Origin of the sequence: Streptomyces sp. NPDC002574 (assembly GCF_042889545.1) — a bacterium.
Taxonomy (GTDB): Bacteria; Actinomycetota; Actinomycetes; order Streptomycetales; family Streptomycetaceae; genus Actinacidiphila.
Genome location: NZ_JBIARB010000018.1, coordinates 55,571 through 151,108, shown reverse-complemented (window position 1 = coordinate 151,108; position 95,538 = coordinate 55,571). Strand labels below are relative to the sequence as shown.

The 95,538-nt window shown below is 71.6% G+C and carries 95 protein-coding genes and 1 tRNA gene (1 of these 96 running past the window's edge); 55 read left to right on the top strand and 41 right to left on the bottom strand.

What is annotated here, in order from left to right; all coding sequences use genetic code 11:
- Positions 1–106: 106 nt before the first annotated feature.
- Positions 107–616 carry a GNAT family N-acetyltransferase gene (locus ACFYXS_RS34905; RefSeq protein ID WP_389255630.1) on the top strand — a complete coding sequence of 170 codons (510 nt, stop codon included), beginning with the start codon at positions 107–109 and terminating at the stop codon, positions 614–616.
- Here the strand turns inward: ACFYXS_RS34905 and ACFYXS_RS34900 are convergent.
- From ACFYXS_RS34900 to ACFYXS_RS34875, 6 genes are all read right to left on the bottom strand, one after another.
- Positions 613–2,190, bottom strand: a complete 1,578-nt coding sequence (locus ACFYXS_RS34900) for a type IV secretory system conjugative DNA transfer family protein (RefSeq protein WP_389255628.1) — start codon at positions 2,188–2,190, stop codon at positions 613–615. The two genes, ACFYXS_RS34905 and ACFYXS_RS34900, sit on opposite strands and share 4 nt — an antisense overlap.
- Before the next feature lie 14 nt (positions 2,191–2,204).
- Positions 2,205–3,590, bottom strand: coding sequence for an ATP-binding protein (locus tag ACFYXS_RS34895; RefSeq protein ID WP_389255648.1), 1,386 nt, complete (start codon positions 3,588–3,590; stop codon positions 2,205–2,207).
- A 152-nt stretch (positions 3,591–3,742) separates the two neighbouring features.
- Complete coding sequence (locus ACFYXS_RS34890; protein ID WP_389255626.1) at positions 3,743–5,293, bottom strand: SCO6880 family protein; 1,551 nt, start codon at positions 5,291–5,293, stop codon at positions 3,743–3,745.
- On the bottom strand, positions 5,290–6,582 hold the full coding sequence (locus ACFYXS_RS34885; protein WP_389255624.1) for a hypothetical protein: 1,293 nt from the start codon (positions 6,580–6,582) through the stop codon (positions 5,290–5,292). Before ACFYXS_RS34885 ends, ACFYXS_RS34890 begins: the two co-directional genes overlap by 4 nt.
- Positions 6,572–7,393: a hypothetical protein gene (locus ACFYXS_RS34880; RefSeq protein WP_389255622.1), complete on the bottom strand. Its 822-nt coding sequence runs from the start codon at positions 7,391–7,393 to the stop codon at positions 6,572–6,574. The genes ACFYXS_RS34885 and ACFYXS_RS34880 overlap by 11 nt, the downstream gene beginning before the upstream one ends.
- Positions 7,394–7,525: 132 nt before the next feature.
- The gene (locus ACFYXS_RS34875) at positions 7,526–7,834 is read right to left on the bottom strand and encodes a hypothetical protein (protein WP_319140882.1); all 309 of its coding nucleotides are present in this window, start codon (positions 7,832–7,834) and stop codon (positions 7,526–7,528) included.
- 400 nt (positions 7,835–8,234) lie between these two features.
- On the opposite strand from ACFYXS_RS34875, the gene ACFYXS_RS34870 reads away from it, so the two are divergent.
- Together ACFYXS_RS34870 and ACFYXS_RS34865 are read left to right on the top strand one after the other, a co-directional pair.
- The gene (locus ACFYXS_RS34870) at positions 8,235–9,176 is read left to right on the top strand and encodes an NlpC/P60 family protein (RefSeq protein ID WP_389255646.1); all 942 of its coding nucleotides are present in this window, start codon (positions 8,235–8,237) and stop codon (positions 9,174–9,176) included.
- Positions 9,177–9,346: 170 nt separating this feature from the next.
- Positions 9,347–10,045, top strand: coding sequence for a phosphatase PAP2 family protein (locus ACFYXS_RS34865; protein ID WP_389255620.1), 699 nt, complete (start codon positions 9,347–9,349; stop codon positions 10,043–10,045).
- Between the two features lie 36 nt (positions 10,046–10,081).
- On the opposite strand, the gene ACFYXS_RS34860 is transcribed toward ACFYXS_RS34865, so the two are convergent.
- Together ACFYXS_RS34860 and ACFYXS_RS34855 are read right to left on the bottom strand one after the other, a co-directional pair.
- Positions 10,082–11,662, bottom strand: a complete 1,581-nt coding sequence (locus ACFYXS_RS34860) for an FAD-binding oxidoreductase (protein ID WP_389255618.1) — start codon at positions 11,660–11,662, stop codon at positions 10,082–10,084.
- A gap of 108 nt (positions 11,663–11,770) precedes the next feature.
- Positions 11,771–11,923: a hypothetical protein gene (locus ACFYXS_RS34855; RefSeq protein WP_389255616.1), complete on the bottom strand. Its 153-nt coding sequence runs from the start codon at positions 11,921–11,923 to the stop codon at positions 11,771–11,773.
- 92 nt (positions 11,924–12,015) lie between these two features.
- Between ACFYXS_RS34855 and ACFYXS_RS34850 the strand changes: the two genes are divergently transcribed.
- A complete protein-coding gene (locus ACFYXS_RS34850) occupies positions 12,016–12,870 on the top strand; it encodes a hypothetical protein (protein ID WP_389255614.1) in 855 nt (284 codons plus the stop codon).
- An 80-nt stretch (positions 12,871–12,950) separates the two neighbouring features.
- The gene (locus ACFYXS_RS34845) at positions 12,951–13,133 is read left to right on the top strand and encodes a hypothetical protein (RefSeq protein WP_319663623.1); all 183 of its coding nucleotides are present in this window, start codon (positions 12,951–12,953) and stop codon (positions 13,131–13,133) included.
- On the opposite strand, the gene ACFYXS_RS34840 is transcribed toward ACFYXS_RS34845, so the two are convergent.
- Positions 13,130–13,492: a metal-sensitive transcriptional regulator gene (locus tag ACFYXS_RS34840; protein ID WP_389255612.1), complete on the bottom strand. Its 363-nt coding sequence runs from the start codon at positions 13,490–13,492 to the stop codon at positions 13,130–13,132. The two genes, ACFYXS_RS34845 and ACFYXS_RS34840, sit on opposite strands and share 4 nt — an antisense overlap.
- 198 nt (positions 13,493–13,690) lie before the next feature.
- Between ACFYXS_RS34840 and ACFYXS_RS34835 the strand changes: the two genes are divergently transcribed.
- Together ACFYXS_RS34835 and ACFYXS_RS34830 are read left to right on the top strand one after the other, a co-directional pair.
- Entirely contained in the window at positions 13,691–14,311 is a 621-nt protein-coding gene (locus ACFYXS_RS34835) for a DUF47 family protein (RefSeq protein WP_360909989.1), read from the top strand.
- A gap of 5 nt (positions 14,312–14,316) precedes the next feature.
- Positions 14,317–15,321, top strand: a complete 1,005-nt coding sequence (locus tag ACFYXS_RS34830; protein ID WP_389255609.1) for an anion permease — start codon at positions 14,317–14,319, stop codon at positions 15,319–15,321.
- A 109-nt stretch (positions 15,322–15,430) separates the two neighbouring features.
- On the opposite strand, the gene pstB is transcribed toward ACFYXS_RS34830, so the two are convergent.
- The 9 genes from pstB to ACFYXS_RS34785 form a co-directional block, all read right to left on the bottom strand.
- Entirely contained in the window at positions 15,431–16,207 is a 777-nt protein-coding gene (gene pstB / locus ACFYXS_RS34825) for a phosphate ABC transporter ATP-binding protein PstB (protein ID WP_319663461.1), read from the bottom strand.
- A 43-nt stretch (positions 16,208–16,250) separates the two neighbouring features.
- Positions 16,251–17,324, bottom strand: coding sequence for a phosphate ABC transporter permease PstA (gene pstA / locus ACFYXS_RS34820; protein WP_389255607.1), 1,074 nt, complete (start codon positions 17,322–17,324; stop codon positions 16,251–16,253).
- Complete coding sequence (gene pstC / locus ACFYXS_RS34815) at positions 17,321–18,310, bottom strand: phosphate ABC transporter permease subunit PstC (protein ID WP_389255605.1); 990 nt, start codon at positions 18,308–18,310, stop codon at positions 17,321–17,323. The genes pstA and pstC overlap by 4 nt, the downstream gene beginning before the upstream one ends.
- A gap of 106 nt (positions 18,311–18,416) precedes the next feature.
- Complete coding sequence (pstS, locus tag ACFYXS_RS34810) at positions 18,417–19,562, bottom strand: phosphate ABC transporter substrate-binding protein PstS (RefSeq protein ID WP_389255603.1); 1,146 nt, start codon at positions 19,560–19,562, stop codon at positions 18,417–18,419.
- Positions 19,563–19,772: 210 nt separating this feature from the next.
- Positions 19,773–20,192 (bottom strand): NUDIX hydrolase, encoded by a 420-nt coding sequence (locus ACFYXS_RS34805; RefSeq protein ID WP_389255644.1) that lies wholly within the window; start codon positions 20,190–20,192, stop codon positions 19,773–19,775.
- Positions 20,193–20,239: 47 nt separating this feature from the next.
- The gene (locus ACFYXS_RS34800) at positions 20,240–21,511 is read right to left on the bottom strand and encodes a CHAD domain-containing protein (RefSeq protein WP_389255601.1); all 1,272 of its coding nucleotides are present in this window, start codon (positions 21,509–21,511) and stop codon (positions 20,240–20,242) included.
- Positions 21,492–23,792 carry an RNA degradosome polyphosphate kinase gene (locus tag ACFYXS_RS34795; protein ID WP_389255599.1) on the bottom strand — a complete coding sequence of 767 codons (2,301 nt, stop codon included), beginning with the start codon at positions 23,790–23,792 and terminating at the stop codon, positions 21,492–21,494. The genes ACFYXS_RS34800 and ACFYXS_RS34795 overlap by 20 nt, the downstream gene beginning before the upstream one ends.
- 348 nt (positions 23,793–24,140) lie before the next feature.
- Positions 24,141–25,094, bottom strand: coding sequence for a mycothiol synthase (gene mshD / locus ACFYXS_RS34790; protein ID WP_389255597.1), 954 nt, complete (start codon positions 25,092–25,094; stop codon positions 24,141–24,143).
- Positions 25,091–26,332 (bottom strand): MFS transporter, encoded by a 1,242-nt coding sequence (locus ACFYXS_RS34785; RefSeq protein ID WP_389255595.1) that lies wholly within the window; start codon positions 26,330–26,332, stop codon positions 25,091–25,093. Before ACFYXS_RS34785 ends, mshD begins: the two co-directional genes overlap by 4 nt.
- A gap of 198 nt (positions 26,333–26,530) precedes the next feature.
- Between ACFYXS_RS34785 and ACFYXS_RS34780 the strand changes: the two genes are divergently transcribed.
- The 5 genes from ACFYXS_RS34780 (at position 26,531) to ACFYXS_RS34760 (ending at position 32,947) form a co-directional block, all read left to right on the top strand.
- Positions 26,531–28,324 carry a bifunctional metallophosphatase/5'-nucleotidase gene (locus ACFYXS_RS34780; protein WP_389255593.1) on the top strand — a complete coding sequence of 598 codons (1,794 nt, stop codon included), beginning with the start codon at positions 26,531–26,533 and terminating at the stop codon, positions 28,322–28,324.
- Between the two features lie 228 nt (positions 28,325–28,552).
- Entirely contained in the window at positions 28,553–28,846 is a 294-nt protein-coding gene (locus ACFYXS_RS34775; protein WP_389255591.1) for a hypothetical protein, read from the top strand.
- Positions 28,846–30,033 carry a glutathionylspermidine synthase family protein gene (locus tag ACFYXS_RS34770; protein ID WP_389255589.1) on the top strand — a complete coding sequence of 396 codons (1,188 nt, stop codon included), beginning with the start codon at positions 28,846–28,848 and terminating at the stop codon, positions 30,031–30,033. Before ACFYXS_RS34775 ends, ACFYXS_RS34770 begins: the two co-directional genes overlap by 1 nt.
- Positions 30,034–30,093: 60 nt before the next feature.
- Entirely contained in the window at positions 30,094–31,020 is a 927-nt protein-coding gene (locus ACFYXS_RS34765; protein ID WP_389255587.1) for a RimK family alpha-L-glutamate ligase, read from the top strand.
- Positions 31,021–31,168: 148 nt separating this feature from the next.
- On the top strand, positions 31,169–32,947 hold the full coding sequence (locus ACFYXS_RS34760; RefSeq protein ID WP_389255585.1) for an RICIN domain-containing protein: 1,779 nt from the start codon (positions 31,169–31,171) through the stop codon (positions 32,945–32,947).
- A gap of 37 nt (positions 32,948–32,984) precedes the next feature.
- On the opposite strand, the gene ACFYXS_RS34755 is transcribed toward ACFYXS_RS34760, so the two are convergent.
- The 6 genes from ACFYXS_RS34755 to ACFYXS_RS34730 all read right to left on the bottom strand — a co-directional run bounded on the left by ACFYXS_RS34755 (position 32,985) and on the right by ACFYXS_RS34730 (position 38,492).
- On the bottom strand, positions 32,985–34,403 hold the full coding sequence (locus ACFYXS_RS34755; protein ID WP_389255583.1) for a sensor histidine kinase: 1,419 nt from the start codon (positions 34,401–34,403) through the stop codon (positions 32,985–32,987).
- Positions 34,403–35,140 carry a response regulator transcription factor gene (locus ACFYXS_RS34750; RefSeq protein ID WP_389255581.1) on the bottom strand — a complete coding sequence of 246 codons (738 nt, stop codon included), beginning with the start codon at positions 35,138–35,140 and terminating at the stop codon, positions 34,403–34,405. The genes ACFYXS_RS34755 and ACFYXS_RS34750 overlap by 1 nt, the downstream gene beginning before the upstream one ends.
- Positions 35,141–35,222: 82 nt before the next feature.
- The gene (locus ACFYXS_RS34745) at positions 35,223–35,408 is read right to left on the bottom strand and encodes a hypothetical protein (protein WP_389255579.1); all 186 of its coding nucleotides are present in this window, start codon (positions 35,406–35,408) and stop codon (positions 35,223–35,225) included.
- Positions 35,409–35,436: 28 nt separating this feature from the next.
- On the bottom strand, positions 35,437–36,480 hold the full coding sequence (locus tag ACFYXS_RS34740; RefSeq protein WP_389255577.1) for a S1C family serine protease: 1,044 nt from the start codon (positions 36,478–36,480) through the stop codon (positions 35,437–35,439).
- 155 nt (positions 36,481–36,635) lie between these two features.
- Positions 36,636–37,658: a LacI family DNA-binding transcriptional regulator gene (locus tag ACFYXS_RS34735; RefSeq protein ID WP_319663482.1), complete on the bottom strand. Its 1,023-nt coding sequence runs from the start codon at positions 37,656–37,658 to the stop codon at positions 36,636–36,638.
- 66 nt (positions 37,659–37,724) lie between these two features.
- The gene (locus ACFYXS_RS34730; RefSeq protein WP_389255575.1) at positions 37,725–38,492 is read right to left on the bottom strand and encodes a response regulator transcription factor; all 768 of its coding nucleotides are present in this window, start codon (positions 38,490–38,492) and stop codon (positions 37,725–37,727) included.
- A gap of 192 nt (positions 38,493–38,684) precedes the next feature.
- On the opposite strand from ACFYXS_RS34730, the gene ACFYXS_RS34725 reads away from it, so the two are divergent.
- The 8 genes from ACFYXS_RS34725 (at position 38,685) to ACFYXS_RS34690 (ending at position 43,499) form a co-directional block, all read left to right on the top strand.
- The gene (locus ACFYXS_RS34725) at positions 38,685–39,509 is read left to right on the top strand and encodes an alpha/beta hydrolase (protein ID WP_389255573.1); all 825 of its coding nucleotides are present in this window, start codon (positions 38,685–38,687) and stop codon (positions 39,507–39,509) included.
- An 86-nt stretch (positions 39,510–39,595) separates the two neighbouring features.
- On the top strand, positions 39,596–39,859 hold the full coding sequence (locus tag ACFYXS_RS34720) for a MoaD/ThiS family protein (RefSeq protein ID WP_389255571.1): 264 nt from the start codon (positions 39,596–39,598) through the stop codon (positions 39,857–39,859).
- A gap of 4 nt (positions 39,860–39,863) precedes the next feature.
- The gene (locus tag ACFYXS_RS34715; protein ID WP_389255569.1) at positions 39,864–40,769 is read left to right on the top strand and encodes a hypothetical protein; all 906 of its coding nucleotides are present in this window, start codon (positions 39,864–39,866) and stop codon (positions 40,767–40,769) included.
- A 96-nt stretch (positions 40,770–40,865) separates the two neighbouring features.
- Positions 40,866–41,579 (top strand): DUF2993 domain-containing protein, encoded by a 714-nt coding sequence (locus tag ACFYXS_RS34710; RefSeq protein WP_389255567.1) that lies wholly within the window; start codon positions 40,866–40,868, stop codon positions 41,577–41,579.
- A gap of 160 nt (positions 41,580–41,739) precedes the next feature.
- The gene (locus ACFYXS_RS34705; RefSeq protein ID WP_389255642.1) at positions 41,740–41,820 is read left to right on the top strand and encodes a putative leader peptide; all 81 of its coding nucleotides are present in this window, start codon (positions 41,740–41,742) and stop codon (positions 41,818–41,820) included.
- A gap of 150 nt (positions 41,821–41,970) precedes the next feature.
- Entirely contained in the window at positions 41,971–42,816 is an 846-nt protein-coding gene (locus ACFYXS_RS34700; protein WP_389255565.1) for a sulfurtransferase, read from the top strand.
- A gap of 46 nt (positions 42,817–42,862) precedes the next feature.
- Positions 42,863–43,153: a DUF1416 domain-containing protein gene (locus tag ACFYXS_RS34695; RefSeq protein WP_319663489.1), complete on the top strand. Its 291-nt coding sequence runs from the start codon at positions 42,863–42,865 to the stop codon at positions 43,151–43,153.
- A 76-nt stretch (positions 43,154–43,229) separates the two neighbouring features.
- Positions 43,230–43,499, top strand: a complete 270-nt coding sequence (locus ACFYXS_RS34690) for a DUF3099 domain-containing protein (RefSeq protein ID WP_389255563.1) — start codon at positions 43,230–43,232, stop codon at positions 43,497–43,499.
- A 16-nt stretch (positions 43,500–43,515) separates the two neighbouring features.
- On the opposite strand, the gene ACFYXS_RS34685 is transcribed toward ACFYXS_RS34690, so the two are convergent.
- Positions 43,516–43,878 carry a DsrE family protein gene (locus tag ACFYXS_RS34685; RefSeq protein WP_389255561.1) on the bottom strand — a complete coding sequence of 121 codons (363 nt, stop codon included), beginning with the start codon at positions 43,876–43,878 and terminating at the stop codon, positions 43,516–43,518.
- Between the two features lie 162 nt (positions 43,879–44,040).
- Here ACFYXS_RS34685 and ACFYXS_RS34680 point away from each other — a divergent pair, with 162 nt between their 5' ends.
- The 7 genes from ACFYXS_RS34680 to ACFYXS_RS34650 all read left to right on the top strand — a co-directional run bounded on the left by ACFYXS_RS34680 (position 44,041) and on the right by ACFYXS_RS34650 (position 49,712).
- Positions 44,041–44,745: a hypothetical protein gene (locus tag ACFYXS_RS34680; RefSeq protein ID WP_389255559.1), complete on the top strand. Its 705-nt coding sequence runs from the start codon at positions 44,041–44,043 to the stop codon at positions 44,743–44,745.
- A 28-nt stretch (positions 44,746–44,773) separates the two neighbouring features.
- The gene (locus tag ACFYXS_RS34675; RefSeq protein ID WP_389255557.1) at positions 44,774–45,574 is read left to right on the top strand and encodes a hypothetical protein; all 801 of its coding nucleotides are present in this window, start codon (positions 44,774–44,776) and stop codon (positions 45,572–45,574) included.
- Positions 45,571–46,440, top strand: coding sequence for a hypothetical protein (locus ACFYXS_RS34670; RefSeq protein ID WP_389255555.1), 870 nt, complete (start codon positions 45,571–45,573; stop codon positions 46,438–46,440). Before ACFYXS_RS34675 ends, ACFYXS_RS34670 begins: the two co-directional genes overlap by 4 nt.
- A complete protein-coding gene (locus ACFYXS_RS34665) occupies positions 46,437–47,375 on the top strand; it encodes a hypothetical protein (RefSeq protein ID WP_389255553.1) in 939 nt (312 codons plus the stop codon). Before ACFYXS_RS34670 ends, ACFYXS_RS34665 begins: the two co-directional genes overlap by 4 nt.
- A gap of 241 nt (positions 47,376–47,616) precedes the next feature.
- Entirely contained in the window at positions 47,617–48,180 is a 564-nt protein-coding gene (locus tag ACFYXS_RS34660; RefSeq protein WP_389255551.1) for an FABP family protein, read from the top strand.
- Positions 48,181–48,269: 89 nt separating this feature from the next.
- The gene (locus tag ACFYXS_RS34655) at positions 48,270–48,722 is read left to right on the top strand and encodes a Fur family transcriptional regulator (protein ID WP_389255549.1); all 453 of its coding nucleotides are present in this window, start codon (positions 48,270–48,272) and stop codon (positions 48,720–48,722) included.
- Positions 48,723–48,731: 9 nt separating this feature from the next.
- A complete protein-coding gene (locus ACFYXS_RS34650) occupies positions 48,732–49,712 on the top strand; it encodes a YgfZ/GcvT domain-containing protein (protein WP_389255547.1) in 981 nt (326 codons plus the stop codon).
- 14 nt (positions 49,713–49,726) lie between these two features.
- On the opposite strand, the gene dtd is transcribed toward ACFYXS_RS34650, so the two are convergent.
- Positions 49,727–50,152, bottom strand: coding sequence for a D-aminoacyl-tRNA deacylase (dtd, locus tag ACFYXS_RS34645; RefSeq protein WP_389255545.1), 426 nt, complete (start codon positions 50,150–50,152; stop codon positions 49,727–49,729).
- Between the two features lie 223 nt (positions 50,153–50,375).
- On the opposite strand from dtd, the gene ACFYXS_RS34640 reads away from it, so the two are divergent.
- Positions 50,376–50,903: an ABC transporter substrate-binding protein gene (locus ACFYXS_RS34640; protein WP_389255543.1), complete on the top strand. Its 528-nt coding sequence runs from the start codon at positions 50,376–50,378 to the stop codon at positions 50,901–50,903.
- A gap of 69 nt (positions 50,904–50,972) precedes the next feature.
- Complete coding sequence (locus ACFYXS_RS34635; RefSeq protein ID WP_389255541.1) at positions 50,973–52,214, top strand: GNAT family N-acetyltransferase; 1,242 nt, start codon at positions 50,973–50,975, stop codon at positions 52,212–52,214.
- Positions 52,215–52,218: 4 nt separating this feature from the next.
- On the opposite strand, the gene ACFYXS_RS34630 is transcribed toward ACFYXS_RS34635, so the two are convergent.
- Both ACFYXS_RS34630 and ACFYXS_RS34625 read right to left on the bottom strand, forming a co-directional pair.
- On the bottom strand, positions 52,219–52,398 hold the full coding sequence (locus ACFYXS_RS34630) for a hypothetical protein (protein ID WP_389255539.1): 180 nt from the start codon (positions 52,396–52,398) through the stop codon (positions 52,219–52,221).
- 55 nt (positions 52,399–52,453) lie between these two features.
- Positions 52,454–52,621: a hypothetical protein gene (locus tag ACFYXS_RS34625; RefSeq protein ID WP_319663506.1), complete on the bottom strand. Its 168-nt coding sequence runs from the start codon at positions 52,619–52,621 to the stop codon at positions 52,454–52,456.
- Between the two features lie 386 nt (positions 52,622–53,007).
- Here ACFYXS_RS34625 and ACFYXS_RS34620 point away from each other — a divergent pair, with 386 nt between their 5' ends.
- From ACFYXS_RS34620 to ACFYXS_RS34590, 7 genes are all read left to right on the top strand, one after another.
- Entirely contained in the window at positions 53,008–53,820 is an 813-nt protein-coding gene (locus tag ACFYXS_RS34620) for a winged helix-turn-helix domain-containing protein (protein WP_389255537.1), read from the top strand.
- A gap of 10 nt (positions 53,821–53,830) precedes the next feature.
- Entirely contained in the window at positions 53,831–54,580 is a 750-nt protein-coding gene (locus tag ACFYXS_RS34615) for an HAD family hydrolase (protein WP_389255535.1), read from the top strand.
- A gap of 182 nt (positions 54,581–54,762) precedes the next feature.
- Complete coding sequence (locus tag ACFYXS_RS34610; RefSeq protein ID WP_389255533.1) at positions 54,763–56,067, top strand: phosphotransferase; 1,305 nt, start codon at positions 54,763–54,765, stop codon at positions 56,065–56,067.
- A 46-nt stretch (positions 56,068–56,113) separates the two neighbouring features.
- Positions 56,114–56,806, top strand: a complete 693-nt coding sequence (locus ACFYXS_RS34605) for an HAD family hydrolase (RefSeq protein ID WP_389255531.1) — start codon at positions 56,114–56,116, stop codon at positions 56,804–56,806.
- 92 nt (positions 56,807–56,898) lie between these two features.
- Complete coding sequence (locus ACFYXS_RS34600) at positions 56,899–57,771, top strand: dihydrodipicolinate synthase family protein (RefSeq protein WP_389255529.1); 873 nt, start codon at positions 56,899–56,901, stop codon at positions 57,769–57,771.
- Complete coding sequence (locus ACFYXS_RS34595; protein ID WP_389255527.1) at positions 57,768–58,796, top strand: aspartate-semialdehyde dehydrogenase; 1,029 nt, start codon at positions 57,768–57,770, stop codon at positions 58,794–58,796. Before ACFYXS_RS34600 ends, ACFYXS_RS34595 begins: the two co-directional genes overlap by 4 nt.
- A 125-nt stretch (positions 58,797–58,921) precedes the next feature.
- Positions 58,922–59,746, top strand: coding sequence for a MerR family transcriptional regulator (locus tag ACFYXS_RS34590; RefSeq protein WP_389255525.1), 825 nt, complete (start codon positions 58,922–58,924; stop codon positions 59,744–59,746).
- Positions 59,747–59,768: 22 nt separating this feature from the next.
- Here the strand turns inward: ACFYXS_RS34590 and ACFYXS_RS34585 are convergent, their stop codons facing one another.
- Together ACFYXS_RS34585 and ACFYXS_RS34580 are read right to left on the bottom strand one after the other, a co-directional pair.
- A complete protein-coding gene (locus tag ACFYXS_RS34585) occupies positions 59,769–60,317 on the bottom strand; it encodes a DinB family protein (protein ID WP_389255523.1) in 549 nt (182 codons plus the stop codon).
- A 117-nt stretch (positions 60,318–60,434) separates the two neighbouring features.
- Positions 60,435–60,884: a nuclear transport factor 2 family protein gene (locus tag ACFYXS_RS34580; protein WP_389255521.1), complete on the bottom strand. Its 450-nt coding sequence runs from the start codon at positions 60,882–60,884 to the stop codon at positions 60,435–60,437.
- 204 nt (positions 60,885–61,088) lie between these two features.
- On the opposite strand from ACFYXS_RS34580, the gene ACFYXS_RS34575 reads away from it, so the two are divergent.
- From ACFYXS_RS34575 to ACFYXS_RS34565, 3 genes are all read left to right on the top strand, one after another.
- The gene (locus tag ACFYXS_RS34575) at positions 61,089–61,586 is read left to right on the top strand and encodes a helix-turn-helix domain-containing protein (protein ID WP_389255519.1); all 498 of its coding nucleotides are present in this window, start codon (positions 61,089–61,091) and stop codon (positions 61,584–61,586) included.
- Positions 61,587–61,639: 53 nt separating this feature from the next.
- Positions 61,640–62,272 carry a hypothetical protein gene (locus tag ACFYXS_RS34570; protein ID WP_389255517.1) on the top strand — a complete coding sequence of 211 codons (633 nt, stop codon included), beginning with the start codon at positions 61,640–61,642 and terminating at the stop codon, positions 62,270–62,272.
- Between the two features lie 150 nt (positions 62,273–62,422).
- Complete coding sequence (locus ACFYXS_RS34565) at positions 62,423–62,752, top strand: DUF2516 family protein (RefSeq protein WP_389255515.1); 330 nt, start codon at positions 62,423–62,425, stop codon at positions 62,750–62,752.
- A gap of 70 nt (positions 62,753–62,822) precedes the next feature.
- On the opposite strand, the gene ACFYXS_RS34560 is transcribed toward ACFYXS_RS34565, so the two are convergent.
- Together ACFYXS_RS34560 and ACFYXS_RS34555 are read right to left on the bottom strand one after the other, a co-directional pair.
- Positions 62,823–64,082, bottom strand: coding sequence for a PP2C family protein-serine/threonine phosphatase (locus ACFYXS_RS34560; RefSeq protein WP_389255513.1), 1,260 nt, complete (start codon positions 64,080–64,082; stop codon positions 62,823–62,825).
- Positions 64,083–64,692: 610 nt separating this feature from the next.
- Positions 64,693–65,493 carry a class I SAM-dependent methyltransferase gene (locus tag ACFYXS_RS34555; RefSeq protein ID WP_389255511.1) on the bottom strand — a complete coding sequence of 267 codons (801 nt, stop codon included), beginning with the start codon at positions 65,491–65,493 and terminating at the stop codon, positions 64,693–64,695.
- 256 nt (positions 65,494–65,749) lie between these two features.
- Here ACFYXS_RS34555 and mshA point away from each other — a divergent pair, with 256 nt between their 5' ends.
- The 3 genes from mshA to ACFYXS_RS34540 all read left to right on the top strand — a co-directional run bounded on the left by mshA (position 65,750) and on the right by ACFYXS_RS34540 (position 69,378).
- A complete protein-coding gene (gene mshA / locus ACFYXS_RS34550; protein WP_389255509.1) occupies positions 65,750–67,111 on the top strand; it encodes a D-inositol-3-phosphate glycosyltransferase in 1,362 nt (453 codons plus the stop codon).
- On the top strand, positions 67,104–67,610 hold the full coding sequence (locus ACFYXS_RS34545; RefSeq protein WP_389255507.1) for a YbjN domain-containing protein: 507 nt from the start codon (positions 67,104–67,106) through the stop codon (positions 67,608–67,610). Before mshA ends, ACFYXS_RS34545 begins: the two co-directional genes overlap by 8 nt.
- A gap of 124 nt (positions 67,611–67,734) precedes the next feature.
- Positions 67,735–69,378 carry a glycosyl hydrolase family 28-related protein gene (locus ACFYXS_RS34540; RefSeq protein ID WP_389255505.1) on the top strand — a complete coding sequence of 548 codons (1,644 nt, stop codon included), beginning with the start codon at positions 67,735–67,737 and terminating at the stop codon, positions 69,376–69,378.
- A gap of 11 nt (positions 69,379–69,389) precedes the next feature.
- On the opposite strand, the gene ACFYXS_RS34535 is transcribed toward ACFYXS_RS34540, so the two are convergent.
- Positions 69,390–70,670, bottom strand: coding sequence for an MDR family MFS transporter (locus ACFYXS_RS34535; RefSeq protein WP_389255503.1), 1,281 nt, complete (start codon positions 70,668–70,670; stop codon positions 69,390–69,392).
- A gap of 105 nt (positions 70,671–70,775) precedes the next feature.
- On the opposite strand from ACFYXS_RS34535, the gene ACFYXS_RS34530 reads away from it, so the two are divergent.
- The 3 genes from ACFYXS_RS34530 (at position 70,776) to ACFYXS_RS34520 (ending at position 72,683) form a co-directional block, all read left to right on the top strand.
- The gene (locus ACFYXS_RS34530; protein WP_319663529.1) at positions 70,776–71,537 is read left to right on the top strand and encodes a phosphoglyceromutase; all 762 of its coding nucleotides are present in this window, start codon (positions 70,776–70,778) and stop codon (positions 71,535–71,537) included.
- 140 nt (positions 71,538–71,677) lie between these two features.
- Positions 71,678–72,118 (top strand): GNAT family N-acetyltransferase, encoded by a 441-nt coding sequence (locus ACFYXS_RS34525; RefSeq protein ID WP_389255501.1) that lies wholly within the window; start codon positions 71,678–71,680, stop codon positions 72,116–72,118.
- A gap of 85 nt (positions 72,119–72,203) precedes the next feature.
- Positions 72,204–72,683: a VOC family protein gene (locus tag ACFYXS_RS34520; RefSeq protein WP_389255499.1), complete on the top strand. Its 480-nt coding sequence runs from the start codon at positions 72,204–72,206 to the stop codon at positions 72,681–72,683.
- Between the two features lie 392 nt (positions 72,684–73,075).
- Here ACFYXS_RS34520 and phoU read toward each other — a convergent pair whose 3' ends face one another.
- The gene (phoU, locus tag ACFYXS_RS34515) at positions 73,076–73,756 is read right to left on the bottom strand and encodes a phosphate signaling complex protein PhoU (protein ID WP_360910124.1); all 681 of its coding nucleotides are present in this window, start codon (positions 73,754–73,756) and stop codon (positions 73,076–73,078) included.
- Between the two features lie 198 nt (positions 73,757–73,954).
- Between phoU and ACFYXS_RS34510 the strand changes: the two genes are divergently transcribed.
- Positions 73,955–75,226, top strand: coding sequence for a sensor histidine kinase (locus tag ACFYXS_RS34510; RefSeq protein WP_389255496.1), 1,272 nt, complete (start codon positions 73,955–73,957; stop codon positions 75,224–75,226).
- Entirely contained in the window at positions 75,223–75,903 is a 681-nt protein-coding gene (locus tag ACFYXS_RS34505; protein WP_319663536.1) for a response regulator transcription factor, read from the top strand. The genes ACFYXS_RS34510 and ACFYXS_RS34505 overlap by 4 nt, the downstream gene beginning before the upstream one ends.
- A gap of 110 nt (positions 75,904–76,013) precedes the next feature.
- On the opposite strand, the gene ACFYXS_RS34500 is transcribed toward ACFYXS_RS34505, so the two are convergent.
- Positions 76,014–76,634 (bottom strand): DUF461 domain-containing protein, encoded by a 621-nt coding sequence (locus tag ACFYXS_RS34500; RefSeq protein WP_389255494.1) that lies wholly within the window; start codon positions 76,632–76,634, stop codon positions 76,014–76,016.
- A gap of 612 nt (positions 76,635–77,246) precedes the next feature.
- Between ACFYXS_RS34500 and ACFYXS_RS34495 the strand changes: the two genes are divergently transcribed.
- The 6 genes from ACFYXS_RS34495 to ACFYXS_RS34470 all read left to right on the top strand — a co-directional run bounded on the left by ACFYXS_RS34495 (position 77,247) and on the right by ACFYXS_RS34470 (position 83,593).
- Complete coding sequence (locus ACFYXS_RS34495) at positions 77,247–77,729, top strand: CarD family transcriptional regulator (RefSeq protein WP_018559600.1); 483 nt, start codon at positions 77,247–77,249, stop codon at positions 77,727–77,729.
- 336 nt (positions 77,730–78,065) lie between these two features.
- Positions 78,066–78,797: a 2-C-methyl-D-erythritol 4-phosphate cytidylyltransferase gene (gene ispD, locus ACFYXS_RS34490; protein ID WP_389255640.1), complete on the top strand. Its 732-nt coding sequence runs from the start codon at positions 78,066–78,068 to the stop codon at positions 78,795–78,797.
- The gene (gene ispF, locus ACFYXS_RS34485) at positions 78,787–79,284 is read left to right on the top strand and encodes a 2-C-methyl-D-erythritol 2,4-cyclodiphosphate synthase (protein WP_389255492.1); all 498 of its coding nucleotides are present in this window, start codon (positions 78,787–78,789) and stop codon (positions 79,282–79,284) included. The genes ispD and ispF overlap by 11 nt, the downstream gene beginning before the upstream one ends.
- Positions 79,285–79,384: 100 nt before the next feature.
- Complete coding sequence (gene cysS / locus ACFYXS_RS34480) at positions 79,385–80,779, top strand: cysteine--tRNA ligase (RefSeq protein WP_389255490.1); 1,395 nt, start codon at positions 79,385–79,387, stop codon at positions 80,777–80,779.
- An 89-nt stretch (positions 80,780–80,868) separates the two neighbouring features.
- Positions 80,869–81,825, top strand: a complete 957-nt coding sequence (gene rlmB, locus ACFYXS_RS34475; protein ID WP_389255488.1) for a 23S rRNA (guanosine(2251)-2'-O)-methyltransferase RlmB — start codon at positions 80,869–80,871, stop codon at positions 81,823–81,825.
- A gap of 166 nt (positions 81,826–81,991) precedes the next feature.
- On the top strand, positions 81,992–83,593 hold the full coding sequence (locus tag ACFYXS_RS34470; RefSeq protein WP_389255486.1) for a DoxX family protein: 1,602 nt from the start codon (positions 81,992–81,994) through the stop codon (positions 83,591–83,593).
- Positions 83,594–83,668: 75 nt separating this feature from the next.
- Here the strand turns inward: ACFYXS_RS34470 and ACFYXS_RS34465 are convergent, their stop codons facing one another.
- The 3 genes from ACFYXS_RS34465 to ACFYXS_RS34455 form a co-directional block, all read right to left on the bottom strand.
- Positions 83,669–84,406 (bottom strand): NDP-sugar synthase, encoded by a 738-nt coding sequence (locus ACFYXS_RS34465; RefSeq protein WP_389255484.1) that lies wholly within the window; start codon positions 84,404–84,406, stop codon positions 83,669–83,671.
- Between the two features lie 30 nt (positions 84,407–84,436).
- On the bottom strand, positions 84,437–84,853 hold the full coding sequence (locus ACFYXS_RS34460; RefSeq protein WP_319663544.1) for a hypothetical protein: 417 nt from the start codon (positions 84,851–84,853) through the stop codon (positions 84,437–84,439).
- Between the two features lie 222 nt (positions 84,854–85,075).
- Positions 85,076–86,194, bottom strand: coding sequence for an ABC transporter ATP-binding protein (locus ACFYXS_RS34455; protein ID WP_389255482.1), 1,119 nt, complete (start codon positions 86,192–86,194; stop codon positions 85,076–85,078).
- A 220-nt stretch (positions 86,195–86,414) separates the two neighbouring features.
- On the opposite strand from ACFYXS_RS34455, the gene ACFYXS_RS34450 reads away from it, so the two are divergent.
- Together ACFYXS_RS34450 and ACFYXS_RS34445 are read left to right on the top strand one after the other, a co-directional pair.
- Positions 86,415–86,490 (top strand) — tRNA-Thr (locus ACFYXS_RS34450).
- Positions 86,491–87,314: 824 nt separating this feature from the next.
- The gene (locus tag ACFYXS_RS34445) at positions 87,315–88,979 is read left to right on the top strand and encodes a hypothetical protein (RefSeq protein ID WP_389255480.1); all 1,665 of its coding nucleotides are present in this window, start codon (positions 87,315–87,317) and stop codon (positions 88,977–88,979) included.
- Between the two features lie 137 nt (positions 88,980–89,116).
- On the opposite strand, the gene ACFYXS_RS34440 is transcribed toward ACFYXS_RS34445, so the two are convergent.
- The 3 genes from ACFYXS_RS34440 to ACFYXS_RS34430 form a co-directional block, all read right to left on the bottom strand.
- Complete coding sequence (locus ACFYXS_RS34440) at positions 89,117–92,539, bottom strand: phosphodiester glycosidase family protein (protein ID WP_389255478.1); 3,423 nt, start codon at positions 92,537–92,539, stop codon at positions 89,117–89,119.
- Between the two features lie 243 nt (positions 92,540–92,782).
- Positions 92,783–94,822 (bottom strand): glycosyl hydrolase family 28-related protein, encoded by a 2,040-nt coding sequence (locus ACFYXS_RS34435; protein ID WP_389255476.1) that lies wholly within the window; start codon positions 94,820–94,822, stop codon positions 92,783–92,785.
- A gap of 224 nt (positions 94,823–95,046) precedes the next feature.
- On the bottom strand, positions 95,047–95,538 hold the 3' end of the coding sequence (locus ACFYXS_RS34430; RefSeq protein WP_389255474.1) for a GDSL-type esterase/lipase family protein. Its footprint extends 690 nt past the window's final position; 492 of the gene's 1,182 nt are visible here — the last part of the coding sequence; the start codon falls outside the window, past its right edge — the gene reads right to left on this strand; its stop codon occupies positions 95,047–95,049.

Sequence of the window (95,538 nt, the reverse complement as noted above, 5' to 3'; positions counted from 1 at the left end):
CTGCAGGGGGGACCCTGTGGGAGAGTAGGACGCCGCCGAACAATTATTAGCCTCAACCCCCGAGCTCCGGCTCGGGGGTTGAGGCTTTTTTGCGTACCATCGCGCCATGACGACCTATGCGATACGTGCCTCCCGTCCGGACGAGTGGCGTGCTCAGCGGGCATTGCGACTGGAAGCCCTCAAGGACCCCGTGAGCGGTGTGGCCTTCGTCAACACGTACGACACCGAGGCGGCTTTCACGGACGAGGTGTGGCAAGAGCGGGCGCGGACCCGGTCGTTCATCGCGGAGACCGGGGCCGGCGAGCGCGTGGCCAATGTCGCCGTGCTCGTCGAGACCGGTGCGGAGTACGACGTGCCGCAGACGCATCTTGTCGGGGTGTACGTGCGGCCCGAGTTCCGCGGCGGCGGGCTGGCCGCGGAGTTGCTCGGGGCGGCCGTCGAATGGTCCTGGCAACTGCCGGAGAACGTGCGGCGGGTGCGGCTGTGGGTGCACGAGGACAACCACCGTGCCCAGGCGTTCTACAAGCGGTTGGGCTTCGTCAGGACGGGCCGGACGATGGCGTTCCCACTGGACGAGTCGCAGACCGAGTACGAGATGGCCCTGGAACGTCCTTAGGGCAGCTGGACCGCGTCCGGGATCTCGTCGAGGAGGGCCGGAGGCTGGGTGCCGAGGACGAGGCGACTGTCGGCGCGCTGCCAGACAGGGGAGCGCCAGGGGTCGCGGGCCTGTTCGGGGGAGCGGAGGACGGCCAGGGTGGGGAGCCCGGTGGCGGCGCCCGTGGCGAGGAGGTCCGGGAGTTCCGGGACCGGGGCCAGGGCCGCGACGTCGTCGAGGACCAGCGTGAGTGGTGGGTCGAGCCGACCGGCGGGTGACCTTGCGGCCATGCGCCGGCCGTGCTCGACCACGCTCGAGACGAGTGCGGTGAGCAGCGGCATCGCACCCGGGTGGGTTCGCGGGTCCTCGTTGGGTTCGCCCACCACGTAAAGCGTGCCCAGATCCGTCAGGAATGACTCCAGGTCGAGGGAGTCGGCACGGCCGGGGTTGCAGGCGTCCCTGATGTGGACGGAGTTGAGCGATTCCAGGGCCCGGTGGACGAGGGCCTGGGCGGCGTCGCGACGGTCGGCGTGGGCGTGGAGGACGGACTCCAGCTCGCCGCTCCAGCCGGGGGCGGCGCGGGTGTGGGTGCGCAGGACGCGTACGGCGTCCTGGCCGTTGCTGCCGCCCGCCCAGCGGTGCACCTGGCGGAACGGCTGGCCGTCCACCGCGGCGGCGTGCAGCCAGCAGCGCAGCAGGGTCTCGGCGGCGTCGTAGAGGGCCGCGTCGAGGCTCGCACGGGGCCGTACGGGGAACAGCAGGGCCCGGGAGCGGGTGATGGCCGTGGGGACGTCCTCGCAGCCCGTGTGGGGCGCCCAGCGCAGCCGGGCCGGGGTGTCGACGAGGTGGGCCGGGTCGAAGACGTGGACCGGTCCGAGCTTGGCGCGGTTGCCGACGGTCTGGTGGAAGGTGTCGGGGTCGGCGGTGGTGACGAGGACCGGGCCCGCGGCGTTGAGGACGGCGGGCTGGACGAGGCGTTTACCCTTGTCGCCGCGCTGCGGGGCGAAGACCGCGTAGGTGCGGGTGAGTTCGCGGTCGACGGAGACCTCGGCGGCCGCGGGGGGCTCGGCGCGCACCGGGGCGGGGGCGGCGTCCACGACGGGATCCGCCGCGGGCGACGGAGCCGGCACCGGCGCCGTGGCCGTGGGGCTCTGCGTGGCGGGGCGCGGCACCAGCGGCGCGGGCCCTTGGCCGGGCGCCGTCTCCGCCGCCGCCTTGGCCGCGGCCCGGCGGTTGGCTCGGCGCAGCCTGGTGCGGGCGATGGTCCCCATGACGAAGACGGTGAGGACGAACAGCACCATCAACTGCCCGATGAAGACGCCCCAGAAGAGGCCCGAGCCGGGCAGGCCCGCCAGGGGGGCGGGGGCCCAGGCCCCCGCGATGTCGTGGGGCTGGGCGATGAGGTGGCGCATGGCCAGGGGCGTCCGGGTGAAGTGGACGTCGGCCGGCCAGGCGCCGTGGGAGAGGAACCCGGCTATCCCGGTGCCCGTCCACACCAGGATGGTCATGCCGAGCAGGAAGCCGATCACGCCCAGGATGAGGCCGTCGGGGATGCCGCCCTCGCGCTCCTGGCTGCTGTGCTGCTGTCTCGCCATGGTCAGGCCACCGTTCAGGCCACCGCGTCGTCGGCCATGTGTTTGTCGAGGGAGACCCGGGGTTCGCCCTGGTCCTGGTCCTCGTCGTAGTCGTTGACGGAGCCCTCGGTCATGGCGCGGTCGGTGTAGACGAGGGGGCGTTCGGTCTCGGTGATGAGGTGCTTGACGACCTGGACGTTGCCGTTGACGTCCCAGACGGCGATGCCCGGCGTGAGGGTGGGGATGATCTCCACCGCCCACCGGGGCAGGCCCAGCACCCGCCCGGTGGAGCGTGCCTCGTCGGCCTTCTGGGCGTAGATGGTGCGGGTGGAGGCCATCTTGAGGATGGCCGCGGCCTCCTTGGCGGCGGCGCCGTCCACGACGTCGGAGAGGTGGTGGACGACGGCGACGAAGGAGAGGCCGAGGCGGCGGCCGAACTTCAGCAGGCGCTGGAAGAGCTGGGCCACGAAGGGGCTGTTGATGATGTGCCAGGCCTCCTCGACCAGGAAGATGCGCTTCTTCCGGTCGGGGCGGATCCAGGTGTGCTCCAGCCAGACGCCGACGATCGCCATGAGGATCGGCATGGCGATGGAGTTGCGGTCGATGTGGGACAGGTCGAAGACGATGAGCGGCGCGTCCAGGTCGATGCCGGCGGTGGTCGGCCCGTCGAACATGCCGCGCAGGTCGCCGTCGACGAGCCGGTCCAGCACGAGGGCCACGTCCAGGCCCCAGGCACGGACGTCCTCCAGGGCGACGTTCATCGAGTCGGCGGAGTCCTCCATGGGGTGCCGCAGCCGGTCCACGATGTCGGTCAGGATCGGCTGGCGCTCCGTCACGGTCTCGTGCACGTAGGCGTGGGCGACCTTGAGCGCGAAGCCGGAGCGCTCGTCCAGGCCGCGGCCCATGGCGACCTCGATGATCGTACGGAGCAGAGCCAGCTGGCCCGTCGTGGTGATCGCGGGGTCGAGAGGGTTGAGCTTGATGCCGCCGTCGAGGGCGGCCATCGGGTCGAGCCGGATGGGAGTTATTCCGAGGGCCTTGGCGATGAGGTTCCACTCGCCGACGCCGTCCTCGCCCTGGGCGTCCAGGACGACGACCTGGCGGTCGCGGAAGCGCAGCTGCCGCAGCACATAGGTCTTCTCCAGGGCGGACTTGCCGTTGCCGGACTCGCCGAGCACCAGCCAGTGCGGCGCCGGCAGCTGCTGCCCGTACAGCTGGAAGGGGTCGTAGATGTACCCCTTGCCGGAGTAGACCTCACGGCCGATGATCACGCCGGAGTCGCCGAGGCCGGGGGCCGCGGTCGGCAGGTAGACGGCCTGGGCCTGGCCCGTGGAGGTGCGGACGGGGAGGCGGGTGCTCTCCACCTTGCCGAAGAGGAAGCCGGTGAAGGCGTCGGTGAGCGCTGCGAGGGGGTCCAGCATGGCCATGGGTGGAGCGCCTCCTCGGCGTCAGCGGTCGGCGCGCCTGCGGCGCGGGCCTCGGCTCGGCATCGTTGTCCCTGTCGTCCTTCCCATTAGCGCCGCCCCTGCGGGCGGGGCGTCAAGTGCGCACGGGCGCATGCTCGTCCTCCCGGCTACCGGCGGATGCCGGTCGCGAACGGGAGCGTATTGACGAACGCCCGGTGGTGCTCTCGGTCGCACCACTCCAGCTTGAGGTACGACTTGCCCGCGGAGGCGCGGATCGTGCGCTTGTCGCGGGCGAGTGCCTCGGGGGAGCGGGAGGAGACCGTGATGTAGCCGACCAGGTTGACGCCCGCGGCGCCGGAGGCGAGGTCTTCGCCGCGCTGGTCGATACGGCTGTGGTGGGCGATGTCGCGGGGGTCGACCACGCGGTTCATCTTGGCGGCCCGGCTGGCGTCGGCGTCGTCGTTGGTCTTCTCGGTGAGCATGCGCTCGATGGCGACGTCGGTGGGTTCCAGGTCCATGCAGACGGCGACCGTGCGGATCACGTCCGGGGTGTGGACGAGCAGCGGCGCCAGGAAGTTGACCCCGACCGGGGTGAGCGGCCACTCCTTGACCCACGCCGTGGAGTGGCACCAGGGGGCGCGGGTGGACGACTCGCGGGTCTTGGCCTGGAGGTAGGTCGGCTCGGTGGCGTCCAGCTCGGCCGGCCAGGCGTTGCGGCGGGTCATCGCCTGGAGGTGGTCGATCGGGTGGTCCGGGTCGTACATCGAGTGGATGAGGGACGCCAGCCGGGCCTGCCCGAGGGGCTGGCGGACGCGGATGTCGGCCTCGGTGAGCCGGGCGCAGATGTCGGTCAGCTCACGGGCCATGACCGCGGCGATGCCCGCGTCCTTGTCGAGGGCCTTGCGGCCGACGCCGGCCGCGCGGGCGATGGCGTTGCCCTCGGCGGCGAGTTCGCGGCTGTAGTGCATGCAGGCGACGAGGTAGGCGCGGTGCTGCTCGGAGGAGGTCGACACCATGGACTGCAGTTGTTCGTACGAGTCCTTGAGCCACTGGTCGGCGCGGTCGTCGCCGCGCTGGGCGACGTCCTTGGCGTGGGCGTCGGGGTCCGCGGGGAGCGTGCGGGCCAGCATCTGCAGCCGGGTCACGAAGCCGTCGCCGTTGGCCACGTGCTTGAGCAGGGTGCCGAACCGGTCGACCAGGGCCTCCTGGTCCTCGCTGTCGCGCAGGCCGACACCGGGGCCCTCGATCTCGATGGCCGCGGTGACCGTGCGCCGGTCGACGTGCAGCAGCACCGCGATCTCGTCCGGCCCGAAGGGCGCCGACAGCCAGGTGATGCGCCCGATGCCCGGCGGCGGCCCGATCTCGACCTCCCGGCCGTCGAGCCGGGTGCCGGCCTCGAGGGCCGCGGAGCGGTACGTCGGCGTGGCGCGCAGCGTCCTGCGGTAGGTGCGGTTGATCTCGAACCAGCGGTAGAAGGTCCGGCGCCGGTACGGCATGTAGACGGCGGCGAAGGCGAGCAGCGGCCAGCCGGTCAGACCCAGGATGCGCAGCGGCAGGATCGGGATGAGCAGGCCGGACATCATGCCGAGGAAGGCGCCCGCGATGATCAGGGCGATCTCGCCCGTCTCGCGGTTCTTGCCCACGATGGCGTTGGGGCGGGCCTTGCCGATCAGATACGTACGGCGCTGCTGCGGGGCGGCGTAGGGCTGGGACGTCACCGGCTTTCGCCTCCTGCTGTGGTGCTCTTGCCGCCGTTGCCGCGGTCGGGACCGGTGCGCGGGGACGGCGCGGGGGCCGGGGCGTTGGAGCCGCCGTTCCGGCTGCTGTGGGCGGCGATGCCGCTGGGCACGGCGTTGGCGGGCTGGCCCCCGCCGCCGCCCGTGGGCTGCTCCGGGCCGCCGCCGCGGGAACTGTGGGTCTTGATGCCCTGCTTGACGAGCGCGGCCGGCGAGGAGATGACGGCGGCCGCCTGGGACTCGGAGCTCGCCTTGCGGTTGCTGCGCAGGCTGGCCACGTCGTCGCCGAAGCCGGGCACGAAGCGGTAGATCATCGCGCTGGCGAAGATGGCCAGCAGGATGATGGCCAGACCCGACACGACGGCGCCGAAGGCGGTGGGCCCGTCGGAGCCGCTGAGCGCGCCCGCCAGCCCCAGCACGATCACGATGACCGGCTTCACCAGGATCACCGCGATCATGATCCCGGCCCAGCGGCGCACGTGGTGCCACATGTTCTTGTCGACCAGGCCCGAGTACACGGCGGTGCCGAGGAGGGCGCCCACGTACAGCAGCGCGGCCCGGATCACCAGTTCCAGCCACAGGACGCCGGCGGCGAGCACGGAGACCAGGGAGACCACGATCAGCATGATCGGGCCGCCGCCGATGTCGGAGCCCTTGGTGAGCGCGTCCGTGAACGACCCGAAGAACACATCGGTGTTGGCGGCCGTGCCGGAGGCGATGACCTCGGTGATGCTGTCGGTCGCGGACACCACGGTGTAGAGGATCAGCGGGGTGAACGCGGAGGCGATGACGGTCAGCCACAGGAAGCCGACGGCCTCCGTCAGCGCCTCGGTCAGCGGCACGCCGCGCACGGCGCGCTTGGCGACCGCCAGCAGCCACAGGAGCAGCGTGAGGAACGTGGAGGCGGCGAAGACGACCGCGTACTGGGTCAGGAACGCCTTGTTGGTGAAGTCCACGGCGGCGGTCTTGGTGACCGCCTTCGACAGGCCTTCGATGACCCAGGCGGCGGCGTCGGCGCAGCCCTTCGCGAGCGAGGACAGCGGGTCGAGGGGATCGACGACGGACGGTGTGCCACCGCCGGAGCCGTCGCCGCCTTCGCAGTAGTCGCGTGCCTGGCCGACGATGTAGTCGCAGGCGCTCTTGGTCCCGCTGGGGCTGGGCGTCGGTGAGGGGGCTGCCGCGGCACGGGAGGCGGCCAGGACGAGCGTGGTCTGGGCGGCCGCCACCAGGCCCGTGACGGACAGCGCGCGGCGCAGGCGGTTACCGGGCATAGGTGAAGCCTCCGTATCCCTCGACCGCGTTGGCGATCTCGTCCGCGCTCGCCGCCCGGTTGTCGCCGTTGACGGGCGCGGGGCCCTCCTTCTGGCCGGACGACTCGATCTTCCAGTCCCCGCCGGCCCAGGTGAGTTGCTCGGTGATCGTGAACCACGTCTGGGTCACCGGCTTCGTCGATCCCTCACCGGCCAGGCCGACCAGACCAGTGCACCACACCTCCACGGTGGCGCTGCTGCCGGAGAGTTCCGTCACCTTGGAGCCCACGGGGATGGTGCGGGAGACGAACGTGTAGCCGGCCGGGACGCTGCCGTCCTGGTTCAGGCCCACGTTCTGGAGGAAGTTCGGCGAGTACGCCCGGTCCAGGTCGGTCTGGAGGCGGCCGACGACGTCCGGGGCGTGGATCGCCGCGACGATCGCGTGCCGCCGGTCCGGGGCGAACATGCCGTCGGAGCCCAGCGCCACCGCGTAGTTGGCCGCGGCGGACTGCGCGCCCTGGTCCGTGCGGGAGTACCCCGTGGGGATGCCCGCGGACTTGCCGTCGACCGGGCGGGTGCCGGTGGCGGCGGTCGGCTGGGGGGCGGTGCCGCCCGCCGCGCGGTCGCCGTTGCCGGAGCCCGCGGTTCCCCCGCCGTGGTCGCCGCCGCGGTTGACGAAGGCGATGGCGGCGACGAGGAGGACGACGACGCCGACGACGGTGACGAGGCTGCGACTGGAGCGCGCGGGCCGGCGCGCCGGACCACCGGTGCCGCCCGGGGACTCGGGCAGCCGGGTGGTGCGCGTGGGCGGGCCGTCCTGGCCGAGGCTCATCGGGGGCTCGCCCCCTTGGGGATCGTCGGTTGAGTGGGCATCAGTACGCAGCCTCGGGTGGGGGACGGGGCCGGGACGGGCCCCTTGGGGACAGTGCGCAGGGGATGGGGCGGGGAGCCCGGAGCGCGGTCGCTAGACCGCCATCCCGTAGACGATGGTGAACAGGGTGCCGAGGGAGCCGATGATGAACACGCCGGTCAGTCCGGCGATGATCAGGCCCTTGCCCTGTTCGGCACTGAAGGTGTCGCGGAGCGCCGTCGCTCCGATGCGCTGTTTCGCGGCGCCCCAGATCGCGATGGCGAGACAGAGCAGAATCGCTACTGCCATCACCACCTCGATCATCACGCGCGCTTCGTTCCCCAAGGAGCCGAACGGCCCCCAGTCCGGGGCGATACCACCAATGATGGTGTTGATGTCGCCCTTGTCGGCCGCCAGGAACATGAGAACTCACCACCACGCTAGATCAGTTGGCATCCTCGCCGGGGCGCAAGGAGCCAAGGTCTATCTTGGCGGAGGATGTCGCCGTCGTATGTCGACTCGGCGACTTTCTCAGCCGATTCCCCCGTGTGATCCGGGCCGCAGCCGTCAAAATGGTCGCAGCGGCGTGCGAGCCGGTGTTCGATGGGACTTAGTTGACTACTCTGTGTATCACGGTGGTGAGCGGAGGGCAACGATTGGCGACGCCCTGGCCGGGGATGCTTCCCGGGCCCTGGCGTACCGTCACGTTCCGTGCCGGACAGGGTGAGCGGGCGGGCACACGAGGAGGGTGGGGCGGGTGACGGCGGCGGGTCGTTCGGCGCGCAAGGCCTGGTGGCTGGCGGGGGTGGTCGGCGGACTGTTCATGTCGTTCGTCACGCTGCTCGTCGTCGGCACGTACCTGGTGGCGGCAAGCCTGGCGGGCGGCGGCGGTGGCGCGGTGGCGCTCGCCAAGGGGGCCGTGCCCGCGGCCTACCAGGGCATCGTGCAGAAGTGGGGGAACCTGTGCGACGCCATCAACCCGGCGCTGCTGGCGGCCCAGCTGTACCAGGAGAGCGGCTGGAACCCGCAGGCGCGCAGCCAGGCGCAGGCGCAGGGCATCGCGCAGTTCATCCCCGGGACGTGGGCCACGCACGGTGTGGACGGCGACGGTGACGGCGACCGCGACGTCTGGGACCCGCGGGACGCGATCCCGTCGGCGGCGTCGTACGACTGCGAGCTCGCGCAGTACGTGAAAGACGTCCCGGGGAACCCGACGGAGAACATGCTCGCCGCGTACAACGCGGGCGCGTACCGGGTGATTCAGGCCGGCGGCGTGCCGCGCATCCGCGAGACGCAGAACTACGTCCGGATCATCACCACGCTGGAGAAGAGCTTCGCGGCGCCGGTCGGCGCGGTCGCGCCCTCACGGCAGGCGGCGGGAGCCATCTACTACGCGCAGGAGAAGCTGGGCACGCCGTACCTGTGGGGCGGCAACGGCACGGCGGACCAGGACGGGCGCTTCGACTGCTCGGGCCTGACGAAGGCGGCGTACGAGTCGGTCGGCATCGAGCTGCCGCGCGTGGCCAACGACCAGTGGAACGCCGGGCCGCACCCGAAGCGCGACGAGCTGCTCCCGGGGGACCTGGTCTTCTTCGCCAACGACCTGACCGACCCGCGCACGATCCACCACGTCGGGATCTACGTCGGCGGCGGGTACATGATCAACGCCCCCTACACGGGCGCGGTCATCCGCTTCGACAGGATCGACAGCCCGGACTACATCGGCGCGACGCGGGTGACGGCGGCGGGCGCGGCGGCGGTCTGAGAGCCGGCCGCCGCGACCCTGCGTGTCTCCCTTCGATAACGTCCTGGTGATCATCCGGTGGAGACCGGAACGCCGCGTACCGTCCGGCTCGTTGGACGGGGGACAATGGGCCCTCCGGCATCGTGTCGTTCGTGCGCGGGGATGCCGCGAACACAGTTAGGGGTGCACCGGTGGCAGCGCTTTCACTGGACGGCTCCAACCCGGATGTCAGTCTGCTCCGTGACATCAACGGGCTCGCGAAGCTCGCACCGCGCTGGCTGGACCGCGCCGTGGAGGGTGTGGCCGAGTACGGCCTGATCCTGCTCATGGTGCTGCTCGCGGGATGGTGCTGGTGGCGTGTGGCGCGCCGCGGCGGTTCCGAGGCCCCGGCAGCGGTCGCGGGCGTGGTCTGGGCCGGACTCGCGGGCGGCGTCGCGCTGCTGCTGAACGTCCCGTTGCGCAACTTCGTGGACCGGCCGCGGCCGTTCGCCGAACACCAGGGTCTGGACGTGCTGGTCAAGAGCACGGCCCGCTACTCGTTCGTCAGCGACCACGCGACCGTGACGATGGCGGTGGCCGTCGGCCTCTTCCTGGTCAGCCGCAAGTGGGGGCTGGCCGCTGTCGCGATCGCGCTCGCCGAGGGCTTCTGCCGGATCTACATGGGCGTGCACTACCCCACCGACGTACTGGGCGGCTTCGCGCTCGGCACGGCCGTCGCGCTGCTCCTGGCGCCTTTCGCGCTGGCCCTGTTGACGCCGCTCATGACCGCGGTGGCCGCCTCCCGGGCGGGGCTGCTCGTACGGGCGCCCCGGGCGGCCGGGGCGCCCACGGCGCGGCGCGGGGAGGCGTACCCGGAACCCACGGCCGTCGACAAGGACCTGGCGGCCTGAGGGCTCCCCGGCGCTCCCCGCGCCTGCCCTGCGCCCCTACAGGGCCTGCTGGAAGGCGAACAGCCGGGTGGGGTCGTAGCGGGCCTTCAGGCGGGTGAGCTTGTCCGCGGCGGAGCCGTAGTAGGCGGCGCGCCAGTCGCTCAACGTCGGGTCGGTGTAGTTCTGGTAGGCGGCGCCCGAGGCGTACCGGCGCATCGCGGTGTGCAGTCCGTCGAGCCACTGGGTGGTGCCCGGGGTCTCTATGTACTGGGCGAGGAAGCGCGAGCGGCGGTGGACGAAGGCCGTGGCGGTCGGGGAGACCCGGTTGACGGCGCCGCCGAGGGCGGTGAGCGAGACGCTGCCGGCGCCCGAGCGCAGCGCGCCGACCTGGGAGAGCAGGGTCTGGATGCCGGCTTCCGACAGGGAGCGGTCGTAGAAGTCGGACCGCGCGGTGTACGTCTCGCGGCCGAGCCGGCCGGACGGGCTGCGACCCGGGGTCGTGCCGGGCAGGTGGCACTCGGCGGTGCTCTTGTCCGAGCAGCCCGCGTAGGCGAGCGTCGCGTCGAGGTAGGACCGCGGGTGCAGGGAGACGCTGCTCGCCGGGGAGCCGATGGTGTCGGCGAGCCGGTCGACGGCGTTGGCGAGTTCCGTGCGGGAGGTGATGCCGACGGTGGCGATGCTGATCTGCGGGGAGCCGGAGCCGGACTTGTCCAGGTGCAGCGCGGACCAGATCTGGTCCGGCTGGGCGGGGCCCCACTCCTGCCAGGCGCGGATGACCGCCGCGGCCTTGCTCCACGACCAGGTCAGGTAGCCGGTGACGACCTGCGGCGCGGCCTGGGTGGTGAACGTCAGGTTCGTGACGACGCCGAACTGGCCGCCGCCCGCGCCGCGCAGCGCCCAGAACAGTTCGGGGTTCTCGTCGGCGCTGCAGCGCAGCACCCGTCCGCCCGCGGTGACGATCTCGGCAGCGGTGAGGCTGTCGCAGGTCAGCCCGTAGGCCCGGCTGATCACGCCGTGGCCGCCGCCGAGGGTGAGCCCGGAGATGCCGACCGTCGGGCAGGAGCCGGCGGGCAGGGTGCGGCCCGCGGCGCCGAGCTGGGTGTAGACGTCGATCAGCTTGGCGCCGGCCCCGATGGTGGCGGAGGAGCCGGAGCGGGTGATCTTCGCGAGGGAGGAGACGTCCAGGATGAGCTTGCCCTTGCCGCCCGAGTAGCCGGCGTAGGAGTGGCCGCCGTTGCGGATCGAGACGGGGACGCCGGTGCGACGGGCGAAGTCCAGGCACTCGCGGATGTCCTCGGTGCCGGAGACGTAGGCGACCGCGGCGGGCCGCTGCCCGTCGAAGTGCGTGTTGTACAGCAGCCTGGCGGTGGCGTAGTCCGCGTCGTCGGGGCGGACGAGCCGGCCGCCGAGGGAGTGGGCGAGGGCCTTCCAGTCGGGCGGGACGGTCGCGGCGGCGCTGGTGGCGTTCGCGGGGGGTCCGCTCGCGGCGGTGGGCGTGCCGGTCCCGGTGGGCGCGTCACTGGGTATTCGGCTCCCGGTGGCTGCCGGGTTCCCGGACCCTGCCGGGCCGCAGGCCGCGCTCAGCCAGGTCGCGGCTGTGATGCCGGCGCCCCCGCGGATGAGTGCTCGTCGGTTCAACGTGGGCGCCCTCTCGCTCTGGAAACCCTGTGGTTCCTCTGGTGATGACGGCGCGAGGGGCGCGTTGGTTGTGAGGCGTACGACACATCGGCGGGAATGCGCCGGCGCTCAGGACCCGGCGTGTTCGGTGGCGTCGCGCCGGGCGCGTTCGCGGGCCCGGCGGGAGGGTCCGCGCCATCCGCACGAGCAGGTCGCGAAGGAGAAGGAGCCCTTCTCCTTGGTGGTGGCGTGGTGCGGGGGAGGGGGATCACTGGGGCGCACGCGTCAAAGCTACCGGCCGTTACGCGGTGCCCTGACCCTCGTTATGCCGCATGAGGGCCTGGACGGCGGCACGGTGCAGGGGGTAGGCGCAGATGGGGCAGGTCAGTCGGGCGACCGCCGCGGCCGTGGGACTCGGGATGTGCGCGACCGCACTCGCGGGATGCTCCGGCAGCGGTGAGGCCGTGGAAGCGGGCAGTGCTCCCCGTGACGCGGATCGCGCGCTGCGGCAGGCGGCCGACGCGCTGGTCCGGGCCGGCAGCTCGAAGGTCCGCACGTCGATGGAGACCGCCAGCGGCGGTACCAAGCTCACCATCACCGGCACCGGGAGCTTCGACTACGCCGCGCGGCGCGGCAGCCTCCGGCTCCTGCTGCCGCCGGACGCCGCGGGCGCCGCGGAGCACGCCCCGGTCACGGAGCTGCTGACCCCCGGGGCCCTCTACATGAAGAACCGGGGCGAGGGCGTCCCCGTCGACAAGTGGGTGTGGGTCGACACCACCCGGCTGCCGGACGGCAACCTCGTCACCGGCGGTGCCACCGACCCGCTGGTCGCGGCGGAGCTGCTGCGGGGCGCCCGCGACGTGCGGCTGGTGGGCATGGAGACGCTGGACGGTGCACGGGTGCGGCACTACCGGGGTGTGACGGACATCGCGCGGGCCGCGGAGACCGCCTCGGCGCAGGCCCGCGGCCCGTTGCGGGCTGCGGCGGGCGGGTTCTCCGTGACCCGGGTCCCCTTCGACGCCTACCTGGACGACGCGGGCCTGCTGCGCAAGGTCCGGCAGCGCTTCACCTTCGCCAACGCCGGGGTCGCGGGTGGTCAGAGCGCCCCGACCGCGGTCACCGTGGTCTCGACCACCGGGATGTACTCTTTCGGGGCGCCGGTACGGGTCGTCCTGCCGCACGCGACCGACATCTACACCGGGAAGATCGTTTCTGCGGCCGGCCCCTAGAACCTTGCGGAAATGGCCCGTCCGTGTCATGCACGGACCGTGCACCGGTCCCTACGCTGGGCGGGGAGGAGGTGGTGCACGTGGCGATGTGGCTCCTGGACCAGGACGATCAGGTCCACGTGGCCCTCGCGGAGATCGAGTTGTGCTGCGAGCTGATGATCGCCGCCTCGGCGACCGCCGAGGAGCGGCTGAGCTCCGAGCGCATCGATGAGGTGCTCAAGGTGGAACCACGCGTCCCCGCGCAGGGCCGCCGGCGCGGCTAGCTCCGCAGCAGCCGGGCTATGGCGGCGGTGGCCTCGGCGACCTTGTCGTCGGCTTCGGGGCCACCCTTGGCGGCCGCGTCGGCGACGCAGTGCCGCAGGTGCTCCTCGAGCAGTTGCAGGGCGAAGGACTGCAGGGCCTTTGTGCCGGCGGACACCTGGGTAAGGATGTCGATGCAGTACACGTCCTGCTCGACCATCCGCTGGAGGCCCCGGATCTGCCCCTCGATACGGCGCAGCCGCTTCAGGTGCTGGTCCCTCTGTTCGGCGTACCCGTGCTGGTGCGGCGGATGCTCCGCGGACCCGCCCGCCCCCGGCTGTTCGCCGTGCGGAGCCGTGTCGCCGGTCTCGGTGACCGTCATGGCGTCCCTCCTGCCCCCGATATACCCCTGCCGGGTATATCGTACCGAATTCGCCTCATTGTGCGAGCGTGCACCGGGAGGAGCCCCGATGGGGACCGTTTGCGACCATGAGCGACACTGTAAGACGCCGGTTAGCCCTGGCCGCGCGATGCGCCTAGCATCAATGCGACCGAAACCGATGTATTCCGAGGACTTCACGTGCGCTTTCGTCTGACCCCAAGGGAGACGAGCTTCTACGACATGTTCGCCGCGTCCGCGGACAACATCGTCACAGGATCGAAGCTCCTGATGGAACTCCTCGGAGCCGACTCCGCCACGCGCGCGGAGATCGCCGAGCGGATGCGGGCGGCGGAGCACGCGGGGGACGACGCGACCCACGCGATCTTCCACCAGCTGAACTCCTCCTTCATCACGCCGTTCGACCGGGAGGACATCTACTCGCTCGCCTCCTCCCTCGACGACATCATGGACTTCATGGAGGAGGCCGTCGACCTGGTCGTCCTCTACCAGATCGAGGAGCTGCCGCGCGGGGTCGAGCAGCAGATCGAGGTGCTGGCCCGGGCCGCCGAACTGACCGCCGAGGCGATGCCGCACCTGCGCACGATGGACAACCTCACCGAGTACTGGATCGAGGTCAACCGCCTGGAGAACCAGGCCGACCAGATCCACCGCAAGCTGCTGGCCCACCTCTTCAACGGCAAGTACGACGCCATCGAGGTGCTCAAGCTCAAGCAGATCGTGGACGTCCTGGAAGAGGCGGCGGACGCCTTCGAGCACGTGGCCAACACCGTGGAGACCATCGCGGTCAAGGAGTCCTGACCCAGGTGGAGACCTTCGCTCTGGTCGTGACCATCGGGGTCGCGCTCTTCTTCACGTACACCAACGGCTTCCACGACTCGGCGAACGCCATCGCCACCTCGGTGTCCACCCGGGCGCTGACCCCGCGGGCCGCGCTGCTCATGGCCGCGGTCATGAACCTCGCGGGCGCCTTCCTCGGCACGGGGGTCGCCAAGACCGTCAGTGAGGGCCTCATCGAGACCCCGTCCGGCCGGTCCGGAATGGGCATCCTGTTCGCCGCGCTGATCGGGGCCATCGTCTGGAACCTGATCACCTGGTACTACGGCCTGCCCTCCTCCAGCAGCCACGCCCTGTTCGGCGGTCTGGTGGGCGCGGCGCTGGCCGGCGGCACCGGGGTCATCTGGTCCGGCGTGCTCGACAAGATCGTCCTGCCGATGTTCCTGTCGCCGATCGTCGGCCTGATCGTCGGCTACCTGGTCATGCTGGCCATCCTGTGGATCTTCCGCAAGGCCAATCCGAACAAGGCCAAGCGCGGCTTCCGGATCGCGCAGACCGTCTCGGCGGCGGGCATGGCGCTCGGCCACGGCCTGCAGGACGCCCAGAAGACCATGGGCGTGGTGGTGCTCGCGCTGACCATCGCCGACGTGCAGAAGTCGGGCGACGGGATCCCGGTCTGGGTGAAGATCGTCTGCGCGCTCATGCTGTCGCTCGGCACCTACGCGGGCGGCTGGCGCATCATGCGGACCCTGGGCCGGAAGATCATCGAGCTCGACCCGCCGCAGGGCTTCGCCGCCGAGACCACGGCGGCGTCGATCCTCTACACCACGGCCTACATCTTCAAGGCGCCGATCTCCACGACCCACGTCATCACCTCGGCCATCATGGGCGTCGGTGCGACGAAGCGGGTCAACGCGGTCCGCTGGGGCGTCGCCAAGAACATCGTCGCCGGCTGGTTCATCACCATGCCGGCCGCGGCGCTGGTGGCCGCGGCCACCTACGGCGTGGTGCACTTCGCCTTCGCCTTCGCCTGAGCCGTCCCGCGAAAGCAACAGGGCCCGCCCCCCGGAGGGGACGGGCCCTTCGCCTTGCGGTGGCACCGCCATGCAGCACCGCAGGACGGTTCAGCGGCGACGGTTCGGCTCAGCCGAAGCGGCCGGAGATGTAGTCCTCGGTCGCCTGGACGGAGGGGTTGGAGAAGATGCGCTCGGTGTCGTCGATCTCGATGAGCTTGCCGGGCTGGCCGACCGCCGACAGGTTGAAGAAGGCGGTACGGTCCGAGACGCGCGCAGCCTGCTGCATGTTGTGGGTGACGATGACGATGGTGAAGCGCTCCTTGAGCTCACCGATCAGGTCCTCGATGGCGAGGGTGGAGATCGGGTCCAGCGCGGAGCACGGCTCGTCCATCAGCAGCACCTCGGGCTCGACCGCGATCGCGCGGGCGATGCACAGTCGCTGCTGCTGGCCGCCGGAGAGGCCGGAACCCGGCTTGTTCAGGCGGTCCTTGACCTCGTTCCACAGGTTGGCGCCGCGCAGCGACTTCTCGACGATGGTGTCGAGGTCGCTCTTGCGCTTCACGCCGTTGAGCTTGAGGCCCGCCGCGACGTTGTCGTAGACCGACATCGTCGGGAACGGGTTCGGGCGCTGGAAGACCATGCCGACCGTGCGGCGCACGGAGACCGGGTCCACGCCCGCGCCGTAGAGGTTCTCGTCGTCCAGCAGCACCTTGCCCTCGACGCGGCCGCCGGGGGTGACCTCGTGCATGCGGTTCAGCGTGCGCAGGAAGGTGGACTTGCCGCAGCCGGAGGGGCCGATGAAGGCCGTCACCGTGCGCGGCTCGATGTTCATCGAGATGTCGTCGATCGCCTTGAATCCGCCGTAGTAGGCGGAGAGGCCGCTGACGTCGATTCGCTTGGCCATGGTGGTGTTGCTCTCAATCCTTGGGTCGCTGATGTTGGCCGCGTCAGCGACCGGTCTTCGGGGCCTTCCAGCGGGCGATGCCTCGGGCCAGGATGTTCAGGATCATGATGAAGGCGATCAGCACGAGTGCCGCCGCCCACGCCCGGTCGTAGCTGGGCTCATTGCCGTTCTGGTACTGCTGGAAGATGTAGAACGGGAGCGAGGCCTGCGGGCCGTTGAACGGGTCGTTGTTGATCAGGTTGTTTCCGAAGACCAACAGTGCGATGGGGGCGCTCTCACCGGCGATGCGGGCGACGGCGAGCATGACGCCCGTCGTGATGCCGCCGATCGCGGTGGGGACGACCACCTTCACAATGGTGCGCCACTTCGGCACACCGAGGGCGAGGGAGGCCTCGCGCAGCTCGTTCGGGACGAGCTTGAGCATCTCCTCGGTGGACCGGACGACGACGGGCATCATCAGGATGGCGAGCGCCATGGAGCCGGCGAAGCCCGAGGGGCCGAAGCCCAGCAGCAGGTTCCAGGTCGAGAGGATGAACAGACCGGCGACGATCGACGGGATACCCGTCATGACGTCGACGAAGAAGGTGACGGCGGTGGCCAGCCGGCCCTTGCCGTACTCCACCAGGTAGATCGCGGTCAGCATGCCGATCGGGGCGGCGATCGCGGTGGCGATGCCGACCTGCTCCAGCGTGCCGATGATGGCGTGGTACACGCCGCCGCCGGCGCCGATGGTCAGGACGCCGTTCATCGAGTGCGACAGGAAGTCGCCGTCGAGGATCTTGACGCCCTTGCCGATCGTGGTGGCCAGCAGCGAGTACAGCGGCAGCGCGGCCACGATGAACGAGGCCCAGATCATGCTGGTCGCGACGCGGTCCTTGGCCTGGCGGCGGCCCTCGACCTGCGCGGCGATGGCATAGGTGCCCAGGATGAACAGCAGGACGGCGATCAGGCCCCACTGGATCTTGCTGTCCAGGCCGAAGACGACACCGATGAGGACGGCGAGGACCAGCGCGCCCACGGCGATGCCCGCCGGGGCCCAACGGGGCAGCCGACGCTGGGCCAGCGAGCGGCGCGGCACGGAGGAGGCCGGCCGCTTGTCCGTTATTGCGTGGCTCATGCGTTGGCCCCCGAGTATTCCTTGCGCCGGGCGATGATCGCGCGGGCGGCGCCGTTGACCAGCAGGGTGATGATGAAGAGCACGAGACCGGAGGCGATCAGGGCGTCGCGGCCGAACTCGTTGGCCTCACCGAACTTGGCGACGATGTTCTGCGAGAACGTGCCACCGACCGGGTCGAGGATGTGCACCGACAGGATCGGGGCGGCCGACAGCACGGTGGCCACGGCCATGGTCTCACCGAGCGCGCGACCGAGGCCGAGCATCGAGGCGCTGATGATGCCGGAGCGGGCGAAGGGCAGCACCGACATCCGGATGGTCTCCCAGCGCGTCGCGCCGAGGGCCAGGGCGGCCTCCTCGTGCATCCGCGGGACCTGGCGGAAGACCTCGCGGCTGACGTTGGTGATGATCGGGAGGATCATGATCGCCAGCAGGATGCCGACGGTGAAGATCGAGCGGGCCGCGCCCTGCGGGTCCTCCTTCTCGAAGATCACCGTCCAGCCGAGGTAGTCGTCCAGCCACATGTTCAGCCCGGTCAGGTGGGGCACCAGGAACAGGGCGCCCCACAGGCCGTAGATGATGCTGGGCACCGCGGCGAGCAGGTCGATGATGTACGAGAGCGGCGAGGCGAGGCGGCGCGGCGCGTAGTGCGAGATGAACAGCGCGATGCCGACCGCGACCGGGACCGCGATGATCATCGCGATGATCGAGCTGACGATCGTGCCGTAGGCCAGGACCGCGATGCCGAAGACCGGCGGGGTCGCGCTGGCGTTCCACTCGAAGGTGGTCAGGAAGTTGCCGTGATCCTTGGAGATCGCGTTGATCGCGCGAATCGTCAGGAAGATCGCGATCGCTGCCATGATCACCAGCAGCAGGATGCCGGAACCACGGGAGAGGCCCGAGAAGATCTTGTCACCCATGCGCGTGACAGTGCCCCCGGCCTTCTTGGCTGCCGGTGGCGGAGTAGGGGTCTGTGCTGTTATGGCCATCGGTTGTTTTCTCCGGTCTGGGTGGGGGATGGCTCCCCCGGCGGCGGTGCACCGGAAGTGCGGACAGGCCCCGCGACCGCGGTCACGGGGCCTGTCCGCGCGGGGATCAGGCGAGGGCGGCCACGGAGGCGCGCACCTTGGTGGCGATCTCGGCGGGCAGCGGCGCGTAGCCGGCGTCCGACAGGATGGCCTGGCCCTCCTCGCTGGCGGTGTAGCCCAGGAAGGACTTCACCAGCGGCAGGGTCTCGGCCTTGTTGCCCTTGTCACAGGCGATCTCGTAGGTCACCAGGACGATCGGGTAGGCGTTGTCGGCCTTGGTGATGTACGCGTTGCCCATGTCCAGGGACAGGTCGGCACCGGTGCCGACGACCTTCGCCTGGGCGATGCCGGCGGAGGCGTTGGCGGCGGAGGCCTCGACCGGAGCGGAGGCACCGGTGTCGATCTTGACCGTCTTGATGTCGTTGGCGGTCGCGTAGGAGAGCTCGAAGTAACCGATCGAGCCGTTGACCTGCTTGACCTGGGCGGCAACACCCGAGGACTTGGCGGCCGACTGGCCACCCTTGCCCGCCCACGCCTTGGCGTGGTCGTACGGCCACGCGTCCTTGGCGGCACCGTTGAAGTACTTGGTCAGGTTGTCCGTGGTGCCGGACTCGTCCTGACGGTGGAAGGTCTGGATCTTGGTGCTGGGGAGCTTGGCGTCGGGGTTGAGCGCCTTGATCGCCTTGTCGTCCCAGGTGGTGATCTTCGAGTCGAAGATCTTCGCCAGGGTCGGGGCGTCCAGGACCAGGTTGTCCACGCCGGCCACGTTGTAACCGATGGCGATGGGGCCACCGACCATCGGGATGCTGATGCCGGTGCCGGTCTTGCAGACCTTCTTCGACGCGTCGATCTCTTCCGGCTTCAGCGGCGAGTCGGAGCCCGCGAAGCTGTCCGTGCCGTTGTTGAAGTCGATGATGCCCTCACCGGAGGAGGACGCCTTGTAGTTGATCTGCGCGCCGTTGCAGGCCTGCATGTAGTTCTTGACCCAGGCGTCCATGGCGTTCTGCTGGGCCGAGGAGCCGGAAGCGAGGAGCTGGCCGCCCTTGTCGGCGCACTTGATGCTGCTCGAGGAGGACGACGACGGGGCCGCGCTGTTGTCGCCGCTCGCGTCGTTGTTGTTGTCCGAGCCGCACGCAGTGAGGACGAGGGCGCCCGAAACCGCGACCGCGCCGACGGCCAGGGCGCGGAGCCCGCTCTTACGCTGAAGCTTCACCTTCGGTGATTCCTTCCTGAAGCCCGCCGGTGGACGGCGAAGCAGAGGTATGGATTTCTGCATCCACCCGGCAGCTGTTCGCTCACCGGTACGGCCGAAATTAGGCAGATCAGATGACACGGCCGAAGGGGCTGCGTGAACGCAAGGTGAACCTCGCATATCAGTGCGGTGTGCCCCTGTGACCGGGGACACGTCCAAGCCCGGCCATTGTCACTCGGCGGGGGTCCGCAGGAAGGCATCGACCACGGGTCGATCACGCTCGTGGGTGAGGCGATGACGTGCCGCGACCGGCGGCAGCCAGACCATCCGGTCCACCTCGCGGTTCGGGACGAAGGCCCCCAGGCCCGCTCTGGCCGCCCAGTAGCGGACGACTTTGGGGCGTCCCGCGACGACGTACATCGACGACGGTAGCGGCAGACCCAGCACGCAGTCGAGGCCCGTCTCCTCCTTGACCTCGCGGCGGGCGCCGTCGACCGCGGTCTCACCGCGCTTGAGCTTGCCCTTTGGCAGCGACCAGTCGTCGTACTTGGGACGGTGCACCAGCGCGATCTCCAGGCCGCCGTCGAACGGGGAGCGGCGCCACAGGACCGCTCCCGCGGCCAGGATCGGGGTGTCGGCGGTGGCGGGGATGGCGGCGCTCCCTTCGTGCTGCGGGACTGCGGTGCTGCGGGCCGCCGCTAGCGGCTCCACAGGTGGGCGAAGGCGTAGCGGGCGGCCTCCACCTCCAGGCGCTGGTCCGCGTGGAGCACACCCAGCGCGTACGCCGTCGCCGGGGCGATCCGGGGGGTGCGGGCCGCGGCCGTGACGGCCGCCGCCGCCTCCGCGGCCTCCCGGTGCTGCTCCAGCACCCGGGCCGCCGCGGCGAGCCGGGTGGTGGGGTCGGCGTCGCCGTACGGGAAGACCTCCTGCGCGTAGCGGCGCAGGCGCAGCAGGACGCGGACCCGGTTCCACGGCACGTCCTGGCGCTCGGCCACCAGCTCGGTGGCCAGGGCGGCGTAGAGCGCGTCGGCGTTGTACGGGTGCCGGGCGCGGGCCAGCGCCAGATGCCCGGCGGCCTCGTTCAGCCGGGCCTGCGCCTTCTCGGCCAGCAGCGGCAGCACGGCCTCGGCGGGCTCGTGCGCCGCGGGGGTCAGCGGCACCTCGGAGGCGAGCAGCGCCACCGCGTCGACCACGGCGTGGAAGCGGGAGGAGCCCACCGCCTGCAGGGCGGCGGAGTGCGCCCGGGTCCGGGCCAGGGTGAGCTGGCGCTCCAGCAGGGCGCCGGCCCGGGCGGCGCCCACGGCCAGCGGGCCCGTACCGGTCCCGCGCTCGGCGGCTGCGGGGGAGGGTGCGGGAGTGCGCCGGCCGGTGGCCGTGCGGGCCGCGCCGATCAGGGCCTCGGTGCCCTCGGCGGTGCGCGCCGGGCTCTCGCGGAGGGCCTCGGCGGTGCCGGTGCCGTTCCTGCGCTCGGCGGGCACCGGCTCGGCCGCGGCCGCCGGGCGGTCCGCGGCGGGGACCTCGCCCTCGCCGGGCGCCGGGAGCCACAGCTCGTCGTCGGCCTGCGACACCGCGGCGGTACCGGCGGCCTCCTCGGCGGAGGCGAGCCGCTGCAGCGCGGTGATCAGCCGGGTCAGGCGGGCCGCGTACTGGTGCTCGCGGCCCAGGGTGCCGGACAGCCAGCCGAGTTCGGCCCGCAGGGGCTCCGCCCAGGCCGGGTCGGTCAGCGACCCGAAGGTGTGCAGGGCGCCGGCGATGCGGCGGGCCGAGCGGCGCATGAGGCGGCCCGCCTCGGCGCTCTCGTCCTGCGGACGACCGGGCTCGCCCTCGCGAGGGGCCAGTGCGCGCAGGAAGCCGGTGGCCTGGTCGCGCAAGTACTGTTCGAGCACGGCGCCGGCATCGCGGCCGGGAAGCCCGTCGGCGGTGAGGCCGGCGGGCGTCTCTGCCGCCGTGTCAGGGTGTCGCTGGGCCACGCCGGCGCCTCCGCGCGTCGATGAGCATCTCCTGGATATGGGGCAGCGGACGCCCTTCGGCGTCGGCGCTGTGCCGGGTCCAGTCCCCGTCGGAGCCGAGCCACCAGGACGAGGTCTCGTCCGATGTGCCGGTCTCCAGCAGGCGGTTCAGGGAGGCGCAGTGGGCGGCGTCGGAGACCCGTACCAGCGCCTCGATCCGGCGGTCGAGGTTGCGGTGCATCATGTCGGCGCTGCCGAGCCACACTTGCGGGTCGCCACCGTTGGCGAAGATGAAGACCCGGGAGTGTTCGAGGAAGCGGCCGAGCACGCTGCGCACGCGGATGTTCTCCGACAGGCCGGGGACGCCGGGGCGCACCGCACAGATGCCGCGCACCCAGATGTCGACGGGCACGCCCGCCATGGAGGCCTGGTAGAGAGCGTCGATGATCGCCTCGTCGACGATCGAGTTGACCTTGATGCGGATGTAGGCCGGGCGGCCCTCGCGGTGCTTGGCGATCTCCCCGAGGATGCGCTCTATCAGCCCGTCGCGCAGGCTGCGCGGAGCCACCAGCAGCCGGTTGTAGGACTCGCGGCGCGAGTAGCCGGACAGCCGGTTGAACAGGTGGGAGAGATCGGCGCCGACCTGCGGATCGGCGGTGAGCAGCCCCAGGTCCTCGTACAGCCGTGCCGTCTTGGGGTGGTAGTTGCCGGTGCCGACGTGGCTGTAGCGCCGCAGGTTCTCGCCCTCCTGGCGGACCACCAGCGACAGCTTGCAGTGCGTCTTCAGCCCGACCAGGCCGTAGACGACGTGGCAGCCGGCCTCCTCCAGCTTGCGGGCCCACTTGATGTTGGCCTGCTCGTCGAAGCGCGCCTTGATCTCGACCAGCACCAGCACCTGCTTGCCGGCCTCGGCGGCGTCGATCAGCGCGTCCACGATCGGCGAGTCGCCGGAGGTGCGGTAGAGCGTCTGCTTGATCGCCAGCACGTCGGGGTCCTGGGCGGCCTGCTCCAGGAAGCGCTGCACGGAGGTGGAGAAGGAGTTGTACGGGTGGTGCAGCAGCACGTCGCGCTCGCGCAGCGCCGCGAAGACGTCGGTGGCGTGCGCGGACTCGACCTCGGCGAGGTCCGGGTGGGTGCCGCCGACGAACTTGGGGTACTTCAGCTCCGGCCGGTCCTGGCCCGCGACGGCGAACAGCCCGGTCAGGTCGAGCGGGCCGGGCAGCGGGTAGACCTCCGCGTCCGCGATGTTCAGCTCCTGGACCAGGGTGTCCAGCGCCTTGGTGGAGATCGACTCCTCGACCTCCAGGCGGACCGGCGGGCCGAAGCGGCGGCGCAGCAGTTCCTTCTCCAGGGCCTGGAGGAGGTTCTCGGTGTCGTCCTCCTCCACTTCCAGGTCCTCGTTCCGGGTCACCCGGAACATGTGGTGGTCGAGCACCTCCATGCCCGGGAACAGCTCCTCCAGGTGCGCGGCGATGACGTCCTCGAGCGGGACGAAGCGCTGCGGGCTCGCCTCCAGGAAGCGCGACAGGATCGGCGGGACCTTCACACGGGCGAAGTGGTCGTGGCCGGAGACGGGGTTCCGCACGGTGACGGCCAGGTTCAGGGACAGGCCGGAGATGTACGGGAACGGGTGCGCCGGGTCCACGGCCAGCGGGGTCAGCACCGGGAAGATCTTGTTGCGGAACAGCGTGAACAGCCGGGCCTGCTCCTGCTCGGTGAGGTCGCCCCACCGGATGATGTGGATGTCCTCCGCGGCCAGTTGCGGGGCCACCTCGTTCTGGAAGCAGGCGGCGTGCCGGGCCATGAGCTCGCGGGAGCGGGTGAGGATGTTGTCCAGCACCCGGCTCGGCGACAGCCCGGAGGCCGAGCGCTGGGCCACGCCGGTGGTGATGCGGCGCTTCAGTCCGGCGACCCGGACCATGAAGAACTCGTCCAGGTTGCTCGCGAAGATCGCGAGGAAGTTGGCGCGCTCCAGCAGCGGGGTCGCCGGGTCCTCGGCGAGCTCCAGCACCCGCTCGTTGAAGGCCAGCCAGCTCTGCTCGCGGTCCAGGAAGCGGTCGGCGGGCAGCTCGGGGCCCTCCGCCACGGCCTTCTCCAGGACGGTCCCCACCGCGACGGCCGTGCCGTCCTCGTCGGACGTCCGCTGCCGGGCGTCCATGCGGGTGATCTCGGGGTGCAGCGGCGGCACCACGTGCGGCCGGCCGTACGCGGGAGAGGCGTCGGACTCGGAGGACGCATGGCTGTCGCGCTCGGAACCCGACCGGTCGGTCCCCGCGTTGGTGGGGTGTTTCATCGAGGCCATGGGTGCGAGCCCTCCTCCGGATCCGGCACGACGTTCACGTGGACGGCGGCGCACGGAACCCGGCCGCCTGCCATGCCCCCATTGTCCCCGGACCCGGCGGATACCGGCAGGTCGGGGAGGGTCGGGCAGGGGGTAGCGGGCGGCTGCATTCAGTGATGCTCGCAAGCGAGTTTGAATCGCCGGTAACGGTTAGGTGGCGGTCAGGAAAGCGCCGCGCGTACCGGCCGTGACCGGGTGCCCGCCCCGGAGGGGCGGCCGCGGGCCCCGCGGAGGGTCCGATTCCCGTCCGTCACGTCGCGCGCGGCGTGACGCGGGGGAGCCTCCGCGCCTGTTCTGTCTCCCGGCCGTTCAGCTCTCCGTGCGGTACATCAGGTCGACCTCGTGGGTGGTGAAGCCGAGGCGTTCGTACACGGCGACCGCGGGGGCGTTGTCGGCGTCCACGTAGAGCATCGCGGTGGGCAGCGCGCGGTCCCGCGCGAGGTGGCGCAGCCCGATCAGGGTGAGGGCGCGGCCGAGGCCCCCGCCCTGCTCCTCGGGGTGGATGCCGAGCACGTAGACCTCGCCCAGGCCCTGCTGGGCGTGGACCTTGGTCCAGTGGAAGCCGGCGAGGCGGTCGCCGCGGAAGGCCAGGAAGAAACCGGCGGGGTCGAACCAGGACTCGGCCATGCGGTCGTCGAGGTCGCGCTGGGTGAGGCTGCCCTGCTCGGGGTGGTGGGCGAAGGCGGCGGCGTTCACCGCGAGCCACGCCGCGTCGTCCTGGCCGGGGACGAAGGGGCGCACGGTGACGCCCTCCGGCAGCACCGGCTCGGCCAGCGGCGGCCCGCCCGCTCCCTCCACCGCTCCGTCCAGCGGGCGGCGCATCTGGCGCAGCTCGCGGAAGAGGGCGAGTCCGAGCAGCCCGGCCAGGTGCCGCGCCGCCGGGTGGCCGCCGTGCGCCCACACCCGCAGCCGCTTGCCGGAGGCGGCGAGCAGCGCGTGCCCGAGGGCGCGGCCGTGGCCATGGATACGGTGGTCGGGGTGGATGACCATCTCGGCGGCCGGCGCCTCGACGGGGTCGGTGTCCTCCAGCTGGGCGTATCCGACCAGGGTGCCGTCGGCCTCGACCAGCAGGTGGCGGACGCCCTCGCGGGCGCCGCCGCGCAGGTGGATGCGGCCCTGCTCGGACACCGCGGCCTGGCCGTCGGCCTCCGCTGCGTCCTCGATCAGCGCCAGTACCGCGTCGGCGGTCTGCGGGGTGAGCTCGTTCACCGTCTCGATCCGGCGGGGGCCCACCGCGGTCTGCTGCGCTGCTGCGTCGGTCATGGAACTGAGCTTACGACCGCTCGCCGCCGTGGGGAGTCCACCGGAACCACCATCGCGGCCCCGCAGGCCACGGCCGCGGCGGCGGCCAGCGCGGGCCAGTACCCGGTGGCGGAGATCGCGGCCGCGCTCAGCGGCGGGACGACGGCGGCGGTGAAGTTCTGGCCGGTGTTGTGGACGCCGAGGGCGCGGCCGGACCAGGCGGGCCCGGCGCGTTCCGCGGTCGCGGTGAAGGACAGGCCGTTGGTACTGGCGGTGATGCCGACCGACAGCACCAGGGCGGCGGCGGTCAAAGGGGAGGGGAAGGCCGCGGTGAACGCGGCGACGGCGACCACGGCGGCGGTGACCACGGCCAGTTGCCGCATCGGGAGCAACCGGCTGCCGACCCGGTCCGACCAGCGGCCCGCGGCGATGCGGGAGGCCGCGCCCAGCACCTGTGCGACGGCGATCAGCCGGCCGGCGTCCACCGCGGTCCAGCCGCGGGTGTCGACGAGCAGCACCAGCGCGAAGGCGCCCGCCGTGAACTGCGGTACGACCAGCAGCGCGCCCGCGCCGTGGATCCGCCACAGCGTCGACGAGCCGCGGTAGGGGTTGGTGGCCGGTTCCGCCGCCGCTCCGGCAGCCCCGGCCGCTTCGGGGCGCGCCGGGTCGGCGGCCAGTACGGCCACGGCCGCGGCGATGAGCGCGCACACCGTGGCCAGGAAGCCGAAGGCGCCGCCGATGCCGTACGCGGCGGCCAGCGGCGGCATGGTCAGCGCGGCCACGCCCATGCCCAGCGGGGTGGACGTCTGCCGGATGCCCATGGCCAGCCCGCGTTCCCGTGCGGTGAACCAGCCCATCACCAGGCGGCCGCTCGCGGAGTACACCGAGGCGGCCGCCGCTCCCGCGAGGAAGAGCAGCGCCCCGAGCGCCACGGTGCCGCCCCCGGCGGCCGTCACGGCGGCGGTGACGGCCAACAGCGCGCCGGCGCCGCCCAGTCCGGTGGCGATGACGATCCGCTCGCCGTGGCGGTCGGCGAGGGCTCCCCAGGCGACGAGAGCGGCGACCAGGCCTACCGTGGGACAGGCGATGAGCAGGCCGATCCGGGGGAGCGACAGATGCCCGGAGTCGCGCAACTCGGCGGCCAGATAGGGGATTCCGTAGACGAACGCGCAGGCTGCGGTCTGTGCCGCGGTGCCCAGGGCCAGCATCAGCCAGCGGCGGCGCATGGCGTGCACCTCCTCGGTCGGTGGTGGACGCAACTATGCTCCTCGACTGAATGGCGAGACGGATGATTTCGACATGCGAGACGCCAGGGCCGGGAGTCCGGCATGTCCCGGACAGTGGCAACCTCTCCTTAACCGTAAAACCACTGACAACTACGCGCGTTGACCCTAGGCTGCGGCAGGTCCTCCCCGCTCCACCCTTCGCCCTTCGCTCACGTCTAAGGGGACTCACCCATGTCTGCGATCCACCCCCGGCGCAACGCCGCCCGCAAGGTCGCCGCGGCGGCCACGGGTCTGGCGGCGCTCGGCGCGCTCGCCATCGCGATGCCGACGGCCCAGGCGCACGAATCCCGGCACAGTGCGGAGCGCGACCGCACCGTGGACCTCCAGATGCTCGCCATCAACGACTTCCACGGCAATCTGGAGCCCCCGGCCGGTTCCTCCGGCCGCGTCACCGAGCTCCAGGCGGACGGCACCACCAAGACCGTCGACGCCGGCGGCGTGGAGTACCTGGCCTCCAGCCTGCGCAGCGCCCGGCAGGGCCACAAGCGCACCGTGACCGTCGCGGCCGGTGACATCGTCGGCGCCAGCCCGCTGCTGTCGGGCCTGTTCCACGACGAGCCGACCATCGAGGCCATGAACAAGCTGGGCCTGGACGTCACGGGCGTGGGCAACCACGAGTTCGACGAGGGCAAGGACGAGCTGCTCCGCCTGCAGAAGGGCGGCTGCCACCCGACGGACGGCTGCTACGAGAAGGGCCGCAAGTTCAAGGGCGCCGACTACCCGATCCTGTCGGCGAACGTCGTCAACGAGAAGACCGGCAAGCCGCTGCTCGCGCCGTACACCATCGAGCACATCAAGGGCATCAAGGTCGGCTTCATCGGCGTCACGCTGGAGAGCACGCCGGACATCGTCACGGCCGAGGGCGTCAAGGGCCTGAAGTTCCTCGACGAGGTCGAGACGATCAACAAGTACTCCAAGGAGCTCAAGTCCAAGGGCGTCAACGCGATCGTCGCCCTGGTCCACGAGGGCGGCTTCCCGGCCTCCGGCTCCTACAACTACGACTGCGACGCGGGCGGTGACGGCAAGGGCCTGTCCGGCCCGATCGTCGACATCGCCAAGAACACCTCGCCCGACGTCGACGCGCTGATCACGGGGCACACCCACAACGCGTACGTGTGCACCATCCCCGACCCCAAGGGCAACGACCGCCTGGTCACCAGCGCCGCCTCCTTCGGCCGGCTCTACACCGAGCTGAACATGAAGTTCGACAAGCGCACGGACGACATCGTCCGCGCCTCCGTCGTCGGCTCCAACCACGTCGTGGACCGCACCCAGAACAAGGCCGCGGACCTGACCCAGCTCGTCAGCCACTGGCAGACGCTGGCCGCCCCGGTCGCCAACCGGACCGTCGGCTGGATCTCCCAGGACATCAACCGCAACGGCAACGAGTCGCCGCTCGGCGATCTCATCGCCGACGCGCAGCTGGCCTACGGCAGGACCCTGGACCCGGGCACCGACCTGGCCCTGATGAACCCCGGCGGCATCCGCACCGACCTGGTGCACAAGGCGTCCGGCGCCGAGGGCGACGGCGTGGTCACCTACGCCGAGGGCTTCGCCGTGCAGCCGTTCAGCAACACGGTCAACCTCAAGGACCTCACCGGCGCGCAGCTGATCACCGTGCTGCAGCAGCAGGTCAGCGGCGCCAACGCCGCCGCGCCGAAGATCCTGCAGATCTCCGCCGGCCTCACCTACACGCTGGACCTCACCAAGACCGGCGCCGACCGCGTCGTGGCCGGTTCGGTGAAGCTCGGCGGCGTCCCGATCGACCCCGCGGCCACCTACCGCGTCGCGATGAACAACTTCCTCGCGGGCGGCGGTGACGGCTTCGGCGAGCTCGCGAACGGCACCAACCAGGTCGTCGGCGGCGACGACCTGGCGGCCCTGAACGCCTACCTGACCGCCAACTCCTCGGCCTCCGCGCCGCTGGCGGCCCCGGCGGCCGACCGGATCACCGTCGTCCAGTAACCGGCACCGCACCACAGCCGGTTCCCGCGAAGGGGCGGCCGTCCACCGGGACGGCCGCCCCTTCCGTTCGTCACCGCCTCGACCGTGAGGGTGACACCGGGCGGGGCCCCGGACCCCGCGGGAGGACCGGGTACGCCCTCGCCGGCACCCCGCGGGCGCCGGCGGACGCGGTGCCGCGACGCCGACCCCGGTCGCCGGGCGGCCGCCGCATCTCCCTAACCTGTGCGCATGACGACGACGGAGCGACGGCGGTTCAGGTCGGGCACGGTGATCCTCGGGGGCATGGGTGTGCTCGCCGCGGCCCTGGCCGCCTGCGGCTCGGAGCCCGACAAGCGCTGCGTGGACCCCGACACGTACAAGACCCTGCCGGAGTCGAGCTGCGAGAGCGGCGGCAGCGGGCACTACTACTACGGCGGCAGCGTCCGCGGCGGGAAGGTCCGGGGCGGCAGCTTCGACGAGTCGTCCGTGAAGACCGGCGGTTTCGGCGGCCACGGCTCGGGTCACCGCTCCGGCGGCGGCTGATGCGGCGCCGCACCGCGGAACCGCGCCCCGACTGGCAGCGGATCGTCGAGGACCAGGGCGTCGTCTACCCGCTGACCCGCCACCCGGACGGGACGTTGCGCCCCTACTGGGACGAGAGCGCCTACTACGAGTTCTCGCTGCCCGAGGTCGAGGAGCTGGAGCGGACCGTCGCGGACCTGCACGCGATGTGCCTGGCCGCGGCCGCGCACATCGTCGAGCGGGACCGTTTCGCCGACCTCGGCATCCACGACCCCCGGCTGGCCGCCCGGATCGCCGAGTCCTGGCGGCGCAGGACCGAACTGCCCAGCCTCTACGGCCGTTTCGACCTGCGCCACGACGGCGCCGGAGGCCCGGCCAAGCTGCTGGAGTACAACGCCGACACCCCCACCTCCCTGGTGGAGGCGGCCAGCGCCCAGTGGTTCTGGATGGAGGACCGGTTCCCCGGCGCCGACCAGTGGAACTCCCTCCACGAACGCCTGGTCGCCGCGTGGAAGCGGCAGGCCCCGCTGCTGCCGCCCGGGCCCGTGCACTTCGCGCACTCCGAGGGCGACGAGCTCGGCGAGGACCTGATGACGGTCGCCTACCTGCGCGAGACCGCCGAGCAGGCGGGCCTCGAGACCCGCGCCCTGTCGGTGGAGTCGATCGGCTGGGACGGGCTGTCGCGACGCTTCGTCGACGACCGGCTGGGCTTCATCCGCAGCTGCTTCAAGCTCTACCCCTGGGAGTGGCTGGCCGACGACCCCTTCGGCGGCCACGTCCTGGACACCCTCGACAACGGCGGCGGCACCGGCAGCACCTGCTGGATCGAGCCCGCCTGGAAGATGCTGCTGTCCAACAAGGCGCTCCTGGCCGTGCTGTGGGAGCTCTACCCCGGTCACCCCAACCTGCTCGCCGCCCACCTCGACGGCCCGCGCGCGCTGGCCGCCACGACCGGCTGGGTCGCCAAACCGCTGCTGGGCCGCGAGGGCGCGGGCGTCACCGTCCACCGTGCAGGGGAGCCCGTCGCCGTACGGGACGACGAGCCCTGCTGCTACCAGGAACTGGCGACGCTGCCCGTCTTCGACGGCAACCACGTCGTGCTGGGCGCCTGGGTCGTGGACGGCGAGCCGGCCGGGCTCGGCATCCGCGAGTCGGCGGGCCCGGTCACCGACGAGTACGCCCGCTTCGTACCGCATGTCATCCGCTGACCCGTATCCCGGACGGCGCGCCCCCGGCGGGGAGGGCCACGGCGCGGGGATGCTGGGACCGTGACCGGAGCACCCCGTGCCGACGTGTGGCTGCTGCTCGGCCACGGCGTCGAGGAGAGCCCGGTCGTCAGGCGGCTCCGGGCCGCCTTCGCCGAGGAGTTCGGGCCGCGCTGCGCCGTCGTCCGCACCGCCGACCTGCTGCTCGGCGTCCGCACGGGCCGGCTGTCGCTGCACGCTCTCGACGGCCGGCCCGTCGCGGCCCCCCGGGTCGTGTTCGCCCGCATGATGTCGCCGGGCCTGGGCGCCGACCGCGAGATCACGCTGCTGCGCCATCTGGAGGCCCTGGACGCGGTCCTGGTCAACCCCATCGACTCCGTCATGGCCTGCGTCAACAAGGTGTGGCAGCTGCAGCAACTCGCCCTCGCCGGGCTGCCGGTGCCGGACACCCTCAGCTACGCCGACGCCCCGCTGGAGGCGGTGGTCGACGCCCCGGGCATGGTGCCGGAACCGTGCGTGGTCAAGGCGGTGCGCGGGCACCGCGGACGGCGGGTCTTCCTCGCCCCGGACACCGCGATGCTCCGGGACGTCCAGGGCAGCCTGCGCCACGAGACGCCGTACCTCTTCCAGGAGTACGTCGCCCACTCCCACGGCCGCGACCTGCGCGTGGTGGTCGTCGACGGCCGGGCGGTGGCCGCCCAGACCCGAACCGGCGGCGGCACCGGCCTCACGTCCAACCTCGCCCGGGGCGGCACCGCGACGCCCTGTCCCGGGCGCCACCCCCGGGCCGAGGCGCTGGCCGTGCGCGCCGCCGAGGTGCTCGGGCTCGCCGTGGCCGGAGTGGACCTGCTCTTCGCGCCGGACGGGGAGTTCGTGCTGTGCGAGGTCAACGCCAACGTGGGCTGGGGAGAGGCGATGGACGAGGTGGCGCCGGCCGTCGTCGCCGCGTGCGCCGCGCGGCTGCCGGGCGGCGCGTCGAGCACAGGGTGACACCGCGGCAGCGGTGCGTACGAGATTTCCCGTTCACCCGTCCCGCGGCGGGTAGTTACCACCGGAAACACTTTCCTCGGCAGTAACTTGTGGCGCACCATGGGCACCCCCGTCCTCCAGGCCCATCAATGCGTCCGGGTGGTCATCCGTGTCCCAACCGCACAAGGCGCCCGTCTACGACGAGTTGTCCGACGCCGCTCTCACCGAGCGCGTGCGGGCCGGCGCGCCGACCGCCTACCCGGCGACCGAGGAACTGCGCCGGCGTCACCTGCCCGCCGTGGTCTGCTACGCCCGGCTGTGTGCCCGTGACGAGGAGTCCGCCGGTCAACTCGCTGCCCAGGCTTTCGCGTTGGCCTGGCAGGAGGTGCACCGAGGGGTCGACCCGCGCGGCGCGTGGCGGCACCGGCTGCTCATGCTCGTCCACCAGGCGGGTGCCGTCTGGGCGTCGGGCAGCCGGCGGGTCCGGCTGAACGAGGAGTACGCGGCCTTCATCGACGTGATCCGCGCCCGCGACACCGCCGTGACGGCCCCGCCCGGACTGCCGGGCCTGCCCGTCCACCCGCGGCACCGACTGGCCGAGGGCTCCGCCCTGTTCGGCGCCTTCGCCGCGCTGCGGCAGAGCACGCAGGGGATCCTCTGGCACACCGTCGTCGAGCGGACGCCGGAGGCCGACGCGGCGCTGTGGACCGGGGAGAGGCGCTCGGAGATGGCCGACCTCGGGGCCCGGGCGCTGGACGCGTACCGCGAGTCCTACCTGCGCACCTACCTGGAACGCAGCGAGGACCCGGCGTGCCGGGGCTTCGGCCGCATCCTGGACGCCGCCGCCCGCCGCGACGACGCGCGGCAGAACGAGGACCTGGAGCGGCACCTCGCCGGGTGCGCCGACTGCGCCAAGGCCCTGGAGTTCCTGATCGTGCTGGAGCGCGACCCGCGCCCGCTGCTCGGCACGGCCCTGGTGGCCTGGGCGGGTCCCGCCTACCTCGCGGCGCTCGCCGCGCCCGCGCCGCCCCCCGCCCCGCCGGCCGCTCCCGCGCCGGTCTCCCGTCGCAAACCGAGGCGGGGGCCCCTCACCTGGATCACCCGTGTCGTGCGGCCCGCCGCACCCGCGCCGGCCTCCCGTCGCAAGCCGCGGCCGGGCCCCTTCAGCCGGTTCACCCGGTTCGCCGGGGCCGCCCGGCTCGTACGGCTGCGCAGCCGCTACCCGACACCGCTGATCACGCTGGTGCTGGCCTCCGCCGCCGTCGCGGCCGTCACCGGCCTGGTGTACGTCACCGGCGACGACGCCCCGGCGGGCAGCCAGGCGGGCCAGGCGCCGCCGGTCCTGCCGTCGGCCTCCGTCACCGTGACGACGACCGCGACGACCACGGCCACCGCCACCGCCACCGCCACGGTCACCGGCCCGCCCACGGCCGGCGCGACCGGGACCACCACGCCGTCCGCGTCGAGGACGCCGAGCGGGGCCGCGTCGTACCGCATCCCGGCCGTGCCCAGCCCGACGCCCACACCGACGCCGAAGCCGCCCGGCAGCAGCTTCGCCCAGGTCGTGAACGGCGACTCCGGCCTGTGCCTGGACGTGCGCGACGAGGACTTCTCCAACGGCTCGGACGTCATCCTCGCCGGCTGCGACCCCGACTCCGCCGCACAGCGGTGGCGGGTGGAGTCCCAGGGCGTGCTGCGCAACGGCGGTGACTCCGACTACTGCCTCGACTCCCGCGGCGACACCGACCGCGGGCTCGGCGTCTGGAGCTGCTCGTCCGCCGACGGCAGGCACGCCCAGAACCTGCTCTTCCTCGTCGACGGTCTCGGCCGCATCCGCCCGCAGATCGACCTCGACGTCGCCGCCGCCCCCGACGGCGACTCGCCGGGCTCCACGCTGTCGTTCGAGCCGGTGGGCAACTCCGCCGACCAGCGCTGGCAGGCCGGTTAGCGACGGGCCGTGGGCGGGGACCGCCGGCGAGGGCCGCTCAGGCGTCGTCCCCGGTCGGCGGGATCGGCCCGCCCGGCAGGTAGACCACCGCCGTCGTGCCGCCGCCGCTCGCGGGCTGCAGGCGCACGGTGCCGTCCGCCTGCTGCACGGTGCGGGCCACGATGGACAGACCGAGGCCCGAACCCGGCAGGCTGCGCGCGGACGTGGAGCGCCAGAAGCGCTCGAAGACGTGCGGCAGGTCCTCGGGCGGCACGCCAGGGCCGTGGTCGCGGACGGTGAGCTCACCGCCGTGCAGGGCCACTTCCACCGTCCCGGCCGGCGGGCTGAACTTCACCGCGTTGTCGAGCAGATTGATCACGGCCCGCTCCAGGGCGCCGGGTTCGGCCCGTACGTACCACGGCGCCAGTTCCGCGGTGATCTTCAGGTCCGGGCCGGTGCGCAGCCGGGCCCGTTCCAGGGCGGCTTCCACCGCCTCGTGGAACGCCACCGTCTGCAGCGGCCCGCCCCCCTGCACCGCCTGCGGACGGGACAGCTCCTGGAGGTCCCCGATGAGCGCCGCCAGCTCGCCCATCTGGGCCTTCACCGAGCTCAGCAGCTCCTGCCGGTCCTGCGGCGGCAGCGCCCTGCCGGTCATCTCACTGCGTTCCAGCAGCTCGATATTGGTGCGCAGCGAGGTGAGCGGGGTGCGCAGCTCGTGGCCGGCGTCCGCGATCAGCTGCTGCTGCAGCTCCTGCGAGGAGGACAGCGCGGCCGTCATCGCGTTGAAGGAGGACGACAGGCGGGCGATCTCGTCGTCGCCGTGCACGGGGATGCGGACGCTGAGGTCCTCGGTGCGCGCGATGTGCTCGACGGTGCGGGTGAGCCGGTCCACCGGCTTCAGGCCCGCGCGGGCCACCGCGAGGCCGGCGACGCTGGCGCCGATCACCCCCAGGCCGCCGACGGCCAGCAGGATCAGGCCGAGGGTGTTGAGCGACTGGGTGACCTCGTCCAGCGGACGGGCCACGGTGTACGCCCCGTCCGTGTTGAGCAGCGGCAGTGTCACGGCGCGGTACTGGTTGCCGTCGGAGCCGGTCACCGTGTGCAGGGCCTCGCGCAGCGTGCCCTTGGCCACGTCGGTGTCGGCCGAGGTGACGTGCAGCGTCTGGGAGCCCTGGATCACGCAGCTGGCGCCGGTCCGCGAGACGACCTGGACGGTGGAGTTGAAGGGGTTGGGGGCCTGGTCGTCGGAGGCGGGCGGCTCGGTGGTGCACAGTCCCGCGCGCAACTGGTCGACGACCCTCTGCGGGGGCATCCGGTTGTCGCGCAGCGAGTTGTCCAGCGAGTTCATGAGCGTCCCGCGCACGAAGAACCAGCACAGCAGCGCACTCGCGGTCACCGCCGCCGCGACCGCCACCGCCGTCAGGATCGCCAGCCGTGAGCGCAGCGGCAGGGAACGGAAGCGCACCAGGTGGCGCATCAGCCCTTGCCCTCCGCGTTGCGCAGCACGTAGCCGACACCCCGGACGGTGTGGACCAGCCGGGGGAGGTTGCCGGCCTCGGTCTTGCGGCGCAGGTACATGACGTACACGTCCAGGGAGTTGGAGCTCGGCTCGAAGTCGAAGCCCCACACGGCCTTGAGGATCTGCTCCCGGGTGAGCACCTGGCGCGGGTGCGTCAGGAACATCTCCAGCAGCGTGTACTCGGTACGGGTCAGCTCCACCGGCTGCCCGGCCCGGGTGACCTCGCGGGTGGCGGTGTCCATGCGCAGGTCGCCGAAGGTCAGCCCGCTCTCCTCGGCGGTGCCGCCGGACAGTCCGGAGGCGTACGAGCTGCGCCGCAGCAGTGCCCGCAGGCGGGCGAGGAGTTCGTCGAGCTCGAAGGGCTTGACGAGGTAGTCGTCGGCCCCGGCGTCGAGTCCGGTGACGCGGTCGCCGACCGTGTCGCGGGCGGTGAGCATGAGGATCGGGGTGGTGGTGCCGCTGGAGCGCAGGCGGCGGGCGGTGGTGAGGCCGTCCATGCGCGGCATCAGCACGTCCAGGACGATCGCGTCCGGCCGGTAGACGTCCACCTGGTCGAGTGCGGCCAGGCCGTCCTCGGCGAGGGCGGTCTCGTAGCCCTCGAAGGCGAGGCTCCGCTTCAGCGCCTCACGGACCGCGGGCTCGTCGTCCACGATCAGGATGCGGGCCGGGGCCTCGCCGTTCTCGCCGGGGCTCATGCGTCTTCCACCTCGTGCAGGGAGTCGTCGGGGACGGGGGGCGGTGCTCTGCGGGGTGCGGTGCTGCGGTGCTGCTGCCTTCCTAGCCTTGCACGAGGGCCAGACGGTGCGCGGCGCGCGAGCGGCGGGCGTACCGGCGGGCGTACCGGCGGTTGGCGGCGATCTCGGGCTCCCGCGGCGCCGGGGCCGGGAAGTGGATCAGCGCGAGGTCCGCGGGACCGGCGGGGACACCGGCGGGGTGGAGGGCGGTGCTGAGGATGACGTTCATGACGGTCCGTCCCTTCGGGAGGGAGCGGTCAGCTGTCGCTGCCGCCGTTGCGCAGGGTGTCGAGGTCGGCCTTGACGGTGTTGACGGGGATCGCGAACCCGAGGCCGATGCTGCCGGCGGTGCTGTCGCCGGCCGAGGACGAACTGGCCGAGTACATGGCCGAGTTGATGCCGATGATCTCGCCGTTCATGTTGATCAGGGCGCCACCGGAGTTGCCGGGGTTGAGCGAGGCGTCGGTCTGGATCGCCTTGTACGTGGTCGTGGACGAGCCGACGTCGCCGTTGTACTGGCCGCCGCCGAACTCGAACGGCCACCGGCTGTCGCCGCCGCCGTAGCCGCGGCCCTGCCGCTGCCCCTGGCCCTGGCCCTCGTCGGCGGCGACCGTGACGTCGCGGTCGAGCGCGGAGACGATGCCGCTGGTGACCGTGCCGGTCAGACCCTCGGGGGAACCGATGGCCACGACCTCGTCGCCGACCGCGACCTGGCCGGAGTCGCCGAGCGACGCCGGGGTCAGGCCGCTGACGTCCTGCGCCTTGAGCAGGGCCAGATCCTTGGCGCTGTCGGTGCCGACCACCTTCGCGGTGGCGGTCTTCCCGGAGCTGAAGCGGACCTTGACGGTGTCCGCGCCGGAGATGACGTGGTTGTTGGTGACGATCTCGCCGCCACTGGTGACGATCACGCCCGAGCCGGTCGACTGGCCGTCGGACGAGGTGGCGCTGACCTCCACGATGCTCGGGCTCACGGCCGCGGCGACGGAGGCGACGCTGCTGGTGCCCGTCGCGCTGGTGCCGACCACCCGGGTCGAGGTCGCGGCGCTCTGCGAGGCCGTCGCGTTCCCGATCAGGGCCGCCGTCCCACCGCCGACCAGCGCCGAGACCAGCGCCACGGTGGCCACCAGCGGTACCGTCCGCCGGGACCCGCGCCCGGCGGCGGGCTCCACCGGTGCGGGCGCGCCGTACGGGTGCGTCCCGTACGCGGGCGCCTGCGGCTCATAGGGCGGGGGCGGCGGGTAGGCCGCGGGACCGTTCCGGTGCTCGTCTGCGCCGCTGTCGCGTGAGGAGTTCTCGTTCATGACAACGACTGTGCGCCCCGAACATGAGAGCTCCCTGAGCGTGCCCTGAGAACCGGGGCAGAGTTCCGTATGCCCGATATAAGAAAGGAACCCGCAGGTCAGCGCTGTCCGCCGGAAGGGGCCCGGCTACCCACGCGCGGACCTGCGGGAACGCGTCAGTGGCAGCCGCAGCTGCGCCGCACGACCAGCCGGGAGGGGAACTGCCGCAGCCGCTCCCGCCGCGATCCGGAGACCCGCAGCCCGTCGTCCAGCACCAGGTCCACCGCCGCCCGCGCCATCGCCTCGCGGTCCGAGGCGACCGTGGTCAGCGGCGGATCGGTCAGCCCGGCCTCCTTGACGTCGTCGAAGCCGGCCACGGCCAGCTCGCCCGGCACGTCGATCCGCAGCTCGCGCGCGGCCCGCAGCAGCCCGATGGCCTGGTCGTCCGTCGCGCAGATGATCGCCGTCGGCCTGCCCGGCCGGGCCAGCAGCTCCAGGCCGACCTTGTAGGCGTCGTAGCGGTTGTACGGGGCCGAGAACAGCCGTCCCTCGACGCTCCGCCCGGCCTCCTGCATCGCGCGCCGCCAGCCCTCGACGTGGTCGGTGACCGGGTCGCCGGACTTCGGGGTGATCTCGGTGCCGCCGAGGCAGGCCACGTACTCGTGCCCGTGCTCCAGCAGGTGCCGCGTCGCCAGCTGCGCCCCGCCGACGTCGTCCGTCACGACCGCGACGTCGTCGATCGCCTCCGGCCGCCGGTGCAGCAGCACGACCCGCGCGTCCCAGGCGTCTATCTCGATGGCGGCGTGCTCGCTCGGCCCCTGCGAGATCAGGATCAGCCCGGACACCCGCATCCCGAGGAAGGCCCGCAGGTAGTGGACCTCGCGCTCGTCCAGGTAGTCGGAGTTGCCGACCAGCACCATCTTGCCGCGCTCGGCGGCGGCCCGTTCCACCGCGTGCGCCATCTCCGCGAAGAACGGCTGCCGCGCGTCCGGCACGATGAGGCCTATGAGGTCGGTCCGGCGGCTGGCCATCGCCTGGGCCACCCGGTCCGGGCGGTATCCGAGCTGTTTGATCGCCGCCTGCACACGCTCGCGCGTGGCCGGTGCGACCGGCCGTGGTCCGTTGTTGATGACGTAGCTGACGACCGCGGTCGACGTCCCCGCAAGCCTGGCCACATCGTCCCGCGTCACCTTTGCCACGGGGGGAGTCTACGCGGGTACACCCGCGCATCCCACTGTCTGCTCACAGCCGTGACCCGCGTGTGATCAGGCGTTGCGGGCGGCCAGGGCCGCCGCTTCCGCGGACTCGCGTTCTCCCTGCGTCCCGGGGGCCTTGGAGGGCTCGTCCACCGGCCGGTCGCCCTTCTCGGGGGTGACGAAGCGGTAGCCGACGTTGCGGACCGTGCCGATCAGCGCGTCGTGCTCGGGGCCGAGCTTGGCGCGCAGCCGCCGGACGTGGACGTCGACGGTGCGCGTGCCGCCGAAGTAGTCGTAGCCCCAGACCTCCTGCAGCAGCTGGGCGCGGGTGAAGACCCGGCCGGGGTGCTGCGCCAGGTACTTCAGCAGCTCGAACTCCTTGAAGGTCAGGTCCAGGACCCTGCCCTTGAGCTTGGCGCTGTAGGTGGCCTCGTCGACCGACAGGTCGCCGTTGCGGATCTCCATCGGGCCGTCGTCGACGGTGATCTGCTGGCGGCCCATCGCCAGCCGCAGCCGGGCCTCGACCTCGGCGGGGCCCGCGGTGTCCAGCAGGACGTCGTCGATGCCCCAGTCGGCGGTCACGGCGGCCAGGCCGCCCTCGGTGACCACCAGGACCAGCGGGCAGCCCGGCCCGGTGGAGCGCAGCAGCTGGCACAGCGAGCGGACCTGCGGCAGGTCGCGCCGGCCGTCGATCAGGATCACGTCGGCGCCGGGGGTGTCCACCAGCGCCGGCCCCTCCGCGGGGGCCACCCGGACGCTGTGCAGCAGCAGCCCCAGGGCCGGGAGCACTTCGGTGCTCGGCTGGAGTGCGTTGGTCAGCAGGAGGAGTGAGCTCACCGGTCGCTCCCGTCGTTCATCGTCCGGTCATGCGTGTTCCGCTTGCCCATTGCGAACCCTCCTCGGTCCCGGCGAGGACGTGTGCGTGCGCCGACACGCGCCGTCCGGAACGGCCTGGGGCGGTGCCGGAAAGCACGAAAGGACCCGGGGGCGACGCTGCCCGGATCCTCTTGACCTAAGAGAATAGCCCACATGGAGTCGGTAAGTGAGTCCCGCGCTGCGCGTTCGTGTGTCCCGTCGATCGCCGGCGGTGGTCGGCGTGCGGTGCTGTTGACCGATGACGGTGTGCGCATCGACGCCGCGTACGCGCCGGGAGGGACGGCGGACGGCTTCGCGATCGTCGTCGCGCACGGCTTCACCGGCGCGCTGGAACGGCCCGCGGTGCGGCGCGCGGCGGAGGTCTTCGGACAGGTGGACGGCGTCGGCGGCGTCGTCACGTTCTCCTTCCGGGGTCACGGGCGCTCCGGGGGCCACTCCACGGTGGGCGACCGCGAGGTGCTCGATCTGGACGCGGCCGTGCGCTGGGCACGCCGCGCGGGGCACCGGCGGGTCGTGTCCGTCGGCTTCTCCATGGGCGGCTCGGTGGTGCTGCGACACGCGGGGCGCACAACGGCGCACGAAGGGGCGCACGTTGACGCCGTCGTCTCCGTGAGCTCCCCCGCGCGCTGGTACTACCGCGGTACGGCGCCCATGCGGCGGGTGCACTGGGCCATCACCCGGCCCGCCGGACGGCTGCTCTCCCGCGGCCTGCTCGGCACCCGTATCCACCACCGGGACTGGAACCCCGTCCCCGTCCCCCCGGTGGACGCGGTGCCCTTCATCCCGCCCACCCCGCTCCTGGTCATCCACGGCGACCGCGACGGCTACTTCCCGCTCGACCACCCCCTCTCGCTGGCCGAGGCCGCCGGCGACGCGGCCGAACTGTGGATCGAGCCCGGCTTCGGCCACGCGGAGAACGCCGCACCGGAGGAGCTCCTGCGCCGCATCGCGGCCTGGGCGGCGGCCCGCGTGCGGTAGCGGGAGACCCGCGGCGCCGCCGCCCCGCGGCGCTGCGTCATCATGGACGGCGGCAGGACCCGTGAGGGCAAGGGGAAGGAGCCGCCATGGCGGCACACGGCACGATCCGGTACTGGGCCGCGGCCAAGGCCGCCGCCGGCGCCGCGGAGGAGCCGTACCGTGAGGGCACGCTCGCCGAGGCGCTGACCGCCGCGCGCGAACGCCACGCGGCGCGCCCCGAGTTCGCCCGGGTGTTGTCCAACTGTTCGTTCCTTGTCGACGGGAACCCCGTCGGCACCCGGGATCATTCCGGGATCGAGCTGGCCGACGGCGGCACGGTCGAGGTGCTCCCGCCGTTCGCGGGAGGATGAGCGCGTGACCGACAACCACGACTGGTACGCCCCGGGCCCCGGGCCCATGCCGGCGCACACCCACGACAGCACGGCCGTCCTCCCGCCCGTAGGCGACGAGGGCGCCGAGGCCCCCGCCCCCGGCGGGCGGGCCGCGCGGCGCCGCCAGGCCGGCCGCACCCCGGTGGAGCGCACCGGGTCCCCGATCATCGCGCCCGGCATGCAGCCCGCCGCCGTGACCGCGGCCCTCGCGCTGCTGCTGGCGGGCGGCGCCCTGCTCGGCCGCCCGGCGCTGGCCGCCGCGGCCGTGCTGCTGCAGGCGGTGACCGCGGCCGGCTGGTTCCGCCTGAACGGGATGTGGCCCGCCCGGCAGGGCATCGCGCTGGCGTTCCTGGCGGGTGTGACGGCCGAGGTCGCGGTGCTGGCCGACGGGGTCGAGAACGCCCCCGCCGTCATCGTCGGCACGCTCGGCGTGTGGCTGCTGTTCGTGCTCGTCATGCACCTGCGCCACCACGGGACGCCCGAGGAACGGCTCTCCTCGCTCACCGCGACCGCCGCCTCGACGCTGATCACCGTCCTGGCCACCGGCTACCTGGCGACCACGGCCGTCCCGGCCGGCAAGGACGCGGTCGTGACCGCCGTCGTCGCGGTGGCCGTGGCGACCCTGGCGCGCGCCCTGCCGCTGCCGGCCGTGGTGTCGGTGCTGGTCGCGCTCGCCGCCGCCACGGGCAGCGGGATCGCGCTCGGCCGCCTGGAGACGGCGGACGGGGCGCTGATCGCGCTGGTCGCCGGGGTGTGCGCGCTGATCGGCCTGCGGGTGGCCAGCTACGACTTCCCGTCCCGGTTCGTGCACTTCACCGCCGGCGTGGCACTGCCGCTCACCGCGGCGGCGCCGGCCGTCTACGTAGTGGCCAGGGCGTTGCTGGGTTGACCCGCTAGGGTCGGGCGACGGCACCAGCACCAGTGAGCGCCGGACAGTGCTGGAGACCACCGACGGAAACGTGACCATCACTGCGGGGGACACCTCATGCGTGCACTACGGATTCTGCTCATCCTCGTCGTGATATTCGGCGCCCTCTTCGTCGCCGCCGACCGCATCGCGGTGCACTTCGCGGAGTCCAAGGCCGCCGACCGGGTCCAGCAGACCCAGGGCCTGACCTCGAAGCCCGAGATCGACATCAAGGGATTCCCGTTCCTGACCCAGGTGCTCGCCAAGAAGCTGGACGACGTGGAGGTGACGGCGAACGGCATCGAGGCGACCGGCACCGGCGGCCAGACGCTGCGGGTCGACCGCTTCCAGGCCGACCTGCACGGCGTGCGGATGTCGAACGGCTTCTCCAGCGCCGTGGCCGACACCGCCACCGGCTCCGCCACCCTCAGCTACGAGGACCTGAGCAAGGCCGCGCCGACCGGGGTGAAGGTCGGCTACGGCGGCACCGCCGCAGACGGCAAGGGCCGCGTGAAGGTCAGCGCGGACATCTCGACGCCGATCGGCGACATTCAGCGCAGCGTGGTGAGCGAGATCAGCGTCACCGCCAAGAACAGCATCAAACTGACCGCCGGCGAGATCCCCGGCCTGGACGCCCTGCCCTCCGAGGTGGGCGACCTGCTCCGCGAGCGGATCGATTTCACGCGCGCGCTGGCCGGGCTGCCGCAGGGCATCGAGCTGACGTCGGTGACCGCGACGCCCGAGGGCATCACCGTCGAGGCGACCGGCACCAAGGTCGTTCTCGCCAACTGAGACCGCTTCGTCCGCTCCGCAGTCCTTCACCCGGGGTGCCGGGTCCCGGCTCCGTCCGGCGGGACCGGGCACCCCGTCATCGTTCCATCATGTGGACAATCTCATCTCGTGATGCGGACCGGCGGTGACACCGCGCACTCCCTTCCCTACGATCGAGCACATGAAGCGACAGGCGGATCTCACGAAGCGGCGGGCAGTCGACCTGTGCCGTGTCGCCGCCATGCTCTGTCGCCTGCCGTAGGGGCTTCCGCGCCGTCGTCGGCGCCGCACTCCCGGCCCCACCTTCCCCGCTCCGCGCATCGCCGCGACGCGCCCGTGCAGCGCACCCCGGCCCCCGCGCGCACCCGTCCGTGTGCCGAGACATCCGCTACTGCCCCGGAGGAGATCAGCAATGAGCCGCAGTGACGTCCTGGTGGACGCCGACTGGGTCCAGGCCCACATCGACGACCCGAAGGTGGTCCTCGTCGAGGTCGACGAGGACACCTCGGCCTACGACAAGAACCACATCAAGAACGCCGTCCGCATCGACTGGAAGAAGGACCTCCAGGACCCGGTGCGCCGCGACTTCGTCGACCAGGCGGGCTTCGAGGAGCTGCTGTCGGCCAAGGGCATCGCCAACGACGACACCGTCGTCCTCTACGGCGGCAACAACAACTGGTTCGCGGCGTACGCCTACTGGTACTTCAAGCTCTACGGCCACGAGGGCGTCAAGCTGCTCGACGGCGGCCGCAAGAAGTGGGAGCTGGACTCCCGCGACCTGGTCGACGGCTCCGAGGTCCCGGCCCGCCCGGCGACCCAGTACAAGGCCAAGGCACAGGACAGCTCGATCCGCGCCTTCCGCGACGAGGTCGTCGCCGCGATCGGCAACCTCAACCTGGTCGACGTCCGCTCGCCCGACGAGTTCTCCGGCAAGCTCCTCGCCCCGGCCCACCTCCCGCAGGAGCAGTCGCAGAAGCCGGGCCACATCCCGAGCTCCCGCAACATCCCGTGGTCGAAGAACGCCAACGACGACGGCACCTTCAAGTCCGACGACGAGCTCAAGGCCCTCTACGAGGACGAGGGCGTCGACCTCGCCAAGGACACCATCGCGCTCTGCCGCATCGGTGAGCGCTCCTCGCTCACCTGGTTCGTCCTGCACGAGCTGCTCGACCAGCCGAACGTGAAGAACTACGACGGCTCCTGGACCGAGTACGGCTCCCTCGTGGGCGTGCCGATCGAGCTCGGCCCGGCCAAGTAGCACCAGACACCCGACCCGCCCGACCCCCGACCCGAAGGAAGACACCATGTGCGGAGCGAAGGCCGGCGGCCCCGACCTGGCCGGCGTCGACGTGGCGAAGGAGACGATCATCCAGGGTTCCGTGACCCGCGACGGCGAGCCCGTCGCCGGCTACGTGCGCCTGCTGGACGGCGGCGGCGAGTTCACCGCTGAGGTTCCCACCTCCGCGACCGGGCAGTTCCGCTTCTTCGCGGCCCCGGGCTCGTGGACGCTGCGCGCCCTCGTGCCGGGCGCGACGGTGGACCGCTCGGTCGTCGCGCAGCAGGGCAACCTCACCGAGGTGGCCATCGCCGTCTGACCGACGGCCGGAACCGGCGAAGGGTCGCACCGCCACCCGAGTGGGGGTGCGGCCCTTCGCGACGTACTTTGGAAGGGTGTCCACGAGGCGTCGGCGGCGCTGGTACTTCGCCATGATGAGCGGGTGCGTCCTGCTTTTCGTCCTGGCGTGGAGCGTGGTGCGCCTGTGGTCGGTGCCGGCGGCCGTCGCCATGTGCGTCGTCGCGATGCTGATCCCCCCGGTCGCGGCCATCGTGGCCAACCGCAGGGGTCCCGACGACCGCTGGTGGGACGAGACCGGCGACCCCAAGTCCGACGAGTGGTGGCGCGAGCTGGACCGCCGCGACGACCACCGCGACCAGCGCTGACGCCCGGATCGGTGGATCAGTAGACGAGCGCCTGCACGCCGTCGGCCATCGCCTCGCTCACGAAGACCTGCGCCCCCGCGATCCGCACGCCCTCCAGCACGTCCTTCTCCGCGATGTCCCGGCGGGCCGCGCACTGCGTGCACAAGGTGATCCGCCCACCGGCCATGATCCCCTCGATCAGGTCGGGCAGCGGCGCGGAGTGCGGCAGCTCGAACTCGGCCGCCTTCCCGGGCAGCGCGAACCACGCCGACTCACCGGTCAGCCACAACGAGACCTCCACGCCGCTCGCCACGGCCACCGCCGCCACCGTGAACGCCTGCGAGCACCGTTCGGGCGCGTCGGCGCCCGCCGTCACCTTGATCACCAGCTTCTTCGCCATGGTCCACACCCTAAGGTGGCCGGTCTCACAGCGAAAAAAGTGTGAAGCGCTTGCTGATGATCGACATAATGCGGTTCGCCTCGCTTCGCAGATCGCGCGCGAGCGCTGTGTGTCTGCCCGGGGGGGCTTGTGGAAGCGCGTACGAACGCACGGACCGGTGCGATGATCGCCGTGGTCGTCGGACTCGTCGTCCTGGGGACGCTGACGGCGGGGGCCGTGGTCGCCATAGGGTCGTCGTCCTCGAAGACCTCGGCGGCCGCCGTGCCGTCGACGGCGGCTCCGACGGCATCCGCGCCGGCGACCCCGTCGCCCTCGCCGGACCCCACGGGGACCGCCGGGCCCGACGACTCCCCCTCCCCGTCCAGCACCGTCACCGGTGCCGTCCACGCCGGTGCGCACAGCGGAGACCTGCGCTTCTTCCTGCTCACCCCGCCCAAGGACGCCGAGATCTACGGCGACGAGGCGGGCACCTCCGTCAGCCGTGACGAGGTCGGCGTCAGCGGCGACATCAAGCGGGCCCTGAGCCGGTACGGCTTCAAGAAGGGCGCCCAGCGCACCTACCTGACCGCCGACGGGGACTACGAGATCTCCGTCGAACTGCTGCGCTTCGGCTCGGCCGCCGGCGCCTCCGGCTACTACGACGACTTCTACCTGGACTCGCCGGCCCTGACGATCGGCAGCACCCACCCCGCCAAGGCCTACCGCCTGTCCTCCGGCTCCGCCGAGAGCACCGACGCCGTGGCCGCGCTGTCCCACCAGGGCGACGTGCACATCAGCATCACCGTGACCGGCGCGAAGCTGCCCGGCCGCGACCTGCTCAAGCGGCTGCTCGACCAGCAGTACCAGCGCCTCGCGACCGGCCGCTGAGCCTTCAGACACCTTCGTGGAGAACCCCTTGTCCCAGGACACCCCTGTCCCGGAGCAGGTACCCCCTGTTCCGGAAGCACCCCCCGCGGCCCGGCCACCCCGTCGCCGCGGCCGCACCACCCTGCTCGTGCTCGCCGCCGCCGTTCTCGGTGTCGCCGCGGGCGCCGGCACCGGCTACACGATCCAGTACAACCGGCCCGAAACGCCGCTCCCCCCGCTCACCCAGCGGGCACTCGTGCAGCCCAAGGGCGCCGCGCCGAAGGCGAAGCCGCTCACCGCGGCCGAGGACACGCTCGTGAAGTACGACGGCGACCTGCGCAAGCTGCTGCTGAAGCGGCCCAAGGGCGCCAAGGACTGGCTGAGCGGTCCCCTCGGTGAGGACCAGTGGTACCCGCTCTACGACTACGCCGAGACCTTCGAGCGCCCGGGCGACGCCTTCACCGACTTCAACAGCAACGGCTTCCGGCGCGTCGCCATCGCCAGCTGGCGGACCGGTACGTACGACACGTCGGCCACGACCGAGATCCGGCTCGTCCAGTTCCGCGACGACGAGTACAGGTACACCCCGCAGTTCCTCGAGGAACAGCAGAACTACATGCCCGAGAAGAAGTACGCGGGCAACGAGGGCAGTTCCATCCCCGGCACCTTCGACGGCAAGGCATGGGTCTACTCCAAGCCGGAGACCAAGGCGGGCTACCTCCCGCTGTACGAAGCACGCGCCTTGGCCCGGAAGGGCAACATCATGATGGACATCTGGCTGACCTCGGCCAGGCCGATCAAGAAGTCCGCGATCCTGTCGGTGGCCGAGCGGCAGTGGGGGCGGCTGTGAACGACGAGACCATCCTTCCCGGCACACCGGACACAGCGCCCGGGAGCGCGAGCCCGCCCGAGGCCGTGCCGGTGACCGGCGACACCGCGACCGCTGAGACCCCGACCGCGGAATCCGCACCCGGGCCCCGCAAGAGCCGCCGCGGTCTCGCCATCGGCGTCGCCGGGGCGCTGGTCGCCATCGCCGCGGGCGGCGGCATCGGCTTCGCCGTGCTCCAGCAGCAGAAGAACGACGACACGCCGGCGAGCGCCCAGCCGTGGAAGGCTCCCCAGCCGAGCAAGACCGGGGAGTACGGCACCCAGTCCGGCGGCAGCCACTACGGCGCGCTGGGCAAGCTGCTGCTGCCCATGCCGGCCGGCTACGTGCCGGGTCCCGACATGGCCGAGTACGGAAACGACGCGGAGTACACCGGCAAGGACGCTGTGGCGGTGTTCCAGGGCGACTACGCGGGCCTGTCCAAGAAGGAGCGGGCCCAGGTGCGCAAGGCCGTGGACGCCATGCACATCCAGGGTGTCGGCTTCCGCTCGTACCGCAACACGACCGGCACGCTCGTCGTGAACATGCAGATCGTCCAGATGAAGAACAAGAGCATCGCCCGCGCCGGCACCGATTTCTACAGCGCCTTCACCAAGGCCCTCGGGGTGTTCCGGAACGGGCCGAAGATCGCGGGTCACGACAAGGCCCGCTGTGTCCTGCCGCCGAAGAATCCCGGGGCCAAGCTGGACGCCATGTCCTGCCAGGCCACCGAGGGCGACGTGATGGTGCGCATGACGGTCACCGGCACCGCCCCGCTCCAGAAGGACAACGCTGCGTACCTCTTCAAGGAGCAGCTCGACCGCGTGCAGGACCCGGGGGAGGCGGCATGACCGAGCAGACCCGGACCGACGAGGCGACGATCCCGCCCCAGGCCGCCCCGGAGGCGCCCGTGGAGGCCGCCCGTGCGGAGCTCACGGCCGTGGAGAGCGCGGCCGCGGAGCCGGCCTCTGCGGAGCTCACGGCCGTGGACGAGGCCGCGCTCCCCGTTCCCGCGGCGCCCCCGCGGCGGCGGTTGCGGGACCGGCGCGGGCTGCGCGCTGCCGTGCGCTGGACCGCGGTGGTGCTCGTCTTCGGCGCGCTGGGCGCGGCCACGACGTACGGGGTGACCCAGCCGGAGCGGACGAAGATCCCCGGGCTGCGCACCCCCGACGACGGCCGCTGGACCTACCCCGCGCTGAAGCTGCCCAAGCTGCCCGAAGACGCGCCTCGTCCGCTGGACGCCGACCACAACCCGGGCGGCCGGCACTACGCGGACCCGCGCACGCTTCTGCTGCCCGCCCCCGCGGGCGCCAAGGTCGACAAGAGCTTCCCGGACCGCACCGGCTGGCTGCCGACCGCGGACTTCGTGAAGGTCTTCCAGAAGACCTACCGCGCGCCGCTCACCCAGACGCTCGGCCAGGAGACCCTCCGGCACATCGCGGCGCGCGCCTGGACCGCGCAGGACGGCACGCGCGCGGAGATCTACCTTCTGCAGTTCGCCAGCGGGCCCTACGCGAACGAGGTCAGGACCGACCTCGAGATCTCCGGTATCCCGGTGCAGGCCGGCGCCACGACCCGCGACGACGAGTGGAGCAGCAGCGACGTGCCGGAGACCGAGTTCGCCTCCGTCTTCGACGAGAGCGCGCCGCGCGGGCCGCAGCACGTCCGCGTCGCGTTCGTCCAGGCAGGCGACACCGTGGCCGTGGTCCTGATGACCAAGGCCGGGACGCAGCCCGCCGTCCCGTTCCACCAGACCGTGCGGCTCCAGGCGCAGCTGCTCGGCTGACCGGGTTGCGCCCGGCACGGGCGCGATGCGCGGGGGCCGACCTCAGCGCATCGCGCCCGTACCGGCCGACTAGACTCGCTAACGGCCCCACCGGGCCGCCGACCGTCCGCGCCTGCCCGAGGAGCACGCTCGTGAGCGCCATTGAGATCTTCTTCGACGTCATGCTTGTCCTGGTCTGCCTTGGCGTCCTCGCGTTCTCCGTTCTGGCGGTGAAGAAGCTCTACCAGGGACAGCGCTGAACATGATCGAAATCCCCTCCGACCTCCACCCGGAGCTCGTACCGCTCGCCTTCCTCCTGGGCACCTGGGAGGGTGCGGGCGTCTTCGACTTCCCCGGCGCCGAGAAGTGCAACTTCGGCCAGGAAGTGGTGTTCACCCACGACGGCCGCCCGTTCCTGGAGTACACCTCCAAGACCTGGGTGCTGGACGCCGAGGGCAAGCCGGCGACGCCGCTGGAGAGCGAGTCCGGTTTCTGGCGCATCGACAAGGACCGCAAGGTCGAGATCACGATGACGCGCGACAACGGCGTCATCGAGATCTGGTACGGCGAACTCGCCGAGAGCAAGCCCCAGATCGACCTCGTCACCGACGCCGTGGCCCGGCTGGCCGACGCGCCGGCCTACAGCGGCGGCAAGCGCCTGTACGGCTACGTCAAGAGCGACCTGATGTGGGTGGGCGAGAAGGCCACCCCCGAGGTGCCGCTGCGCCCGTACATGTCGGCGCACCTGAAGAAGGTCGTCAACCCCAGCGAGTGGGCCAAGGACCTCAAGGACCTGCCCGACGACGGCATCGCCTTCTTCCGCTGAGCCGTCCGCGCACGGGGCCGTCCGCCCCGGGGCGGCCCCGTGATGTCGCGCCGGGCCGCCGACGGCGCCCTTCCGCCTAGACTGTCCCTGTGGTGACCACGGACTGGAAGAGCGATCTGAGGCAGCGCGGGTACCGGCTGACGCCGCAGCGCCAGCTTGTCCTGGAGGCGGTCGACGTCCTGGAGCACGCCACTCCGGACGCCATCCTCACCGAGGTGCGCAGGACCGCCTCCGGGGTGAACATCTCCACCGTCTACCGCACGCTGGAGCTGCTGGAGGAACTGGGCCTGGTCAGCCACGCCCACCTGGGCCACGGCGCCCCCACGTACCACCTCGCCGACCGGCACCACCACATGCACCTGGTGTGCCGGGACTGCGAGTCGGTCACCGAGGCCGACATCTCCGAGGCCGCGCCGCTGACCGACCGGCTGCGCGCGACCTACGGCTTCGAGACCGACATGAAGCACTTCGCGATCTTCGGCAGGTGCGCGGACTGCGCGCGGAAGGCCCGAACGTCTGAGGGTTCAACTACCGAGACGTAGGCTGGTTCCATGCAGCGACAAACACTGACCAGCCCCCTGCTGTCGCTCCCCGGCGCCGTTCCCGCTGAAGGCCCTGACGAGGGAGTCGCCGCGCACTACGGGGACCTCTTCCGCGAGCAACGGACCCTCGCGGACGGCAAGGGCTTCGTCGACCTGTCCCACCGAGGCGTCGTCGCCGTCACCGGACAGGACCGGCTCGCCTGGCTCCACCTCCTGCTCACCCAGCACGTCACCGACCTGCCGCCCGGGCAGGCCACCGAGGCGCTGATCCTCTCCGCGCACGGCCACGTCGAGCACGCGCTCTACCTCGTCGACGACGGCACGACCACCTGGATGCACGTCGAGCCCGGCACGCAGGGCGACCTCGTGGCGTACCTGGAGAGCATGAAGTTCTTCTACCAGGTCGACGTCGCCGACGTGACCGGTGACCGCGCCGTCGTCCACCTCCCGGCGGGCAGCATCGCCGCCGTCCCGGAGGACTGGACGGTGCGCGAGGTCGCGCACGGCCGCGACGTCCTCGTGCCGCGCGCCGAGCTGGAGGCCTTCGCCCGGGAGGCGGGCACGCCGGTGGGCGTGCTGGCCCTGGAGGCGCTGCGCATCGAGGCCCACCGCCCGCGGCTGGGCCTGGAGACCGACCACCGCACCATCCCGCACGAGCTGGGCTGGCTGGACACCGCCGTCCACCTCGACAAGGGCTGCTACCGCGGCCAGGAGACCGTCGCCCGGGTGCACAACCTCGGCCGGCCGCCGCGCCGCCTGGTCTTCCTCCACCTCGACGGCAGCGAGGTCAAACTGCCCGGCCACGGCACGCCCGTGCGCATCGCCGCAGACGGGCCCGACGGCCGCCAGATCGGCACCGTCACCTCCTCCGCGCGGCACTGGGAGCTGGGCCCGATCGCCCTCGCGGTGATCAAGCGCAACACCCCGGTGGACGCCCCGCTGCTGGCGGACGGGACGGCCGCGAACCAGGAGACCGTCGTCGAGCCCTGAGGAGCTCGGGGCCCTCAGATGTCGAGGACCACGGTGAACGGGCCGTCGTTCGTGAGCGAGACCTTCATGTCCGCTCCGAAGCGGCCCGTCGCCACCTCCGCGCCCAGCGCACGTAGCTGCGCGACCACCTCGTCCACCAACGGCTCGGCGACAGGGCCCGGCGCGGCGGCGTTCCAGGTGGGCCGGCGCCCCTTGCGGGCGTCACCGTAGAGAGTGAACTGCGAGATCACCAGCAGCGGCCCGCCGACGTCGGAACAGGACTTCTCGTCGGGCAGGATGCGCAGGCTCCACAGCTTGCGGGCGAGCTGCGCCGCCTTCTCCCCGGTGTCGTCGTGCGTGACCCCCACCAGCACGCACAACCCCGGACCGGCGATTTCGCCGACCGTCTCGCCGTCCACCACGACCTTCGCTTCGCTCACCCGCTGGGCCACCGCTCGCATGCCCCCCATTCTCCCGGGCGTGAAGGGGCGCGCGGCATCGGGGCCGTACGCCCGCTTGGGCTCACGTACAACTGTCCGGGGCGTCCGTTCGGGTGCAGGTGCCTGCGGGACACAGGTACTCGGTGGCACGATCGAGGTCTGCCCGACGCGGGGGACGAGGGGACGGACAGACATGAAGAACACCGGTACGACAAGTACCACCGGGACGGCGGAAGGCGAACGCATGCTCAAGGCACCGGGCCCGCGCTCCCCGTTCCCCGACGCGCCGCAGCCCGACTTCGCGGGGCTCACGCTCGCCGGCCTGCGCACCGCCCGCCGCGAGGCGCAACTGGAGGAGGCCGACCTGTCCTACCTCCGACGCCTGCTGCAGGGCCGCATCGACATCCTGCGCGCCGAGCTCGCCCGCCGCACCGCCCCCGACGCGCCCGTGCTGGACCGGCTCTCGGAGATCCTCACCGACACCCCGTCCCGGCACCGCACCTCCGCCCGGCACGTCACCCTGCGCACCCCGCGCAGCGAGCGGTACCGGCAGCTCGCCGAGGAGATGCTCGCCGAGGTCGAACTCTCCGACCTGGAGGCCCGCACCGACCAGGAACTGCACGACGCGATGGGGCGGCTGGTCCGCCACGAGCAGCAGGTGTCGCGCTGCCGGCACTCGCTGCAGCGCACCGTCGACGGGTGCAGCACCGAGATCGCCCGGCGCTACCGGGCGGGCGAGGCGCGGGTCGAGGATCTGCTGGCCGGGGACTGAGGGCGCGGCCGGAAATCCCGCGCGAAAAAGGGATGCGCGAAGGCCTGACCGGCGCCTACCGTGCGGGACATGAGCCTTGAGGTCCGCACGCTCGAAGCATCCGACTACGCAGGCTGGTTGCGCGCCACGCGCCTCGGTTTCCTCCGTTCCGCCACCGTCAGCGACGAGGAGATCGAGCTACGGCGGCCCTACACGGACCTCGCCCGCGCACAGGGCGCGTTCGACGACGGCCGCTGCGTGGCGACGTTCCGCAGCATGCCGCGCGACCTCACCGTGCCCGGCGGGGCGGTGCTGCCCAGCAGCGCGATCACGCAGGTCACCGTCTCCGCCACGCACCGCCGCCGCGGCGTCGCCTCCCGCATGATGGCCAACGAACTGGCCGCCACCGCCGAACGCGGTGAGCCGCTCGCGATCCTCATCGCCGCCGAATTCCCGATCTACGGCCGCTTCGGCTTCGGCCCGGCCGCCGGTGTCACCGAGTGGCACGTCGACACCGCCCGCGCCGGCCTGCGCCCGCCCGGCGACGACGAGGACGGCCGCGTCGAACTCGTCGATCCCGCCGACGTCCTCAAGTCAGGCCCGGAACTGCACGAGCGGGTAAGGGTCCAGGCCCCCGGCTCGATCAACCGCAACGACCGCTGGTGGGAGATGTTCACCGGCAAGGTCCAGATGAGCAACGACCCCTGGAAGGAACCGATCTTCGCCTACTACCGGGACTCCGCGGGCCGCATCGACGGCCTGGCCGCGTACACCGTCGAGGACAAGTGGCGCGGCATGTACCCGGAGGCTCCCCTCGAGGTCAAGCAGCTCATCGCCGCCACCCCGGCCGCCGAACGGGCCCTGTGGCGCTTCCTGCTGTCCATCGACTGGGTCACCACCGTGCGCACCGGCTTCCGCGCCCACGACGACGTCATGCCGCTGCTGCTCGGGGACCGCCGCGCCGCCCGGATCGACAACAGCTCCGACTTCCTGTGGCTGCGCTTCATCGACGTGCCCCGCGCGCTGGCCGCCCGCACCTACGCCGCCCCGGGCTCCGTCGTCCTCGACGTCGTCGACCCGTACGGCTACGCCGCCGGCCGCTTCCGCGTCGAAGCCGCCCCCGACGGCACCGCCACCGCCGAGGCGGCGCCCTCCGCCGCCCCGGACCTCACCCTCACCGCCGCCGACCTCGCCACCCTCTACCTCGGCGACGAGTCCGCGGTCCGCCTCGCCACCGTCGGCCAGGCCACCGAATCCCACCCGGGCGCGGCGGCCCGGGTGGACGCGCTCTTCCGTACGTCGCGCAGGCCGTGGGCGATCGACGGCTTCTGACGCGTCAGCGCCCGCCGTACGAGACGAGGACCAGCACCACCAGCACCCCGCCCACGCACATCGCGTAGCTCGACCTTGCCTTCGACCCGACCGCGACCAGTACGATCCCCAGCCCCATCAACGGGCCGAACTGCCGGCCGAGGCACTCCTCGAGGATCGCCGCCATCACGTGACTCCACAGCATGACCCACCCCTTCCCAAGGCGGCCGCCGAACGGCGCGGGCCCCGCTGCTGCTGCCCTAACGGGTCAGCAGCAGCGCGATCACCACGAGTCCGACACAGGTGAACGTCGTGTTCCTGGCCTTGTGGCCGACCGTGAACAATCCGACGGCGAAGGCGCCTGCCGCGCCGTACCGCCACTGGACGAGCTGCTCGAACGCGAAGGCGCACAGAGCGAGTGCGGGCATGGGGTTTCACTCCTTCGAGGCGCGTGGGACCGATCTCTCCGCGCGTAGAGCACGGCAGAGGGAGAATTGACCCGGAGGTCGACAAGTGGCGGGAGCGGAAGAAGCCTGGTGCTGATGTGTGCGTGCGATGCGACGTGGCGCTGCACTGTCACCCGCGGCCGTCCCCAGCGCGTCGTTGGGCCGGGACGCCGCAGTCCCCGTGGTGTCAACTGCCCCAACTTGTCTGTCAGCTGGAGCAGTTGACTGCACTCATGTCTAGGTTGTTCCCGATGACTGCAGGTCCATAAACTCGTCGCAGTCAACTCCACTTGCCTGACCGGAAGATGTAGGCTGCTTGCGTGAACGGCTCGCGAGGGAACGGTGGAGCCAGGCGCGAATGGGAGCGCGTGGCCGATTCGCTGCGTCACCAGATCGAGGCCGGCGAGATCGTGGTCGACGAGCAACTCCCCACCCAGGCTGAGCTGGTGGAGAAGTTCGACGTAGCGCGCGCCACGGTCCAGAGGGCACTCAAGGAGCTCCAGGACGAAGGCTACGTAGAGTCAATCCAGGGCAAGGGAGTCTTCGCCCGAAACTGGCGCAAGCCGACACCGGCACATGCCAACGGCGCGGCGCAGGGTGTGGATTCGGCCAGCGTTGAGCTGGATGACGCGATCGCCGAGGCCTTCGAGGCGGAGCACATCACGATCGACGCGTACTGCCTTACCGCCGAATCGCTCAACGCGGCCATCGTCCCGCAGGTGAGGCGTATCCACCGGGGGGAACTCACGCCCTCGTCCATCCGTGTGCGGCTGCTGCGGCCGAGCGCTGACGCCCCCTTGGCCATCCCCAGAAATGTGGATGATCCAGAGGACCCGCGGCCGCTCGAGCGGCTTGCCGAGCTGATCGATGTCCATGCCCGGTCGCTGGAGAACCTGCTTGCTGACGTGGCCGCGCGTGACCTGGTCGATGATGTGGCCTTCGAAGTCAAGCAGGTGGCGATCACCCCTGTGGTCAAGGTGTACCTGATCAACGAGATGCAAGGGCTCATCGGGTACTACGCGATCAAGGACAACGAGGTTCGGCTCGCGGACGGTGCCGTGGTGAAGATTTGGGACGTTTTCGGCCTGGGTGCGAAGCTCTACGCTCAGGGAGATGAGCAACTCGCGGAGTGTCGGGAGTGGTTCGAGTCTCTCTGGACAAAAATCGCCCGATCGGTGTGACACTCACTGAATGGCTTCGACAGATCCTGAGCGGCTCCTGAACCGACTGCGAGGAGTCAAGGTCGTCCTGTTCGACTTTGATGGGCCGCTTTGTGACTTGTTCGCTGGGTACAGCGCGGAGTCGGTGGCCGAACACATGAAGGGGTTCCTCGCGGACAAGGGCTGGTTGCTCCCGCAATTCGAGGCGTACACGGACACGCACCAGCTCCTGCAGGATGTGGCGTTGGCCGGCTTTCCCGAGGAGATAGTCAAGGGACTCGACGGTGTCCTTGTCGATGCGGAGCGTCAAGCGGCGATGGTGGCGCATCCCGTCGACGGGGCCGCCGAGCTCATACAGGGGTTGGCTGCGAAAGAGCGGCCTATGGCGATCACTACCAACAATTCTCCGGCCTCGGTCCAGGTCTACTTGAAGAAACATGGGCTGGAGCGGGAGTTCAGCGGAAGAATCTTCGGTCGGGGTGAGGCGCCGGGAAAAATGAAACCCCATCCGGCATATCTACGCGCGGCGATGGAGGAGCTGGGGCGGGTTGCCACCCCGGGCAATTGCCTCATGATTGGCGATTCGGTGCGGGACCTGCGTGCCGCACGTGCCGCACAGGTTAAGTTTCTGGCATATGCCGGGATTGGTGACCGTTATCAGCAGCGTGTCGACGCTCTCCTGACGGAGGGGGCGGATTTGCTGGTCAGGAACATGCAAGAGTTGGTGGAAGCTTTCTCCACCGCGGGGCTCAGTCGCAGAGGCGCGCCCGTGGGTGAGTGAGTCGGCGCACCGAAATACGATTGACGCGCTAAGGGTTTCGATGTGCGTCTTCGGGGAAAAGCGCGTAGGCTCTCGCCACATCATGCGCCATCACGTCGTGATGGCCAATTGGCGAGCGCTCAAACGGTCGGTGCAAGTTGACGGATACGGTTGTGGCCACGGATGCCCCGGGTGGCGCTGCTATGCGCACGCGACCCGATGACGGACCGCGGCCCGATGCCGTTGACGCGCTTGATGACGATCTCTCCGAACCATGCGATCAGCCGGGGAGCCGGGGCGCCCTGTCTTCGGCCGCGGACAGCCCGGCGCGTCCGCCCATGTACGGGCGACTGCATGAGTCCTTCGTCAAGTGGCACTACGCCCGGAGGAAGCACCACCCGGAGTCGGTCATCCTGGCGGGACATCACAATTCCAACCACGCGATGCCGCTGAGCCGCGGTCTCGCCTGGTTCATGCCCACCCCGCTGGAGCGGACGGCGCGTATCAAGCTGAGGGTGCCGCTCGACACGCCCATGGTCGTGATGCGCACATGGCAGGACGAAGCCGAAGTGCTGGCCGCGCTCGAGCGGTTGAGCCCTGAGCCCGTTTTCGTCACCCCGCGATGTCTCGTCACCTTCGAGGGTGCCTCGCTGCACAGGTTCGAACCGGGCACAGCGCTGTCGCAGGTCTCGGCGCCGGGTGAGCCGCTGGGTGAGGACATGCTGCGCAAACTGGCGGAGGTCTTCGCCCGCACGGCGGTCGTCGGCCCGGATCAACTGCCCCCGTTGCCGCCCGACTGGCCGACGGACCCCAAGAGCAGCGATGCGTTTCTTGACCATATGGTCCAATATTCTGAGCGCGAGGTGCACCAGCGTCACCGCCCCGAATTCGGGACGCTGTTCGACGCACTGGGCGTTCCGCTCAACGCGCTGGACCACTTTCGTGCGGGAGTGCGCCTCCGTACAAGGGAGTTGCAACGCAGGCCGTACGCCCTGCTGCACACCGATCTCCATCGGGACAACATCGTGGTGCTGGAGGATGGAGCTCTCTTCATCCTGGACTGGGAGCTCGCCACGTACGGCGACCCCCTGCATGACCTCGCCACTCATCTGGTGCGGATGCGGTACACCGACCACGAGCGCGAGCGTATGAAGGTCATCTGGGAGGAAACGCTCGCGGAACGCGGCTGCTCGGCGATGACCGCGGGGATGTCCACCGACCTGCAGGCCTACCTGGATTTCGAGTACGCGCAGTCGGTGTTCGCCGATGTCGTCAGGGCGGCGGTCCGCCTCGGCGCGGAGCCGGCCAACCCCGCTCTCGGGCCGTCTGTCGGCATGGTCCACCGTGCGCTGGATCGGGCGAAGGAACTGATCGGGCTGGACGCTGTACCTTCGGAAGAGGAGATCGAGACAGCGCTGGCCGACTGGCATACGCTGCGTTATCCGGGGCGCCGCCGGAGGTGGATCTTCACGGCACGGGCGGCCCGTAACCGGGCGGGTGGGCGCTGACACAACGGGTCGGGAGCCCGCTCCGGATCTGCGGGCTGCGCTGAGCGTGGCGACCTGCGTTCTGTTCGACTTCGACGGCCCCCTCGCGGACCTGTTCGCCCACCACCCGGCATTCCGGGTGGCCGGGACGCTCAGGCGCAGGGCGCAGCGGCTGGGAGTGCCCCCCGAGGCGGTCCACCGTGTGCGCGATCCCTTGCTGGTGCTGCGGAGGGCCGCATGGCACGGCAGTGCCGCGGTGATCCGGGAACTGCAGGTACTCCTTGCCGACGAGGAGACGAAAGCGGCGACATCGGCCCGCCCGACACCGCACGCGGCAGTCTTGGTGAGGTCGCTGGTAGCCAGTGGCCGGCAGGTGGCGGTGACCACGAACAATTCCGCCAGGGCAGCGGCCGCCTTCCTTGAGGAGGAGGGCCTTGCGCGGCTCTTCGGCCCGCACATCCACGGACGGGATGCGGATCCGGCGTTGTTGAAGCCGGATCCGGACTGTTTGAACCGGGCCATGGAGTCCACGGGCAAGACGCCTGCCGAGTGCCTGATGATCGGCGACTCCGTGAGTGACTTGGAGGCCGCGGACAAGGCCGGCGTGCCCTTCGTGGGCTACGCGCGCGCTCCGCACAAGATGCGGGCGCTGCGCGATGCCGGTGCGGTTCATGTCGTGGAGTCCCTGGACGTCCTGGTGGACCTGGTGCGGCATCATCGCGCCGACTTCGGCGGCTGCGCGAAACCGAGCTTGGCATAGCGGCCGCGCGGAACGATCGTGCAGCACTGCTCATCCATGGGGTGAAGGACATTTAACTGGACCTTGACGGTCCGGTGGCCCAGGCTCATTGCATGGGGATTCACGTACCGCTGATCACGCCCTTCGACGCCGACGGCAGTGTGGAGGCCGTCGCCCTGGAGCGGCTTGCCCATGACGTGCTGGACGAGGGGGCCGAAGGCCTGGTCGCGCTCGGGACGACGGCCGAGGTGGCGACGCTCGACGAGGGCGAGAAGGCGCTCGTGCGGGAGACCGTGGGGCGGGTGTGCCGGGGGCGGGGGGTGCGGTTCACGGTCGGCGCCGGGGGACCCGACACGCGGCGGGCGGCCGAGGAACTGCGGGCGCTCGACGCGGACGCCGCGCTCGTGACCGTACCCGCGTTCGTGCGGCCCTCGGAGGACGGCGTGGTCGCGCACTTCGAGGCGCTGGCCGCGGCCTCCGCCGTGCCGCTGGTCGTCTACAACATCCCGTACCGGACCGGACGCACCCTGAGCGCGGACACCGTGCGGCGGATCGCGGCGATCCCCGGGGTCAGCGGCTTCAAGCACGCCGTCGGCGGCATCGACCAGGACACCGTGCTGCTGGTGCGGGAGGTGCCGCTGTACGCGGGGGACGACGTCTTCGCCCCCGCCCTGCTGGCGCTGGGCGCGCCCGGGGCGATCCTGGCCTCCGCGCATCTGGCGACCGCGCAGTGGGCGGAGCTGGCCCGTTTCCACGATCCGGAACGCGGGCATGCGCTCGCGAGGCTCGCCGCCGCCTGCTTCGCCGAGCCGAACCCCACGGTGACCAAGGCGGTACTGCACGCCCAAGGACGCATTCCCACCCCCGCGGTCCGGCTGCCCCTGCTGCCGGCCGGGCGGCCGGCAGTCGAGACGGCCCTCCGGGCACTCGCCGCATCGGGGGATACTCGGGACAGTACGTACGCACTGATCGGAGAGACCGGATGAGGATCGGAATCGTCGGAGCCACCGGCCAGGTCGGCGGCGTCATGCTCAAGGTGCTGGCCGAGCGTGACTTCCCGGTGGAGCGGCTGCGGCTGTTCGCGTCGGCCCGCTCGGCGGGGCGGACGCTGCCGTGGAAGGACGGCGAGATCACCATCGAGGACGCGGCGACCGCCGACTACGCGGGTCTCGACATCGTCCTGTTCTCCGCGGGCGGTGCCACGTCCAAGGCGCTCGCCCCCAAGGTCGCCGCCGCGGGCGCGGTCGTGATCGACAACTCCTCGGCCTGGCGCATGGACCCCGAGGTCCCGCTCGTGGTGTCCGAGGTCAACCCGCACGCCATCGCCGACCGCCCCAAGGGCATCATCGCCAACCCGAACTGCACCACGATGGCCGCGATGCCGGTGCTGCGCCCGCTGCACGACGAGGCGGGGCTGACCGCGCTGGTCGCCACCACCTACCAGGCGGTCTCGGGTTCCGGCCTGGCCGGTGTCGCCGAGCTCGACGGGCAGATCCGCAAGGTCGCCGACCGGGCGACGGGGCTGACCTTCGACGGCGCGGCCGTGGAGTTCCCCGAGCCCGCGGTCTACCAGCAGCCCATCGCCTTCAACGTCGTCCCCCTGGCCGGGAAGATCGTCGACGACGGCCGTTTCGAGACCGACGAGGAGCAGAAGCTCCGCAACGAGTCCCGCAAGATCCTGGAGATCCCGGAACTGAAGGTGTCCGGCACCTGCGTGCGCGTCCCGGTCTTCTCCGGGCACTCGCTGCAGATCAACGCCCGCTTCGCGCGCCCGATCAGCGTGGAACGCGCCTACGAGCTGCTGGCCCAGGCGCCCGGCGTGGAGCTGTCGGAGATCCCGACCCCGCAGCAGGCCGCCGGCAAGGACCCGTCCTATGTGGGCCGGATCCGTGCGGACGAGACCGTCGAGCACGGCCTCGCGCTCTTCCTGTCCAACGACAACCTCCGCAAGGGCGCCGCGCTCAACGCCGTCCAGCTCGCCGAGCTGGTCGCGGCGGAGCTGCGCGGCTGACGAGCCCGAGCCCCGCGTCGTCCGACGCCCCACGCCCGATGCCCCGGCCATGCGCCGGGGCATCGGGCGTTCCCGGGCGTGCGCTTGACTCTCACACCGTGTGAGGCCCTGCACTGGGAGGCGTCATGTTCAGCATCGGAGACTTCGCCAGGCACGGCCGCGTGTCGGTCCGCATGTTGCGTCACTACGACGCCGTCGGACTGCTGCGTCCCGACCGTGTGGACCCCACCAGCGGCTACCGCCATTACACGGCCGGGCAGTTGTCGCGGCTCAACCGCATCATCGCTCTGAAGGATCTCGGCTTCACCCTCGAACAGGTGCGGTCGATCCTCGACGACGAGGTCGGCGCGGAGGAGCTGCGCGGCATGCTGCGGCTGCGGCGGGCCGAACTCGCGGCGGCCATGGCCGCCGACGCGGCGCGGCTGGCCGGGGTGGAGGCGCGGCTCCGGACGATCGAGAGCGAGGGACGGATGCCTTCCGACGATGTGGTGATCAAGCGGCTGCCCGCGGTGCGACTGGCCGAACTCTCCGGTGTCGCGCCGGGGTTCGACCCCGGTGACATCGGCCCGGTGATCCAGCCGCTGTACGACGAGCTGTGCCGCCGCCTGGACGCGGCGGGCGTGCGGCCGGTGGGGCCCGGGATCGCGTACTACGAGGACGCGCCGGAGGGCGACGGCGCGATCCTCGTGCACGCCGGGCTGCCGGTCGCGGATTCGGTCGGCGGGCACGACTTCGAGATCGTCGACCTGCCGGCGATCGAGAGCGCGGCCACGATCGTGCACCGCGGCTCCATGGACGACGTCCTGGGCAGCGAGCAGACGCTGGCGCGGTGGATCGACGCGCACGGCCACCGGTCCGTCGGCTACCCCCGCGAGCTGTACCTGGAGTGCGAGGGCGATCCCGCCACGTGGGTGACGGAGCTGCAGGAGCCGGTGGCCGCGGGGGCGTGACCCCGTCGGCGAGCGCGGTCGGTCAGCCCATCGGCCGGCCCTCGCGCGCCGCGAGGTCCACCAGCTCGAAGGCCGTCCGGCCGTCCAGGGACTCGCGGACGATATCCGCGTGCCCGGCGTGCCGGGCGGTCTCCTCGATGAGGTGGAGCAGGATCCAGCGGGCGCTGACCTTCATGCCCGGCGGGTTCCACGGTGTGTCCGGCAGGGCGACGGTTCCCTCCAGGCCGGGGAGGGCGAGGAGGGCCGTCTCGGTCTCGCGGGCGATCACCGCCCAGCGGTCCAGCCAGCCGGCGAGGGTCTCGCCGTCCAGCAGGCGGAAACCGTTGACGTAGTCGTCCTGGCTGCCGGCCTTCTCCTCGCGGCCGAGGAGCACGCCCTGCACCCAGCCCTCCTCGGTGCGGGCGAGGTGCTTGACCAGCCCGGCGAGGTTCAGCTCGCTCGCGCTCGGCCGCGACGTGGCCTGCGCGTCGTCCAGTCCCATGACCGCACGGCGCACGCCGGCGCGCTGCGACTCCAGGTAGGCCAGCAGCGCGTCCCGCTCGTCCGTCTCGTTGCGAACCACCGTGGGCATCCTGCACCTCTTGTCCGTCGTCGCCGGTGTCCCGGCGTTTTTACGTCGTCGGCTTGCGTCTTCGACGGTACGGAGCATTGCGGTCAGTTCCGGTCCGCAATGGCGGAGGACCCGCCGTCACGGGGCGATCGGGTCGTCGACCGGGGCGGGGGCGAGCCCGGCGGCGACGAGGCCGGCGAAGACGGCCTTGCCGAGGGTCTGCACGGCGGACTGGGGGCGGACCATGACCGTGAACTCCTTGATCCGGCCGGCGTCGTCGAAGTGCAGGAGGTCGATGCCGTGGATGTCCTTGCCGTCGACGGTGGCGCGGAAGAGCAGGATCTCCGAGGGCGCGTCGCTTCCGTCGCCGCTGGTGGCGGAGGTGCCGTCGAAGCGGCCGACGTAGCGGAAGTCCTCGAAGGTGCGGAGCAGGACGCCGAAGAGGCCGAGCACCATGGGCTTGCCCTCGAAGGGCGTGAACGTGACCGGGCTGTAGAACCGGATGCCGTCGGTGAACAGGTCGTCGAGGCCGGCGAGGTCACGGGTCTCCACTGCGGTGCGGAAACGGTCCGTGGTGGTGGTCGACATGGGCCTGCCGCCTTCCGGGGGCCGAGGCCCCAGTCAGTCATGGGGTTGATCAGTCAGTTTTATGACTATCACGCCCGTGGTGCCGTCGGACAGACCCCGTCCCGCCCCGCACGGGCCCGCGGCGGCGGGCGTCACATCCCCTTAACGAGACTTTTGCAAGCACTCTGCTTGCAAAAGTTAGCACCGCGGGGCATGCTCGAAGACATGGCTTCACTGAACGTCGGCAACCTTGGTGAGTATCTGCGGGAGCAGCGCCGCAACGCGAAGCTCTCGCTGCGCCAGCTCGCCGACGCGGCGGGGGTGTCCAACCCGTACCTCAGCCAGATCGAGCGCGGGCTGCGCAAGCCCAGTGCCGACATCCTGCAGCAACTGGCGAAGGCGCTGCGCATCTCCGCCGAGACCCTGTACGTGCAGGCGGGGATCCTCGACGAGCGGGACCAGGGCGACGGCCGGGAGGTCCGTACCGCCATCCTGGCCGACACGGCGATCAACGAGAAGCAGAAGCAGGTCCTGCTCCAGATCTACGAGTCGTTCCGCAGGGAGAGCGCCGCGGTGGAGGAAGCTCAGGACGAGCAGTCCGCCGCGCCGCGCGAGCGCGCGGCGAAGAAGGCGGCGCAAGCGGCTGCCGCCGTGCTGAAGCCGAAGGCGACCACCGGACCGGACGACGGGGGCGGCGGCGACGACGCCGCGGCCGCCGAGTGACCGGCGGGCTCAACAGACGTACACGCCACCATCCTCATACGGGAGAAACCCTCATGGCGATCACCGACGACCTCGTCAAGACCCTCAAGGACCCGACCCCGCTCTACGCACTGGCCGGCACCGCCGACCTCGCGGCCGAGAAGCTGAAGGAGGTCCCGCCGCTGTTCGAGAAGATCCGCAGCGAGGCCCCGGACCGGATCGAGAAGATCCGCGGCACCGACCCCAAGGCCGTGCAGGAGAAGGTGACCGCGCAGGCCAAGGGCGCGCAGAACAGGGCGCAGGCCAAGGTCAACGAGCTCTTCGGCAGCATTGACACCGATCTGCGCAAGCTGCGCGACTCCGCACAGGACTTCGCGCTCCAGCAGGTGGGCCGCGCCGCCGAGTACGCGGTCCGCGCCAAGGAGACCTACGACGGCCTGGCCGAGCGCGGCAAGGACGCGGTCGCGACCTGGCGCGGCGAGGCCGCCGACCAGGTCGAGGACATCGCGGTCGCGATCGAGGGCGAGCCGGAGCCGCGTCCGGCGGCGCAGGCCACCCCGGCCCAGGCGCCCGCCCCCGCGCAGAACTCCGTGCCCGCCCCGGCCCCGGCCCCGGCCGACGACCGGTCCGCCTCGGCGAAGAAGCCCGTGGCGAAGAAGCCGGCCCCCGCCGCCCGCAAGAGCGCCCCGGGCAAGCCGGCCTCCTGAGGTCGCGCACACCCGCGCATTCCCGCGCGCGCACTACGGGCCGGGCACGCATCGCGTGCCCGGCCCTCCCCCTATGGCGCTTCGCACAGGGGGGCGCCCCCGCCGTGCCCGGACGGGTACGGTGGGAGCCGACGACGGAGGTGGACGGCAATGCTGGTGCAGGGCTTCTACAACTTTCTGGGCTGGATCTCCATCGCCCTGCTGGTCTTCGCGCTCTTCGCTCTGGGCGACGCCGCCATCCGGCGCGACGACGCCTACCGGGCGGCCTCCAAGAACAGCAAGGCCTTCTGGCTGATCATCCTGGCCATCGCGGCGGCGTTGATCGCGATCCTGCCGATCATGTCGTTCCTGCCGATCATCGGACTGATCGCGGTGATCGTCTACACGGTGGACGTACGGCCCGCGCTCAAGCAGGTCTCCGGGCCGCGGCGTCGCGGCGGCAGCAGCAGTGACGGCCCGTACGGACCCTTCAACCGCTGAGCCCTTCAACCGCTGAACCCGTGGGGGCGGTTGACGGTCCCCACGACCGGACGCCGGATGCGGCGCCGGATCAGGCGCCCGACTCCAGCAGCAGCAGCGCGACGTCGTCCGTCAGCTCCCCGCCGTTGAGTTCCCGCACCTCGGTGACGGCCGCGTCCAGCAACTCCTCGCCGGCGAGCCCGGCGGACAACTGCCGCCCGATGAGTTCGACCATGCCCTCCTGACCGAGTCGCTGCGGGCCCTGGCCGATCCGGCCCTCGATGAGCCCGTCCGTGTAGAGCATCAGGCTCCACGACTCGCCGAGCTCGATGCGTGCCCGCTCCCAGCCCGACGTGCCGGGCAGCAGGCCGAGCGCCGGACCGCCGTGCTCGTAGGGCAGCAACTGCGGCGCCATCCCGGACAGCGAGACCAGCGGGGCGGGGTGGCCGGCCAGATAGAGGTCGGCGGAGCGCCCGTCCGCGGCGATGTCGACCTGGCAGAGGGTCGCGAAGATCTCGTCGTCGGGCCGCTCGTGCTCCAGCACCTGCTGCAGCGTGCAGAGCAGGAGGTCGCCGCAGAGCCCGGCGAAGGTCAGCGCGCGCCAGGCGATCCGCAGTTCCACGCCGAGAGCGGCCTCGTCCGGTCCGTGACCGCAGACGTCGCCGATCATGGCGTGCACGGTGCCGTCGGGGGTGCGCACGGTGTCGTAGAAGTCGCCGCCGAGCAGCGCGCGGCTGCGGCCGGGCCGGTAGCGGGCCGCGAAGCGCAGGTCGGCGCCCTGCAGCAGCGGGGTCGGCAGCAGGCCGCGCTCCAGCCGTGAGTTCTCCTGCGCGAGCAGCCGGGTCTCGGTGAGCTGGCGCTGTGCGACGTCGGCCCGCTTGCGTTCCACCGCGTAGCGGATGGCCCGGGTGAGGTGGGACGGCTGCAGGTCGGCCGGGGTGAGCTGGTCCTGGGCGCCGACGCGGACCGCCTCGGCGGCGCGCTCGGCATCGGTGTCGGTGCCCGCGGTCAGAACGAGCACGGCGGTCCGCGGTGCCATCCGCAGCAGCTGCCGCAGGCCGTCGAGACCCGCGGCGGTGTCCTGGCCGAGCTCCAGCAGGATGCAGTTGACGTCGTCGCGCAGCAGCAGCCGCTCGGCCTCGGTCAGGTTGCGGGCGCGGCGGATGCGGACGCGGGTCCCCGAGACGTCCAGGAGGTCGGGGACGGTGAAGGTGCCGGAGGGGTCCTCACCGATGACGAGCAGCGTCAGGGCAGGGGAGGTCCGTGCCTCGGCGGGCAGCACTTCCTGGCGCGGCCCCGGCACGGTGGCGAACCGGTCGGTTCGCCGTTCGGTCGCGGGCATCGGCGACATCGGACCATTCCTTCCCTCCCCCCGAGGGCAACGTCCCGGAGCGGTGTTGCCACCGTCGGCTCCGAGCACACTGAAGGGCGACCATAGCGGTACCGCGTGTCCGCGGGGGAGGGCCTGCCGGTAAACCGCCCGTGTCATATGCGCCTGCGAGCTGGGGATTTCGGCGTTCGGGGGGCATTCCGGACATGAGCAACGTCACGTCCGGACGGGCGCGCAGTGGCGCCCGTCACGTGGTGGGGCCGTGCGTCGCAGGTCACCTGCCTTGCGCGCGGGGGAGCGGCGACGGACTGTCCACAGGGCTGTGGACAAGGTGCGGCCCTGGCTCCCGCGAGGTGGGGGGATGACAGCGCCCTGTTCTGTGGCCGCGGCCCGGCCGACCGGCGGCCCCGGGCGTCGTGCCCGGGCGGTCGGCGTCAGGCACGGGCCGAGGCCCGTCCTGGTGGGCGGTCACCCTCGCCGAGCGACGCCGTCCGGCCGCGGCCCGAGGCCCGCTCGTCGGTGGGCCGCAGGTGTGGGCGGTACCCCCGCGCGCCCCTGTCGACGCGGACATCGGCCGACGGCAGCGGCGCGGCGTCGCAGGCCGGGGGGCGTGGTGCCGCGGGCACCCGGGTCAGCCGCCGGCGGGCGCCAATGCCTCCCAGCGCACGGTGACCTCGCCCTGCCGCCAGCGCGCCGCGGTGTCCGTGACCGGCCAGCCGCCCGGGCCGGCGAGGCTCCCGACCGTCCGGATCCAGCGCTGCCGCGCGCCCAGCGAGGCGAAGGGCGCGGCCGCCGCCCACGCCCGGTCGAAGTCGGTGAGGAAGGCGTGCACCGGCTCGCCCGGCACATTGCGGTGGATCAGCACCTTCGGCAACCGTTCGGCCAGGTCGGAGGGGCGTTCCAGGGAGCCCAGCCGGGTCGCGAACGTCACCGTGCGCGGGCCCTCGGGGCCGATCGCCACCCACACATGGCGGCGGCCGATCTCGTCGCAGGTGCCCTCCACCAGCAGCCCGTCCGGGGCGAGCCGGGAACGCAGCCGGTCCCACACCTCCGCGACCCGCTGCTCGTCGTACTGCCGCAGCACATTCGCCGCCCTGATCAGCGCGGGCCTGCGGTCGCCGGGCAGCGGCACCTCGAAGCCGCCGTGCGCGAAGGACAGCCCCTCGCGGGCGTACGGGGCGGCGGCCTCGACCCGCCCGGGGTCGATCTCGATGCCGACGACCTCGGCGTCCGGGCGCGCCGTCCGCAACCGCTGGAGCAGTTCCAGCGCGGTCCACGGCGCCGCGCCGTACCCCAGGTCCACGGCGAGCGGGTCCGCCGCGCGGCGCAGCGCGGGCCCGTGCGCGGCGACGATCCACCGGTCCATGCGGCGCAGCCGGTTCGGGTTGGTCGTCCCCCGCGTCACTTCCCCGACCGGCCGCCTCGCTCGCATACGCCGAGCCTATGCGAGCGCTGAGGGGCCACCGACGGCGTGGACGCGTGCGACGGCGACGGCCGGGCAGCATCCCCGGTGGCCCGGGAGGGGCGCCCGGGGCGTGCGGGGTGCCCCTGGCGTGCCGCGCCCACCGGCCGGGTCACGCTTTGGCAAAGCGGAAATGGATCTCGGCTACTGACCGGTTGTACAGGTTCGGGGCCGGTCCGCGCGCATGCGGCGGCCCGCCCTGAGAACAACAAGGAGGCACGGCGACGTGAGCCAGTACGTGGCGAGGGTCCTGACCGGTGGTGCGCACCGCCGGCTGCGCCGGCACGGCGTCGGCGGGCGCCGGCCGCGGCGCGTGGCGATGCTCAGCGTGCACACGTCGCCGCTCCACCAGCCGGGCACCGGTGACGCGGGCGGCATGAACGTCTACATCGTGGAGCTGGCGAAGCGGCTCGCCGAGGGCTCCGGCATCGAGGTGGAGATCTTCACCCGGGCCACCACGGCCGCGCTGCCGCCGACGGTCGAGCTCGCGCCGGGAGTCCTGGTGCGGCATGTGGACGCCGGCCCCTACGAGGGCCTGGCCAAGGAGGAGTTGCCGGCCCAGCTGTGCGCGTTCACGCACGGCGTGATGCTCGCCGAGGCCCGCCACCGCCAGGGCCACTACGACCTCGTGCACTCCCACTACTGGCTGTCCGGCCACGTCGGCTGGCTCGCCGCCGAGCGCTGGGGCGTTCCGCTGGTGCACGCGATGCACACGATGGCGAAGGTCAAGAACGCCTGCCTGGCGGAGGGCGACATGCCCGAGCCCGCCGCCCGTGTGATCGGCGAGACGCAGATCGTCACGGCGGCCGACCGGCTGATCGCCAACACGGCCGAGGAGTCCGACGAACTGATCCGGCACTACGAAGCCGACCCCCACAAGGTCGCCGTCGTCCACCCCGGCGTCAACCTGGACCGTTTCCGACCCGACCCGATGGGCGGCTCCGGCGGACGCGCTGCCGCGCGGGCCCGGCTCGGACTGCCGCAGGACGCGGTGATCCCGCTGTTCGCCGGGCGGATACAGCCGCTCAAGGCACCGGACGTACTGCTGCGGGCGGTGGCGATCCTGCTCACCGAGGACCCGTCGCTGCGCGACCGGCTGGTGGTCCCGGTCGTGGGCGGCCCGAGCGGCAGCGGTCTGGCCAAGCCGGAACGGCTGCACAAGCTGGCGGCCCGGCTCGGCATCTCCGATCTCGTGCGGTTCCAGCCGCCGGTGGGCCAGGACCGGCTCGCCGACTGGTACCGGGCCGCGTCGGTGCTGGTCATGCCCTCGTACAGCGAGTCCTTCGGCCTGGTGGCCATCGAGGCGCAGGCCTGCGGCACGCCGGTGGTGGCGGCGCGGGTCGGCGGTCTGCCGGTGGCCGTGAAGGACGGGGAGACCGGCTTCCTCGTCCCCGGCCACGACCCGGGCGACTACGCCCGCGCGCTGCGCCGCTTCGTCGACCACCCCCACCTGGTCGACACGATGGGCGAGGCCGCGGCCCGCCACGCCGAGTGCTTCGGCTGGGGCACGGCGGCGGCCAGGACCGCCGAGGTCTACGCGGGTGCGATGGCCGAGCGGCGGCGTCGCCTACGATCGCCGCATGGGTGAGCAGGAGCAGGCGGCGGCACGGTCGGCGGTCGAGCAGGCGCTGAGGGAGGCCGAACTCGACTGGGAGACCGGCGCGTCCGGTGAGTACGTCGTCAAGCTGCCCGGCACGCGCAAGCTGTCCACCACCGTGGCGCTGGCCGTGGGCCGGCACACCCTCTCCGTCAACGCCTTCGTCGTGCGTCGTCCCGACGAGAACCACGAGGCGGTCTACCGCTGGCTGCTGGAGCGCAACACCCGTATGTACGGGGTGAGTTACGCCATCGACGGGCTCGGCGACGTCTACCTCGCGGGCCGTCTGCCGCTGGTGGCGGTCGTCCCCGAGGAGGTCGACCGGCTGCTCGGGGCGGTCGTGGAGCACGCGGACGGCAGCTTCAACACGCTTCTGGAGCTGGGCTTCGCGACGGCGATCCGCAAGGAGCACGCCTGGCGGACGGCGCGCGGGGAGTCGACGCGCAACCTGGACGCGTTCACCCATCTGACCGGCAAGGCCGATCAGTAGCATCCCGCGCCGCACACTTTCCGGGAGTCTTCCCGCGGTCTTCCCAGAGCCTTGGGGCCGTGGCACCCTCATGCCCGTCGCACATCTGAATGTGGTTCAGATACGTGAAAGGCGGGTCCCGTTCATGGCCATCAGCCGCAGACGCATCCTGCAAGCCGGCGGCGCCGTCGCCCTCGTCCCCCGGCACGGCGCGCACCTTCCCGGACCGCCCGAGGACCTGTGGGCGGAGTACGTCCGCACGCCGTTCACCCACCCCCAGATCCCCTGGGTCGGGCAGGCCGGATACGCGGGCGGCGCACGGCACTTCCCCCGGCGCCCGGTCCGAGCCGACGTCCGCCACTACGGAGCCCGCCCCGACGGGAGCGCCGACGCCGCGCCCGCCATCAACCGGGCGATCGAACGGGTCGGTGCGAGCGGCGGCGGCACCGTACTGATCCCCGCCGGCACCTACCGCATCGACGACGTCGTACGGCTCGGCCACAGCGGCGTCACCCTGCGCGGGGAGGGCAGCGGCGCCACCGTGCTGCGCGCCGGGCGCTCGCTCACCGACATCGTCGGCCCGTACGGCAGCCGGTACGGCGGCACGAAATCCGCCTGGTCCTGGGCGGGCGGCCTGGTCTGGATCTGTCCCCGCGACCGCTACCGCACCCTCACCGACGCCATCCGCGCCCAGGACTGGCCCTTCGAGGGCTGGACCGGCAACCGCCGCGACGCATGGCGCCCGCTGGCCCGGATCACCGCCCCCGCCCGCCAGGGCGACCGCACCGTCACCGTCGACACGCCCGACGCGCTGCGCCCCGGCGACCGCGTGCTGCTGCGGCTGGCCGACCCGGCCGACCACAGCCTGCTGAACCACATGGCGGGCGACGTCGAGGGCAGTGCCGCGTACGACTGGTCGGACAAGACCAAGGTGCTCAGTTACGTCCCCCACGAGTGGCCGGTGCGGATCGCCGCCGTCCACGGCCGTCGCGTCACGCTGGCGCAGCCCCTGCCGCTGGACGCGCGCCCGGCGTGGGAGCCGATGCTGACCACCCTCGTCACCCCCGTCGTCGGCACCGGGGTCGAGGGCGTCACCATCGAACTGCCCGACATCCCGCAGGCACCGCATCTGCTCGACACCGGGTACAACGGCCTCGCCGTGCAGTGCGCCTGGGACTGCTGGGCCGACGACGTCACCGTGGTCAACGCCGACAACGGCTTCCTGCTGGTCGCCGCCAAGGCCGTCACCCTGCGCCGCACCCGCGTCTCCGGGCGCGGCGGGCACCATCCGTACGCCTGCCGCGAGGGCGCCCACGACAACCTCGTGGAGGACTTCGCCGTCGACGCCCGCACCGTGCCCGCGCCCGCCGGGACGCAGTTGCACGGCATCAACGTCGAAGGCCTGTCCAGTCACAACGTCTGGTCGCGCGGCCGCATGGGGATGGGCACCTTCGACACCCACCGCGGCCTGCCCTTCGCCAATGTGCGCACCGAGATCACCGTGAACAACGACGGCTCCCACGGCGGCGACGCGTCGGCCGGACCGCTGTACGGGGCGCGCTTCGCGCACTGGAACGTCACCGTCACCAACGGCCGCGCCGGCTGCGTGAAGATCGACGACATCGCCCCGTACAGCTCCACCGTCGGCATCTCCGAGGTCACCGCCTTCGGCCAGATCGACGTCCCCGACTTCACCGGGCCACTGCACTCGCGGCTCGCGTCGTACGGGAACCCGGCCGTCACCCCGCGCAATCTGTACGAGGCCCAGCGAGCGCTGCGCAGGCCCTGACCAGGCCCTGACTAGTGGTCGGCCGTCGGCCCCGGTACACGGTCCAGGGCCGGCGGCACCGCGACGACGGGCTCGGCCCGCAGGGTGCGTTCCCGCAGCAGCAGCCAGTACCCGGCGCCCGCCACGGTCCCGACCACCGCGCACGCCCCCCAGGCCACGCCGCCGCCCCAGCGGTCCAGCGCCACGCCGCCCAGCAGCGGGCCGGCGAAGGACGCGGCCGGCCAGGCGATGGAGTACATGCCCTGGTAGCGGCCGCGGGCGTGCGCCGGGGACAGGTCGGCGACCAGCGACATCGAGGCGGGCGCGTGCAGGATCTCGCCGATCGTCCACACCGCCACGGTGAGGGCGTAGAAGGCCACCGACCCGGCGAAGGCGGTCAGCCCGAAGCCCCAGCCCATCAGCACGGTGCCCGCGGTGAGCAGCGCCGCCCGGCTGCGGCCCTCGACCATGCGGGTCAACGGGATCTGCAGCAGCACGATCAGCAGCCCGTTGAGGCCGATGACCAGGCCGTACTGGCTCGCGGTGAAGCCCTGCCGTCCCATGTCGACCGACAGGGTGGTCGAGCCCTGCTGGGTGACGGTGCCGAGCAGGAAGGTCAGCGCGACGAACGCCATGAAGCGACGGTCGCGCAGCACGATGCCGAGGCCGGCCCGCGAGGTCGCGCCCGCCGCGGGCCCGGGGGCACCAGTGGTGTCCCCGCTCCCGGGCATCGTCTCCGGCACCTTCGCCCAGATCACCAGGGCGCACAGCAGCGTCATCACGGCGCCGCCGAGGAACAGCCAGAAGTAGCCCTGCGAGGCGATGAGCCCGGCCGCCGCCGAGGAGACGCCGAACCCGATGTTGATCGCCCAGTAGTTGAGCGAGAACGCCCGCACCCGGTCCTTCGCGGGCACCATGTCCGCCATCATCGCCTGCACCGCCGGCCGCGAGGCGCTGCTCGCCACACCGAGCGCCGTCGCCACCGCCGCGATCGCCGTCTGCCCGTTCACGTACGCCAGCGCCGCCGTCCCGGCCGCGGCGCCGAGCTGCGCCAGCAGCATCGTCGACCGCCGCCCGACCCGGTCGGTCAGCACGCCGCCGACGACCGCGCCGACCGCGCCGCCCAGGCCGTACAGCGAGGCCACCAGGCCGGCGTAGGTCGCGGAGTAGCCGCGGTCCAGGGTCAGGTACAGGGCGAGGAAGGTCACCACGAAGGCGCCGAGCCGGTTGATCAGCGTGCTGGTCCACAGCCACCAGAAAGTCCGGGGAAGCCCCGACACGGTCTCCCGTACGGCTCGTACGACAGCGGGCACGGCGGCGACTCCTCGCGGCTGGTGAGCGTAATAGGCCAAGGCGGCCTGCGCAGCTTACATGTGCCCTCCGCGGGGGGCCAAGGGGTTTTCTCTTAGACTCCAGGCATGGCTGATGCTCCGTACAAGCTGATCCTCCTCCGCCACGGCGAGAGCGAATGGAACGCGAAGAACCTCTTCACCGGATGGGTTGACGTCAACCTCAACGAGAAGGGCGAGAAGGAGGCGGTCCGGGGCGGCGAGCTGCTGGCGGACGCCGGTCTGCTCCCCGACGTCGTCCACACCTCCCTCCAGAAGCGCGCGATCCGCACCGCGCAGCTGGCCCTCGAGGCCGCCGACCGGCACTGGATCCCCGTCCACCGCAGCTGGCGCCTCAACGAGCGCCACTACGGCGCCCTCCAGGGCAAGGACAAGGCGCAGACCCTCGCCGAGTTCGGCGAGGAGCAGTTCATGCTCTGGCGCCGCTCGTACGACACCCCGCCGCCGCCGATCGCCGACGACAGCGAGTTCTCGCAGGCCGACGACGCGCGCTACGCCTCCATCCCGCCGGAGCTGCGCCCCCGCACGGAGTGCCTCAAGGACGTCGTCCACCGCATGCTGCCGTACTGGTACGACGGCATCGTCCCGGACCTCCTCGCCGGCCGCACCGTCCTCGTCGCCGCCCACGGCAACAGCCTCCGCGCCCTCGTCAAGCACCTCGACGGCATCTCCGACGCCGACATCGCGGGCCTGAACATCCCCACCGGCATCCCGCTCGCCTACGAGCTGGACGCCGACTTCCGCCCCGTCACCCCGGGCGGCCGATACCTCGACCCCGAGGCGGCCGCGGCGGCGATCGAGGCCGTGAAGAACCAGGGCAAGAAGAAGTAACTCCAGCTGATCAAGCCCCCTACCCGCCGGTTCTCCGCGAGTAGGGGGCTCGTTGCTGTTCCGGGGCCGTCACGGCATACGGCTTGCCCCCGCGGGGAAAGCGGTTGACGCGCGCCGTCGGGCGTCGGTTTGCTGCGGGGATGTCTCAGCTTCGGATCGAGCAGCCGCAGGACGACGCCGCCCTCGAGCACTGGCAGCACGTGCACAACGAGATCGTCCCGACGGCCGTGCTGTCCCTGGAGGACGTGCGGGAGCGGGCCGGCCGCAATCACTTGGAGGTGGCGTACCTCGGGGAAGTCGTCGTGGGGTGCACGACGGTGCGGCCGCCCGAGGGGGAGCAGGACGTGGTCACGGTGATCGCGCGGGTCCTGCCCGGGTACCGGGGGCGCGGGTTCGGGGCGGAGTTGTACGCCCGGGGCCTCGGGAGGGCGCGGGAAATGGGCGGCGGGGCGGTCGAGACGGTGGTGCTGGCCTCGAACGAGGGCGGGCTGCGCTTCGCGGAGCGGCACGGTTTCGTGGAGGTCGAGCGGTACGTGCTGCCGGGGGACACCATCCCGTTCGTGACACTGCGACTTCCCTGACGCCCGGCGGCCGATGAGTTCACCGCGCCCGGGCGGTCGGTAGGTGTGACAGTGCTCACGCGCGCCGCGCGCAAGGGAGGTACCGATGACCACCGAGGGTTTCACCACGTGTCTGTGGTTCGACGGGCAGGCCGAGGAGGCGGCGAACTACTACGTCTCCGTCTTCAAGAACTCGGCGATCGGCACGATCGGCCGTTACAACGAGGCGGGCCCCGGCCCCGCGGGGTCCGTGCTGGCGGTGGAGTTCACGGCCAACGGCCAGAAGTTCGTCGCGCTGAACGGCGGGCCGCAGTTCACCTTCGACGAGGCGATCTCGTTCCAGATCCGCTGCGCGGACCAGGCGGAGGTGGACTACTACTGGGACAAGCTCACCGAGGGCGGTGAGGAGGGCCCCTGCGGGTGGCTGAAGGACCGGTACGGGGTCTCGTGGCAGGTCTTCCCGCAGGCGCTGCTGGACATGATCGCCGACCCGGACCCGGAGAAGGCCCGCAGGGCCACCGAGGCGATGCTCTCCATGAAGAAGATGGACCTCGCCGCGCTGCGGCGGGCGTACGCCGGGGAGTGAGCGAGGAGATGCCGAGGGCCCGTCCGGAACGTCCGGACGGGCCCTCGGCCACGGGGAGTACCCACGGAAGGGGTCAGCAGTTGCACCCGCCGCAGCGGCAGGGCGCTCCGGACTGGCAGCCGCAGCCGCAGCCCGCTCCGCAGCCGCACGCTCCGAGGAGCGGCAGCTCGCGGACACCGGGGGAGTGCGGGGTTCCCTCCGCGGACGACTGGTCGCGGGCGGTGGACGACGTGGGGGATTCGGGCATCAGTACCCTCCTGGGCCGGTGAACGGCTGCGTGCATGCCTCCCACCAGTGAAGGGCGTCCCCCACGGGCGCATCAACGGCGCGCGGAAGCGTTCCGGCGCGTCCGGTATGTCACCGTCCCGCGGCGCGGACCCCCGCTGCCGCGACTAGTCCGCCGGCATCGGGATGGGCGGCGGGGTCAGCTCGTCGGGGTGCTCGCCCGTGACGAGGTAGACCACGCGCTTGGCCACCGAGACGGCGTGGTCGGCGAAGCGCTCGTAGTAGCGGCCGACCAGGGTCACGTCGACCGCGGTCTCTATGCCGTGCGACCAGCGGTCGTCCAGCAGGTGCTGGAAGAGGGTCCGGTGCAGCTCGTCCATGCGGTCGTCGTCCTGCTCCAGCTGGAGCGCCTCGTCGACGTCCTTGGTGACGATGACCTCGGCGGCCTTCGCCATCAGGCGCTGCGCCAGCTGCCCCATCTCCAGGATGGTGCTGTGCAGGTCGCTCGGCACGGCGCTCTCCGGGAAGCGCAGTCGTGCGAGTTTCGCCACATGGCGCGCCAGGTCGCCGGAGCGCTCGAGGTCGGCGCTCATGCGCAGCGACGTGACGACGATCCGCAGGTCGGTGGCGACCGGCTGCTGGCGGGCGAGCAGGGTGATCGCCCGGTTCTCCAGCTCGCGCTGGAGGTCGTCGATCTTCTCGTCGGCGGCGATCACGCTCTCCGCCAGTTTGAGGTCGGCGTCGAGCAACGCCGTGGTCGCCCGGCCGATCGCGGAGCCGGCCAGCCGGGCCATCTCGACCAGGCCGTCACCGATCGAGTCGAGTTCCTCGTGGTATGCGTCGCGCATCGCGTTCCTTCCGTTCCCGATCAAACAAAGAGGATTGTCCTCCACGCCGGCACGCCCACACGCTCGCCCCCGCACGCGTATCGCCCGAGCCCCGGGAATGAATCGACCCTGACACCACGGTGAACTCTTGGCAACGCACGTTCGATAAGAAGCTCCGACTGCTGTGGGTCACTCATTCCGTCCGCCTAACCTGGGTGTATGGACGTGAACGCGGCAGTCGCCGCAGCCAGTGCGATCGCCGGTCTCTGCACCGGTGTGATCGCTGTGCTCGCGTTCCGCTGGAGCGAGCGGGAACAGGCCCGCCCCACGCGCACATCCCTGCGGCAGGACGCCGCAGCCGTACTTCCGCCGGGCGTGGACACGGTTCTCTCCGTGCTGCGCTCGTCGGCCGTCGTCCTCGACGAGGGCGACACGGTGGTCAAGGCCAGCTCGGCGGCGTACGCCCTGGGACTGGTCCGGGGCGGCAGGCTCGCCGTCGACCAGATGCTGCAGATGGCACGAGAGACCCGGCGGGATGGCGAAATACGGCAGGTGGAACTGGACCTGCCACGCCGCGGTGCCGGACGGGGCGAAGGCCTCGCGGTGTCCGCGCGGGTGGCACCGCTGGGCTCCCGCCTGGTGCTGCTGCTCGTCGAGGACCTCACCGAGGCCCGGCGGATCGAGGCGGTGCGGCGCGACTTCGTCGCGAACGTCAGCCATGAGCTGAAGACGCCGGTCGGTGCCCTGTCACTGCTCTCCGAAGCGGTGATGGACGCCAGCGACGAGCCGGAGGCGGTACAGCGCTTCGCGGGCCGTATGCAGATCGAGGCCTCCCGGCTGACCAGCCTGGTCCAGGAGATCATCGACCTCTCCCGGGTGCAGGACGACAACCCCCTCGACGACGCGGAGTCCGTCGCCGTCGACGATCTCGTCGCCGAGGCGGTGGACCGCTGCCGGCACCCCGCCAACGCCAAGCAGATCACCATGGCCACCGGCGGTGCCCCCGATCTGTTCATCTGGGGCAACCGCGGTCAATTGGCGGCCGCCCTCGGCAACCTCGTCGAGAACGCGGTCAACTACAGCCCGGCCCGCACTCGTGTGGGCATCGCGGGCCGCCGGATCCCCGCCCCGGGCGGGGACCTGATCGAGATCTCCGTGACCGACCAGGGAATCGGCCTCTCAGAAAAGGACCGGGACCGCGTCTTCGAGCGGTTCTACCGGGTGGATCCGGCGCGTTCGCGCGCGACCGGCGGCACCGGGCTCGGTCTGTCCATCGTCAAGCACGTGGCCGCCTCGCACGGCGGGGAGGTCACGGTGTGGAGTGCTGAAGGCCAGGGCTCCACTTTCACCCTACGGCTGCCGGAGGCCGCGACATCCCGGGAATCCCGGGACCGCTCCGCCGCCGCCGTGCCGTCGGAGGACTCCGAAACCTCCTCCGCTCTCTACGAGTCGTTCCCTGATCACATCCCCGCCCCGGAGGTCCTCCCGTGACCCGAGTACTCGTCGTCGAGGACGAAGAGTCCTTCAGTGATGCCCTGTCCTACATGCTCCGCAAGGAGGGCTTCGAGGTCGCCATCTCGGCGACCGGCCCCGACGCCCTGGACGAGTTCGAGCGCAACGGCGCCGACCTCGTCCTGCTCGACCTGATGCTGCCGGGCCTGCCCGGCACCGAGGTCTGCCGCCAGCTGCGGCTGAAGTCCAACGTCCCGGTGATCATGGTGACCGCCAAGGACAGTGAGATCGACAAGGTTGTCGGCCTCGAAATAGGAGCCGACGACTACGTCACCAAGCCCTTCTCCTCGCGCGAGCTGGTGGCGCGTATCCGCGCCGTCCTGCGCCGGCGCGGCGAGCCGGAGGAGATCTCCCCGTCCGCGCTGGAGGCCGGCCCGGTCCGCATGGACGTCGACCGCCACGTCGTCACCGTCGGCGGCGGCAAGGTCGACCTGCCGCTCAAGGAGTTCGACCTCCTGGAGATGCTGCTGCGCAACGCGGGCCGCGTCCTGACCCGCATGCAGCTGATCGACCGGGTCTGGGGCGCCGACTACGTCGGTGACACCAAGACCCTGGACGTCCACGTCAAGCGCCTGCGCGCGAAGATCGAGCCGGATCCGGGTGCGCCGCGCTACCTGGTGACGGTGCGCGGCCTGGGCTACAAGTTCGAGCCGTAAACCGCGCGTGCCTCCGGAACCGGGGAACCACCGGAACCGCGGGGCGTCCGCAACGCGGAAGGGGCCCCGGGAGCACATCGCTCCCGGGGCCCCTTCGCGGTGTCAGGGGGTCACGGGGTCGGCGACCCGGTGGCGGACTCGCTGACGCCGGAGGACGGGCTGCCGGAGGGCTTGGGCTTCCCGCCGGGGCTGGTGGAGACGCTCGGGCTCGCGGCGGCCTCGCTGGGGCCGAACGAGGCGTAGTAGCCCGTCGCCGGCAGCGCCAGCGTCTGGAGCTTGACCTCGCCGGTCTTGCTGAAGTCGAAGACGACCTGCTGGAAGTCGCCGTTGTTCTTGCTCTCCGTGCCGCCCGCGAAGGTGGCGGCCGGGTTGCCGTCCCCGCCGATCAGCACGGAGCCGTGGCCGGGGACCTTGATCGGGCCGGACAGTTCGGCCTGTTGCCCGCCGACGGTCACGGACTCGAGCGTCTGCTCGTCGTCGCCGTTGTTGAACACCTTGGCTGAGATCGCGGACGAGCCGCTCGACCCGGCGGCCTGGGTCAGGACCACGGCGTTCTGGACCTCGATGTCGCCCACGCTGGTGGCCGCGTGGTCGGGCCGGACCTGCAGCGTGTCGGCGTGGTTCCCGGCCGCGCACGCGGCGAGCGGGACCAGCGACAGCGCGAGGACGGTGGCGAGGGCGCCACGTCGAAGCCAGGGGGCGCCCCCGGCCGGAGGTTGGGGGAGGCTCACGGCGGCGGCATCTCCTTGGGCAGGGTACGGAGGTACAGGTGTACGGACGTACGGGACTGACGACTTACCAAGTGCGGGCTTAGGTTACCGAGCCCGCCTCCCGGGCCCGCACCGGGCCACCCTTCGGCGGGGCGGCCTCACCCTCCCGGGTGTCCTCGCGGCCCCCCGGACCGCCGCGGAACCCCTTCGAGCGCCCCGTCCGCGCCCCCGCCGGCACTCGACGGGAATCCATTCCGGCATTACGCCGAACGATTCCCGCCACCCCGCCATGATCGATTTACCGTTGATCCCCCGGACGGAAATCCGGCGGTGCGCAAAAATGGATCACCGCGGTCCGTGGCGGCCGAACGGAGTAGCGGCCGACCCCCCGCAGGGGAGGGACAAATCCGGATGTTGCGCCCCATGATCGGGGTCTGTGCGTGGCGTGACAGGCGTGTTTCGGCCTCCCCTGATACCCGCTCCGACCTGCGAATACCGCCTTCCGCCCGCCCCGCGCAGCACGTCCCGGGCGCCCTTGTCAAGCCCCGAGATATGCCCTGACCTGCGAAAACGCCATTCAGAACCGGCCGTTTCCGTGTTACCCTGGATAGCCACGGAAGGGGTACCTGTCACATGACGTTCAAGGTTGGCGACACCGTGGTCTATCCCCATCACGGGGCCGCGCTGATCGAGGCCATCGAAACTCGCCAGATCAAAGGCGTGGACAAGACCTACTTGGTGCTCAAGGTCGCCCAGGGCGACTTGACGGTACGCGTGCCCGCGGACAATGCGGAGTTCGTCGGCGTGCGCGACGTGGTCGGTCAGGAAGGGCTGGACCGGGTCTTCGAGGTGCTGCGGGCACCGTACACCGAGGAACCGACCAACTGGTCCCGCCGCTACAAGGCAAATCTGGAGAAGCTCGCCTCCGGCGACGTCATCAAGGTCGCGGAAGTCGTGCGCGATCTGTGGCGGCGCGAGCGGGAGCGAGGACTGTCGGCCGGCGAGAAGCGCATGCTCGCCAAGGCCCGTCAGATCCTGGTGAGTGAGCTCGCGCTCGCGGAGAACACGAATGAGGACAAGGCCGAGACCCTTCTCGACGAGGTTCTCGCGTCCTGACGCGGATTCCCGCGGTGCCCGGTGCGTCCCGTACGCCGGGCACTGCGGCGTACCCGCAGGTCTTCACGGGCCTGTGCGGTGCGCCGCCCCTCACGGCCGCCCGTCCGGTGGGACGGCGCGACCGCATGACCCGTCGAACGGGCTGCGGGATCGTTCCCCCGTGCCGTGCGCGGGCCCGATCGGGGCCTTTTTCAGCGCACCGGCGCTCGTACGCGGTGCCCAGCGTTGGCTCGTGCGTCGACTCCCCCTGCATACTGAGTGCCGGGCCCGGGCAGTTGGCCCTGTCGGTGTCACGGAAGGGTCCGACAGGCGCTTCGTGCCCGGCACGTTGAGGCGATACCCAATTCGGCCAAGGACACAAACCTGACTACCGCCGCAGTCATTCCCGCCGCCGGACGCGGAGTCCGGCTCGGCCCCGGTGCGCCCAAGGCGTTGCGCACCCTGGGCGGCGTCCCCATCCTCGTGCACGCCGTGCGTGCCATGACCCGTGCCCGCGCGGTGTCGCTGGTCGTCGTCGTGGCGCCCGCGGACGGCGTCGCCGAGGTCAGGGCGCTGCTGGACAGCCACGGGCTGCCGGAGGCCAAGGACATAAGGATCGTTCCCGGCGGCGACACCCGCCAGGAATCGGTACGGCTGGGGCTGGCCGCCCTCCCGGACGAGGTCGACGTCGTGCTGGTGCACGACGCGGCCCGCCCGCTGGTGCCGGTCGACATGGTCGAGGCCGTGGCCGCCGCCGTCCGCGACGGCGCCGCGGCCGTGGTGCCGGGCCTGCCGCTGGCCGACACCGTCAAGCAGATCGAACCGGACACGGGCGCCGTGGTCGGCACCCCCGAGCGCGCCCTGCTGCGCGCCGTGCAGACCCCGCAGGGCTTCGACCGCGTCACGCTGGCCAAGGCGCACGCCACGGTCACCGGCGAGGTCACGGACGACGCGTCCATGGTCGAGCGGCTGGGCGTCCCGGTGCTGGTCGTCCCCGGCCACGAAGAGGCCTTCAAGGTCACGCGCCCGCTGGACCTGGTGCTCGCCGAGGCCGTACTCGCACGACGGAGGGCCTCCGATGAGTACTGACCGGACGCCCGGCCTGATCCCCCAGGTCGGCATCGGCACCGACATCCACGCCTTCGAGGCGGGCCGCGAGCTGTGGGTCGCCGGACTGCTGTGGGAGGGCGAGGGCGACGGGCTGGCGGGCCACTCCGACGCCGACGTCGTCGCGCACGCCGCGTGCAACGCGCTCTTCTCCGCCGCCGGCCTGGGCGACCTCGGCGCGCACTTCGGCACCGGGCGCCCGCAGTGGTCCGGCGCCTCCGGTGTGACCTTGCTCACGGAGGCCGCCCGGATCGTCCGCGAGGCCGGCTTCGGCATCGGCAACGTCGCCGTCCAGGTGATCGGCCCCCGGCCCAAGGTCGGCAAGCGCCGCGCCGAGGCCGAGGCCGTGCTGACCCGCGCGGTCGGCGCCCCGGTGTCGGTGTCGGGTGCCACCACCGACGGGCTCGGCTTCACCGGCCGCGGCGAGGGGCTGGCCGCCGTGGCCACGGCGCTGGTCTACCGGGTGTAGCGGGCCGCGGGACACGTACGGGTGAGGTCCGGTGTCACAACCCCGTGAAGCCGCTGCGAGGCCGTCCGCCGCAGGGGTCCCGGGCCACTACCCTTGATGCGTGACTATTCGCCTGTACGACACCAACGCGCGCCAGGTCCGTGACTTCACCCCGCTCACGCCGGGCTGCGTCTCGATCTACCTGTGCGGCGCGACCGTGCAGGCGGCCCCGCACATCGGCCACGTCCGGTCGGGGCTCAACTTCGACATCATGCGGCGGTGGTTCGCGCACCGCGGCTACGACGTGACGTTCGTGCGCAACGTCACCGACATCGACGACAAGATCATCGCCAAGTCGGTCACCGAGAACCGCCCCTGGTGGTCGATCGGTTACGACAACGAGCGGGCGTTCAACGCCGGTTACGACGCGCTCGGCTGCTTGCCGCCCACGTACGAGCCGCGCGCCACCGGGCACGTCCCCGAGATGATCGAGATGATGCGCGGCCTGATCGAGCGCGGCCACGCCTACGCCGCCGAGGGCAACGTCTACTTCGACGTGCGCTCCTTCCCCGGCTACCTCGGGCTGTCCAACCAGGAGCTGGACAACCTGCGCCAGCCCGAGGGCGAGGGCGAGACCGGCAAGCGGGACCCGCGCGACTTCGCGATGTGGAAGGCCGTCAAGCCCGGCGAGCCGTCCTGGGACACCCCGTGGGGTCGCGGCCGTCCCGGCTGGCACCTGGAGTGCTCCGCGATGGCCCACAAGTACCTGGGCCCCGCCTTCGACATCCACGGCGGCGGCATCGACCTGATCTTCCCGCACCACGAGAACGAGATCGCCCAGTCCAAGGCGTACGGCGACGACTTCGCCGCCTACTGGGTGCACAACGCCTGGGTCACCATGAGCGGCGAGAAGATGAGCAAGTCGCTCGGGAACTCGGTGCTCGTCAGCGAGATGACCAAGCGCTGGCGGCCCATCGTGCTGCGCTATTACCTCGGCACCCCGCACTACCGCTCGATGATCGAGTACAGCGAGGAGTCGCTGCGCGAGGCGGAGTCGGCGTTCGCACGGATCGAGGGCTTCGTGCAGCGCGTCGTCGAGATGGCCGGTCCGGTGGAGCCGGCCGCCGAGGTGCCGCCCGCGTTCGCCGAGGCGATGGACGACGACCTGGGCGTGCCCCAGGCGCTGGCGATCGTCCACACCACCGTCCGCCAGGGCAACTCCGCGCTGACCGCGGACGACAAGGAGACCGCGGTCGCCCGCCTCGCCGAGGTCCGTGCGATGCTGGGCGTCCTCGGTCTGGACCCGCTCCACGAGCACTGGTCCGGCGGCGAGCGCAGCGAGGACCTGCACGGGGTCGTGGACTCCCTGGTCCGCCTGGTGCTGGAACAGCGGCAGGGGGCGCGGGCCCGCAAGGACTACGCGACCGCCGACGCCATCCGCGACCAGCTGCAGCAGTCCGGCCTGGAGATCGAGGACACGCCCTCCGGCCCGCGCTGGTCGCTCGGCTCGCGGTAGGCGCCGTGCCCGGCCTCCGGGCCATCATTGATACGTACGTTCACGCAGGAGCAGCCGTACGCGGCTGTGTAGCAGGAAACAGGTGACCCATGGCCGGCAACAGCCAGCGCAGGAACCGCCGTACCGCCAACAAGAAGGGCGCGACGGTCGGCAGCGGCGGGCAGCGGCGCAGGGGCCTGGAGGGCAAGGGCCCCACCCCGCCCGCCGAGGCGCGCAAGGGGCATGCCAAACAGCGTGCCGCCAACGCGAAGGTGAAGCGCGCCGCCTCGTCGCAGTCCCGCCGCCCCTCGGGGCGCGGCGCGAAGTCCACGTCCGAACTGGTCGCGGGGCGCAACCCGGTGGTCGAGGCGCTGCGCGCCGACATCCCGGCCACGGCGGTCTACGTCCAGCAGTTCATCGACAACGACGAACGGGTGCGCGAGGCGGTCAAGCTCGCCACCGAACGCGGCGTCCCGCTGATGGAGGCGCCGCGCCCCGAGCTGGACCGCATCACCAACGGCCTGAACCACCAGGGCCTGGTGCTGCAGATCCCGCCCTACGAGTACGCCCACCCCGAGGACCTGGCCGCGGCGGCCTTCGACGCGCGCGAGGACCCGCTGATCATGGCCCTGGACGGGGTCACCGACCCGCGCAACCTCGGCGCGGTCGTGCGCTCCGTCGCCGCCTTCGGCGGGCACGGGGTCGTCGTCCCCGAGCGCCGCGCGGCCGGCATGACCGCGGGCGCCTGGAAGACCTCGGCCGGCACCGCCGCCCGGGTCGCGGTCGCCCGCGCGACCAACCTGACCCGCACCCTGGAGGCGTACCAGAAGGCCGGCCTCACGGTCGTGGGCCTCGCGGCCGACGGGGAGGTCGAACTCCACGAACTGGAGGCGCTCTCCGGCCCGGTCGTGGTCGTCGCCGGTTCCGAGGGCAAGGGGCTGTCCCGGCTGGTGGGCGAGACCTGTGACGTGCGGGTGCGCATCCCGATGCCGGGTGGCGCGGAGTCGCTGAACGCGGGTGTCGCGGCGGGCATCGTGCTCTACGAGGCGGCGCGCCGCCGGGCGTGACCGTTCCGTTTCGGGACAAAACCGCTGGTTGACGGGCCTCGGACAGAAGAGGCCCGTCACACAGTGTCCTTATCGGGTGTCACTCGGTTAGATGAGTGTGGACACCAGAACACCCCGCACTCCTCCGGGGGGACGGGCCGCGGCACCCGACGAGCCCGTGCTCACCATGCACAAGATCGCGTCCGACCCGGCCCAGGTCATCGTCAATCACGCGAGCTTCCGCGTGCAGCTCGGCGCGTCGTCCGCGCCCGCGATGGCGAGGACCGCGCGCGTCCCGGTCATTCCCACGTCCGTGCGTCCCTCCGCCGCCGCGCAGCGCCGCGGCGCGCCGCTGGTGTGGTCCGGGCGCAGCCGCCCCGGCGACGCGGCCGCCACACAACTGCTCTCCGCCGTGAGGCAGAGCAACTCCGACAGCCTCGACGCCGGCGCCACGACCCAGGTGCTGCCGCGGATCGAGGAGCACCCGCAGCCCCTCGTCGGCGCGCCCCGCCGTCCCCCGGCGCCCGACGAGATGCTCGGCGGCCTGCGGCCCGCGCGCGGCGCCTTCGACGGCCACGACGACTCCGAGGACACCGGCGAGTTCGCCTACGCGGCGCACTACGACGTCGACGACGGGGCGCAGTTCGGCCCGGACGACGACGAACAGGACTACGGCCACGGCCGCACGCGCCGGGCCGACCGGGGCGAGCCGATCCGGCACGCCTGGTACCCCGGCCGCCGGATGAACCTCGGCATCGTGCTGCTGCCGCTCCGGATCTTCCTCGGCTTCATCTCCATCTACGCCGGCATGGGCAAGCTCTGCGACCCCGTCTACTTCGACGGCGGCAAGCGCGGCTCCATGGTCACCTGGCTCAACTCGCTGGACCCGTGGGCGGCGGCCGAGCCGCTGCGCGACCTCGCGCTCGCGCACCCCATCGGGGCCGGGCTGACGGTGGCCTTCCTCCAGGTCATCGCCGGTGTGCTGACGGTCTTCGGGCTCTGGCAGCGGTTCGCGGCGTCGATCGGCGCCCTGCTGTCGGCCGCCCTGCTGGTCACCGTGAGCTGGCGGACCGTCCCGGCGTACGACGCGCCCGACATCGTCTACCTGGCCGCGTGGAGCCCGCTGATCATCGCGGGCGCGCCGGTCTACTCCGCCGACGGACGGCTGGCCTCCGAGGCCTGGCGCCGGCTCGGCCCGCGCGCCCCGCTGTGGGAGCTGCGGCGCCGGGTGCTGCGGCGCGGCGCGGTGCTCGCCACGGTGCTGGCCGGCGTCGCGCTGGTGGTCGGTGCCACGCTGGGCACCGCGGTGCGGTCGACCTCGCCGCACTCCCAACTGCCCGGCCCGACCGACCTGCCCACCAACGACCTCAACGGCTCCCCGTTGCCCGAGGTGCCAGGTGAGGACTCGGCCAAGCCGTCCGCGGCGCCCTCGGCCTCCCGGTCCGGCAAGGCGTCGCCCTCGCCGTCCAGTTCGCCCTCCACGCCGAGCGCTCCGTCCTCGGCGCCGACCGTCAGCCGCTCCGCGTCCGGTGCGAACGGCACGGGCTCGGCGGGCGGCGGCACCGGGAGCAGCCCGACGCACACCGTGCCGTCCACCCAGCCGCGGCCGACGCAGCCGAGCAACCCGCCGACCTCCACCGGCAGCGGCGGTTCGACCGGCGGCGGTGGCAGCGGCGGCGGTTCCTCCGACAGCGGTGGGGCCCTCGGCGGCCTGCTCGGCAGCGGTGAGACCTCCGGGTGGCTGCTGGGCGCCCCGGCGCACCGCACGGGGTCCGGAAAGGTCGCATAACGCCCTGTACGCCCACGAGGCGGCCGGAGGAGCGCAGGTGCTCCTCCGGCCGCCTCGTCGTTGTGCCAGGGGCTCTCAGGGCCGGGAGGCGAGCTCCTTGGCGGCCTCGGTGAGGTCCTTCTCGGTGTCGATGGCCCGCCAGTACGCGCCCTGGGGCAGCGAGAAGCCCGCCAGCCGCCGTTCCCGGGCGAGTTGGGGGAAGGTCGTGCGCTCGTGGTCCCCGCGGTCCGGCAGCAGCTCCGTGAAGCCGGGGGAGAAGACGTAGACGCCCGCGTTGATGAGGAAGGGCGAGGGCGGCGACTCGACGAAGTCCAGGACGTGGCCGAACTCGTCGGTCTCCACGGCGCCCCACGGGATGCGGGGGCGGGCCAGCGCGAGGGTGGCGGCCGCGGCGCGCTCGACGTGGAAGTCGGCCATCTCGCGGAGGGAGAACCGCGTCCAGATGTCGCCGTTCGTGGCGTACCAGGCCTCGTCGGGCCGGGGGAGGGAGGCGGCGGCGAACTTCAGGGCGCCACCGCGTCCGAGCGGCTCGCGCTCGACCACGGTCGTGATGCGCAGCGGCAGATCCGCCGCCGCGCCGGCGAGCCAGTCCTGGAGGACGTCAGCGAGGTGGCCGCACGAGATCACGGCGTCGGTGACGCCCTCGGCGGCCAGCCAGGCGAGTTGATGGCCGATGATCGGAGTCCCGGTTCCCGGGATCTCGATCATCGGCTTCGGGCGGGTGTCGGTGTACGGGCGCAGGCGGGAACCCTGTCCTCCGGCGAGGAGGACGGCCTGGGTCACCACCTGGGAGGTCGTGGGCGCGCCGGTCATGGACGCACCCTACGGGACCGGGGTGTCGGGTCATCCGACGGAGGCGACGCCCGTGGCGAAGGCGGTGTCGCAGACCGGCCGCGACCAGGACTGCGCGCGCTGCACGGAGCCGTACTTGGCCACCGCGGCACGCCCCAGCGACTTGGCGAGGGAGCCGCAGTACTGGGCCAGCGACGGGCGGGCGGCCATCTCGCGCTGCAGCGAGGTGAGGGCGACGCCCGGGTTCTTCGCCTGCAGCTCCGTGAGGAGCTTGCGGCGCAGCACCTCCTGCGGCGCCGACCGGCCGGCCGAGGTGGCCTCCTTGTCGTGCGAGGCGGTGAGCACCTGCGACTCGGAGGCCGAAGTGGCCCACGGGACACGGGTGACCGCGAGGGTGCCGGACAGTACGAGGACGACCGGGAGGACGAGGGCGAGTGACTTGCCGATACGGCGGGCTACCTGGTTCACGGCAGTGATGGTAGCGAGGAGTAATGATTTGGCGACATTTAGCCACTCTGACGAGTGATGAATGCCTCTTGATCGACTACGGGGGCATTGACGAACACGCTCGAAACGCGGCTGTGTGCCCGTAAATGGGGCGGTCTCGCGGGGCCGCTCCGGAGGGGGAGAACGACCGTGGCCCGGCCCCCCTTGCGCGGGGGCCGGGCCACGGTGCGTACCGTCTGCGCGTCAGTCGCTGAGGCGCTCACCGGTGGAGGTGGAGAAGACGTGCGTCTCGCCGGCGCGCGGCACGACACGGAGCACGGAGCCCTTCTCGGGCACCTGGCGGCCGCCGACGCGGATGACCAGGTCCTTGTGCTCGTCGCCGACCTGGGCCGAGCCGTAGACGAAACCGTCCGCGCCCAGCTCCTCGACGACGTTCACGGTGACGGCCAGACCGGCCGGACCGTCCTTCGAGAGCGACGAGCTGTCGCCGTCGACGATGTCGAAGTGCTCCGGGCGGACGCCGACGGTGACCGTGCGGTCGCCCTTGTCGGCCGCGGCCTGGATCGCGTCGCGCTCGACCGGCACCACGGAGTTGCCGAACTTCACGCCGCCGTCGGTGATCGGCACCTCGACCAGGTTCATCGCCGGCGAGCCGATGAAGCCCGCGACGAAGAGGTTGGCCGGGCGGTCGTACATGTGGCGCGGGGTGTCGACCTGCTGCAGCAGACCGTCCTTGAGGACCGCGACGCGGTCGCCCATGGTCATGGCCTCGGTCTGGTCGTGGGTGACGTAGACCGTGGTGGTGCCGAGGCGGCGCTGCAGGGAGGCGATCTGCGTACGGGTCTGCACACGCAGCTTGGCGTCCAGGTTGGACAGCGGCTCGTCCATGAGGAAGACCTGCGGCTCACGCACGATCGCGCGGCCCATCGCCACACGCTGGCGCTGACCGCCCGAGAGCGCCTTGGGCTTGCGGCCCAGGTACTCGGTGAGGTCCAGGATCTTGGCCGCCTCCTCCACCCGCTTGCGGATGTCGGCCTTGTTCACGCCCGCGATCTTCAGGGCGAAGCCCATGTTGTCCGCGACGGTCATGTGCGGGTAGAGCGCGTAGTTCTGGAACACCATGGCGATGTCCCGGTCCTTGGGCGGCAGGTGGGTGACGTCCCGGTCGCCGATCCGGATGGTGCCGTCGTTGACGTCCTCCAGGCCGGCCAGCATGCGCAGCGAGGTCGACTTGCCGCAGCCCGAGGGGCCGACGAGGACGAGGAATTCGCCGTCCGCGATGTCGATCTGCAGCGCGTCGACAGCGGGGCGCTCGGTCCCGGGGTAGATCCGGGTCGCCTTGTCAAAAGTGACAGTAGCCATGGTGCAGTGGTCCCTTCACCGGCAGGAACGTGCCGGACGATCCGAGTAAAGGAGATGAGGTCTAGTCCACGGGGGAGTGGACTTTCCGTGACGCTACCCCCAGCGCCCCACTTTGTCAGCACCCCCCTGCCGCCCAATTCCCCGACCCTCCCCCCTCCCCGCCTGGGTACACTTCTCCCTGACCCCACCCACCGGTCACCACGGCGGGCGCGGGACGCCTGCCGCCTTAGCTCAGCTGGTAGAGCACCGCTCTTGTAAAGCGAAGGTCGTCGGTTCGAACCCGACAGGCGGCTCCATGTGTGACCTGCGTCAACGCCTCACGTGATGCGAATCACGGGGGCGTTGGCGGCAGATTGTGACGGCAGTCACCCTGCCGTGCCGGTTCCGTCGGCCAGTCGTCAGGCGATCGGATGCCACACAGCCCCCGGGCCCTGCCGGGACGTTCCGGATGACGGCCCTGGGGCAGCCTGGGCCTCGCACGGAGAACCGATGGGCCGAAGTTCTCCCCGCCGACATATTGAGGACGGCTGCCGCCGTGCCGAGGGAGAAGTGCCCGTGGAGGATCCGGGGTTCACCGTGCTGGTGACCGAAACCGGGAGCGGCGGCCAGGAAGCCCTGCGGGCGGTGCGGGCGGTGACCGGGCTGAGTCTGCGGCGCAGCGAGCTTCTTCTGGGCAGTGCTCCCGTGGCGGTTGTGACGGCGGGCTCCTTCGCGATGGCCGTCGGTGCGGCCGGGCAACTGCGCGAGGTCGGCGTGTCCGCCGTCGTGTGCTGCACCTGGTGCGACAGGACGGTGCCCCGCGACGGGACGCTGCTCGCCCCCGGCCCTTGTGCGTCCGACTACTGGCCGACCGCCCATTGCCAGGCGAACTCCCTGACGCGTTGCGATTGCGAGTTCTGCGGCACCTACGGGCCCCCGGCGCTCACTCTCCGACGCCCGTTCCACGAGGATTCGGCCGGTGGTCTCCTCCGCGTTCAATACGGTGTGGATGGCGTGCGAACGCGTGGGCTAATGTGCGTCGGGCCCGACTTGGACGCGACTGCCGTGGAGCCAAGTCCGGCCAGCCGCCCCGGCGTTGCCGCCGGGCGCCGCATCGCAGTCATCTCTGGGGGGAAACGCTTTGCGACGTTCCATCATGCTGTCCGCCGCGATCTCGACGGCGCTCGGTGTGTCGGCCCTCGCGGCCACCACGCCGGCGCAGGGGGCCACCACCCCCCAGCCGCCCGGGATCGCCGCTTCCGGGGATTTCCAGCACCCCGGCATCCTGAATGTCCGCACCTTCTCCGACATCCCGGTCACCGGCATCACCGCCCATTTCTTCCCCCTGCGCAGCCCGGAGGGAACGCCGGAGGCCGGTTCCACCGACGACTTCAGCGTCATCTGGAATCCGGGCGGGAAGACGACCGACTGGCAGACCGCGGTGCACCTGCCGGAGCACGGTGAGTACCGGATGACCTTCGACGTCACGGATGCCTCCGGTGCCACCTTCACGGGTCTGACCCGTCCGTACACCGTCCTTCACTACCAGACGGCGATGAGAATTCCGGATTTCAGCGTCACGCCGACGGCCCCGGACTACTCGCATCAGCGCGTCACGGTCTCCGGCACGCTCCTTGCCGAGCCTCCGGGCGAACCGGAGGCGTCAGTGCCCGTCGCCGGGGAGGAGGTCGACATCGAAACCGGCCACGCGGTGATCGTCGCGACCACCGGCCCGGACGGGCGGTTCACTGCCGACTTCGTCCCCACCGCCCGCGACGCCGACGTGTACGCCCGGCACGGGTTCAACGCCGACGCCGGCGACGCGGTCAACCTCGCGTCGTCATCGGTGCGCGTCACCACGGTGCAGTGGCCCACCAGGGTCTCGGTCAACACGCACACGCTGAACCTCGCGCAAGGCGCCACGGGAACGGTCACCGGCCTTGCCGAGATCCAGACCCCCGAGGGCTGGCAGCCCCTGCCCGGCTCGCTGCTCGCCTACACGAACGGCCCGAGCGGGACCGGACTCAGCGGCGCGTACACCGACGGCCACGGCCGGTACACCCTGAAGGTGCCTTCGACGGGTGCCGCCCTCGCCGGCCGGGTCGTCCTGGCCGGTGACGACGAGCTGTTCGCGACGATGTCGTCCCAGCCGCTGACCGTCCATGTGGCGTTCAAGACCGTGCTCAACGCCAATCTGACCCTCGACGACCGGTCCCGGCTTCATGTCACGGGTTCGCTCAACCTCAAGGACAGCCGCGCGCACTGGCCCGCCAAGCCGGCCGTCGTCCTGGACTACTCCAAGAACGGCAAGACCGGCTGGAAGGCCGTGGCAACCCTCCCGGTGACCGTCCGCCACAACAAGGCCGGTGTCGCGGAGACCTTCGGCCAGACCCGTACGGCTCCGTCCGACGGCTACTGGCGCGTCCGCTTCCAGGGCAACCCCGATCTCGCCCCCGCGGTCACCAAGACCGTTCACCTGCGCCGGCTGGCGACCCGGGTCGTCGGTTTCAACGCCACGCCCGAACCGGTGCGCAAGGGCGACCACATATGGCTGAACGGCACCGTGCAGGTCCGTAGCGGCACCGGCTGGAAGCCCCTTCGGGACTGGGGGGTGTCCCTGTACTTCAAGCCCCGCGGCGCCAAGAGCTACCGGTACCTGTACCAGATGGGGCTCGACGACAAGGGCCGCTTCGCCAACTGGGAACGGGCCACTCAGGACGGCACGTGGGCGGCGGTCCTCGACGGGACGACCGCGCAGACCTACCTCGTCAGCAACACCGTCTCGGACTACGTCGACGTCCGGTAACGACCCCGTCGGCGCCGCTCTGAAGCGGCAGAACGCCCCGGACCGTGGATTGGTCCGGGGCGTTCCGGGTCCAGGCCCCACGGCGGCCTCCCGGGCCTGGTGGGCCGGGAAGGGCGGAACCGTGCGGGGTCAGTGGGTTACTTGACCGTGACCTGGGCCGTGCCCGTGACGCCGCCACTGGTCACCGTGATGGTGGCCGTGCCGGCGCGGTGGGCCCGCAGGTGGCCGGTGGTGGGGTCCACCTCGGCGACCTTGGTGTTGCTGGAGGACCAGACGTGGGACGCCGGGTCCGCGATCGGCATGCTGAGCGGGGCGATGTTGTCGCCGCCGATCAGGGCACCGGTCGCGGTCAGGTCCACCTGGTCGTTGCGCTCCATCGGCGCGGTCGGCGCCGTGATGGCGATGGACGCCAGGGCGGGCTCGACGGAGTACTGCAGGTTGCCGTCGGTGCCGATGCGCATCAGGCCGAAGTGGTAGAAGCCACCCTGGTCCGCCGGGGCGTACGCGGGCATGCCCAGGTCCGCGAAGGTGAACTGCGGGATGCCGCCCTGAGCGGTGGTCACGCTCTCGCCCTCGGGGTTGAGGATCTGCTCGGAGAAGCCGCGCGCGTGGCCGTACATCATGATCACGTGCTGCTGCGGGTGCGACTGCTGGAACTTCTGGACCAGCCGCATGTACATGCGCGCCTCCCAGCGGTCCGTGAACTGGCTGTTCGCGGCCGGGTGGGGGTCGTAGGCGGGCATGTGGGTGACGACCAGCACGTCCTTGGCCGTGGCGGCCGACAACTGCTGGACGAGCCACGGGTACTGGGCGCCGGTCGGGTCCTGGAACGGGTCCGAGCTCTGCAGGCTGCCGTGCGAGTTGTCGGTGACGATCAGCCGCGCCTCGCCCTGGGTGTAGGCGTAGTGCGTGTCACCGAAGGTGTCGCTGTAGTTGCCGTTCTCGGAGTCGGCGCCCTGGGTGATCTCGTGGTTGCCGACGATGTCGCGCTCGGGGATGCCGAGAGCGTCCATCTTGGACTTCGCGTACTGCAGGTCGGGCAGCTTGCCGTCGTCGGGCATGTCGCCCAGGAACTGGGCGGCGTCCGGGTGGGCCTGCGGGCTCAGGGTGGGCAGTCGCTTGGCGATGGAGTCCATCACGTTGCTGCTGACCGAACCCGGGTCGGAGGCGAGCATGTGCGCGTCGTCACCGGTGAGCAGGGTGTTGCCGCTCTTGGCGAAGTTGTCCGCGTTCTCCTCGAACTTCAGCCAGGACGGGTTGTCCGGGATCGCCTTGTAGTCGGGCACCGTGACCGGGCGCGGCGAGTACAGGGCCTGGAGGCCGGAGACGTTGAGCGCGCCGCTGTAGGCGGTGCTCGGGCTGATCGCCAGGAAGTCGATGAAGCTGATCGTCAGCGGGAACTGCATGCCGGCGGGCAGCTGCGCGACCGCCAGGTGCCAGTCCTTCCAGGTGACGAAGGTCGGGTACAGCGTCGTCGACGTGCCGTTGACGTTGATGTACTTCTCGGCGAGCTCGATGCCGTTGCCGTCGCCCTTGATCCACACACCGATGCCGGTGGGGACGTGACCGCCGTTGGTGTCGGTCTTCAGGGTGACGTTGGGCGAGAGCACCAGCTGCTTGACGCCGGAACCGGCCGGCATCGAGTAGTCCAGGCGCAGCGAGCCGGTCTCGGTGGAGCCCGGCGGGACGACGCCCGGGTCGGCCGACAGGGTGGCCGGCTTGCCGGTGGTGTTGTTGCTCAGACGCCAGACGCTCGTGCTGGTCATCGGGTCGATGACCTTGCTGACGCTGCCGACGGCGACCGAGGCGGTGGCGGTCCTGCCGCCGACCTCGGCGGTCACCTCGGCGAGACCGCCGTTGTTCGCGTCGGCGGTGAACACGCCGTGCGCGTCGACGGTGCCGAGCGAGGACGGGGTGACCGTCCACTTCGCCGCGTCGGCGGAGATGTCCGTGGTGCGGCCGCTCTTGACGGTGCCCGTCAGGGTCAGCTGCTGGGTGCCGCCGTTGGCCATGTCGACGGTGTCCGGGGAGAGGGACAGGTCCTTGAGCTCGGCGGCGACCTCCAGGTTCTCGGAGGTGCTGCGGCCGTCGCTGGTGGCGATGACCTCGCCCTCACCGCTGCCGTGCGCGGTGAGCCTGCCGTTCTCGTACGAGGCGAGGGAGGCGGGCTCGACGCGGACGTCCACGGTGCCGTCGGTCGGGTTGCCGACCTTGTCCGTGGCGTACACCGACAGCGGGATGGTGCTGCCGGGGACGGTGGTGATGCGGTCGCCGCCGTTCACGACGACCTTGTGGGCCTCGGCGGGCTCCTTCTCGGTGGAGTAGAAGAAGATGCCGTTGGCGACCGGGCGCTCGGTGTTGCCGGGCTGGTCGGACGGGGTGTTGACGACCGTGGCCTGCTTGGCGCCGGGGGCGCGCACGGCCATGGTGGTCGAGCCGCCGCCGTCGAAGAGCATCGCGGTGTCCGCGCCGTGGGCGACCATGTAGCCGGCCGCCTGCTCGGGGGTCACGCCGAAGGCGCGGGTCGTGCCGCCCTGGCCGTCGACCGCGACGACGATGGCGTGCTTGCCGTCCTCGGTGATACCGACGGCGGTCTCCGGGTTGGCGCCGCTCGGCGGGGTGCCGGTCGGGTCCTTGTAGACCTTGCCGTCCTTGACCAGCGTGGTGACGCCGCTGACCAGCTGCGTGACATCGTTGTCCGGGGACAGTCGCGTGGTGATGCCGACCGTGTCGCCGGAGTGCAGGTTCGCCGACAGCCAGGTGCCTCCGGCACCGGCGCCGAGCAGGCCCAGCTGGTCCTTGCCGAGCTGCGGCAGGGAGGTGACGGCGCTGCTCACGCTGTCGACGGTGAAGCCACCGGCGGTCGCGTGGCCGAGCACCAGGGTGCCGCTGGTCAGGCCTGTGGCGGCACCGAGGTCGGGGGTGACCTCGGTGATGCCGCCGGCCGTCAGGTCGCCCACGGTGTTGACCGACGTGAGCGCGCGGGTGGCGGCACCGTCGGTGATCGTGCCGGAGAAGGTCTCCGGGCCCATGACCATCGAGCCGTCGGGGCGGATGCCCAGCTGGGAGGCGAAGCCCGGCTTCGGGCTCTTCAGCATCCGGCCGTCGGTCACCACGCCGCCGAGCGGACGGCCGCTCGCGTGGATCTCGAAGTAGTCGCCGTTGACGCCGGCCACCGCGTGGGTGCGGTTGGCCATCGACGAGACCGTCTCGTCCGCCGGGTTGGTGACGGTGTCGCCCGCCTCGACGATGCCGACCCGGAGGTTCGGGTCGCTGAGGTCGGCGCTCAGCACCTGGACGTGCTGGCGCCCGCCCACGGTGTCGTAGGTCTCGCTGTAGTGCTCCAGACCCTGGGTCACGGTCTCGCTCGGGGTGCGGCTGTAGTCCACCACGAGCGGCCAGTTCTCCGGCGTCTGCGGCAGCCAGTCCTGGTCGGCGGCCCGGTCGCTCGCGGCCCCGTCCCCGGATGTGCCCGAGGCGGTCGCAGCGCCGGTGACCGCACCGGCCAGTGCCAGCGCCAGCGCGGTCACCACCGCGGTCCGGCGTGCGCCGGCTCCCACGGATCTCTTCCCGCGAAGTGTCATTGCGTGTGTCCTTATGAGTGTGCTGCCGGTCGAACACCGGCTCGCGTACACACGACACCCGCATGGCGAAGGAGAGATGGCCGGTTGCGGGTTTTCAGATGACCCACAGGAGTGGCATGTCTATGGATTCGGTCAAATATCGGCCGGATCGGAGTGTGCGGACGCCCCCGTAACACAGCGTGCGGTACGGGGGCGCCGGTCCGTGACGGACGGCCGCGTCTACCAGGTGGAGGGCGCCGGCGGGACGACGACCGGCGGGCGGTCGTCGCAGGTGATGGTGTTGGGCAGCTCCCAGGAGGCGAGCCAGGGCCCGGTCGTGCCGCCGCCGTCGTTGCCGCCGAGGTCACCGAGCGAGAACTCCGAGCCGGTGGCGGGGAAGTTGAACGAACCGCAGTTGTTCACCCCGACCGCGCCCACATTGCGGGCGTCGACGTTCTCGAAGGACGCGGAGCCGGAGGCGCGCGCGCTCACCACGGAGGTGCCGGTGCCGTCGACCCGAATGTCCTTGAAGTGCACGTTGCTGATGGAATAGGCGTCCTTCACCGGGAAGTCGGAGACCAGCATGATCGCGTTGTAGGTGTTGTCGAGGAAGTGGTCGCCGGTCACGCGGATGTCGGCGTCGATGCTCTTCTCCAGGGCGTAGAACCAGATCGCCCCCAGACCGATGTTCCAGTTCAGCTCGTAGGTGCCCGCCCGCACCGTGGTGTTGTCGGTGATCCACAGGTGCCCGGCGAACGGCTCGGCGCCGAAGCGGGAGCCCACCTGGAGGGCGCTGCCCTCGCGGATCGGGTCGGCGATCAGATTGCCGGAGACCGTGTTGTCCGTGCCGCCGTAGACGGCGATGCCGTTGGCGAGCACGGGGGTCTGCACCGTGTTGTGGTCGAAGGTGTTGCGGGCGTTGGCGGTCTTCTCCGACCACATGGCGAGCCCGTCGTCGCCGGAGTTGCGGACGAAGTTGTTGCTGACCACCGAATCGGTCACGCCGGTGTGGAAGTTGAGGCCGTCGGCGATCTGGTCGGTGATGACGTTGCCGGTGATCCGCAGGTTCGACATCGGGCCGTCGAACCACATGCCCACCTTGGTGTGGTGGATGTACAGGTCCTTGATCGTGGAGTCCGAGAGCGCGCCGCCGATGCCGTTCACCTGGTCGGTGTCGATGCGCTCGCGGACGTCGCCCTCGATCGCGAAGCCCGACAGGTGGACGTCGTGGCTGCCGCCGGCCGAGGCGTCCTTGCCGTAGAAGCCGACCCCGGTGTGCACCGAGCCGTCGGGGGCGGGGGTGCTGAGCGCGACCTCCTTGCCCTTGATGACGGTGTACCAGTTGCCGGCGCCCTCGATCGTCACGTCGTCCACGACGATGTGCCGATTGACCTGGTACGTCCCCGGCGGGATGTAGACCTTCAGGTGCGCGCGCCGCGCGAAGGCGATCGCCTTGTCGATGGCGCCCGCGGAGTCCCGGCGGCCGGTCGGGTCGGCGCCGAAGGCGAGCACGTTGGCGGCGACGAGGGCGATCCGCGGGGCGGCCACCAACTGCGAGTCCAGCAGGTCGATCGTGGTCGTCACGGCGCCGGCCCGGGCGGGGACGGTGAGCCTGATCTTCTCGCCGGCCTTGTACGTCCGGCCGAGCGGCAGCCGTTGCTCGTCGTAGAAGTGGTTCGGCCGGAACGGCTTGTCGACCACCGGCGCCGGGGTGGTGGCGTTCGGCACGCAGGCGCACTCGGTGATCCACCAGTCGTCGTGCAGCAGCCCGGCCCGGGGGTCGTTGGAGAACGGGTACTGGTTGTAGAGCCAGGCGTACTGCGAGGTGAGCGTCATCGTCCGGCGGCCCTGCCCGCCGGCGGTCACGTCGAGCGGTGCGGTGATGCCGCCACCGTCCGGCGCGTCCGGGATGCTGTACCGCACGGTGATCGCGTTCGCGGCGCTCGGCAGCGTGAACTCCACGTACTGGCCGCGCTCCAGGGTCACCGCCTTCCGCCCGGACGCCTCCGCGGGGAGGGTGTAGGCGCTGCGGCCGGGGCCGATGACCGTGCCGTTCGTCGCGGCGTTCTCCGCCTCCTGCTCGGCGAAGCCCGGGTCGGCGCCGCGTCCGGCGACCAGCGCCGGATCCAGTGCCGCCCGCGTCACGACCGGGCCGGCGGCCTTCGCCGCGGCGGTGCCCGCCTGCGCGGTCCCGCCGAGACCGAGCCCGATCCCGGCCGCCGCCGCGACCACCGCGACCGTTCTTCGCCAGGTGTTCCTGCTCCTGCTGCTCCCTGCCATCCCCAGCTCGTTTCTCTCGTAGGCGCGACCGCCCTGGACGTGCGAGGCGGAGCGGACGTCGTGAGGTGAGGCGACAGTAAGGACCCGGCGGACGGCTCCACAAGGCTCCTGCGCGATGTTTTCGGTGCACTGATGACGAAGTGCAGATCTTTGTTCATTTCTTGCGCGGCTTACATGAATCGTTACGCAGGGGCGCAGGGGCGCAGGGAACGGGCCGGGGCGGTTCAGCGGCCGCAGAAGGGCCCGCCGGCGCCGAAGGCACGAGCGGCGAAGCGGTGTCCCATGCGCCGGTAGCCGGCGGCGTTGGGGTGCAGCGAGTCCGGCAGGTCGGCCACGTCGTCCGGGCCGAACAGCTCGCGGCCGTCCAGGTAGTGGAGCCGGCGGTCGCCCGCGGCGGCCCGGTCGGCGACGATGCGGGCCAGCTCCGCCCGGATGACGGTCAGTGTCAGCGCGCCGCCGGGCACGTCGCCGGGGTCGCCGAGCGCGACGACGCGCGGGACGGCGGCGGAGACGTCGGGCGCGGTCGGTCCCGGGGTGGTCTCCACCGCGGGGCAGCTGATGGGGGAGACGACCAGCAGCGGGGTGCCGGGGTGGCCCTCGCGGACGGTGTCCAGGAAGCCGTGCACCGCCGGCCCGAACGAACGCAGCCGGAAGGCGGCCCGGTTGACGATGTTGATGCCCAGCTTGAGGCTGATCAGGTCGGCCGGCAGGTCCCG

Coding starts and splice junctions, on each gene's coding strand:
- ACFYXS_RS34905 (WP_389255630.1), top strand. CDS start 107: ATGACGACCTATGCGATACGTGCCTCCCGTCCGGACGAGTGGCGTGCT.
- ACFYXS_RS34900 (WP_389255628.1), bottom strand. CDS start 2,190: ATGGCGAGACAGCAGCACAGCAGCCAGGAGCGCGAGGGCGGCATCCCC.
- ACFYXS_RS34895 (WP_389255648.1), bottom strand. CDS start 3,590: ATGCTGGACCCCCTCGCAGCGCTCACCGACGCCTTCACCGGCTTCCTC.
- ACFYXS_RS34885 (WP_389255624.1), bottom strand. CDS start 6,582: ATGCCCGGTAACCGCCTGCGCCGCGCGCTGTCCGTCACGGGCCTGGTG.
- ACFYXS_RS34880 (WP_389255622.1), bottom strand. CDS start 7,393: ATGAGCCTCGGCCAGGACGGCCCGCCCACGCGCACCACCCGGCTGCCC.
- ACFYXS_RS34875 (WP_319140882.1), bottom strand. CDS start 7,834: ATGTTCCTGGCGGCCGACAAGGGCGACATCAACACCATCATTGGTGGT.
- ACFYXS_RS34870 (WP_389255646.1), top strand. CDS start 8,235: ATGTCGTTCGTCACGCTGCTCGTCGTCGGCACGTACCTGGTGGCGGCA.
- ACFYXS_RS34850 (WP_389255614.1), top strand. CDS start 12,016: ATGGGGCAGGTCAGTCGGGCGACCGCCGCGGCCGTGGGACTCGGGATG.
- ACFYXS_RS34840 (WP_389255612.1), bottom strand. CDS start 13,492: ATGACGGTCACCGAGACCGGCGACACGGCTCCGCACGGCGAACAGCCG.
- pstB (WP_319663461.1), bottom strand. CDS start 16,207: ATGGCCAAGCGAATCGACGTCAGCGGCCTCTCCGCCTACTACGGCGGA.
- pstA (WP_389255607.1), bottom strand. CDS start 17,324: ATGAGCCACGCAATAACGGACAAGCGGCCGGCCTCCTCCGTGCCGCGC.
- pstC (WP_389255605.1), bottom strand. CDS start 18,310: ATGGCCATAACAGCACAGACCCCTACTCCGCCACCGGCAGCCAAGAAG.
- ACFYXS_RS34795 (WP_389255599.1), bottom strand. CDS start 23,792: ATGGCCTCGATGAAACACCCCACCAACGCGGGGACCGACCGGTCGGGT.
- mshD (WP_389255597.1), bottom strand. CDS start 25,094: ATGACCGACGCAGCAGCGCAGCAGACCGCGGTGGGCCCCCGCCGGATC.
- ACFYXS_RS34780 (WP_389255593.1), top strand. CDS start 26,531: ATGTCTGCGATCCACCCCCGGCGCAACGCCGCCCGCAAGGTCGCCGCG.
- ACFYXS_RS34775 (WP_389255591.1), top strand. CDS start 28,553: ATGACGACGACGGAGCGACGGCGGTTCAGGTCGGGCACGGTGATCCTC.
- ACFYXS_RS34770 (WP_389255589.1), top strand. CDS start 28,846: ATGCGGCGCCGCACCGCGGAACCGCGCCCCGACTGGCAGCGGATCGTC.
- ACFYXS_RS34755 (WP_389255583.1), bottom strand. CDS start 34,403: ATGCGCCACCTGGTGCGCTTCCGTTCCCTGCCGCTGCGCTCACGGCTG.
- ACFYXS_RS34750 (WP_389255581.1), bottom strand. CDS start 35,140: ATGAGCCCCGGCGAGAACGGCGAGGCCCCGGCCCGCATCCTGATCGTG.
- ACFYXS_RS34745 (WP_389255579.1), bottom strand. CDS start 35,408: ATGAACGTCATCCTCAGCACCGCCCTCCACCCCGCCGGTGTCCCCGCC.
- ACFYXS_RS34740 (WP_389255577.1), bottom strand. CDS start 36,480: ATGAACGAGAACTCCTCACGCGACAGCGGCGCAGACGAGCACCGGAAC.
- ACFYXS_RS34725 (WP_389255573.1), top strand. CDS start 38,685: ATGGAGTCGGTAAGTGAGTCCCGCGCTGCGCGTTCGTGTGTCCCGTCG.
- ACFYXS_RS34720 (WP_389255571.1), top strand. CDS start 39,596: ATGGCGGCACACGGCACGATCCGGTACTGGGCCGCGGCCAAGGCCGCC.
- ACFYXS_RS34710 (WP_389255567.1), top strand. CDS start 40,866: ATGCGTGCACTACGGATTCTGCTCATCCTCGTCGTGATATTCGGCGCC.
- ACFYXS_RS34705 (WP_389255642.1), top strand. CDS start 41,740: ATGAAGCGACAGGCGGATCTCACGAAGCGGCGGGCAGTCGACCTGTGC.
- ACFYXS_RS34700 (WP_389255565.1), top strand. CDS start 41,971: ATGAGCCGCAGTGACGTCCTGGTGGACGCCGACTGGGTCCAGGCCCAC.
- ACFYXS_RS34695 (WP_319663489.1), top strand. CDS start 42,863: ATGTGCGGAGCGAAGGCCGGCGGCCCCGACCTGGCCGGCGTCGACGTG.
- ACFYXS_RS34685 (WP_389255561.1), bottom strand. CDS start 43,878: ATGGCGAAGAAGCTGGTGATCAAGGTGACGGCGGGCGCCGACGCGCCC.
- ACFYXS_RS34680 (WP_389255559.1), top strand. CDS start 44,041: ATGATCGCCGTGGTCGTCGGACTCGTCGTCCTGGGGACGCTGACGGCG.
- ACFYXS_RS34665 (WP_389255553.1), top strand. CDS start 46,437: ATGACCGAGCAGACCCGGACCGACGAGGCGACGATCCCGCCCCAGGCC.
- ACFYXS_RS34660 (WP_389255551.1), top strand. CDS start 47,617: ATGATCGAAATCCCCTCCGACCTCCACCCGGAGCTCGTACCGCTCGCC.
- ACFYXS_RS34650 (WP_389255547.1), top strand. CDS start 48,732: ATGCAGCGACAAACACTGACCAGCCCCCTGCTGTCGCTCCCCGGCGCC.
- dtd (WP_389255545.1), bottom strand. CDS start 50,152: ATGCGAGCGGTGGCCCAGCGGGTGAGCGAAGCGAAGGTCGTGGTGGAC.
- ACFYXS_RS34640 (WP_389255543.1), top strand. CDS start 50,376: ATGCTCAAGGCACCGGGCCCGCGCTCCCCGTTCCCCGACGCGCCGCAG.
- ACFYXS_RS34635 (WP_389255541.1), top strand. CDS start 50,973: ATGAGCCTTGAGGTCCGCACGCTCGAAGCATCCGACTACGCAGGCTGG.
- ACFYXS_RS34630 (WP_389255539.1), bottom strand. CDS start 52,398: ATGCTGTGGAGTCACGTGATGGCGGCGATCCTCGAGGAGTGCCTCGGC.
- ACFYXS_RS34625 (WP_319663506.1), bottom strand. CDS start 52,621: ATGCCCGCACTCGCTCTGTGCGCCTTCGCGTTCGAGCAGCTCGTCCAG.
- ACFYXS_RS34615 (WP_389255535.1), top strand. CDS start 53,831: ATGGCTTCGACAGATCCTGAGCGGCTCCTGAACCGACTGCGAGGAGTC.
- ACFYXS_RS34610 (WP_389255533.1), top strand. CDS start 54,763: ATGCGCACGCGACCCGATGACGGACCGCGGCCCGATGCCGTTGACGCG.
- ACFYXS_RS34600 (WP_389255529.1), top strand. CDS start 56,899: ATGGGGATTCACGTACCGCTGATCACGCCCTTCGACGCCGACGGCAGT.
- ACFYXS_RS34595 (WP_389255527.1), top strand. CDS start 57,768: ATGAGGATCGGAATCGTCGGAGCCACCGGCCAGGTCGGCGGCGTCATG.
- ACFYXS_RS34590 (WP_389255525.1), top strand. CDS start 58,922: ATGTTCAGCATCGGAGACTTCGCCAGGCACGGCCGCGTGTCGGTCCGC.
- ACFYXS_RS34585 (WP_389255523.1), bottom strand. CDS start 60,317: ATGCCCACGGTGGTTCGCAACGAGACGGACGAGCGGGACGCGCTGCTG.
- ACFYXS_RS34580 (WP_389255521.1), bottom strand. CDS start 60,884: ATGTCGACCACCACCACGGACCGTTTCCGCACCGCAGTGGAGACCCGT.
- ACFYXS_RS34575 (WP_389255519.1), top strand. CDS start 61,089: ATGGCTTCACTGAACGTCGGCAACCTTGGTGAGTATCTGCGGGAGCAG.
- ACFYXS_RS34570 (WP_389255517.1), top strand. CDS start 61,640: ATGGCGATCACCGACGACCTCGTCAAGACCCTCAAGGACCCGACCCCG.
- ACFYXS_RS34565 (WP_389255515.1), top strand. CDS start 62,423: ATGCTGGTGCAGGGCTTCTACAACTTTCTGGGCTGGATCTCCATCGCC.
- ACFYXS_RS34560 (WP_389255513.1), bottom strand. CDS start 64,082: ATGTCGCCGATGCCCGCGACCGAACGGCGAACCGACCGGTTCGCCACC.
- ACFYXS_RS34555 (WP_389255511.1), bottom strand. CDS start 65,493: ATGCGAGCGAGGCGGCCGGTCGGGGAAGTGACGCGGGGGACGACCAAC.
- ACFYXS_RS34545 (WP_389255507.1), top strand. CDS start 67,104: ATGGGTGAGCAGGAGCAGGCGGCGGCACGGTCGGCGGTCGAGCAGGCG.
- ACFYXS_RS34540 (WP_389255505.1), top strand. CDS start 67,735: ATGGCCATCAGCCGCAGACGCATCCTGCAAGCCGGCGGCGCCGTCGCC.
- ACFYXS_RS34530 (WP_319663529.1), top strand. CDS start 70,776: ATGGCTGATGCTCCGTACAAGCTGATCCTCCTCCGCCACGGCGAGAGC.
- ACFYXS_RS34525 (WP_389255501.1), top strand. CDS start 71,678: ATGTCTCAGCTTCGGATCGAGCAGCCGCAGGACGACGCCGCCCTCGAG.
- ACFYXS_RS34520 (WP_389255499.1), top strand. CDS start 72,204: ATGACCACCGAGGGTTTCACCACGTGTCTGTGGTTCGACGGGCAGGCC.
- phoU (WP_360910124.1), bottom strand. CDS start 73,756: ATGCGCGACGCATACCACGAGGAACTCGACTCGATCGGTGACGGCCTG.
- ACFYXS_RS34510 (WP_389255496.1), top strand. CDS start 73,955: ATGGACGTGAACGCGGCAGTCGCCGCAGCCAGTGCGATCGCCGGTCTC.
- ACFYXS_RS34495 (WP_018559600.1), top strand. CDS start 77,247: ATGACGTTCAAGGTTGGCGACACCGTGGTCTATCCCCATCACGGGGCC.
- ispF (WP_389255492.1), top strand. CDS start 78,787: ATGAGTACTGACCGGACGCCCGGCCTGATCCCCCAGGTCGGCATCGGC.
- rlmB (WP_389255488.1), top strand. CDS start 80,869: ATGGCCGGCAACAGCCAGCGCAGGAACCGCCGTACCGCCAACAAGAAG.
- ACFYXS_RS34470 (WP_389255486.1), top strand. CDS start 81,992: ATGCACAAGATCGCGTCCGACCCGGCCCAGGTCATCGTCAATCACGCG.
- ACFYXS_RS34465 (WP_389255484.1), bottom strand. CDS start 84,406: ATGACCGGCGCGCCCACGACCTCCCAGGTGGTGACCCAGGCCGTCCTC.
- ACFYXS_RS34455 (WP_389255482.1), bottom strand. CDS start 86,194: ATGGCTACTGTCACTTTTGACAAGGCGACCCGGATCTACCCCGGGACC.
- ACFYXS_RS34435 (WP_389255476.1), bottom strand. CDS start 94,822: ATGGCAGGGAGCAGCAGGAGCAGGAACACCTGGCGAAGAACGGTCGCG.